At 71.3% G+C, this 115,343-nt stretch carries 88 protein-coding genes, 2 tRNA genes and 3 rRNA genes (2 of these 93 cut by a window edge); 63 read left to right on the top strand and 30 right to left on the bottom strand.

What is annotated here, in order from left to right; all coding sequences use genetic code 11:
- Positions 1–733 carry the 3' portion of a hypothetical protein gene (locus ABC270_RS13005; RefSeq protein ID WP_412881179.1) on the top strand. It extends 755 nt beyond the left edge of the window, so the window shows 733 of its 1,488 coding nt (coding positions 756–1,488); its start codon lies off the left edge, out of view; it ends in the stop codon at positions 731–733.
- On the opposite strand, the gene ABC270_RS13000 is transcribed toward ABC270_RS13005, so the two are convergent.
- Positions 700–1,878, bottom strand: coding sequence for a glycosyltransferase (locus ABC270_RS13000; protein ID WP_412881178.1), 1,179 nt, complete (start codon positions 1,876–1,878; stop codon positions 700–702). The genes ABC270_RS13005 and ABC270_RS13000 overlap by 34 nt on opposite strands.
- A gap of 49 nt (positions 1,879–1,927) precedes the next feature.
- On the opposite strand from ABC270_RS13000, the gene ABC270_RS12995 reads away from it, so the two are divergent.
- Positions 1,928–3,166, top strand: a complete 1,239-nt coding sequence (locus ABC270_RS12995) for a polysaccharide pyruvyl transferase family protein (protein WP_412881177.1) — start codon at positions 1,928–1,930, stop codon at positions 3,164–3,166.
- An 85-nt stretch (positions 3,167–3,251) separates the two neighbouring features.
- Here ABC270_RS12995 and ABC270_RS12990 read toward each other — a convergent pair whose 3' ends face one another.
- On the bottom strand, positions 3,252–4,271 hold the full coding sequence (locus tag ABC270_RS12990; protein ID WP_412881176.1) for a GH25 family lysozyme: 1,020 nt from the start codon (positions 4,269–4,271) through the stop codon (positions 3,252–3,254).
- A gap of 146 nt (positions 4,272–4,417) precedes the next feature.
- Here ABC270_RS12990 and ABC270_RS12985 point away from each other — a divergent pair, with 146 nt between their 5' ends.
- Both ABC270_RS12985 and ABC270_RS12980 read left to right on the top strand, forming a co-directional pair.
- Positions 4,418–6,292 (top strand): hypothetical protein, encoded by a 1,875-nt coding sequence (locus ABC270_RS12985; protein ID WP_412881175.1) that lies wholly within the window; start codon positions 4,418–4,420, stop codon positions 6,290–6,292.
- 79 nt (positions 6,293–6,371) lie between these two features.
- Positions 6,372–7,406, top strand: coding sequence for a lysylphosphatidylglycerol synthase domain-containing protein (locus ABC270_RS12980; protein WP_412881174.1), 1,035 nt, complete (start codon positions 6,372–6,374; stop codon positions 7,404–7,406).
- Between the two features lie 148 nt (positions 7,407–7,554).
- Here the strand turns inward: ABC270_RS12980 and ABC270_RS12975 are convergent, their stop codons facing one another.
- Entirely contained in the window at positions 7,555–9,093 is a 1,539-nt protein-coding gene (locus tag ABC270_RS12975) for an ArnT family glycosyltransferase (protein WP_412881173.1), read from the bottom strand.
- 10 nt (positions 9,094–9,103) lie between these two features.
- Positions 9,104–9,571, bottom strand: a complete 468-nt coding sequence (locus ABC270_RS12970) for a GtrA family protein (protein ID WP_412881172.1) — start codon at positions 9,569–9,571, stop codon at positions 9,104–9,106.
- Between the two features lie 113 nt (positions 9,572–9,684).
- Here ABC270_RS12970 and ABC270_RS12965 point away from each other — a divergent pair, with 113 nt between their 5' ends.
- From ABC270_RS12965 to purE, 4 genes are all read left to right on the top strand, one after another.
- Positions 9,685–10,821 (top strand): 5-(carboxyamino)imidazole ribonucleotide synthase, encoded by a 1,137-nt coding sequence (locus ABC270_RS12965; protein WP_412881171.1) that lies wholly within the window; start codon positions 9,685–9,687, stop codon positions 10,819–10,821.
- Positions 10,822–11,027: 206 nt separating this feature from the next.
- A complete protein-coding gene (locus tag ABC270_RS12960) occupies positions 11,028–12,686 on the top strand; it encodes a glycoside hydrolase family 6 protein (protein WP_412881170.1) in 1,659 nt (552 codons plus the stop codon).
- A gap of 188 nt (positions 12,687–12,874) precedes the next feature.
- Positions 12,875–13,981, top strand: coding sequence for a glycosyltransferase (locus ABC270_RS12955; RefSeq protein WP_412881169.1), 1,107 nt, complete (start codon positions 12,875–12,877; stop codon positions 13,979–13,981).
- Between the two features lie 54 nt (positions 13,982–14,035).
- Positions 14,036–14,503 (top strand): 5-(carboxyamino)imidazole ribonucleotide mutase, encoded by a 468-nt coding sequence (gene purE, locus ABC270_RS12950; protein WP_412882092.1) that lies wholly within the window; start codon positions 14,036–14,038, stop codon positions 14,501–14,503.
- Positions 14,504–14,560: 57 nt separating this feature from the next.
- Here the strand turns inward: purE and ABC270_RS12945 are convergent, their stop codons facing one another.
- From ABC270_RS12945 to ABC270_RS12915, 7 genes are all read right to left on the bottom strand, one after another.
- Positions 14,561–16,147 (bottom strand): glycosyltransferase family 39 protein, encoded by a 1,587-nt coding sequence (locus ABC270_RS12945; RefSeq protein ID WP_412881168.1) that lies wholly within the window; start codon positions 16,145–16,147, stop codon positions 14,561–14,563.
- Positions 16,148–16,226: 79 nt separating this feature from the next.
- Positions 16,227–17,369 (bottom strand): glycosyltransferase family 4 protein, encoded by a 1,143-nt coding sequence (locus tag ABC270_RS12940; RefSeq protein WP_412881167.1) that lies wholly within the window; start codon positions 17,367–17,369, stop codon positions 16,227–16,229.
- A gap of 226 nt (positions 17,370–17,595) precedes the next feature.
- Positions 17,596–18,447, bottom strand: a complete 852-nt coding sequence (gene rfbD / locus ABC270_RS12935) for a dTDP-4-dehydrorhamnose reductase (protein WP_412881166.1) — start codon at positions 18,445–18,447, stop codon at positions 17,596–17,598.
- A 15-nt stretch (positions 18,448–18,462) separates the two neighbouring features.
- The gene (gene rfbB, locus ABC270_RS12930; RefSeq protein ID WP_412881165.1) at positions 18,463–19,449 is read right to left on the bottom strand and encodes a dTDP-glucose 4,6-dehydratase; all 987 of its coding nucleotides are present in this window, start codon (positions 19,447–19,449) and stop codon (positions 18,463–18,465) included.
- Entirely contained in the window at positions 19,446–21,056 is a 1,611-nt protein-coding gene (locus ABC270_RS12925; RefSeq protein ID WP_412881164.1) for a glycosyltransferase family 39 protein, read from the bottom strand. Before ABC270_RS12925 ends, rfbB begins: the two co-directional genes overlap by 4 nt.
- Positions 21,053–22,699, bottom strand: a complete 1,647-nt coding sequence (locus ABC270_RS12920) for a DUF2142 domain-containing protein (protein WP_412881163.1) — start codon at positions 22,697–22,699, stop codon at positions 21,053–21,055. Before ABC270_RS12920 ends, ABC270_RS12925 begins: the two co-directional genes overlap by 4 nt.
- The gene (locus tag ABC270_RS12915; protein WP_412881162.1) at positions 22,692–23,633 is read right to left on the bottom strand and encodes a glycosyltransferase family 2 protein; all 942 of its coding nucleotides are present in this window, start codon (positions 23,631–23,633) and stop codon (positions 22,692–22,694) included. The genes ABC270_RS12920 and ABC270_RS12915 overlap by 8 nt, the downstream gene beginning before the upstream one ends.
- 115 nt (positions 23,634–23,748) lie before the next feature.
- On the opposite strand from ABC270_RS12915, the gene ABC270_RS12910 reads away from it, so the two are divergent.
- From ABC270_RS12910 to ABC270_RS12900, 3 genes are read left to right on the top strand one after another with little or no spacing between them, the layout of a single operon-like run.
- On the top strand, positions 23,749–24,357 hold the full coding sequence (locus ABC270_RS12910; RefSeq protein ID WP_111238994.1) for a dTDP-4-dehydrorhamnose 3,5-epimerase family protein: 609 nt from the start codon (positions 23,749–23,751) through the stop codon (positions 24,355–24,357).
- Positions 24,358–24,368: 11 nt separating this feature from the next.
- A complete protein-coding gene (gene rfbA / locus ABC270_RS12905; RefSeq protein ID WP_412881161.1) occupies positions 24,369–25,232 on the top strand; it encodes a glucose-1-phosphate thymidylyltransferase RfbA in 864 nt (287 codons plus the stop codon).
- Between the two features lie 34 nt (positions 25,233–25,266).
- Complete coding sequence (locus ABC270_RS12900; RefSeq protein WP_412881160.1) at positions 25,267–27,060, top strand: glycosyltransferase family protein; 1,794 nt, start codon at positions 25,267–25,269, stop codon at positions 27,058–27,060.
- Between the two features lie 77 nt (positions 27,061–27,137).
- Here ABC270_RS12900 and ABC270_RS12895 read toward each other — a convergent pair whose 3' ends face one another.
- Genes ABC270_RS12895 through ABC270_RS12875 form a run of 5 tightly spaced genes read right to left on the bottom strand, consistent with a single transcriptional unit; the run spans position 27,138 to position 32,417 of the window.
- On the bottom strand, positions 27,138–27,983 hold the full coding sequence (locus tag ABC270_RS12895; protein WP_412881159.1) for a glycosyltransferase family 2 protein: 846 nt from the start codon (positions 27,981–27,983) through the stop codon (positions 27,138–27,140).
- 14 nt (positions 27,984–27,997) lie between these two features.
- Positions 27,998–29,173 (bottom strand): glycosyltransferase family 4 protein, encoded by a 1,176-nt coding sequence (locus tag ABC270_RS12890; protein ID WP_412881158.1) that lies wholly within the window; start codon positions 29,171–29,173, stop codon positions 27,998–28,000.
- 59 nt (positions 29,174–29,232) lie between these two features.
- Positions 29,233–30,282, bottom strand: a complete 1,050-nt coding sequence (locus ABC270_RS12885; RefSeq protein ID WP_412881157.1) for a glycosyltransferase family 2 protein — start codon at positions 30,280–30,282, stop codon at positions 29,233–29,235.
- A gap of 2 nt (positions 30,283–30,284) precedes the next feature.
- Positions 30,285–31,511, bottom strand: a complete 1,227-nt coding sequence (locus ABC270_RS12880; protein ID WP_412881156.1) for an ABC transporter ATP-binding protein — start codon at positions 31,509–31,511, stop codon at positions 30,285–30,287.
- A gap of 3 nt (positions 31,512–31,514) precedes the next feature.
- Positions 31,515–32,417: an ABC transporter permease gene (locus tag ABC270_RS12875; protein ID WP_412881155.1), complete on the bottom strand. Its 903-nt coding sequence runs from the start codon at positions 32,415–32,417 to the stop codon at positions 31,515–31,517.
- A gap of 227 nt (positions 32,418–32,644) precedes the next feature.
- On the opposite strand from ABC270_RS12875, the gene ABC270_RS12870 reads away from it, so the two are divergent.
- Together ABC270_RS12870 and ABC270_RS12865 are read left to right on the top strand one after the other, a co-directional pair.
- A complete protein-coding gene (locus tag ABC270_RS12870) occupies positions 32,645–33,259 on the top strand; it encodes a hypothetical protein (RefSeq protein ID WP_412881154.1) in 615 nt (204 codons plus the stop codon).
- Entirely contained in the window at positions 33,259–35,424 is a 2,166-nt protein-coding gene (locus tag ABC270_RS12865; protein WP_412881153.1) for a hypothetical protein, read from the top strand. Before ABC270_RS12870 ends, ABC270_RS12865 begins: the two co-directional genes overlap by 1 nt.
- Before the next feature lie 107 nt (positions 35,425–35,531).
- On the opposite strand, the gene ABC270_RS12860 is transcribed toward ABC270_RS12865, so the two are convergent.
- Positions 35,532–36,818, bottom strand: a complete 1,287-nt coding sequence (locus tag ABC270_RS12860; RefSeq protein WP_412881152.1) for a glycosyltransferase family protein — start codon at positions 36,816–36,818, stop codon at positions 35,532–35,534.
- 141 nt (positions 36,819–36,959) lie between these two features.
- On the opposite strand from ABC270_RS12860, the gene ABC270_RS12855 reads away from it, so the two are divergent.
- Both ABC270_RS12855 and ABC270_RS12850 read left to right on the top strand, forming a co-directional pair.
- Entirely contained in the window at positions 36,960–39,449 is a 2,490-nt protein-coding gene (locus ABC270_RS12855) for a glycosyltransferase (RefSeq protein ID WP_412881151.1), read from the top strand.
- Complete coding sequence (locus ABC270_RS12850; protein WP_412881150.1) at positions 39,446–40,186, top strand: polyprenol monophosphomannose synthase; 741 nt, start codon at positions 39,446–39,448, stop codon at positions 40,184–40,186. Before ABC270_RS12855 ends, ABC270_RS12850 begins: the two co-directional genes overlap by 4 nt.
- Positions 40,187–40,322: 136 nt before the next feature.
- Here the strand turns inward: ABC270_RS12850 and ABC270_RS12845 are convergent, their stop codons facing one another.
- Complete coding sequence (locus ABC270_RS12845) at positions 40,323–41,624, bottom strand: O-antigen ligase family protein (protein ID WP_412881149.1); 1,302 nt, start codon at positions 41,622–41,624, stop codon at positions 40,323–40,325.
- 92 nt (positions 41,625–41,716) lie between these two features.
- Here ABC270_RS12845 and ABC270_RS12840 point away from each other — a divergent pair, with 92 nt between their 5' ends.
- Positions 41,717–43,087 (top strand): hypothetical protein, encoded by a 1,371-nt coding sequence (locus tag ABC270_RS12840; protein WP_412881148.1) that lies wholly within the window; start codon positions 41,717–41,719, stop codon positions 43,085–43,087.
- A 67-nt stretch (positions 43,088–43,154) separates the two neighbouring features.
- Here ABC270_RS12840 and ABC270_RS12835 read toward each other — a convergent pair whose 3' ends face one another.
- Positions 43,155–44,540, bottom strand: a complete 1,386-nt coding sequence (locus tag ABC270_RS12835) for an O-antigen ligase family protein (protein WP_412881147.1) — start codon at positions 44,538–44,540, stop codon at positions 43,155–43,157.
- A 42-nt stretch (positions 44,541–44,582) separates the two neighbouring features.
- Here ABC270_RS12835 and manA point away from each other — a divergent pair, with 42 nt between their 5' ends.
- The 5 genes from manA (at position 44,583) to ABC270_RS12810 (ending at position 51,862) form a co-directional block, all read left to right on the top strand.
- Positions 44,583–45,791 (top strand): mannose-6-phosphate isomerase, class I, encoded by a 1,209-nt coding sequence (gene manA / locus ABC270_RS12830; RefSeq protein WP_412881146.1) that lies wholly within the window; start codon positions 44,583–44,585, stop codon positions 45,789–45,791.
- A 53-nt stretch (positions 45,792–45,844) separates the two neighbouring features.
- Entirely contained in the window at positions 45,845–46,813 is a 969-nt protein-coding gene (gene galE / locus ABC270_RS12825) for a UDP-glucose 4-epimerase GalE (protein ID WP_412881145.1), read from the top strand.
- Between the two features lie 186 nt (positions 46,814–46,999).
- Positions 47,000–47,332 (top strand): WhiB family transcriptional regulator, encoded by a 333-nt coding sequence (locus ABC270_RS12820; protein ID WP_400413460.1) that lies wholly within the window; start codon positions 47,000–47,002, stop codon positions 47,330–47,332.
- A gap of 271 nt (positions 47,333–47,603) precedes the next feature.
- A complete protein-coding gene (locus ABC270_RS12815) occupies positions 47,604–50,462 on the top strand; it encodes a glycosyltransferase family 2 protein (RefSeq protein ID WP_412881144.1) in 2,859 nt (952 codons plus the stop codon).
- Positions 50,459–51,862, top strand: coding sequence for a DUF5719 family protein (locus ABC270_RS12810; RefSeq protein ID WP_412881143.1), 1,404 nt, complete (start codon positions 50,459–50,461; stop codon positions 51,860–51,862). The genes ABC270_RS12815 and ABC270_RS12810 overlap by 4 nt, the downstream gene beginning before the upstream one ends.
- A gap of 43 nt (positions 51,863–51,905) precedes the next feature.
- Here the strand turns inward: ABC270_RS12810 and ABC270_RS12805 are convergent, their stop codons facing one another.
- On the bottom strand, positions 51,906–52,346 hold the full coding sequence (locus ABC270_RS12805) for a metallopeptidase family protein (RefSeq protein ID WP_412881142.1): 441 nt from the start codon (positions 52,344–52,346) through the stop codon (positions 51,906–51,908).
- Between the two features lie 58 nt (positions 52,347–52,404).
- Between ABC270_RS12805 and ABC270_RS12800 the strand changes: the two genes are divergently transcribed.
- The 8 genes from ABC270_RS12800 (at position 52,405) to secA (ending at position 63,629) form a co-directional block, all read left to right on the top strand.
- Positions 52,405–52,617 carry a DUF3499 family protein gene (locus ABC270_RS12800; RefSeq protein WP_412881141.1) on the top strand — a complete coding sequence of 71 codons (213 nt, stop codon included), beginning with the start codon at positions 52,405–52,407 and terminating at the stop codon, positions 52,615–52,617.
- Between the two features lie 227 nt (positions 52,618–52,844).
- A complete protein-coding gene (gene ahcY, locus ABC270_RS12795; protein WP_412881140.1) occupies positions 52,845–54,323 on the top strand; it encodes an adenosylhomocysteinase in 1,479 nt (492 codons plus the stop codon).
- Positions 54,324–54,843: 520 nt separating this feature from the next.
- Positions 54,844–55,518 (top strand): MtrAB system response regulator MtrA, encoded by a 675-nt coding sequence (gene mtrA / locus ABC270_RS12790; RefSeq protein WP_412881139.1) that lies wholly within the window; start codon positions 54,844–54,846, stop codon positions 55,516–55,518.
- Positions 55,519–55,523: 5 nt separating this feature from the next.
- Positions 55,524–57,212, top strand: coding sequence for an MtrAB system histidine kinase MtrB (gene mtrB / locus ABC270_RS12785; RefSeq protein WP_412881138.1), 1,689 nt, complete (start codon positions 55,524–55,526; stop codon positions 57,210–57,212).
- The gene (locus ABC270_RS12780; protein ID WP_412881137.1) at positions 57,209–58,987 is read left to right on the top strand and encodes an LpqB family beta-propeller domain-containing protein; all 1,779 of its coding nucleotides are present in this window, start codon (positions 57,209–57,211) and stop codon (positions 58,985–58,987) included. Before mtrB ends, ABC270_RS12780 begins: the two co-directional genes overlap by 4 nt.
- Positions 58,988–59,150: 163 nt before the next feature.
- Entirely contained in the window at positions 59,151–59,834 is a 684-nt protein-coding gene (locus ABC270_RS12775) for a ComF family protein (protein WP_412881136.1), read from the top strand.
- 161 nt (positions 59,835–59,995) lie between these two features.
- Entirely contained in the window at positions 59,996–60,697 is a 702-nt protein-coding gene (gene hpf / locus ABC270_RS12770) for a ribosome hibernation-promoting factor, HPF/YfiA family (RefSeq protein WP_412881135.1), read from the top strand.
- A gap of 154 nt (positions 60,698–60,851) precedes the next feature.
- On the top strand, positions 60,852–63,629 hold the full coding sequence (gene secA, locus ABC270_RS12765; RefSeq protein WP_412881134.1) for a preprotein translocase subunit SecA: 2,778 nt from the start codon (positions 60,852–60,854) through the stop codon (positions 63,627–63,629).
- Positions 63,630–63,862: 233 nt separating this feature from the next.
- On the opposite strand, the gene ABC270_RS12760 is transcribed toward secA, so the two are convergent.
- A complete protein-coding gene (locus ABC270_RS12760) occupies positions 63,863–64,330 on the bottom strand; it encodes an Rv3235 family protein (RefSeq protein ID WP_412881133.1) in 468 nt (155 codons plus the stop codon).
- A gap of 116 nt (positions 64,331–64,446) precedes the next feature.
- Here ABC270_RS12760 and ABC270_RS12755 point away from each other — a divergent pair, with 116 nt between their 5' ends.
- Positions 64,447–65,952 (top strand): sensor histidine kinase, encoded by a 1,506-nt coding sequence (locus ABC270_RS12755; protein ID WP_412881132.1) that lies wholly within the window; start codon positions 64,447–64,449, stop codon positions 65,950–65,952.
- Between the two features lie 194 nt (positions 65,953–66,146).
- Here ABC270_RS12755 and ABC270_RS12750 read toward each other — a convergent pair whose 3' ends face one another.
- The gene (locus ABC270_RS12750) at positions 66,147–66,395 is read right to left on the bottom strand and encodes a WhiB family transcriptional regulator (RefSeq protein WP_022904217.1); all 249 of its coding nucleotides are present in this window, start codon (positions 66,393–66,395) and stop codon (positions 66,147–66,149) included.
- A 258-nt stretch (positions 66,396–66,653) separates the two neighbouring features.
- On the opposite strand from ABC270_RS12750, the gene ABC270_RS12745 reads away from it, so the two are divergent.
- On the top strand, positions 66,654–67,085 hold the full coding sequence (locus tag ABC270_RS12745) for a hypothetical protein (protein ID WP_412881131.1): 432 nt from the start codon (positions 66,654–66,656) through the stop codon (positions 67,083–67,085).
- 152 nt (positions 67,086–67,237) lie between these two features.
- Here ABC270_RS12745 and bcp read toward each other — a convergent pair whose 3' ends face one another.
- Positions 67,238–67,708: a thioredoxin-dependent thiol peroxidase gene (gene bcp / locus ABC270_RS12740; RefSeq protein ID WP_412881130.1), complete on the bottom strand. Its 471-nt coding sequence runs from the start codon at positions 67,706–67,708 to the stop codon at positions 67,238–67,240.
- Positions 67,709–67,808: 100 nt separating this feature from the next.
- On the opposite strand from bcp, the gene ABC270_RS12735 reads away from it, so the two are divergent.
- Positions 67,809–67,884 (top strand) — tRNA-Lys (locus tag ABC270_RS12735).
- Positions 67,885–67,980: 96 nt separating this feature from the next.
- On the opposite strand, the gene ABC270_RS12730 is transcribed toward ABC270_RS12735, so the two are convergent.
- Positions 67,981–68,631 carry an IMPACT family protein gene (locus tag ABC270_RS12730; protein WP_412881129.1) on the bottom strand — a complete coding sequence of 217 codons (651 nt, stop codon included), beginning with the start codon at positions 68,629–68,631 and terminating at the stop codon, positions 67,981–67,983.
- 65 nt (positions 68,632–68,696) lie between these two features.
- Between ABC270_RS12730 and ABC270_RS12725 the strand changes: the two genes are divergently transcribed.
- The 4 genes from ABC270_RS12725 to ABC270_RS12710 all read left to right on the top strand — a co-directional run bounded on the left by ABC270_RS12725 (position 68,697) and on the right by ABC270_RS12710 (position 71,034).
- The gene (locus tag ABC270_RS12725; RefSeq protein WP_412881128.1) at positions 68,697–69,140 is read left to right on the top strand and encodes a hypothetical protein; all 444 of its coding nucleotides are present in this window, start codon (positions 68,697–68,699) and stop codon (positions 69,138–69,140) included.
- The gene (locus ABC270_RS12720) at positions 69,137–69,598 is read left to right on the top strand and encodes a hypothetical protein (RefSeq protein WP_412881127.1); all 462 of its coding nucleotides are present in this window, start codon (positions 69,137–69,139) and stop codon (positions 69,596–69,598) included. Before ABC270_RS12725 ends, ABC270_RS12720 begins: the two co-directional genes overlap by 4 nt.
- A 118-nt stretch (positions 69,599–69,716) precedes the next feature.
- Complete coding sequence (locus ABC270_RS12715; protein ID WP_412881126.1) at positions 69,717–70,643, top strand: hypothetical protein; 927 nt, start codon at positions 69,717–69,719, stop codon at positions 70,641–70,643.
- A gap of 178 nt (positions 70,644–70,821) precedes the next feature.
- Positions 70,822–71,034, top strand: a complete 213-nt coding sequence (locus ABC270_RS12710) for an SCO4848 family membrane protein (RefSeq protein ID WP_412881125.1) — start codon at positions 70,822–70,824, stop codon at positions 71,032–71,034.
- A gap of 64 nt (positions 71,035–71,098) precedes the next feature.
- Here ABC270_RS12710 and ABC270_RS12705 read toward each other — a convergent pair whose 3' ends face one another.
- The gene (locus ABC270_RS12705) at positions 71,099–71,674 is read right to left on the bottom strand and encodes a TetR/AcrR family transcriptional regulator (RefSeq protein WP_412881124.1); all 576 of its coding nucleotides are present in this window, start codon (positions 71,672–71,674) and stop codon (positions 71,099–71,101) included.
- A 74-nt stretch (positions 71,675–71,748) separates the two neighbouring features.
- Here ABC270_RS12705 and ABC270_RS12700 point away from each other — a divergent pair, with 74 nt between their 5' ends.
- Positions 71,749–72,666, top strand: a complete 918-nt coding sequence (locus ABC270_RS12700; protein ID WP_412881123.1) for an aldo/keto reductase — start codon at positions 71,749–71,751, stop codon at positions 72,664–72,666.
- Positions 72,667–72,709: 43 nt separating this feature from the next.
- On the opposite strand, the gene ABC270_RS12695 is transcribed toward ABC270_RS12700, so the two are convergent.
- Positions 72,710–73,009: a hypothetical protein gene (locus ABC270_RS12695; protein WP_412881122.1), complete on the bottom strand. Its 300-nt coding sequence runs from the start codon at positions 73,007–73,009 to the stop codon at positions 72,710–72,712.
- 48 nt (positions 73,010–73,057) lie between these two features.
- Positions 73,058–74,602, bottom strand: coding sequence for an amino acid permease (locus ABC270_RS12690; RefSeq protein ID WP_412881121.1), 1,545 nt, complete (start codon positions 74,600–74,602; stop codon positions 73,058–73,060).
- 127 nt (positions 74,603–74,729) lie between these two features.
- Here ABC270_RS12690 and ABC270_RS12685 point away from each other — a divergent pair, with 127 nt between their 5' ends.
- The gene (locus tag ABC270_RS12685) at positions 74,730–75,905 is read left to right on the top strand and encodes a mechanosensitive ion channel family protein (RefSeq protein ID WP_412881120.1); all 1,176 of its coding nucleotides are present in this window, start codon (positions 74,730–74,732) and stop codon (positions 75,903–75,905) included.
- Between the two features lie 83 nt (positions 75,906–75,988).
- Here the strand turns inward: ABC270_RS12685 and ABC270_RS12680 are convergent, their stop codons facing one another.
- Positions 75,989–76,180 carry a hypothetical protein gene (locus ABC270_RS12680; RefSeq protein ID WP_058725532.1) on the bottom strand — a complete coding sequence of 64 codons (192 nt, stop codon included), beginning with the start codon at positions 76,178–76,180 and terminating at the stop codon, positions 75,989–75,991.
- A 94-nt stretch (positions 76,181–76,274) separates the two neighbouring features.
- On the opposite strand from ABC270_RS12680, the gene ABC270_RS12675 reads away from it, so the two are divergent.
- On the top strand, positions 76,275–77,426 hold the full coding sequence (locus ABC270_RS12675) for an SLC13 family permease (RefSeq protein ID WP_412881119.1): 1,152 nt from the start codon (positions 76,275–76,277) through the stop codon (positions 77,424–77,426).
- Positions 77,427–77,437: 11 nt separating this feature from the next.
- Here ABC270_RS12675 and ABC270_RS12670 read toward each other — a convergent pair whose 3' ends face one another.
- Together ABC270_RS12670 and ABC270_RS12665 are read right to left on the bottom strand one after the other, a co-directional pair.
- Positions 77,438–78,409 carry a magnesium transporter CorA family protein gene (locus tag ABC270_RS12670; protein WP_412881118.1) on the bottom strand — a complete coding sequence of 324 codons (972 nt, stop codon included), beginning with the start codon at positions 78,407–78,409 and terminating at the stop codon, positions 77,438–77,440.
- Between the two features lie 67 nt (positions 78,410–78,476).
- Complete coding sequence (locus tag ABC270_RS12665) at positions 78,477–81,062, bottom strand: hypothetical protein (protein WP_412881117.1); 2,586 nt, start codon at positions 81,060–81,062, stop codon at positions 78,477–78,479.
- Positions 81,063–81,260: 198 nt separating this feature from the next.
- Here ABC270_RS12665 and otsA point away from each other — a divergent pair, with 198 nt between their 5' ends.
- The 24 genes from otsA to ABC270_RS12545 all read left to right on the top strand — a co-directional run.
- Positions 81,261–82,853 (top strand): alpha,alpha-trehalose-phosphate synthase (UDP-forming), encoded by a 1,593-nt coding sequence (gene otsA / locus ABC270_RS12660; RefSeq protein ID WP_412881116.1) that lies wholly within the window; start codon positions 81,261–81,263, stop codon positions 82,851–82,853.
- A complete protein-coding gene (gene otsB, locus ABC270_RS12655) occupies positions 82,846–83,628 on the top strand; it encodes a trehalose-phosphatase (protein WP_412881115.1) in 783 nt (260 codons plus the stop codon). Before otsA ends, otsB begins: the two co-directional genes overlap by 8 nt.
- Before the next feature lie 251 nt (positions 83,629–83,879).
- Positions 83,880–85,574 (top strand): dihydroxy-acid dehydratase, encoded by a 1,695-nt coding sequence (gene ilvD / locus ABC270_RS12650; RefSeq protein WP_412881114.1) that lies wholly within the window; start codon positions 83,880–83,882, stop codon positions 85,572–85,574.
- A gap of 46 nt (positions 85,575–85,620) precedes the next feature.
- Complete coding sequence (locus ABC270_RS12645; RefSeq protein WP_412881113.1) at positions 85,621–87,444, top strand: acetolactate synthase large subunit; 1,824 nt, start codon at positions 85,621–85,623, stop codon at positions 87,442–87,444.
- Positions 87,441–87,941, top strand: a complete 501-nt coding sequence (gene ilvN / locus ABC270_RS12640; RefSeq protein WP_412881112.1) for an acetolactate synthase small subunit — start codon at positions 87,441–87,443, stop codon at positions 87,939–87,941. The genes ABC270_RS12645 and ilvN overlap by 4 nt, the downstream gene beginning before the upstream one ends.
- 95 nt (positions 87,942–88,036) lie before the next feature.
- A complete protein-coding gene (gene ilvC / locus ABC270_RS12635; RefSeq protein WP_412881111.1) occupies positions 88,037–89,062 on the top strand; it encodes a ketol-acid reductoisomerase in 1,026 nt (341 codons plus the stop codon).
- Positions 89,063–89,293: 231 nt separating this feature from the next.
- Positions 89,294–90,484 carry a mannitol-1-phosphate 5-dehydrogenase gene (locus ABC270_RS12630; protein WP_412881110.1) on the top strand — a complete coding sequence of 397 codons (1,191 nt, stop codon included), beginning with the start codon at positions 89,294–89,296 and terminating at the stop codon, positions 90,482–90,484.
- Positions 90,485–90,567: 83 nt separating this feature from the next.
- The gene (locus ABC270_RS12625) at positions 90,568–90,996 is read left to right on the top strand and encodes a hypothetical protein (RefSeq protein WP_412881109.1); all 429 of its coding nucleotides are present in this window, start codon (positions 90,568–90,570) and stop codon (positions 90,994–90,996) included.
- Positions 90,993–91,373, top strand: a complete 381-nt coding sequence (locus ABC270_RS12620) for a hypothetical protein (protein ID WP_412881108.1) — start codon at positions 90,993–90,995, stop codon at positions 91,371–91,373. The genes ABC270_RS12625 and ABC270_RS12620 overlap by 4 nt, the downstream gene beginning before the upstream one ends.
- Before the next feature lie 161 nt (positions 91,374–91,534).
- Positions 91,535–93,124: a phosphoglycerate dehydrogenase gene (gene serA / locus ABC270_RS12615; protein ID WP_412881107.1), complete on the top strand. Its 1,590-nt coding sequence runs from the start codon at positions 91,535–91,537 to the stop codon at positions 93,122–93,124.
- Positions 93,125–93,137: 13 nt separating this feature from the next.
- The gene (locus ABC270_RS12610; RefSeq protein ID WP_412881106.1) at positions 93,138–94,205 is read left to right on the top strand and encodes a 3-isopropylmalate dehydrogenase; all 1,068 of its coding nucleotides are present in this window, start codon (positions 93,138–93,140) and stop codon (positions 94,203–94,205) included.
- 12 nt (positions 94,206–94,217) lie between these two features.
- Positions 94,218–95,327, top strand: coding sequence for a branched-chain amino acid aminotransferase (locus ABC270_RS12605; RefSeq protein ID WP_412881105.1), 1,110 nt, complete (start codon positions 94,218–94,220; stop codon positions 95,325–95,327).
- 30 nt (positions 95,328–95,357) lie between these two features.
- Positions 95,358–96,128, top strand: coding sequence for a fumarylacetoacetate hydrolase family protein (locus ABC270_RS12600; RefSeq protein ID WP_412881104.1), 771 nt, complete (start codon positions 95,358–95,360; stop codon positions 96,126–96,128).
- Between the two features lie 518 nt (positions 96,129–96,646).
- Positions 96,647–98,168, top strand: a 16S ribosomal RNA gene (locus ABC270_RS12595).
- A 460-nt stretch (positions 98,169–98,628) separates the two neighbouring features.
- Positions 98,629–101,756: ribosomal RNA gene (locus ABC270_RS12590) — 23S ribosomal RNA — on the top strand.
- 155 nt (positions 101,757–101,911) lie between these two features.
- Positions 101,912–102,028: ribosomal RNA gene (gene rrf, locus ABC270_RS12585) — 5S ribosomal RNA — on the top strand.
- The 16S, 23S and 5S rRNA genes sit together here, the layout of an rRNA operon.
- A 93-nt stretch (positions 102,029–102,121) precedes the next feature.
- Entirely contained in the window at positions 102,122–103,609 is a 1,488-nt protein-coding gene (gltX, locus tag ABC270_RS12580; RefSeq protein WP_412881103.1) for a glutamate--tRNA ligase, read from the top strand.
- 41 nt (positions 103,610–103,650) lie between these two features.
- Complete coding sequence (locus ABC270_RS12575; RefSeq protein ID WP_412882091.1) at positions 103,651–104,601, top strand: NAD(P)/FAD-dependent oxidoreductase; 951 nt, start codon at positions 103,651–103,653, stop codon at positions 104,599–104,601.
- A 45-nt stretch (positions 104,602–104,646) separates the two neighbouring features.
- Positions 104,647–104,721 (top strand) — tRNA-Gln (locus ABC270_RS12570).
- Positions 104,722–105,252: 531 nt separating this feature from the next.
- A complete protein-coding gene (locus ABC270_RS12565) occupies positions 105,253–108,030 on the top strand; it encodes an alpha/beta fold hydrolase (protein WP_412881102.1) in 2,778 nt (925 codons plus the stop codon).
- A gap of 330 nt (positions 108,031–108,360) precedes the next feature.
- Positions 108,361–109,263 (top strand): glycosyltransferase family 2 protein, encoded by a 903-nt coding sequence (locus ABC270_RS12560; RefSeq protein WP_412881101.1) that lies wholly within the window; start codon positions 108,361–108,363, stop codon positions 109,261–109,263.
- The gene (locus ABC270_RS12555; protein WP_412881100.1) at positions 109,260–110,222 is read left to right on the top strand and encodes a glycosyltransferase family 2 protein; all 963 of its coding nucleotides are present in this window, start codon (positions 109,260–109,262) and stop codon (positions 110,220–110,222) included. The genes ABC270_RS12560 and ABC270_RS12555 overlap by 4 nt, the downstream gene beginning before the upstream one ends.
- Entirely contained in the window at positions 110,219–113,887 is a 3,669-nt protein-coding gene (locus ABC270_RS12550) for a glycosyltransferase family 2 protein (RefSeq protein WP_412881099.1), read from the top strand. Before ABC270_RS12555 ends, ABC270_RS12550 begins: the two co-directional genes overlap by 4 nt.
- On the top strand, positions 113,874–115,343 hold the 5' portion of the coding sequence (locus tag ABC270_RS12545) for a DUF7402 domain-containing protein (RefSeq protein ID WP_412881098.1). The gene runs 942 nt beyond the window's last position; 1,470 of the gene's 2,412 nt are visible here — the first part of the coding sequence; the start codon lies at positions 113,874–113,876; the stop codon falls past the right edge of the window. Before ABC270_RS12550 ends, ABC270_RS12545 begins: the two co-directional genes overlap by 14 nt.

Below are 115,343 nucleotides of genomic sequence, written 5' to 3'. Positions count from 1 at the left end.
CGCCGCGGCCGCGTCAGGCTGGTTCTACGTCCGGAACGAGATCCTGACCGGGAGCTTCAGCGGTCGCCCGAAGCCGTGGCCCGGCTCGACGCCCCGGCCCAAGATCCCCGAGTCGGTCGTCGTCCGCACGAAGGGTTTCTGGCAGCAGCTCGGGGCGGTGTACCGCGGCGCGCTCGACGTCAACGGCGCGCTGCCGTGGGTCCTGCTGCTCGTCCCCGTGGTGCTCGCACTGCTCGGACTCGTGCTCGTCGCGGTGGTCGTCGTCCGGCGTCGGCTGACGGCAGCCGCGCAGGTGTCCGACGGCGAGGGCTGGCCCAGGGCGCTCGTGGTGGCGATGTTCGTCGCGGTGCTGGTGCTCTACGTCGTCGTGGAGATCCGGTACGTCGCGGGCGGCGGAGCCCCCAACAGTCGCTACACGCTCGGCGTCCTGATGCCGGTGCTGCTCGCCGTCGCGGCAGGGCTCCGGTGCGTCCAGCGCGCGGCGATCGTCCTCGTCCCGGCCTGGTCGCTGACCGCCGCGGTCGCGATCTGGTCCCTGTTCGACGACGCCGGCAACACCCTGGTGGCGCACTCCGGCACCGTCGTCGTCGGCGCGTCCGTCGCGGCCGGCGTCCTCGGGGTGGTGACCCTCGTGCTCTTCGTCGTCGGTGAGCTCCTGACGGTGTGGTCGCGCGGTGGGACCGACGAGGCGGTCGGGACTCAGCGCATCGCGGCCCGGAGCACGGCGCGGTAGCGCTCGCCGATCCGCTCCGTGGAGAACTCGGCGGCGGACGCCGCTGCGCGCTCCCGGTAGCGAGCACGCGCCGTGCTGTCGGTCAGCAGCCGGTGGAGCGCTGCGCGGAGTGCGGGCACGTCACCCGGGGCGACCAGCAGGCCCGAATCGTCGTCGCTCACCACGTCGCGGATGCCGGGGAGGTCACTCGCGACGATCGCCGAACCGACGGCGGCGGCCTCGAGCAGCGTCACCGGGAGCCCCTCCTGGTCGCCGTTCACCGCCGGGATCGACGGGACCGCGACGACCGTGGCCGAGGCGAGCGTGTCGAGGACCTCGGTGCGGCCGCGCTGACCGGTGAACGCGACGGGGAGCCCGGTGGCCTGCCGTTCGAGCTGGGCGCGGTACGGGCCGTCGCCGACGACGGTGAGCCGCCACGGGACGTCCTCGCCGAGTCCACGGAGCGCCTCGATGAGGTTGCCGAAGCCCTTCTTCTCGACGAGCCGACCGACGGCCACCACGTGGTGCTCCTGCGGCGCGGTCCGGGCGCGGGCAGCGCGGGCGGGCTCGAGGTCGACGCCCATCGGGATCACGGTCGAGCGGTCCTCGGGCACACCCCACTCGGTGAGGCGGTCGCGCATCTCGGAGTTCACGGTCGTGACGTGGGCGGCGCGGCCGAAGATCCAGCGCTTCAGCCGCACCAGCGGTGCCGCGCGCAGGGCGTAGATGTCCCCGCCGTGCGTCGTGACGACGAGCGGGACCCCGGGGGCGGCGAGGGTCGCGACGAGCCCCTGGGGGATCGCCCAGTGGGCGTGGATGACGTCCGGCCGCCCGGACCGCACGGCGGCGCGCACGGCGCGGTACTGCGCGAGCACGAGCGCCGGGACCTGGACCAGACGCGTCCGCTGCTCCTTGAGGTTGTCGAGGATGGCACCGTCGGCGAGGTCCTCGAAGGCCTTCGGGAAGTACGGGAACCGGCGGACGTGCACGGCGCCGATCTCCTCGCGTGCCGCTCCGTCCGGCACCCGGGGCGTGAGGACGAGCGTGTCGAACTCGGTCGCCTCCTGGTGGGCGAGGTCGAGCACGAACGCGGGGACCCCGTCGTCCGGACGCGCCGGGAAGGTCGATCCGAGGACGAGCAGACGGGGACGTGAGCTGCGGGACAAGGCTGCCTTTCCGAGGTCGTGCCGGGCGGGACCGGTAGGCTCTCGACCCGTGCGCGTACTGATCCACAATAGCGATTCGCCCCACAACCGAGGCGACCGGGCGATCCTCGCCGGGAACGTCGAGCTCGTCCGCCGCCGGTGGCCCGACGCCGAGATCGTCTCGCTCTCGCAGTACCCCGAGCGGGACGGCGCCTGGTTCGGGATCCGGTTCCTGCCGGTGTCGCCGTACAGCACCGGGATCGGCGACCTCGTCTCCCTGCTGCGCGCGGCCCGCGGCGCGGACGTCGTCCTCTGGGGCGGCGGCGAGATCCTCAAGGACTACACGAACAAGCTCGGCCTCGTGTACTGGTTCGGCAAGATGCTGCTCGTCCGCGCGGTCAACCGGAACCTCGTCGGGGCGTTCCAGGGCATCGGGCCGACCTCGGCGGGCGTCAGCAAGCGCCTCATCCGCGCGACGGTCGACCTCTGCCGGTCCTTCGCGGTGCGTGACGACGAGTCCCGCGAGAAGCTCCTCGCCTGGGGCGTCCGCACCCCCGTCGTCTCCTCGTTCGACCCCGCGGTCGTCGGCACGGTCACGGAGCCCGACGCGGACGTCCTCGAACGGCTCGAGCGGTCCACCGGGCTCACCGCCGATCGGCTCGAGGGCTCGATCGGCTTCGGCGTCCGCCGCTGGTTCCACTACAAGCGCAGCGGGTGGATCCCGTTCCGCTTCCTGCCGAAGCGGTTCCGTCAGACCGGGGTGGACAGCGACCGCCTCGTGACCTACCGGCAGGCGCTCGCCGACCTGGCCGACCGGCAGGTCGAGCGCTGGGACGCCGACGTCGTCTTCTACCCGATGCACATGGAGGCGTCCGAGGGTGACGCCGCCTTCGCCCGCGAGGTCATCGCGCTCATGCGGCACCGCGACCGCACGCACGTCGTCGAGGCCGACGTGTTCTCCCCGTCGGAGTACGCCGGCCTCATGTCGCGCAGCCGGCTGTTCCTCGCGAGCCGACTCCACTCCGCGATCGTCGGCACCATCGCGGGCGTCCCCGCCGCCGTCCTCTACTACGTCGACAAGGGCCGGCTGTTCTTCGAGCAGATGGGTCAGCAGGCCTACTCGAAGCCGATCGAGTCGGCGCTCGAGCCGGGCTTCGTCGACGACGTCACCGCCCTCCTCGAGGACCTCGACGCGCAGCGCGACACCGTCACGGCGCAGCTCGCGGAGGGCGTCGCGTCGATGGCGACGCGCCTCGACGCGGACTTCGCAGCGGCGACGCGCGGGATCGAGTCCCGTACCGGTCGCTGACGCGACCACGACGGACGGGAGGCGCGGTGCCAGCCGGCACCGCGCCTCCCGTCCGTCGTCCCGCCCGTCCGCACGGCGACGCGGGTCAGTCGCGCCGGGTCGCCATCTTCTTGAGGTTCGTCATCGTGCTGCGGTAGACGTCCTGGTCACCGGGGAGCGGTCCGCTCGACGCCCACTGCCAGAACGAGTAGTTCTTCCAGCTGTTGCCGACCGTGCCCGGGTTGGTGAAGTCCTTCACCGGGTAGAGCGCCACGAACAGCGGGTTGTCCTGGAACTGGCTGCTGTTGTTCGTGCAGCGCTTCCACCAGTCCGTCGTCGTGTAGATCAGCGGGTAGCGCCCGATCTTCTTGTGGACCGTGTTCGAGAAGTCCTTGATCCAGCTCCGCATGTCCGCCCACGACTTCCCGTAGCAGACGCCCTGTGCGGCGCTGCCGTACTCGATGTCGAGCAGCGGCGGCAACGTGAGGCCGTCGGCGCTCCACCCGCCGCCGTTCGCGAAGAAGAAGTTCGCGGTCGCGGCACCGCTCGCCTGGCTGGGCTGCGCGTAGACGTAGCCGCCGCGGATGATGTTGCGCGTGCGTGCGGTGGCGTAGTGCTCCTTGTACACCGGGCTGACGTAGGAGACGCCCTCCGTCGCCTTGATGTACGCGAACCGGGCCCCCGCGTTGTACGCGTTGCGGAAGTTCACGTTCGGCTGCCAGGCACTGATGTCGAAGCCCTGGATCTTGCCGGGGGGCGGACCGCCGGCGGTCGCGGCCTGCGCGGTCGCCTGCGTACGTGCGCCCGCGGCCGAGGACGCCTGCGGCACGACCGTCGTGAGTTCCCGCTCCCCGGCGAAGCGGGCGATGCCGGCCCCCATCTGGTGGTTGCCGGTGCGGTCCATCTCGGCGATCGACGTCGTCGTGTCGGTGGATCCCGGCGTCGGCGTGGCGACGCGCTCGGGTGTCGGCGTGCTGCCGCCGCTCGTCGTCGGCGTGCTGAGCCCGCTCGGCGTCGGCGTCGGGGTCGGCGTCTCGGCGTGTGCCTGACCGGTCCCGAGCACGAGTGCCCCGGCCACGACCGCAGCCACCCCGATGCCGATCGACCTGCTCCTGGTGGCGCGCATGCTGCCCACCCTCCTCGTCGAGTCGGCGCAGGGCCCTGTCATCCCCGCGCCACGTCCGAGCGATGCTACCCGACACGTGACGGTGATCCCGGTGGACAGCGCACCGCGACCTCCGCTGGTGAGGAGAGCGCCGCGCGGATGCGAAGATGGCTGACGTGACCGTGACGACGCCAGCCGCCCGCGAAGCGCTCGACCTCCACTTCGAGCGGCACCACGAGCGCACGACCAGTCGTCTCCGCACGGTGCTCGTGTTCGTGTCGATGGCCGTCGTCCTCCTCGTCGGCACCGGACTCACCGCGGCCGTCGGGTACCACCAGCGGCTCGGCGTCACGAACGTCGACGGCATCTCGTACATGTCGATCGCGCGCGACTACGCGCACGGGTGGTTCGGGGACGCGGTCAACGCCTACTGGTCGCCGATGGTGTCCTGGCTCATGGCGCCGCTCATCGCCGCCGGGGTCGGGCTGCCGTCCGCGTTCCTCGTGGTCAACCTCTCGGCCGCGACCGTCGTGCTCGGTGTCGGCGCGTGGGTCGTCTGGTCGCAGGTCCACCGGGTCGTGCCGGCGCTCGTCTACATGGTCGCGGCGACGCCCGCGCTGATGGCGACAGTGTCGGTCCAGACCCCCGACCTCCTCGTGGTCGCGTGGGTCGTGGTCTGGCTCTGGGCCCTCCGCTGGGCCGACCGCGTCCGGACCGGCTCGCTCCGGATCCGCATCGTCGCCGGCGTCGTCCTCGGCATCGCGATCGCCGCCGGCTACTTCGTCAAGCTGTTCCTCGTCCCGGTGGTGATCGGCTCGTTCGTCGTCTGGATGCTCCTCCGCGCCTGGTCCGCCGCACGACGTCGCGAGCCGGCGTTCCGCTGGTGGCCGACCGCGGCGACGGCCGTGGTCGTGGCGGTGGTCCTGGCGGCTCCCTGGGTGGGCGCGCTCACGCACAAGTACGGGTACCCGACGCTCGGGTCGTCGCTCGACGTGAACATCAGTTCGAAGTTCGACGCCGGCTCGCGGTCGGGGGACTGGCCCTGGCTCCCGGTGCCGCCGAACCCGCACGCGGTCACCGCGAACGAGGACTTCACGAAGTCGGTCTACATGCAGGGCGTCGCGGAGAACCCCGACCCGAGCGCGTCGCCGGCCCCGACCGCGTCCGACCCGTCGGCCGACGCGGCACCGACCGTGACGAAGGAATCCGGGATCCTCGCCCGCGCGCAGTACTACGTCGAGCAGCGGGTCTTCGCCTTCCCCTTCTACCTCAACCGCATCGCCTCGTTCGCGCCCTTCGCGGTGCCGATCGGTCTCCTCTTCACGGCGGCCCTCGTCGTCGGGGTCGTCCGCTTCCGCCGGTACGCGTTCGCCTGCCTCACGGCCGCGACCACGCTCGTCTACTTCGTCGGGTACGCCCTCATCACGTCGTCCTCGAGCGGCGGCGGCAACCCGCGGTACTACTGGCCGCTGTTCTACCTCTCGACCCTCCTCGCCGCGCTCATGCTGCCGACGGTGTGGCGGTTCGTCCGGCGGCGCGGCGTGGTCCGGATCGTGGTCGCCTGCGTCGGGATCGCCGTCGTCCCGCTCGCGTCGTTCTCGCAGAACTGGTTGGGGCACCCCGCGCCGTTCATCGCGTCGGTGGCGAGTGCCCAGCCGCTCGACGTGACCGGACCGACGCAGGTCCCCGAACTGGTCCGGCTCGCGGACGAGATCACCGCGAGCGGCGTGCTGCCGCGCGGCTCGAACGTCGTCGGGACGAACACGCGCGGACTCGCCTCGCTCGCCTTCCTGACGGACACCCGCATGTTCGGCCGCTCGGGGCAGGGCTACAACTACACGTCGGCGGCGCAGCGCGCCGTCTTCCGCGAGCAGGGCATCGAGTACTTCTTCCAGTACGACCCCGCGGAGCGTGCGGAGCGCGACTACTCGCAGGCGGGCACGCTCGTCGGCACCTTCACCGCGGACATCCCGTGCACGGGCGACTCCGCCAGCGACCGCACGCGTGCGTGCCGCGTCGAGATCATCAAGCTCGATCGCTGAGCGTCACCGTGGGCTCGCACGGCGGGACCTCCGCTGACGGCGACTACCATGTCGTGAGCCCCGACCGCAGGAGAACCGTTTGTCCGACAGCACCAGCAGCGACGCCCCCGCACCCGAGGGGAAGCGTCGGCCCGGCCTCCGCCGGTTCCTCACGAAGGCGATCCCGATCGCGTTCTACGTGCTGCTCGCGGTGTTCCTCGTCCTGTACGTCCGCAGTGTCGACTGGGCGCAACTGTCCGGCGTCCGGTGGAACTGGGGGTGGGTGGCCGTCGCGACGCTCATCAGCCTCGGCTTCCGGTACTGGGGCGTCGGGATCTGGTTCTACCTGCTCCGCCGACTCGGCGCGACCGGGCTCAAGGGCAGCGGCGTCACGTTGACCTACGTGTACGCGAAGTCCTGGATGGGCCGCTACATCCCGGGTGCCGCGACGTGGATCATCGGGAAGGTCTACTTCGCGTCGAAGCACGGTGTGTCCAAAGCCCGCCTCGGCGTCAGCGGGCTGCTCGAGGGGGCCCTGCAGATCGCCGCGACCCTCGCGCTCGCCCTCGTCCTCCTGCTCGTCGACCCCCGGACGCACAACCTGGACGGGTGGCTCATCGCGCTCATGATCGCCGCGTTCGTCGGGTGCGTCGTGTGTCTCGTCCCGCAGGTCTTCGTCTGGCTCATCGGGCTCGCGCTGAAGATCCTGCGTCGCAAGCCGCTCGAGGACGACGTGCGACCCGGGCTCGGCACCGTGCTCGGCGGCGCCGGGCTGTACGTCGCGGGCGCGATCCTGTCGGGCAGCGCCTACTACTTCATCACCCTCGCGGTGTACCCGTCACTCAAGGGCACCGACGCGGCCTTCGTCATCGGTGCCGCGAGCATGGCGTCGGCGATCAGCATGCTCGCCGTGTTCGCGCCCGGGGGCCTCGGCGTGCGTGAGGGTGTGCAGGCACTGCTGCTCTCGCTCGTGATGCCGCCGTCGATCGCCCTCGTCGTCGTGGTCGTGACGCGCGTCTGGAGCCTCGGGGTCGACGCGCTGTTCCTGCTCTGCGCGGCGGTGCCGACCTGGTTCGGTCGCGGACGACCCACCGACGACGCGTCGGTGGTGCACGACGGGGCACCGGCGGCCTGACGGCGGGGCACCGTGGTCCGCCGGCACGCGACTGCGGACGTGGCGACCCCGTCCTCGTCACGCTCCGGCGGCCCGCCCGGGTCACGTTCCTGCGGCATGACGGCGTGACGGCCCCGCCTGCGTCAGGCCGTGACGGCCCCCGCCTGCGTCAGGCCCCCACGGCCGCTGTCCGACGGGCACCGGCGCGCGCGACGAGCACCACCGACCACACCATCCCGGCGCAGGCCAGGACGACGAGCGCGACGAGCACCACCGCAGGCACCGGCCCGACCTCGGTCCACCGCAGGAGCCCCCGGCCCGTGACCGGGAACACCGCCGCGTTCCAGAACCACGCCGCCGCCACCGCGAACCCGTAGACCCCGAGCCCGGGCAGCAGGACGGCGAGGACCGTCGCCGCGACGGCACGGGGTCGTCCCGCGGGCACGAGCCGACGCCACGCGACCGCGCTCAGCACGACGAGGCAGACGATCGCGGGGAAGTAGTACCGGCCCTGCGTCGCCGCGACCTCGGTGGTCGTCAGGTACGAGTGTGCGCTCGTGCGGTTCTGGATGCCGATGAGCAGCGCGGGGAACACCGCCAGACAGAGCACCGCGCGGAGCTCGGGCCCCCGCCGGAACGCCCAACCGACGAGCACCACGAGGACGACGACGGTGACGACGGCGGTCAGGAGGTCGCCGATGCTCACCTGCGCCCGCGCACCGAAGCTGCCCCAGAAGGTCCGGGTGAGGGTGCCCCAGCTGACGTCGAGGAAGTGCCCGAGCGTCGGGTGCTCACCCGGGGGGAAGTCCTTCGGCGGCCGCATCGCCGTGTAGCCGTTCGGTTGGACCCGGCCGTACGCGACGACGTTGTGCACCCACCACCACGCGCCGATCGCCCCGGTGACGCCGAGCACCACCACCGTGCGGAGGACGCGCGCGCCCCAGCCGAGCACCCCGGCGCCGGCGAACAGCACCACGACGCCCACGAACGGCACCGCGGGCAGCCCCGTCCCCTTGACCCACACGAGCGCCCCGAGCGCCACGGCGAGCCCGAGGGCGGTCCGCCAGCGGAGGTCACCCGTGAGCAGTCGCGTCGCGAGGAGCACCGTCACGCCCGCGAGCAGCAGGACGGGGGCGTCGTTCGACACCGAGGACCCGATCGACGCGAGCTCGGGGGAGGCGAACACCGCGAGGCCGCCGACGAGGGCGGCACGGGGCGACCGGGTGACGCGACGCACCGCCGCCCACGCGAGCAACGGCAGCGCGGTGACCATCGCCACGTCGGCGAACCGCAGCGCGAGGAAGGCGTGGTCCCACCGCAGGTCGCCGTAGTGGACGGCCCGCAGGACCGCCGCACCCACCAGGTACGCGGTCGGCGGGTGCTGGGTCATCTGGTTGACGGTCGTCGACGGTCCCGGGAACGTCCGGAGCAGCTCGGTGACCGTCGCCCACTCGTCGGAGGGCTGGGTCGCCTGCTGCTGTTTCGCGACGAGGACCGCCTGCGTGACCATGAGGTCGCCGGGTGCCGCCCACGCATCACCGAGCGCGAGGTGCACGGCAGCGTCGATGTGCGCCGTCTCGTCCGGCGCCTGGAACACCGGGACGAGCAGGGCCCACGCAGCGAGCCACAGACCGAAGGTGGCCGTCACGACCGCGATCGCGACCCGCTCCCAGCGTGCGACGGCGGGTGGGCGGTCCTCGGGGGTCACGGTTCCGATGCTACGGGGCGACCTCGGTGCGGACGGGGTCCGTGACCGGTGCGGCGGTGCGCTCGGGGTGGTACACCCACACCTTGTAGAGCCAGAAGCGGAAGACCGTGCCGAGCCCGAGGCCGATGATGTTCGCGACGTTGTCCGCGAGCGCCGAGGTCAGCCCCATCGCGTAGTGCGAGACGCCGAGGGTCGCGAGCGCGATCACCATGCCGCCGAGCGACACGACCACGAACTCGATGCCCTCCCGCGTCGCGACGGCACGGCGCTGGTCGCGGAAGGTCCAGTACCGGTTGCCCATCCAGTTCACGAAGATCGCGACGACGGTCGAGATCACCTTCGCCCAGAACGGGCCCGAGTGGATGTCCGCCGGATCGAGGACCGTGAACCGCAGCAGGTTGAACACCGCGGTGTCGACCACGAAGCCCACGGCACCGACCACCCCGAAGCGGGCGAGCTGGGCGATGAGTCGGCGCACGGTGTCTCCAGGGTCCGTAGAGTTGTCACGGGCCGCCCAGCGGACGGCCCGGAGGTCGATTCTAGACAGAGCGCTCGGCCGGTTCGGTGAGAGCGACGGAGGGAACACACAGCATGGCGTTGCGGGTCGGGGTCATCGGCGGGGGACAGCTGGCACGGATGATGGTGCCGGCGGCACTGGAACTGGGCATCGACATCCGCGTGCTCGCCGAGGGGCCGGGCATGTCGGCCGGCATCGCGGCGACGGCCGAGGGTGACTACCACGACGCCGAGACGGTCCTCGCGTTCGCACGGGACGTGGACGTCGTCACCTTCGACCACGAGCACGTCCCGCAGGACGTCCTCCGCGCGCTCGTCGACGCGGGTGTCGCCGTCCGGCCCGGCCCGGAGCCGCTCGCCGTGGCCCAGGACAAGATCACGATGCGACGTCGACTGTCCGAGCTCGGCCTGCCCGTGCCGGACTGGGCCGCCGTGCACGATCCCGACGAGCTCCGCGCCTTCCTCGACGACCACGGCGGCCGCGCCGTGGTGAAGACCGCCCGCGGTGGCTACGACGGCAAGGGCGTCCGCGTCGTCGCGGACCCGTCCGAGGTCGAGGACTGGTTCATCGCCGTCGCGGAGGCCGGTGACGGGCAGGCGCTCCTGGTGGAGGAGCTCGTCCCGTTCACGCGCGAGCTCGCGCAGTCGGTCGCCCGGCGTCCCTCCGGCGAGGTGGTCGCGTGGCCGCTCGTCGAGACCGTGCAGCAGGACGGGGTCTGCGCCGAGGTGTTCGCACCGGCGTCGGACAGCGCCGGACGCATCGCGGACCTGACCGAGGAGATCGCGGTGCGCATCGCCGAGGAACTCGGCGTGACCGGCGTCCTCGCGGTCGAACTGTTCCAGACGTCCGACGAGCGGATCCTCATCAACGAGCTCGCGATGCGGCCGCACAACACCGGGCACTGGACGATCGACGGTGCCACGACGAGCCAGTTCGAGCAGCACCTCCGCGCCGTGCTCGACCTGCCCCTCGGCGCGACGGGCATGCACGCGCCCGCCGCGGTCATGATCAACGTGCTCGGGGGCCCGGCGGACGGCGACCTCGCCGCCCGGTACCCGGGGGCGCTCGCCGCCTTCCCGGAGGCGAAGTACCACTTCTACGGCAAGGCGCCGAGGCCGGGTCGGAAGATCGGACACGTCACCGTCGTCGGTGACGACGTCGACGACGTCGTGTACCGGGCGCGCGCCGCAGCGGCGCACTTCGACGACTGAGGATCGCGCGGAGCGACCAGGAGACGGCCAGGAGGCTCGGGGCGGGCCCGCCACGCGCCTCCAGGCCGTCTCCGAGCCGGTCCGCAGAAGTGCGGACACCCGCTCGGGTGGCACCCGATCTGGCGTGTGTCGGCATGTGCGCAGCACGTGTTGTCATGGACGCTCCGACCGGCCAGGGGGCCGGTCCGAGCACCCAGGGAGCCCGCATGCGCAGCCTCGCCGTCCTCGGCGCCGCCGCAGTCCTCACCACCGTCGTCAGCGCCGTCGGGATCCCGTCGACCGCCGACGCCGCGACGCCCACCGTCCGGAGCGCAGCGTCGACCAGTCTGTTCGCCGGCGGTCCCTACCGCTCCGCGACGAGCGAGGCCGCGAAGGCCGCTGACGCGCTCCGCAGCTCCGACCCGGACGGCGCCGCCGCGGCGGCCACCATCGCGCGGTACCCGGTGGCGATCTGGCTCGGCGACTGGACGCAGGGGACGACGCTGACGACGACCATCGACCGCGCCGTGGCAGCGGCCGAACAGGCCGGCACGACGCCCGTCTTCGTGACCTACGCCATCCCGCACCGCGACTGCGGCGGGTACTCGGCGGGCGGACTGGACGAGGCCTCGTACGACGCCTGGATCGACCAGATCGCAGCGCGTCTCACCGGGCACCGTGCGGCGGTCGTCGTCGAGCCGGACTCGCTGGCGATGCTCAGCAACGCGGCCTGCGACGCTGCCCTCGACGCGCAGCGGTACCGCATCCTCAAGCGGGCCGTCGCGACGTTCACGGCGGCGGGGGTGCCGTCGTACCTCGACGGCGGCAACTCGAACTGGGTGCCGGTCGCGACGATGGCCGAACGGTTGCGCCAGGCGGGCGTGACCACCGCGCGCGGGTTCTCCACCAACGTCGCGAACTACTACCCGACCGCGCAGGAGCAGGCGTACGCGCAGAAGCTGTCCGCGGCGACGGACGGCTCGCACTACGTCATCGACACCTCGCGCAACGGGCAGGGATGGCGCGGGACGTGGTGCAACGGGCCCGGAGCCGGACTCGGTGCAGCACCGCGGGTCGTCGCGGACGGCACCGCCCTCGACGCGCTGCTCTGGGTGAAGACCCCCGGAGCGAGCGACGGCACGTGCAACGGCGGACCGGCAGCAGGGAAGTGGTACCCGTCCTTCGCGCGGACGCTCGTGGCGGAGGCGCAGCTCGGGTCGCCAGCGGTCCAGCCGGCCCGGGCGTTCCGGGCCGATCCGTACGTGTCCCTCGAGCGCGCCGTGCCGGCGGCCGGGGGCGTCGCCGTGACCGGATGGGCGTTCGACGGTGACGCGCCGGACACCGCGCTCGGCGTGTCCCTCACGCTCGACGGTCGCTCCGTGCGGACGGTCACCGCAGACACGGCACGCGCGGACGTCGCGGCGCAGTGGGGCGTCGGCGGCTCCCACGGGTTCACCGGGGTCGTGCCCACGACGCCCGGGAAGCACACCGTCTGCGCCGTGGCCCGCAACACCGGCAGCGGGGCGGACCGTCGATCGGACCCGTGCCGCACGGTCAGCGTCGCGGCGGCGGCACCGACCGGTCGCGTCGACGCGGTCTCGTCGCCGAGTCACCGCCGGGTCGCCGTCCGTGGCTGGGCGTTCGACCGCGACGACACCGGACGCGCGGTCCGCGTCCGGGTCACGGCCGACGGCCGGCAGGTCGGCACGTCCACCGCGGGTGGTCGTCGAACCGACGTCGACCGGGCGCACGGCGTCGGACCGTCGCACGGCATGGCCGTCACAGCGGTCGTGGCGTCGGGGAAGCGGAAGGTCTGCGTCGTCGCGGTCGGCATCGGATCCGGCGGGGACCGATCGCTCGGCTGCCGGACCGTGACGGTGCGGTAGCTGCCGCAGCCCGTGACGGCCGCCGCTCGGGTCGGCCGCCGCTCGGGTCGGCCGCTGTTCGGGTCGGCCGCTGCTCGGGTCCGCCGCTGTTCGGGTCGGCCGCTGTTCGGGTCCGCTGCTGCTCGGTTCCGTTGCGGGCCGCGCTGGTGCGTCACGCTTCCGGGCGTCCCGTGCGGGATCATGGACGCATGCCGCGTGATCTCGTCCGTCGTGCCGCCCGCCGCCTCCGCCGTGCACTGCACGCCGGAGCGACGGCCCCCGCCGCCGACCCCGCGCCGCTGCCCGTCGTCGGGTACGTCGTCGCGGGCACGGACGGTGCACACCCGGCGTCCGCGCACGTGCGGGTGGTCCGCCGCACCGAGCAGCTCGCAGCCTCGGGCGGGGCGGTCGTCCGGCAGGTCGACCCCGTGGCGTTCGTCGCTGGGACGGACGGTGCGGACGTCGACGTCGTGCTGGTCCAGCGGGACATCCTGCCGCGGGCCGTGGTGCCGCCGTTCCTCGAGACTGCGCGGCGCCGGGGGGTCCGCGTCGTCGCCGAGGTCGACGACGACTTCTTCACCGACTCCGGCCGGGAGCGGCTCGCCCGCGCCGAGTACGACCCGGACCGGCTCGCCTCGATCGACGCCCTCGTCCGGGGCGCCGACGTCGTCGTGGTCAGCACGGCGGAGCTCGCCGAGGTCGTCCGGCCCCTCGCCCGCGAGACCGTGGTCGTCCGGAACGCACTCGACCCCACGCTGTGGGCACCGGGGGAGCCGGCCGCGGACGACGACCTCCCCGTGGGCGAGCACCGTGTCCTCTACATGGGCACGCTCACCCACGCCGCCGACCTCGAGCTCCTGCGGGACGTGTTCACCGACCTCGTCGCGTCCGACGGGCTGCCGATCCGGCTCGAGGTGATCGGCGTGGCGGAGGGCGAGGCGGACTGGTACCGCCGGGTCGAGGTGCCGGACGGCCACTACCCGGCGTTCGCCCGCTGGTTGGTCGACCACCGGCAGCGCTGGCGTGCCGGTGTCGCACCACTGCGTGACGAGGTGTTCAACCGCGCCAAGAGCGACCTCAAGGCCATCGAGTACGTCGCCCTCGGGCTGCCCGCCGTCGTGTCCGACCGTCCCTCGTACGCCGTGGCCGCGGCCCACGGCGTGGTGGCCGTGCCCGACGACCCCGCTGCGTGGCGGACGGCACTCGTGGCCGCGGTCGACCGTGGCGAGGCCGACCCCGAGGCCGCTGCCTGGGTCGCCCGTGAGCGGATGATCGGTGCGGACGGCGACGCCTGGCGTCGAGTGCTGCTCGGCTAGGCTCGACCCGTGACCGACACCGCAGCACCCGCCCAGCCGCTCGTCTCGATCATCATGGGGTCGGACTCCGACTGGCCCACGATGCGTGCGGCCGCGGACATGCTCACCGAGCTCGGCATCGCGTTCGAGGCCGACGTCGTGTCGGCCCACCGCACGCCGGACAAGATGACCCGGTTCGCGCGGGGCGCTGCCGACCGCGGCATCCGCGTGGTCATCGCGGGCGCCGGCGGGGCTGCGCACCTGCCCGGCATGGTCGCCTCGATGACGACCCTGCCCGTGATCGGCGTCCCCGTCCAGCTGGCGCGCCTCGACGGCCTCGACTCACTGTTGTCGATCGTGCAGATGCCGGCCGGCATCCCGGTGGCGACGATGGCGATCAACGGGGCAGCGAACGCCGGGCTGCTCGCGGCGCGGATCATCGGCAGCGGGGACCCGGCCGTGAGCGCGCGCCTCGCGGCGTACGCTGACGGGCTCGAGCAGCTCGTCGAGGAGAAGGCGGCGCGGCTCCGCGACTCGCTCTGAGCGGCTCCGGCCCCGAACCTCCGGCGGCCCACGACGGGCCCGGGCCGCGTGACCGGGTCAGTCCCGCTCGTAGACCTTGATCACGAACGCGCCGTCCTTCCACTCGTGCGCCGTGTGCCAGCTCGAGCCGATCTGGTCCTGGAGCACGCGCGGCTGGTCGGCCGTCGGCTCCCCGACGAACCAGATCCGGTCGACGTCGGACAGGTCCGGCAGCGGAGCGGTGACCGGACGACGCTGCGCCCAGAGCTCGCCGATCGACACGGCGCTGCGCTCGACGGTGAGGTCCCGCATCCCGGCGAACGCCTGCGGGTAGGACGCCTCGACGAACTCGGTCGTGCGGTTCACGTGCGAGGGCAACGGTCCGTAGTAGATCGCGTCCCGCGTCCCGGCGGGCTCGGCCGCACGCTCGCGCTGGATGAGGGCGGTCGCGGTGTCCCAGGTCGATCCGTCCTTCGCCATCGGCTGCCGTTGCGACGACCACTGCGGCGCCGAGAGCACGGCGAGGAGTGCCAGCCACAGGACCGCCGTCCGGCGCCAGGGCAGGAACGTCAGGCCCAGGGCGATCGCGATCGCGACGAGCGGCGTCTCGAAGGTGAAGTAGCGGGCGTTGTACAGCGGCCGGACGAGCACCGACGCCACGTAGATCGCGGCCGGGGGCAGCAGGATGATCGGCAGCGTGAGCTCGACAGCGGGCACCCGGTGCCGGAGCCGAGGGAGCAGCACGGCGGTGATCGCCCCGACCGCGATCGCCAGCCAGCCGACGAACGCCATCGACTTCGACCCCATGAAGAACTGCAGGATGAAGACCGGCTTGAGGATGCCCGTGCCCCAGCCCATCTTGCCCATGAAGTACAGCTGCTTGGCGGCCTCACCCGACGTCAGGTGGACGAACGGCAGCAGCAGGACGCCGACGAGCACCGTCGGGACGAGCCAACACAGCGCGGCTCGCAGGTGCGGACGCCGACCGCCGGGGCCGCCGCGCCGGACCACCCAGACCAGCAACGTGAGCGCGTGCGCGGCGAGGATGAGGACCTCGTAGATGAACAGCAGGCCGCAGAGCAGCGCCACCGCGCCGTAGAGGACCCACCAGAGCCACGCCCGGGGCCGACGTTCGACGGTCCGCTGCACCGCGATGACGAACACCAGGGTGAGGGTGACCGCGACGACGGCCGTGAAGGCGTACGAACGGCCCTCGATGCCCGCGGAGGTCACCCGCGGCAGGAGCAGGAAGACGATGCCGGCGACGATGCCGGTCCACCGTCCGGCGAGTCGCGCGCCGAGCACGACGGTCAGTGCGGCGGCGAGGCCGGTCGCGATCGCACTCGGCAGGCGGAGGGAGAAGACCGTGTAGGGAACGACCTCGAACCAGACGTGGAGCGCCGCGTAGTACAGGCCGTGCACGGCGTCGACGTTGTGGACCATGTGCCACAGCTCGGGGAGCGACCGGCGCGCGGCGCTCATCGTGGCGGCCTCGTCCGCCCACGCCGCCGGGATCCAGGACCCGATGACCGCGACCACGAACGCCGCGATGCCGATCACGACCGCCGCGGGCCAGACGCGGGGCGACCCGGCCGCGACCTCGGTTCCGTGTCCGCGTGGTCGTTCCGCTTCCGCGTCGACGACGGCCGGCGCAGGTGAAGGCATGGCAGTCCCGTTCAGGTCGGTTCAGGGTGACCGGACAACGGTAGCAGTGGCGCCGCCGGGGCCGACCGTGGCGCGGCGGTCAGAGGTCGGCGTGCAGCTGCCAGGTCTCCGCCGCGGCGTCGTTCCAGTCGAACATCCGCGCGCGGTCGGGTCCGGCGATCGCCAGGTGCGAGGCGAGCAGCGGGTCGTTCACCACCTGGTAGACGGCTTGCGCGAGCCGCTCCGGGTAGGACTCGCGCGGGTCGCGGGCGACGGTCACGCCGGCGTCCGACGCGACCTCGCTCACGGCGGCGTCGTCGGAGTGGATCACCGGTGTGCCGAAGCTCATCGCCTCGATCACCGGGAGGCCGAAGCCCTCGGCGAGGCTCGGGAACACGAACACCGTCGCACGGTCGTACGCCACGGCGAGGTCGGCGTCGTCGACCCGTCCGAGGACCTTGATCCGGTCGCGGGCGAGTCCGGCGCGTTCGGCGGTGCCGTACACGTCGACGTCGCCCCAACCGTCGGGTCCGGCGATGACGAGCGGGACGTCCTGCGGCGCATCGGGGTGGGCCATCGCCTCGATGAGGTGGACGAGGCCCTTGCGGGGCTCGAGCGTCCCCACGGCGAGGACGTAGCGCTCGGGGAGGCCGAGACGCTCGGCACGGAGGTCCGCGTCGACCGGGGTCCGGAGTCGGCCGCTCGGGGCACCGCCGATCACCCGCAGGCGGTCGTCGAACCGGTGGATCTCGTTGAGCGCGGAGGCGACCGCGTGGGTCGGTACGACGACGGCGTCGGCGTACTTGTACGCACGCTTGATCATCGCGCGGTGGAAGTGCACCCCGCGGGGTGTCAGGGTCTCCGGGTGCGTCCACGGCACGGTGTCGTGCACGGTCACGACGGTCTGCCGGCCGGGGAACTGCACGCGGTCGTGCTTCACCAGGGGCGCGAGCACGCTCGGAGCGTGCACCATCTCCTTCGCGAGACCGCCGACCATCCCGCCCTGCCAGGCGAGCGAGAGCTCGCGGCGGGGGAGCGCCAACCGCTGGAGCTCGGAGAGGCCGGGCAGCAGGGTCTCGAGGCGACGCAGTTCGTCGCCCCCGACCGCCGACACCACGGCCGCGACGTCGCAGCCTTCGGGCGCGTTCGCGATCAGGTGCCGCGTGAGCTCCTCGGCGTATCGACCGATGCCTCCGGGGACCGGGGCCACCACCTGGTCGACGACGACGTGGAGAGTGGTCATGCTGGCGTGCTCCTCGTCGTGGTCGTGGTGCCGTGACCCGGCTGGCCGACCATACCAGGGGGGCCGGGGAGGTCCCGGTGACGGTCCGGAGGGCGCGGGGGTCGGGGGGCCCGGCGAAGCCCGGGAGGCACTGCACCGGTCCGGTGCAGCGCCTCCCGGCCGTCGTCGGTCGCGATGTGGTCGCGGTCCGGTCAGGCTGCAGCGCGCCGGCCCACCAGTGGTCCGGTCAGGCCTGCAGCGCGCCGTCCTGCACGGCGGCGTGGAGCGCCTCGCGCCAGTCGCGCATGGGCGCGAGACCCGCGTGCGCCCACGCGTCGTGGCCGAGCACGCTGTAGGCGGGCCGCGCAGCCGGCCGGACGAACGCGGTGCTGTCGGTGGGCAGCACCCGCTCCGGGTCGAGCCCCACCTCGGCGTAGATCGCGCGGGTGAAGTCGTACCAGGAGCCCTGTCCGGCGTTCGTACCGTGGTACACGCCTGCCGGGGCGTCACGGTCCACGAGCTCGACGATCCGTGCGGCCAGGTCACCGGTCCAGGTGGGCTGCCCGACCTGGTCCGTGACGACGCTCACGGTGTCGTGCGACGCTGCGAGGCGGAGTATCGTGGCGGCGAAGTTGGGACCGTGCGCGCCGTAGATCCACGCCGTCCGGACGACGTACGACGTGTCCGGCGCGATGCTGCGGACGAAGGCCTCGCCGGCGGCCTTCGACCGGCCGTAGGCGTTGATGGGGTCGGTCGGCGCGTCCTCGGCGTAGGGCGACGTGCCGTTGCCGTCGAACACGTAGTCCGTCGACACGGTGACGAGCTTCGCGCCGTGCCGGACCGCGGCTTCGGCGAGGAGCTTCGGCCCCGTGGCGTTGACGGCGTACGCGTCGTCCTCGTGCGTCTCGGCGTCGTCGACCTTCGTCCAGGCCGCGGAGTTGATGACCACGTCGTGGCCGGCGACCGCGGCGTCCACCGCGTCGGCGTCGGTGATGTCGAGGTCGGCGCGACCGAGGGCCGTGACCTCACGACCGGCGAGGGCGTGCTGGAGGTCCTGGCCGAGCATGCCGGCCGCCCCCGTGATGAGGTATCGCGTCATGGTGTCCTGGGCCGCTCAGCTGAGCGCCGCGCGCTCCTTGAGGGGCTCCCACCACGACCGGTTGTCGCGGTACCACTGCACGACGTCGGCGAGGCCCTGCTCGAACGGCACCTGCGGCTCGTAGCCGAGTTCCTCGCGGATCTTCGTGATGTCCACCGAGTAGCGGAGGTCGTGACCGAGCCGGTCCGCGACACGGTCGACGCTCGACCAGTCCTTGCCGGTGGCGTCGAGGAGGAGCTGCGTGAGCTCCTTGTTCGTCAGCTCGGTGCCGCCGCCGATGTTGTAGACCTCGCCGGCACGGCCCTTGACGAGCACGAGCGCGATGCCGCGGCAGTGGTCGTCGACGTGCAGCCAGTCGCGGACGTTGTTCCCCTCGCCGTACAGCGGGACGTGCTCGCCGTCGATGAGGTTCGTCACGAACAGCGGGATGACCTTCTCGGGGAAGTGGTACGGCCCGTAGTTGTTCGAGCAGCGCGTGATCGACAGGTTCATGCCGTGCGTGCGGTGGTAGCTGCGGGCGAGCAGGTCGCTGCCGGCCTTCGACGCCGAGTAGGGCGAGTTCGGCTCGAGCGGGCGGTCCTCGGTCCAGGAACCCTCGCTGATGGAGCCGTAGACCTCGTCGGTGGAGACGTGCACGAAGCGCTCGGTGCCGTGGCGGAGCGCGGCGTCGAGCAGACGCTGGGTGCCGACGACGTTGGTCTCGACGAAGATCCCCGAGTCGCGGACGGAGCGGTCGACGTGCGACTCGGCAGCGAAGTGGACGATCGCGTCGACCGTCGGGACGACCTCGTCGAGCTTCGCGGCGTCGCGGATGTCACCGTGTACGAAGCTGTAGCGCGGGGAGTCGGCGACCGGTGCCAGGTTCGCCTCGTTGCCCGAGTACGTCAGCGCGTCGTAGACCACGACCTCGGCGCCCTCGAGGCCGGGGTAGGCGTCCTCGAGCGTGCGGCGGACGAAGTTCGAGCCGATGAATCCGGCTCCTCCGGTGACGAGGATCTTCACTGGGGTCTCATTCCTGTAGGTCGGTCCGCGGTCGGTGCGGTCGGTGCGGTCGGTGCGTCCGACGCGCTCGGTCGGGTGTTCGTGCTCGGTGCGGACGGCGTTCGCGGCGAGGAGTCTACCGGCCCGGCCTCGCGCACCGCCGAGAGGCGCCACACCACGACCACCGAGGCGACGGCGGCGGCGCCGAAGAGGAGACCGGACACGGCGACGGGCAGCGTGCCGCCGAGCGAGTCGCCTCCCATCAACGCCAGCCCGCCCGTCGTGACGCGGAACTGCTCGTGCTCCCACGCACCGCGGTAGAGCACCCCGAACCCGTAGGTCCCGATGACGGGTCCGGCCACCGCGGCGACCCGTGCGAGCCGTCGCCGGAGCACCGGTCGGACCACCAGCGCGCGCCACGCGACGGCCTGGGACGTCACGAGCGCGACGACCGCGATGAAGAGGAAGCGCCCCTGGAGGCCGTTGCCCTGGTGCGTCCCGAGGTAGTTCCGCCAGCTGTAGGCCAGGGTGGCGACCAGGACGAGTGCCGGCCAGACGAGGAGCGCCGTGGTGAGGCGCCGACCGGTGCCGCGCCGTGCGTACGACCACGCGAGCACGGCGATCGCGGTGATCGCCATCGAGTCGACGAGCGCGGGCGGCAGGACCCACTGGTTCGCCCCGAGGAGCCCGAAGAACGAGTTGGTGAGTCCGTCCCACTGTCGGCCGGCGAACGCTCCGGGTTCCGGATCGCCCGTGGGGTACGGCACCACGGTCGTGGAGGCACGGAGCGCGTCGGGGACGAGCGTGCCGCTCCGGACGAGGGTGCGCACCCACCACCATCCGGTGGCCGCCAGCGGGACGACGAGGACGACGGCCGCGTGCCGCGCTCGCGTCGTGACCCGGCGACCGCGTGCCAGCAGCACGACGGCGACCGCGAACGGGATCGCGACCAGCCCGAGTGCGGTGAGCGCACACATCACCGTGACGCTGACCGTGAGCCCCGCGGTCGTCCACCAGGAACGGTCGCCGGTGAGCACCCGGACCGCGAGCCAGACCATGACGGCGCCGGCCAGGACCATGGGCGACCAGACCGTGACGCCGGACGTGACCTGGGCGAGCTGGGGCACCGCGAAGAGCAGCAGGGGAGCGACCAGCGCCGTCCGCGGTGAGCGGGTGGCGCGTCGGACGGTCGCCCAGACCAGGACCGGCAGCGCGGCCACGACGGCGACGTCGACGAGCCGCAGCGCGAGGACGGCGGTGCCCCACCCGTGCGAGCCCCACCCGATCGCCTTGAGCACGAGCGCTGCGACCAGGTAGTAGGTCGGCGGGTGCTGGGACATCTGGTCGATCGCGGCCGAGTCGCCCGGGTACCGGGCCAGCAGGGCCGACACGGTCGTGCGGTCCATCGCGGGCACCGGGTTCTCGACGACCTGGCGGATCGCGGCGAGGTAGTGCATGTCGCCGGGAGCCGGCCAACCGAGGTCGAGTGCGAGTCGGAACGCGGCGTCGACGTGCGCGGGCTCGTCCGGCGCACCGAAGACGGGCGTCACGAACGCGAAGAGCAGGAGGAACCCGACCCACGCGGCGGTGACCACGCCGAGACCGGTCCACTGCAGCCGCGCGCTCACCGGGTGCCCCCCGTCGGTTCCACCGCGGCCGGCGTCGATCCGTCCGGGACCGCCGCAGCCGGCGTCGATCCCTCCGACGCCGTCGCGGCCACCGATGATCCGGCTCGCTCCGGCGCCGTGGCGCGCAGCCAGCGCACGAGCAGGACCGCCGTCGCGGCGAGCAGCACGAGCGCCACCGCGGCGACCGTGACCGTCCACCCGGCCGACACGGGTCCGGAGCGGTCCAACCCGGCGAGGTTCGCCTCCGTGATCCACCACGCGGCGTTCCGCCCGAAGGCCCGGATCACGTAGACCACGCCGTACGCACCGATCGCGCAGGCCGTGATCGCCATGCCGACCGCGAGTCGGGTCCGGCCCCTCGGTGTGACCGTCGCGCGTGGCCAGGCGAGGGCGCTCAACGCGATCATGGCGAGGAGGGTGGGGTAGTAGTACCGCCCCTGGGTCCCCGCGACGATCGTGTTCCGGACGTAGCCGCCCCAGCCGCTCTGCATGTGCAGGGCGATGAGGATGACCGGGTACGCGGCGAGCACGATCGCCGGACGCAGGGACGGACCGCGACGGAACGCCCAGATCGCGATGCCGGCGAGCGAGAGGACGGTGAGCGCGTCGATGACGAACTGTGCGATCTGGTACTGCGCGAGACTGCCCACGCTGCCCCAGAACGTCCGCGTGACACCGTTCCAGTAGTCCCGCAGGAACACCTCTGGCGACGGGCCGGTGCCGGACGGGAAGGGCTTGTCGGGGCGGATGGAACCCGCCATGCCGTCGGGCTGGATCTGCCGGTACAGCACGAGGTTCCGCAGCCACCACCACGCGCCCACCAGGGCCGCGAGGGCGAGGGTGCCGAACGCGCGCACGACGTTCCGCAGCACGACGCCGCGGTGGAGCCCGGCCGTGACGACCGCGACGCCGACGAAGGGCACCGCCGGCAGCGCCGTCCCCTTGACGAGCAGCATGGCTCCGAGCGCGATCGCGATCCCGACGAGCAGCCGGACGCGGTGGTCACCGGTGAGCAGCCGCGTGACGAGGTACACGAGGATCCCCGACAGCGGGAGCATGAGGGCGTCGTTCGTCACCGAGGCACCGATCGCGGCGAGCTCGGGGATCGCCAGGACCGCTGCGCCGCCGATCACCGCGGCACGCGGAGACCGGGTGAGTCGGCGCACCGTGGCCCACGCGAGGAACGGCAGCGGGAGCGTGAGCAGTGCGTCGAAGAGCCGGAGCGCCAGCACCGCGTGGTCCCAGCGCAGGTCCTCGAAGTGCACGAGGTGCAGGACACCGGCTGCGATGACGTAGTACGTCGGCGGGTGCTGCGTCATCTGGTCGATGCTGCCCGTGCTGTCACCGGGGTCGTCGCGGAGGAGCTCGCCCCAGGTCGGGTGCTCGGCGGAGGACTCACGCTGGGCGCCGAGCTGCGTGGCCACGGTCGCGTTGAGGTAGTGCAGGGTCCCCGGCGGAGCCCACGCATCGCCGATCGCGACGTGCACGGCCGCGTCCATGTGCGTCGGCTCGTCCGGCGCCTTGTAGGTGGACGTCCCGAACGCCCAGACCGCGAGGACCGCGGCGAAGGCGACCGTGATCGCGATGACCACGAGTCGCTCGGCGCGGCCCACCCGCCGTGCCGGAGCGCCCCGGTCAGTCACCGTAGCGCTGCAGTTTCTGCAGGTCGAGCTGTTCCTCGGCCAGCGTCCGGTTCAGCCGCGTGAGGTCCGCGACGACGCCGATCACCACCGCGAGCAGGGCCGTGATGAGGAGCACCACGCCGAGGATGATCGACTGGAGGTGGTTGCCCGGGGTGTGCATCGCGAGGAGCACGAGGTAGCGGACGAGCGGCCAGAGTCCCAGCGCGCCGAGGACCGCCGCGACCCAGGCGAAGAGCGCCATCGGCCGGTACATCAGGTAGACCCGTGCGATCGCGGACCCGGACTGGAACATGTGCTGCCAGATGTTGCTGAACAGCCGGGACTCGCGGGTCTTCGGGTTCGTGGTGATCGGGACCGACGCGATCGCCAGGCGCTTGTAGCCGGCCTGCACGATGGTCTCCATGCAGTAGCTGAACCGGGTCACGATGTTCAGCCGGACGAGGGAGTACTTCGAGTACGCGCGGAACCCGCTCGCGGCGTCGGGGAGGTCGAGGCCCGCTGCCCGCGATGCCACCCACGAGCCGAACCGCTGCATGAGCTTCTTGAACCCGGAGAAGTGCTCGATCGTGCGGGTCTGGCGGTCGCCGATGACGATCTCCGCTTCCTTGCGGAGGATCGGCTGCACGAGCTCGGCGATCTGTGCCTGCGGGTACTGGTTGTCGCCGTCGGTGTTGACGACGATGTCGGCGCCGTGCAGGAGCGCGTAGTCGACGCCGTCCCGGAACGAGCGGGCGAGGCCCATGTTCGTGGTGTGGTGCACGAAGTGCTTGACCCCGTGCTCCTTCGCGACCTCGACGGTGCGGTCCGTGCTGCCGTCGTCGATGACGAGGATCTCGATCTCGTCGATGCCGTCGATCTCCCTCGGGATGGAGTCGATGACGCTGGCGAGGGTGTTCTCCTCGTTGAGGCAGGGGATCTGTACGAACAGCTTCACGGGATGCAGGTCTCGTTTCGATGTCTGGCGGGTGCACGAGGCGTCCACAGCCTAACGGGATCGGGCGTGCGGGTCGCGAAACGTGGTGTACCAGCCGGCTTGCTAGGCTGCCGTGGTGCAGATCCGCGAACTCAAGATCCCCGGCGCGTGGGAGTTCACGCCCGTGCAGCACGGCGACGCACGAGGAGCGTTCCTCGAGGCCTACCGCGCCGACGTCCTCGAGGAGACGGTGGGCCACCCGCTCGACCTCCGCCAGGTGAACATGTCGATCTCCTCGGCCGGCGTCGCCCGGGGCATCCACTACGCCCTCGTCGCGCCCAGCCAGGCGAAGTACGTCACCGCCGTCCGCGGCGCGTTCATCGACTACATCGTCGACATCCGCGTCGGATCGCCGACGTTCGGGCAGTGGGACTCCGTGCGGATCGACGACGTCGACCGCAAGGCCGTCTACCTGTCCGAGGGACTCGGCCACGCGATCGTCGCGCTCGAGGACCGCTCGACGGTCAACTACCTGGTCAGCGCACACTACGACCCGCAGCGCGAGAAGGGGATCACGATCCTCGACCCGACCGTCGGACTCGAGCTGCCCGAGGGTCTCGGCGAGCCCGTGCTGTCCGAGAAGGACACGACGGCGCCGACGCTCGAACAGGCCGCCGAGCAGGGGCTGCTGCCGACCTACGAGGAAGCGGTGGCCTACACCGAGTCCCTCCGGACGAAGAAGTAAGGGGGCTCGACGTGAAGGGCATCATCCTCGCCGGCGGGTCGGGCACACGCCTCTGGCCGATCACCAAGGGCATCAGCAAGCAGCTCATGCCGATCTACGACAAGCCGATGGTCTACTACCCGCTGTCGACGCTCATGATGGCCGGGATCCGTGAGGTCCTGGTGATCACGACGCCGGAGTACAACGAGCAGTTCAAGGCCCTCCTCGGCGACGGCTCCGCGCTCGGCATGGACATCCAGTACGCCGTGCAGCCGAGCCCGGACGGCCTCGCGCAGGCGTTCGTCATCGGCGAGGACTTCATCGGCGACGACAGCGTCGCACTCGTCCTCGGCGACAACATCTTCCACGGAACGGGCCTCGGGACCAACCTCCGGAAGAACACCGACGTCCAGGGCGCCACGATCTTCGCGTACCACGTGGCCGACCCGACGGCGTACGGCGTGGTCGAGTTCGACGACGCGTTCCACGCGGTCTCCATCGAGGAGAAGCCGACGCAGCCGAAGTCGAACTACGCGGTGCCCGGTCTGTACTTCTACGACAACGAGGTCATCGAGATCGCCAAGACGATCGAGCCGAGCGCGCGTGGTGAGCTCGAGATCTCGACTGTGAACGAGCGCTACCTCGACGCGGGGAAGCTCGGCGTGCAGGTCCTCGACCGCGGCACCGCGTGGCTCGACACCGGCACGTTCGAGTCGATGATGCAGGCCTCCGAGTACGTCAAGGTGATCGAGGACCGGCAGGGCTTCAAGATCGGTTGCATCGAGGAGATCGCCTGGCGCAACGGCTGGATCGACGACGCGCAGCTCGCCGAGCTGGCCGCGCCGCTCGTCAAGGGCGGGTACGGCGTGTACCTGCAGCGCCTGCTCGACGCCTGATCCGACCGTGGGGCTGTTCCGGCGGAGGCGTCGCGTGGACGACGGGATCGTCGCGGGCGCCGGCCGGGAGGCCCCCGATCCGCCCGCCGCATCGTCCCACCCCGTGCGCGTCACCGGCTGGGACGGCGACCTGCCGCACCTCGACGCGCCGGTGACGGTGGTCGTCACGAGCAGGTCGGACCGGCACGCCGACGTCCCTCGGCTCGTGGCGGTTGCGCGCGTCGCCTTCGGTGCCGGTGTCGACGTCCGCGCGGTCTCCTACGTCGCCGACGCCTCGCCGCGCGACGACCTCGCAGCCGACGTGCCGTGGGTGCGCCCGGACCCGGTGGACGGCATCGGGTCGGCGATCAACGCGGGCGTGCTGGCGGGGATCGGCCGGACGCTGGTCGTCGTCGACACGTCGGTCGACATCGGACCGGAGGCGCTGCGGGCACTCGCGCACGACGTCCCAGGCCCCACGCAGGCCCGGGTCCGGACCGCCGAGGACGCGGCGCGGAGCGGAGCCCTCCTGGTCCGACCGGGTGCGTTGCCGTGGTCGGACGACCGCGACACATCGCCGGACGACCTCGTGTTCGGCGCGGACCAACCGGTGGTCTCGATGCCGCAGCGGACGCTCGTGCCGGCCCCGTGCCTCCCGGACGAACGCATCACCCTCACGGCGTGGACGTTCGGGGCGGCCGCGACGGCGGGCTTCGCCGTGCGGACCCGCGACGTCGGTCCGGTCGTCCGGACGGTCGAACCGGGTCGCACCGTCGACGCCGCGGTGGCGGACGTCGTCGCGTCCTGGCGTCAGCGCAGCCGGATGCCCGCGGGACGCCTCGGCGACGGCGTCGTGGCCGGGCCGCCACTCGCGCCGTGGGGCCTCCGACCGGTGACCCCGACCACCCGATCCCGGCCCGACGGGCCGCACCTGACCTGGTCGCTGAAGATCGCGGCGCCCGCGGGCCCCGAGGGGGACGGCTGGGGCGACGTGCACTTCGCCGCCGAGCTCGCGGCCGCGCTCGAGCGGCTCGGACAGCACGTCCGGATCGACCGGCGCGACGCCCACGTGCGTGACGACGACGGGACCGACGACGTGACGCTCGTCGTACGCGGCCTCGACCGCGTGCCGCCGAACCCCGCATCCGTGAACCTGCTCTGGGTCATCAGCCACCCCGACGACGTCGCGGACACCGAGCTGCGGTCGTTCGACCGGGCCTTCGCGGCGGGACCGGCGTGGGCAGCCGACGCCGCCGCGCGCAGCGGCGTCGCGGTCGAGCCGCTCCTGCAGGCGACCGACCCGTCGGTGTTCCACCCGGGAACCCGCTCGGCGACGCACCCCGACGCCGGCCACGTGGTGTTCGTCGGGTCGACGCGCGGGACCGACCGCCCCGTCGTCGCCGACGCGGTGGCGGTCGGGGCCGACGTCCGGGTGCACGGACCGGGATGGGCGGACGTCGTGCCGACGGCGCTGCTCGGCGAGCCGGCGCTGTCGCGCACCGAGGTGGCCGCTGCCTACGCCTCGGCGCGGGTGGTGCTCAACGACCACTGGCCGGACATGGCGGCCGGCGGCTTCGTGTCGAACCGCGTGTTCGACGTCCTCGCGGCGGGCGGGGTCGTCGTGTCCGATCCGGTCGAGGGGCTCGCGGACGTCCTCGACGTGCCGTCCCTGGCCGTCGCCGGCTCCCGGGAGGGACTCGCTGCCCTGCTCGACCCGGCACACCCGTGGCCGTCCGTCGCCGAGCGGGTCGAGGTCGCCGAACGCATCGCTGCCGACCACTCGTTCGATGCCCGAGCCCGCGTGCTGCTCGACGCCGCACGGGCCGAGCGGGCGCGCCTCATCGGCTGACGCGCGCCCCATCGGCTGACGCGCACCTCGGCCGCTGACTTGCTCGGTGTCCGGCGGGCCGACGGGTGCTGCCCGTCCTACTTGCGGGTGACCCAGCGCGCCCGGACGGACAGCCCCGCGCGGAGGACGAGCCGGAGCGGCCACAACCACCAGGCACGGTACTTCCGGGACAGGTAGCGGTAGGCGCTGCGGTGGTGCTCGATCTCCATGCGGCGCCGGTTCGACGACGTCGAGTGCGCCCCGGTGTGCGTGACGACGGCCGACGGCACGTACACGTTCGAGCGCCCGGCACGCCCGACCCGCTGCCCGAGGTCGACGTCCTCGAAGTACATGAAGTACGACTCGTCGAAGCCGCCGAGCTGCCGGAACAGCGACGTCCGGATGAGGAAGCACGCACCCGACAGCCACCCGGCCTCGCGTTCGACGACCTGGGTCGTCGACCAGTACCGCTGACTCCACGGGTTCGCCGGCCACACCCGCGAGAACGCGGCGTGGCCGAGACCGGTCCGGAGCGACGGGAGCTGTCGGGCCGACGGGTAGGTCTCGCCCTGCTCGTCGAGGATGCGCGGACCGAACGCCCCCGCGCCCGGCAGGCGGTCGGCCGCGCGGACGAGCTCGTCGATCGATCCGGGGCCGAGCACGACGTCGGGGTTGGTGACGAGCAGGAAGTCCGGACGGACGTCGGGCAGGACGTCGTCGAGGGCGGTCAGCGCTGCGTCGATGCCACCGCCGTACCCGCGGTTCCCGCCGGAGGACACCACCGTGGCGCCGTAGGACTCGCCGATCGCCCGGAGTGCGTCGAGGTCGGTGGACCCGTTGTCGGCGATCACCACCGCGACCGGCGCCGTCGAGGCGCCGGCGACGCTCGCGAGGAACGGCCGGATGGTCTCACCCGTGTTGTACGTGACGGTGAGGACGGCCACGCGCGGCGACGCCGTCACCGGGTGCCCCCCGCGTGCGGGCCCGTCGCCAGCGCGTGCACGTCGGTGTACGCCCGGACGTGGACGGCCGCGGTGGCGTCCCACGTGAAGTCGTCGGCCCGTCGGAGCGCGGCCGCGCGGTGCGTCCGGACGCGGTCGGGGTCGTCGAGGAGTGCCGTGATCGTCGTCGCGATCGCCTCGGCGTCGGGCTCGGTGTACACGGCCGCGTCACCGCCGACCTCCGGCAGCGACAGGCGCGGGGTCGTGACGACGCACGCGCCGGACGCCATCGCCTCGACCACGGGCAGCCCGAAGCCCTCACCGAGCGACGGGTAGACGACGAGCTCTGCACCGCCGAGGAACCCGGCGAGGTCCTCGAGGGGCAGGTAGCCGGCCTCGATCACGTGTGCGTCGTCCCGCAGGGAGTCGAGCCGACCGATCGCGGACTCGTCCCAGCCCCGCGCTCCGGAGAGCACGAGCCACGGCGTGTCCGACCCGGTCGCGGTGCGGGCGTCCCGGACGGCGTCGTACGCGTCGAGCAGCGCCGTGACGTTCTTGCGCGGTTCGATCGTGCCGAGGAACGCGATCCACGGCGCTCCCTCGGGGAGCGTGGCGGCGATCCGGGCGTCCTCGACCTCGGCCGTCGAGGGTTCGTGGAAGACGGCGCGGTCGACGCCGAGCGGTGCCACCCGGACGTCAGCGCGGATGCCGGTGACGACGCGGGCGGCCTCGGACGCGGTCGCCGTGCTCGGGACGACGACGACCGGTCGGGTCCGGAGCGATCGACGGCTCCACCACGTGAAGAACGTGCGCTTCAGGCGCGAGTGCCACTCCGGGTTCGAGAAGAAGGTGGCGTCGTGCAGCGTGACCACCGAGCCGCCGCGCCAGGCGACCGGGAACGTGTAGTGCGGCGAGTGCAGCACGTCGGCGCCCAGGCGGCGGGCGAGCAACGGCAGCCCGGTCTGCTCCCAGACCAGACGCAGCGGCACCGAACCGGTCCAGCGCGGGGCCGCGTGCACCGTGGCGGACGGGGCGAGGACGGTGAAGTGCTCGGCGTGCTCCGGCCGGACGACCAGGTGCAGGTCGACGTCCGGCACGGCGAGGTGCGCGACGAGGCCCTCGACGTAGCGGCCGACGCCGCCCAGCGCTGCCGGTACGGCCGTCCCGTCGATCAGGACGGTGGTGTGCGGCACGCGAGGATCCTTCCGGCCGGGGCCGTCGACGGGGGAGCGACCAGGATAGCGCCCGCGGCTCATGCGCCGGGGTCCACGGACCGGCGCGGCACGCTCGCGCGACGGTCCTCGCGCAGGCGACGCGCCAGGTGCCGGGGGAGGTGCCCCGCGACGTCGACCAGCGCTGCCAGGACGAGCCGTGCCTCCCGGCGGTCCCGAGCGGACGTGAGTCCGCGCAGCCCCCGCGCCGCGGTGCGGACCGTCGCACGGACGACCGTCGACCACGGCGCGTGCCAGAGCGCGACGACGAGCCGGTTCCGTGCGTTGCGGAAGACGAAGAGGTCGCTCCGGACGCCGGACGACGCGGAGTGGTCGTGCTCGACGACGGCGTCCGCGGCGTGTTCGACCCGCCATCCGCGGCGGCGGAGCCGCCAGGCGAGCTCGGTGTCCTCGTAGTACATGAACAGGGATTCGTCGAGCAGACCGACGTCGTCGAGGGCGCTCCGCCGGAGTGCGCTCGCGCCGCCCGAGAACCCGAAGACGTCGACGTCGGCCCGGTGGTCGGCGGCGGCGAACCAGTCGCGGTCCCGGCCGTTGCCGTCGCGGTCGACGCGCACGCCGGTGGAGTTGACGCGGACCGCGCCGTCCGGTGCGGGCGTCCACCGGTGGCCGGCGTGGTCGCGCAGGACACGCTGGTCCGGTGCGGGCACGGCGTCGGCCGGGAGGCGCGACCAGCGTCCGGCGAGGAGGATGCGGCCCGTCACGGCGGCGGTGTCCGGTGCGGCGCGTGCCAGGTGGTCGCGGAGCGCCGCGACGAACCCCCGTGCGGGTTCGGCATCGTTGTTGAGGAGGACGACCACGTCGGCGTCGGTCGCCCGGATGCCAGCGTTCGCGCCGGCCGCGAAGCCGTCGTTGCGGTCGCGGGCAACCAGTACGACGTCGGGCAACGCCGCCCGCAGCACCGCGAGGGAGTCGTCCGAGGAGCCGTTGTCCACGACCACGACCTGCGCGTCGGCGGTCGGGTCGTCGAGCACGGCGCGGGCGGCACGCTCGGTCAGGTCGGCACGTTCCCAGTTGACGATGACGACCGCGGTCCGCGTGCCGTCGCGCGGCACGATGGGTCCGGGCACGCTCAGAGCTCTTCGAGCGAGGGCTTCGCGTAGACGGTGCCGACGGCGTCGCCGAACGAGGGCACCTCGAACGAGTCGCACTCGGGCAGGTCGTGCAGGTGCCGTCCGGCGGAGTCCATCATCGAGACGTTGATGAAGTACTTGCCGGTGCCGAAGTTCGTGTCGGCGATCGTCAGCCGGAGCTTGCGTCGACCGTGCAGCGGCTCGAGGTGGACGCCCATGATGCCGGTCGTCGTCCCGTAGACCACCTGACCGGCGGTGTTGTTGATCTGCACCGCGGCCTCCCAGTCGGTCACGCCGTCGAGGTGCTCGAACTCCATGTCCACCACGAGGTCGTCGCCTGGGGTGACGGGTGCTCGGTGCTCCTTGCCCGCGGCGGTCACGGTGGCGCCGAGCACGGTGCCGCGGCCGACCGCGACGTCGGCGCTCAGCTCGCCCGACCGGCGCTCCTCGAGCACGTCCCGGAACTTGCTGACCGCCTGGACCGCATCGCCGTCGTGCAGGACCTTGCCCTTGTTGAGGAGGACGACGCGGTCGCACATCTCCTGCACCTGGCTGAGGGAGTGCGTCACGATGATGATCGTCTTGCCCTGCTCCTGGAACGAGCGGATGCGGTCCAGGCACTTGCGCTGGAACGCTTCGTCGCCCACCGCGAGCACCTCGTCGACGAGCAGGACGTCCGGGTCGGTGTGCACGGCGACCGCGAACGCGAGTCGGACGTACATGCCGGAGCTGTAGAACTTCACCTGGGTGTCGATGAAGTCGCCGATGCCGGAGAACGCGAGGATGTCGTCGAACCGTGCCTCGGTCTCCTTGCGGCTCAGGCCGAGCAGGGACGCGTTGAGGTAGACGTTCTCGCGGCCGGAGAGGTCCGGGTGGAACCCGGCGCCGAGCTCGAGCAGCGCGGCCAGCCGACCGCGGCGCGAGACGGTGCCGGACGTCGGCTGGATGATGCCGCCGATCGCCTTGAGCAGGGTCGACTTGCCCGAGCCGTTCTGGCCGATGAGCCCGACGGTCGTGCCGGCCTGGATCGTGACGCTGACGTCGTCGAGCGCCCAGAAGTCCTGCCGGTGCTTCCGGCCGGCGCGGCCGAGCGTGACGATGCGCTCGCGGATGGTGTTGTCCTTGCGGACGGTGAAGCGCTTGCGGACGTGGTCGATGACGATGACGTCGGGGCGCTCCGCGGGACGGGTGGTCGTCGACGGGGTGACGGGCGTGCTGATGGCCATGCTCTAGAGCTCCTGCGCGAAGTTGCCCTGCAGCCGGGAGAAGACCCGCTGCGCGCCGAGGAGGCAGACGACGCCGATGACGAAGGCGATGCCGAGACGGAGCATGAGGTGCTCCGGGTAGACGACGTCCGCCGGGTCGTGCAGCCAGATGGCGTTCTGCATCCCGAGGACGGACAGCGTGAGCGGGTTGTTCGTGTAGACCGTCAGGAGCCACGGTACGTGCAGCTCCTTGAGCACCATCGCGTAGGAGTAGACGATCGGTGATCCCCACAGAAGCACCATGAGCCCGACGTCGATCACGAACTGCACGTCGCGGAGGTACACGTTGAGCGCCGAGAGGACGAGCCCGATGGCCGCACCGTAGACGACGATCACGGCGAGCGAGGGCAGCAGGTAGACCAGGCCCTCGTGCAACGGGAACGCGCCGAGCACGAGGGTGGCCACGAGCAGGATGACGAACTGGATGGCGTAGTTGACCAGCGCTGCCCCGACGCTCGCGAGCGGGAAGACCTCGCGCGGGACGTAGACCTTCTTGATGAGGCCGGAGTTGCCGACGATCGACCCGGTCGACCCCGCCACGATCTCGCTGAACAGCGTGTACGCGCCGAGCCCGGTGAAGACGTAGATCGCGAAGTTGTCGATGCCGTGTGCGGCACCGAGCACCTTGCCGATCACGAAGTAGTAGATGAGGAGCTGCGTCAGCGGCCGGACGAGCGTCCACACGAAGCCGAGCGCGGAGTCCTTGTACCGGGCCTTGAGATCGCGGCGGACGAGCATGCCGAGCATCTCGCGCTGCCGGAAGACGTCACGCAGCTCGCGCCAGGTCCCTCGGATCGCGCTCGTCGGAGCACCGACCACGACGAGGGGCTCCTGCGCGAGCGCAGCCATGCGGTTGTGATCGACCATTCGTCTCTTCGTTCGTGGGGGCAGGACCGGGACAGCATACTCGGCGCCCCTCCCGGACCGGCTGGAGCGGCAGGGGGCCCGGACCGTGCGCGCCGTGGACTGCACGACGACTGTCGTGCACCCCGTGCGGGGGTGATATCGGCCCGATACAACCCTCAACCTTCACTTTCGGGTTACCGTGAGTGCAACCCGGACCCTTGTCAACATCCACAGGACGGCCCGTCAGCATGCTCTTCGCTCCACGGCCGATCGCTGCGTTCGCGGTGGTCGGCGCGCTCAGTCTCCTCGTGGCCGGGTGTTCCGCCGGCGACGGCGACCCGGCTCCCTCCGCGACCCGCTCGGCCTCGGCGACCACGTCGTCGAGCCCGACGGCGACCGTTCCCGCGGCCGACGGCAGCGCCTCCGCGGTCCCGACGGACGACGCGACGTCCGTCGCCGGCGGGGACTCCGGCTCGTCCGACGGCGGCGCGTCCGACGACGACACCCCCGGCGCGTTCCCGGGCTCGGGCGAGACCGCGCAGCCCGACACCGATCCGGCCGACTTCCCGGCGACCGCGGTCGTCACGTTCGCCGGCTGGGACGCCGGCAGCCGGACGCTGCAGGCCGGCGGCCTCGTCTCCGGCTCGACGAACGCCTCGGGCACGTGCACGTTCACCGCCACGAAGGGCGGCACGACCCGCACCGCCACGAGCTCCGCACAGTCCAGCCCGAGCGCGGTCAACTGCGCGCAGGTGTCCTTCCCGGCCGCGAAGGTGTCCTCGGGCACCTGGTCGATCACACTCCAGTACTCGGTCGGGTCGAAGTCGACCACGTCCGACCCGATGACGGCGGAGGTGCCGTGATGCAGACCACCCGACCCCGCCGACGTCCCCTGCGGACCTCGCTCGCGATGGTCGCCGCGCTCGCGGTGGCCGTGACCGGACTCACGTTCGGCACCGTGCTCGCCGAGCAGACCACGACCGAGACCGCGTCCGCCGCGACCGCGAGCGCGTTCGACCCGGGCAACATCATCTCGGACGCGAACTTCTACAACGGCTCCGCGATGTCCGCGTCCGGCGTCCAGTCGTTCCTGAACAGCGTCGCCCCGAGCTGCCGGCAGCAGTCCGGGGGACCGAAGTGCCTCAAGGACTTCACGCAGAACGTCCCCGCGATCAAGGCGGTCGCCGGACGCTGTGCCGCGATCGCCGGCGGGACGAAGAGCGGGGCGACGATCATCGCGCAGGTCGGTGCGGCGTGCGGCATCAGCCAGAAGGCCCTCCTCGTCCTGCTGCAGAAGGAGCAGGGCATCGTCGCGACGACGGCGCCGACGAACTGGATGTACCAGCACGCCACGGGCTTCGCGTGCCCGGACACCGCACCGTGCGACCCGGCCTACCGCGGGTTCGCGCAGCAGGTCTACGCCGCGGCGCTGCAGTTCAAGCGGTACCAGGCGTCGCCGACGTACTGGGCGTACCAGGCCGGGCGGAACAACTCGATCCTCCTCAACCCGAACGCCGCGTGCGGTCGCAAGACGGTCTACATCCAGAACCAGGCGACGGCCGGGCTGTACATCTACACGCCGTACACGCCCAACGCCGCCGCGATGAACAACCTCTACGGCTCCGGGGACAGCTGCTCCGCCTACGGCAACCGGAACTTCTGGCGCATGTACACCGACTGGTTCGGCTCGCCCACGGGCGGTTCGTCGCCGTACGGCAACGTCGACTCGGTGACGGTCTCGTCGACCTCGGTCACGATCGCCGGCTGGGCCGTCGACCCCGACGTGCTGACCAAGGGGATCCGCGTGGCGTTCTACGTGGACGGCAAGGGCATGCGCACGGTCACCGGCGACATCGCACGGTCCGACCTCGCCGGCTCCCTCGGCGCGGGCAACACGAAGCACGGGTTCTCGACGACCCTGACCGGCATGGCCCAGGGCTCGCACTCGGTCTGCGTCTACGCGATCAACCAGGGCGCCGGGTCGAACACCATGCTCGGCTGCACGCCGTTCTCGGTCACCAGCGCACCGCCGAAGGGTGTCCTCGACACCGCGAAGGGCGGGACCGGGACGATCGCGCTCAGCGGGTGGGTGCTCGACCCCGACTCCTCGAAGCCGGCCCCGTACCGCGTGCAGGTCGACGGGACGCGGGTGGTGGACGCGACCGCGAACGTGGTCCGGAACGACGTCGCGAAGGTCTACCCGGGCGTCGGGTCCACCGTCGGCTTCTCCACCACCGTGAAGAACGTCACGCCGGGGTCCCGTGTCGTGACGCTGTGGACGCAGGACAAGCCCGGCACCAGCTGGAAGAAGGTCGCCACGAAGACCGCGACCGTGACGATGCCGACGACCGGACCCACGGGGAAGACCGGCACGGTGAAGGCCCGGCTCGACCAGGCCACGCCCGCCGTCGGACAGGTCACGGTCAAGGGCTGGGCGTTCGACCCCGACGTCTACGACCGGGTGCCCTTCCGGATCCTCGTCGACGGCAAGGTCACGCAGACCGGCACCGCGAACGGCCGCCGTGCCGACGTCGAGAAGGTGTACCCGGGCTGGGGGCCGAACGTCGGCATCCAGGCCAAGCTGACCGGCGTCGCGGCGGGGAAGCACACCGTCGCCCTGCAGGCGATGGACCGGCCGAGCGGCAAGTGGGTCGCGGTCGGGTCGAAGGCCGTGACGGTGCCGGCGGTGGCCGGGGCCACGGGCAAGACCGGACCGGTCTACGGCGCGTACGACGTCGCCCGCGGCGGGAAGGGCACCATCACGGTGTCCGGCTGGGCGATCGACCCCGACACGGTGAACCCGGTGACGTACCGCATCGACGTCGACGGGAAGACGGTGCACACCGCCCTCGCGTCCGGCACCCGCAAGGACGTCGAGCGTGCGCACCCCGGGTACGGGTCGGACGTCGGGCTGTCGGTGACCCTCACCGGGCAGAAGGCCGGTCGGCACACCGTCGCCCTGTGGTTCCGGGACCTGCCGAGCGGCGCCTGGAAGCAGGTGGGGAGCAAGACCGCGACCGTCTCCTGACGGCCGCGGTGGCGGACGGGAGGCGCGGTGCCAGCGGGCAGCGCGCCTCCCGTCCGTTGCGTCGTCGTGTCCGTCGCGTCGCGTCGCGTTCGTCGCGTCGTGTCGCGTCAGCGCCGGAGCGCGCTCCGCGCGACCCGGCCCGCCCCGTGCAGCAGGCGGTACTCGAGGGACCGGGTCAGCGCGTCGTAGCGGACCGCGATCGCGTCTCGCTCCGCCTCGGCCGAGCGTCGGGCGGCGTCGAAGCCGGCGATCGCGTTCTCCGAGACGATCAGACGGCGGTTGATGTCCTCGACCCCGGCACGGTGCACGTCGCGCTCGACCGCGGTCGCACGGAGCTCCTCCCGGAGCGCCGTGATCCAGCGGAGCATCGCCGACCGCGGTCCCCGTCGTCCGCGGGCGACCGACACGGCGGCGTCGAGGCCCGGTCCGACCTGTGCGGCACGCGCGGCGAAGGTGTGCCGCTCGAGCACGACCGCGCGGAGCCGCTCCACGAGCGACCGGCGCTGGTCCGCGGGCATCGCGAGTGCGGCTTCGAGCGTCGGTGCGTCCTCGTACACCGGCACGTCCGCGAGTCCGAGTTCGTCGAGCCCGCGCACGCAGTCCGTGACGGGCAGCGCGCCCGCCGCGAGCGACTCGAACAGTCGGGAGTTGAGCGTCCCGTACTCGGCGGCGGGCGCGATGACGTCGTCCACGACGAACGCGGCCGCCCGGTAGACCTCCGGCAGGGCGAAGTAGGACACCGCCGGCCGGAGTTCGACCCCGGGAGCGGGCGTCAGCAGGTCGGCGTTCGCCGCGAACCAGACGACGGGCTCCGCCGGCCGCACGGCCTCGAGCACGTCCTGCGCGCGGCGACGCACGCCCCAGAAGTTGACCGTGGTGACGGCGCGGTCGCTCCGCACGGACTCGTCGCCGACGCTGAAGAGGTCGACGTCGGCGGCGATCGGCACGACCTCGACCGGACCGGTCCGGTGCGCCGCGACGGCGTCCCGGGCGATCGCCGAGGAGGTCCACACCACGTCGAACTCGTCGAGGTAGGGGAGTGCGGCCCACTGCGCCGTCCAGTTGCGGACCCAGGCGACGAGCGCCGTGCTCGCCGGGACGAGCCCGGGCACGAAGGACTCGATCATGCTGACGAGCACGGCGGTGCCCTCGGGGACCTCCTCGGTCCACCGCTCGACGGGCCAGAGCGCGACGCCCCAGCCGTCGGCACGGAGCGCCCGCGCGAGTCCGAGGGCCACGTAGAGGTCACCCTTGCCCTCGGTCACGTCGGCGGTCGACACCGCGAACCGGACGGTGCCGCGCGGTCCCTCGGCGTGCGCACCGGCCGCGATCGCGGCGTACTCGGCCTCGAGCGGGGAACGGGCGGGGGCGGCGGGGATGGGGTGCGTCGTCACCCCAGACATTGTGCCCGACCGGCGGCGCGACCTCGGCGATCGCCACGGTCGGCCTTGTAGGGTGTCCTCGGCCGTCGGCAGCCCCGAGCTGTCGTTGACATGAGCACGCCTCGGTGCGTGCGAGCAGCTGGAGGAAACCGCGTGAGCGAGCGCAAGGCCGGAGTCGTCTCCGTCGTCCTGGTCAACTACAAGGGCACGGACGACACCCTCACGAGCATCGCGGAGCTGCGGAAGCAGGACTGGCCGCAGGACAAGCTCGAGGTCATCGTCGTCGAGAACGGGTCCGGTCCGGAGCACCTCGGCCGCCTCAAGGCGTCGGACCTCGACTTCACCCTCGTCGACGCGAACGCCAACCTCGGCTTCACGGGTGGCTGCAACCTCGGTGTCGCGAAGTCCTCCGGCGAGGTCGTGGCGTTCCTCAACAACGACGCCCGTCCCGACGCCGGCTGGGTGCGCGAGGCGATGGCCACGTTCGCCTCGGGCGCGGACATCGGCGCCGTGGCGTCGAAGGTCCTCGACTGGGAGGGCGTCAACGTCGACTTCACCGAGGCCGCGATGACCTGGTACGGCATGGGCTACAAGCCCTTCGCCGGGTCGCCCGACACCGGTCGGTGGGAGAGCGAGACCGACGTCCTCTTCGGTACCGGCGCCGCGATGTTCATCCGGGCCGAGCTCTTCGAGCAGCTCGGCGGGTTCGACGACCGCTACTTCATGTTCTACGAGGACGTCGACCTCGGGTGGCGCCTGAACCTGCTCGGGTGGCGCTTCCGGTACCAGCCGAAGTCCGTGGCGTTCCACAAGCACCACGCCTCCATGAACAAGTTCGGAGACTTCCGCGAGACGTACCTGCTCGAGCGGAACGCCCTCTTCACGCTCTACAAGAACCTCGGGGACGAGCAGCTCGCGGCGGCGCTGCCCGGGTCCCTCGCCCTCGCGGTGCGCCGAGCGGTCGGGCGCGGCGAACTCGACTCGACCGAACTCGACCTGCGCAACCCCGGCGACGACAGCATCCCGACGATCCCGGTGCCGAAGACGAGCATGGCGGGCATCTACGGCGTCGACCAGTTCGTCGAACAGCTGCCGTCGATGACCGAGTCGCGGCGGCAGATCCAGGCGACGCGTGTCCGCAGCGACCGCGAACTGCTCCGACTGTTCGGCAACCGGGACGAGCCCGCCTACCCGATCGAGAACTACCTCGCGGGGTACGACAAGATCGTGCACTCGCTCGGCGTGCTCGAGGTCGGCACGCGTCGCCGCGTGCTCATCATCACCGGTGACGCGATCGGCGAGAAGATGGCGGGGCCCGCGATCCGTGCGACCCACATGGCGAAGGAGCTCGCCAAGGAGCACGACGTCCGTGTGGTCAGCCTGACGCGTTCGGAGCAGATCGACCCGTCGTACGAGGTCGTCACGGTCCCGCACCGTCACCCGCGCCAGATGGTCGAGCACGAGGCGTGGGCCGACGTCATCATCGTGCAGGGCCACGCGCTCCGCCTGTTCCCCGTCCTCGAGTCGACGCGGAAGATCCTCGTCGTCGACGTCTACGACCCGCTGCACCTCGAGCAGCTCGAGCAGGGCCGCAGCGACGACGTGGACCAGTGGAACCGCCAGATCCTCGACGCGTCCGACACCCTCAACCACCAGCTCGAGCTCGGCGACTACTTCATCTGCGCGTCCGAGCGACAGCGGATGTTCTGGCTCGGCCAGCTCGCCGGTTCCGGCCGCGTGAACGCCCGCACGTACTCGCGCGACCCCGACCTGCGCTCGCTCATCGGCGTCGTGCCGTTCGGGCTGTCGTCGACGCCGCCCACGCACGACGTGCAGCGCGTCAAGGGCGTCGTGCCGGGCATCGGCAAGAACGACAAGCTCGTCGTCTGGGGCGGCGGCATCTACGACTGGTTCGACCCCATCACGCTCGTCCGAGCGATCGGGCAGCTCGCGGCGGAGAAGCCGAGCGTGAAGCTCCTCTTCATGGGCGTCCAGCACCCCAACCCGGACGTGCCGGAGATGGACATCGTCGCGAAGGTCCGTGCCGAGGCCGACGCGCTCGGACTCACGGGCAAGCACGTCTTCTTCAACGAGACCTGGATCCCGTACGACGAGCGCGGCGCGTACCTGCTCGAGGCCGACGCGGGTGTCTCCACGCACTACGAGCACCTCGAGACCACGTTCTCGTTCCGGACCCGCATCCTCGACTACCTCTGGGCGCGCCTGCCGATCGTGACGACGGCCGGCGACTCGTTCGGCGACCTCGTGGCGGCGGAGAAGCTCGGCATCGCGGTGCACGAGCAGGACGTGACCGGGCTCGCCGACGCCCTCCGGACCGCGCTCTTCGACAAGAAGGCCCGCGCGGAGTTCATCGGCAACGTCGACCGGGTGCGCGAGCAGTTCACGTGGGAGAACGTGCTCGCACCGCTCGTGGAGTTCTGCCGGAACCCGATCCGCGCGGCGGACAAGTCCGTCCGTGACACCGGCGCGGCCCTCGCACCGCACGAGATGCGGGTGCGTGTGCCGGAGCGCAAGAAGCTCTACGGCGTGCGGCACGACCTCGGTCGCGCGGTGCACTACTTCCGCACCGAGGGCCCCAGGAGCGTCGCGGGGAAGATCAAGCGCCGGCTGCAGAACCGATGAGCGCCGCCGACGCCACCGCCCTGGTCGTCGTCCCGACGTACGACGAGGCGGAGAACATCCGCGCGATCGCCGACGCGATCCTCGGCCAGGTGCCCACCGCGCACCTGCTCGTCGTCGACGACGGCAGCCCCGACGGAACGGGGGACATCGTGCGGGCCATGGCCGCCGAGGACGACCGTGTCCACCTGTTGCAACGGTCCGGCAAGCTCGGCCTCGGCACCGCGTACGTCGCGGGCTTCCGCTGGGGGCTCGAGCGCGGCTACCCGCTGCTCGTGGAGATGGACGCCGACGGCTCGCACCCGGCCGACCGCCTCCCCGCGATGATCGACGCCGTGCAGCGGGACGACGACGTGCTCCTCGCGATCGGGTCCCGTTGGGTCGCGGGCGGGTCGGTGGTCGACTGGCCGCTCCGCCGCGAGGTCCTCAGCCGCGGGGCGAACACCTACGCGCGGATCATGCTCGGGATCGCCGTGCACGACGTCACGGCCGGTTTCCGCGTGTACCGCGCGAGTGCGATCGCGGCGATGGACCTCGACACGATCGACTCGAAGGGCTACTGCTTCCAGGTCGACATGACCCTGCGTGTCGACGCGCAGGGCGGCCGCATCGTCGAGGTGCCGATCCGCTTCCGCGACCGGATCCACGGCGTCTCGAAGATGAGCGGCGGCATCGTGGTCGAGGCGATGCTCCGCGTGACCCAGTGGGGCCTGCAGCGCCGCTTCGGCCGTCGTCGCTGACCGTACGGTGCTCCTGACGACGACCCGCTGACGCGACCGGGGGTCGCGCTCCGCGTCCGACGCACCACCCACCGGGCCGCGACGGGCGGGAGGCAGCCGGGCCGTGCCTCCAGGCCGACCCCCGCCGACCCGGCGCTCAGACGCGCGGCAGGTGCCGCCGCCACGAGCGGCGCCGCGCCGCGACCACCAGCACGGTGACGAAGACCATCAGCCCGGCTCCGTGCAGGAGGTAGCTCTCCGCGGTGCTCGTGACGGCGAGCAGGACGAGGACCGCCGCCGGCCAGACGTAGGCCACCCCCGGGAAGGTCGTCGCGGTCACCCAGGCCCGGGCGAAGGCGAGCACGGCGGTGATGCCGAGCAGGATCGTCCCCGCGAGGCCGATCTGCAGCCACGCGTCCACGAACGCGTTGAGTGCGGAGGTGAAGCGCTCGCCCGCCGGGTCGATGAACGTGACGTAGGGGACGACGGCTTCCTGCGGCCACGTGCCCACCCAGCCCCAGCCCTGGATCGGGTACTGCGTCGTGAGCGACCGGATCTGCGCCCAGAGGTCGAGCCTGGTCGCCGTCCCGCCGGCGGCACCGATCTCGGCGAGCACGCGGTGCCGAGCGATCACCCCGACCACGGTCATCGCGAGGACCGCGGCGCCGAGGACCGCGTTCACGACGGGCCTGGCGGTCGGCCGCGCGTGCCGCAGGGCCCAGAGCGCGAGTGCGGTCACGGCGAGGGCGATCATGGCGAGCCCGGTGATCGGGGACTGCACCAGCATGAGGGCGATCACGGCGAGGGCGGTCGACGCGACGGCGCGCCAGACGGTCACCGACCGGGTGAGGAACTCGACGACGAAGGTCACGAGGGCCATCGCCGCGATGAAGCCCATGAAGTTGCGCGTGCCACCGATGCCCTGGATGGGCCCGCCGTACGCGATGTCCCCGCGGATGTCGAAGGCCGGGAACGGGACGTCGAGCACGAGGCCGGAGAGGACCTCGAGGCCGAGGGCGACGACGAGCAGGATCCGGAACGCGTCGCCGGAGGCACGGATGACCTGCACCAGGTCGCGTCCGAGGGCGAGGTACAGACCCAGTCCGACGAAGCAGACCGTGGCCGTCAGCCCGCGCAGGGCGACCCACGAGTACTGGCTCCAGAGGACGCTCAGCGCGCAGTACCCGACGAACGCGAGCAGCGACAGGGGGAGCACGCCGTGCCACTCGATCCGGTACCGCTGCCCGAGCAGGCTGAGGCCGGCGAGCACCACGAGGGTGACCAGCACAGCCCAGGTGCCCGCGCCACCGACGAGCGCGGTGACGGTGGGCTCGCCGAACGCGAAGAGGACGATCACGGTCGCGAGTGCCTGGCTGAACCGCCCGCCCGCCGAGAACCCGATCCAGGCCGAGAGGTACCGGCGCGCCTGCACGCGTCTCGTCACCCGGCTGTCCGTCACCCGTCCATCTTCGCGCACCGCGGTGACGTCCAGGTGCCACCCGACGGCCGGTCGTCATCCACGAAACGCGATATCGACGATACGATCTCGCCGTGCTGCGCTGGGACCTGCTCCGGACCGCCGTCGGCGCGCTGGTCGTGGGCCTCCTCGTCGCCGTCGTCGGCTGGTCGCGGCTCGGACCGGTGGCCGCGCGGACCGTGTGGGCGGAGGACGGCGGCGTGTTCCTCCGCGAGCGGGTCGCGAACGGGCCGTGGGACCTGCTGCAGCCCTACGCCGGCTACCTCCACGTCGTCCCGCGCCTGGTCGTCGACGTCGCGTGGGCACTGCCCGTCGAGCGGTACGCGATCGCCCTGTCGCTCGGGTCCTGCTGCGTCGTCGGTCTGGCGGCCGCCCTCGTGTTCGTGCTCGCCCGGCAGGTCGTCGGCCCCTGGCCGCTCCGGGTGCTCCTCGCGGCGGTCCCGGCGGTCCTGCCATTGGCGCCGTACGAGATCGCCGGGAACGCCGCGAACCTGCACTGGTTCCTGCTCGCCCTCGCTCCCTGGGTCTTCGCGTACCGGGTGCGGCGATGGTGGTCGGCGGCCGGGCTCGCCGCCGTCGCCGCCGCGGTCACGCTCACCGAGCCGCAGACGGTCCTGTTCCTGCCGCTCCTGCTCCTCGCGTGGTTCCCGCGCGCGGACGGGCGCGGAGGACGGAGGGACCTGCTCGCGCTGCCCGTCACCGTGGTGGCGCTCGTCGGCGCGGCGACGCAGGTGGTCGTCGCGCTGTCCACCCCGAGGACGCCGGCAGCGGCGACGCCACGGCCCCGCGACGTCGTGGCGGGCTGGTTCCTCCAACCCGTCGGCGGGTTGTACCGGCCCGGCGCCGTCGACGTGGTCCGGTCGGTGCTCGAGCACGGCTGGTGGGTCGCCGTGGTGCCGGCGCTCGTCATCCTTGCGCTGCTCGTCGCGGCGGTCGTCGTCGGGCCCGCCCGCGGGCGGTGGATCGTGGTCGCCCTCGCCGCCGCGTCGTTCCTGGTGTGGGTCGCGGCGCTGTACGCGAACGGCGTCGACTCGCCGTGGGCGGACCCGACGCCGGCGCTCGCCCAGGCGCGTCCGCTCCGCTACGCGGCGGCCAGCGGCCTGCTGCTGCTCTCCGCCCTCGCCACCGCGGCCGGCGTGCTCGTCACCTGGGCGGGCGAGCGCGTCGGCATCCGCAGCGGCGCACGGCCGGGAGGCACGGCTCGGCTCCTCGGCGCGGCCGTCGGCTGGTGCGCGGTCGCGGTGGTCGTGACCTCCGCGGTCGTCGGGACCGCGCCGCAGCTCCTCGACCACGCGCCGCCCGCTTCTCGTCGCGCCGCCGGTCCGGAGTGGGCACCCCAGCTCCCCGCGGCGGCGGCCGCCTGCCGAGCGGACCCCGACCTGGACGTGGCGCGCGTCCGGACGGCGCCGTGGGGCGCGTCCGTGCCCTGCGAGCGGTTGCGCTGACGGAACCCCGCGGGATCTGCGGGGCCGCCGCGTCGCCGGGGACCGGGGCCGGCGGTGGCCGGACCGGTCAGGCGCGCTCCGCCGGCACACGGCGGAACGCACGCCGCGCGGGCGGGGTGCGGGGGCCGTCGCCGGTCGAGGCCGGCTCGTCACCCACGAGCACGATGCGCGACTTGATCGCGAGGAGCGCGAAGAGGATCCAGTTCCCCTGGTACAGCAGCCGCGACTCGGCGACGGACTGCACGAGCAGCGCGACGACGACGAGGAGCGGGAAGAGCGTCACGGGGTCGAACGGACGCTGCTCGAGACGCGCGTCGTAGCCGATCCGCGTCGCGCCGGCCCACCCGCGGTGCAGGGTCGTCAGGGCGTAGATCGCGAACAGGAGGAGGCCGATGATCCCCGTCTGCATCCAGACGTCGAGGTACGCGTCGTGCGCCTGCAGGTAGGTCACGCCCTTGCGGTGCGCGAGGTCGGCGAGGGTCGGGATGCTCGGCCACCAGTAGCCGATCCACCCCCAGCCGACGACCGGGTGCTGGTCGACGAGACCGAGCACCTTCGCCCAGATCTCACCACGACCCGTCGCGTCCGAGCCCTTGCCGAGCAGCTCCGACACCGTCCCGCGCGAGGCGACGGCGACCACGGCGAGCACCAGGGCGACCGCCGCGATGACCAGGTACCGCGGTGTGCGGCGCTCTGTGGGTGTCCGGCGGATCCAGAGCGCCACGACGAGCACGAGCGCGACGACGACCGCGGCTGCGGCGACCGTGGACGAGCGGGTGAGGAGGAACACGACGGCGGCGACGACCAGCCAACCGATCGCCCGTGCCCGTCGGATGCGCCCCTCGGCGAGCTGCACCCCGACGGCGACCGCCGCGAGCAGGGCCACCATCGCCAGGAGGTTCGCGTTGCCCGGCAGCCCCTGGATCCGGCCACCCGTGAACAGCTCGGCGCGCGAGAAGTAGAAGGCGTCCGGGATCTTCGCGTCGCCGTAGTCCGTCCACGCCGGAGCGATCGGGTGTCGCAGGACGATCGCGACGAACGCCTCGAACACCAGGGACAACGCGAGGACCCAGCGCATCGCGAGGCTCGTGGCGTCCAGGATGCGGCGCCAGGTCAGCGTCGAGGCGACCGCGAACGCCACCGCGGCGCAGATGACCTGGACCACGATGCTCGGCAGGGTCGCGTACCGCCAGTGGGACCAGGCCAGCGACACGAGGCACCAGGCGAGGAAGAACCACAGCGACCGCGGCGTCCTGGTGAGTGGGGGCCGCGCGCGGACGAGGATCGTGACGCCCCACGAGGCGACGACCGCCCAGAGGACACCCGCGCCGACCCAGGTGAGGGTGTTCGGTACCGCGTCGCCGGCGAACACCACACCGAGCAGGGTGCTCGCGAACGCGAACGCCTCCCGCTCCGGAACCGTCCCTCGAGCCACCGGCCACGTGTTCGTCACGACGTCAGGGTACCGTCGCGCGCCCGCCGGTAGGCTCGCCGCATGTTCCTCGGCATCACCAACACCCCGCGTGACTACGCGTGGGGGTCCGTCACCGCGATCCCCGAGCTCCTGGGCCGCACGGTCACCGGCGCACCCCAGGCCGAGCTCTGGCTGGGTGCCCACCCGGGCAGCCCGAGCGTCGTGGTGAACCCGGCGATGGTCGGGGGAGCCGACACCCTGCTCGACTGGATCGGCGCGGAGCCCGAGGACGCCCTCGGCGCGGGGCGCACCGGCCTGCCGTTCCTCCTCAAGGTGCTCGCCGCGGCAGCACCGCTCTCGCTGCAGGCGCACCCGACCCCGGAGCAGGCGCGCGAGGGCTTCGACCGCGAGGAAGCCGCGGGTGTCCCCGTCGACGACCCGGCCCGGAACTACAAGGACCCGTTCCCGAAGCCCGAGCTCGTCGTCGCGCTGAGCGAGCGCTTCGAGGCCCTGAGCGGCTTCCGCCCGGTGGCCGAGACGGCGGCCGACGTCGAGCGGCTCGACGCCGGTTCCGGCCGTCTGGGCCCGCTCGTCGCACACCTCGGGCAGGGCCTCGAGGACACCGTCCGCTGGCTCGAGACCGCCGACGAGGGCGCGCTCGCCGTCGTGCAGGCGGCGAGCGACCTCGCGGCGGCCGTCCCGGACGACGAGGCGGGGCCGAACATCCGCACGGTCCGCGACCTCGCGGCGGCCTACCCGGGGGACCCCGGCATCGTCGTGTCGCTCCTCATGCACCGGGTGACGCTCCGGGCGGGCGAGTCGATGTACCTGCCCGCCGGCAACATCCACGCCTACCTCGACGGACTCGGCATCGAGCTCATGGCGCCGTCCGACAACGTCCTCCGCGGGGGGCTGACGCCCAAGCACGTGGACGTGCCGGAGCTCCTGCACGTCCTCGACTTCACCGCGTACCCGGCGCCGGTCCTCGAGCCGGAGCACCTCGCACCGGGCGTCGACCGCTTCGCCCCCGACGGCGTCGGCTTCGCGCTCGTGCGGGTCACGGGCGACGGCGGGCCGGTCGGGCTCAGCACCGGCGGTGTCGCGCCGTTGGACGGCCCCTCGATCGCGATCTGCACGGAGGGCGTGGTGACGCTCGTCGGTGCGACCAGCGCGACCCTGCTCCGCCGGGGCGAGGCCTGCTACGTCACGCCGGACGAGGGCGACGTCAGGGTCGAGGCCGACGCCGCGTCGGGCCTGACGTCGACGGTGTTCATCGCGACGGGTGCGTGAACACGCACGACTGACGCCGCTGGGGGACACCCTGGTCCGCTAGCGTGACGACCATGAGTTGGCTGGTCACCGGCGGTGCCGGGTACATCGGGTCCCACGTCGTCCGAGCGCTGCGGGCGGCGGGCATCGACACCGTCGCGCTCGACGACCTGTCGAGCGGCTTCCGCGGCTTCGTGCCGGAGGACGTGCCGTTCGTCGAGGGCACGATCCTCGACGGCGACCTGGTGCGCCGGACGCTCCGCGAGCACGACGTCACCGGGGTCGTGCACGTCGCCGGCTTCAAGTACGCGGGGGTCTCGGTCGAGCGACCGCTGCACACGTACGAGCAGAACGTCACGGGCATGACGACGCTCCTCCGCGCCATGGCGGACGAAGGCGTGTCGAAGGTCGTGTTCTCGTCGAGCGCGGCCGTCTACGGCACGCCCGACGTCGACACCGTGGTCGAGTCGACCCCGAAGGCGCCGGAGTCGCCCTACGGCGAGTCGAAGCTCATCGGCGAGTGGCTGCTGCGGGACATGGAGGTCGCCCGGGGCTTCACGACGACGTCGCTGCGCTACTTCAACGTCGTCGGCTCCGGTGAGCCGGACCTCTACGACGCGAGCCCGCACAACCTCTTCCCGCTCGTCTTCGACGCCCTGCTCGCCGGCCGGACCCCGCGTATCAACGGCGACGACTACCCGACGCCCGACGGCACGTGCGTGCGGGACTACGTGCACGTCGCCGACCTCGCGCACTCGCACGCGGTGGCCGCGCGCAAGCTCGAGGCCGGGGAACCACTCGAGCGTGCGTACAACCTCGGCAGCGGCGACGGCGTGAGCGTCCGCCAGATCATGGACGCGATGGCGAAGGGCACCGGGATCGCCTTCGAGCCCGAGGTCGCCCCGCGGCGCCCCGGAGACCCGGCGCGCATCGTCGCCACCGGCGAGGCGGCGGCCCGTGACCTCGACTGGGCGATGCGGCACTCCCTGGACCAGATGGTGTCCAGCGCGTGGGAGGCGCGCCGGAGCGTCGCCCGAGCGTGACCTGATCCGCGCCCGTCGTGTCCCCCGAAATCCGGACAGAACACGGGCGACACGCCAGGACGGGGGACATGACACGCCGGAACCGCCAGCCGCTTCTATGATCCGCGACTTGACTCTCGGGAATCACACCGCTGTAATTACAGGCAACGACGGCAACCCGTCGTGGTCCGTCACAAGTCGTCAGGGGTGATCAGGGTGAACGGTTCCGACTTCAGCGCCGGTGTTCCGGAGGACTGGCACGTCGACCCGGTGTCGCTCGGCGTCCCCGGCGTCCGCCGCACGGAGACCGACGACGAGGAGAACCCGCTCGCCTGGCAGGCGGACTCGCTGTGCGCGCAGACCGACCCCGAGGCGTTCTTCCCCGAGAAGGGCGGATCGACGCGCGAGGCGAAGAAGATCTGCACCTCGTGCGAGGTCCGTGCGCAGTGCCTCGAGTACGCGCTCGAGAACGACGAGCGCTTCGGCATCTGGGGCGGCCTCTCCGAGCGCGAGCGCCGCAAGCTCCGCAAGCGCGCCTGAGCGGTCACGGCGCGCCAGCGCCGTGCGAGGGCGCGCCGAGGAGCCTGCGACGAGGGCGCCGGGAACCAGCCACCGAAGGGGCCTGCGCCGAGGAGCCTGCGACGAGGGCGCCGGGACCAGCCACGTCCGCCGGGAACCAGCCACGCCCGGTCCGTCGGAACCAGCCACACAACGTGCGACGCACACCGCGCGGTGATGGCTCCCACAGGTTCACGGCGCGCCGCCGTCCGCGACGGGCCGCGTGCCTCCAGACCGTAGAGTGGCGCCCGTCATGCAGCCCAGCGCCTCCCAGCCCCGTGTCACCGCGATCCTCGTCGCCGCCGACGGCGGGGACCACCTCGACCGCACCCTCGACGCGTTGGCCCGGCAGACCCGCCACCCGGAGGGCCTCGTCGTCGTCGACGCGGGCTCGACCGACGGTTCCACGGCGGGCCTGGAGTTCGGCGGCTCTGCCGCGCTGGTCCGCCTGTCGACGCGTCGGACCCTCGCCCAGGCCGTCGCCGCGGGTGTCCGCGAGGTCGCTCCCGCCGAGGGCGACGGTGGCGGCCGGGCCGACAAGTGGCTCTGGTTCCTCGGGCACGACAACGCCCCCGCCCCCGACGCGCTGGCCGAGCTCCTGACCGCGGTCGAGATCGCCCCCTCGGTCGTCGTCGTCGGACCGAAGCTCGTGCACGCCGACGAACCTTCGCGCATCCGCGACTTCGGCGAGAGCATGACCCGGACCGGGCGCTCCCTCGTGCTCGTGCAGGACGAACTGGACCAGGGCCAGCACGACCGCTACACCGACGTCCTCGGCGTCGCTGCGGCCGGCATGCTCGTCCGGCGGTCGGTCTGGGAGCAGCTCGGCGGGTTCGACCCGGCGCTCCCGGACGTCGACGCGGCCCTCGACCTCTGCGTGCGCGCGCGACTCGCCGGACACCGGGTGGCGGTCGTCCCGGAGGCCCGGGTCACGAGTGCCGGGCCGGTCGAGGAGTTCGGGCGCAAGCGGCTCTCCGAGGGCAGGCGCGTCCGCCTGCACCGCCAGGCGCAGTTGCACCGTCGCATGACCTACGCACCCGCCTGGACGCTGTGGTTGCACTGGTTGACGCTCGTGCCGTTCGCGGTCGCACGCTCGGTCGGGCACCTCGTCGCGAAGCACCCGGCCGCCGTCCCGGGCGAGCTCGCAGCCGCGTTCGCGGTCGCGTTCGGTGGTGGGGTCGGACGGTCACGGAAGGCCCTCGCCCGCAACCGGACCGTCGGCTGGGCGGCGATCGACCCGCTGCGCGTGAGCTGGCGCCGACTGCACGAGCGCCGGACGACGTCCCGCGACGTCGAGCTCGCTCGGGTCGAGGACGCGCCGATCGCGCGGGCGTCGTTCCTCGGCGACGGTGGTGTGTGGGTGGTGCTCGCCGCGGCCGTGCTGAGCGTCGTGACGCTGTACCCGCTGCTCGGTTCGCCGGCGCTCACCGGCGGCGGACTCCTGCCCCTGTCGAGCTCGGTCGGCCGGCTGTGGCAGAACGTCGGCTACGGCTGGCACTCGCTCGGCACCGGGTTCACCGGTCCGAGCGACCCGTTCACCGCGGTCGTCGCCGTCCTCGGGTCGATCACGTTCTGGTCGCCGTCGACCTCGGTCGTGCTCGTCATGCTGCTCGCGTTCCCGGTGTCCGCGCTCGGCGCGTGGTTCGCCGTGCGCAAGGTCACGACGCGGACCTGGGTGCCGGTGATCGGCGCAGCGCTCTACACGATCGCGCCGACGCTGGTCGGCGCCGTCACGAGCGGCCACCTCGGCGCCGTCATCGCGCACCTGACGCTGCCGTGGCTGTTCCTCGCGCTCCTCGAGGCGCACCGGTCGTGGGCGTGGGCAGCCGGTGCGTCGATCCTCTTCGCGGTCGTCGCGGCCGCGGCGCCGTCGCTGCTGCCGGTGCTGCTCCTGACGTGGCTCGTCGCGCTGGTCGTGGGCTGGCGACGCGCCCACCGACGCGTCTTCATCCCGGTGCCGGCCGCGGTCCTGTTCCTCCCGCTGGTCCTCGCGCAGGTGGCCAGGGGCAACCCGCTCGCCGTCTTCGCCGACCCGGGCGTGCCGTCCGCGACCCGAGCGCCCTCGGCGTTCCAGCTCGCGATCGGCCAGCCCGTCCCGGACTGGAGCGGGTGGCTGCCCCACGCCGAGGCGCTCGGGATCGTCGCGTGGGTGCTCCCGGTCGTGATGGCCGTCCTGGCGCTCCCGGTGGCCGTCGCGGCACTCGGCGCGGTGCTCGGGCACCGCTGGGCCGTCGCGGGCGCTGCGCTCGTCGTCGCACTGCTCGGGTACGCCACGGCCTTCGGCGCCACACAGCTCGCGGTCACGGGCGTCGGCTCGACGACCACCATCGTGTGGCCGGGCAGTGGCCTCAGCGTGTACTGGCTCGGCATCGTCGCCGCCGCCTGCATCGGCCTCGACGTGTTGCCCAGGCTCGCTCCCGTCGCCGGCCTCGTCGCGACCGTCCTCGCGGGGGTCACGGTCGCGCCGGCCTTCGCCGCGTTCTACCTGCAGACGGCGACGATCCAGCCGACGAGCGGGCGCGTCCTCAGCGCGTACGTCAACGCCGAGGCCCAGGCGAACCCGGACGTCGGCACGCTCGTGGTCGACCCGCAGTCCGACGGCTCGCTGTCCGTCTCGCTCGAACGCGGCCAGGGGTCGACCCTCGACGACCAGTCGACGCTCGACTCGACGGCGCTGACGCTGACCCGCTCGGGGGAGCAGCTCACGACGCTCGCGGGCAACCTCGCCAGCCGCAGCGGTTACGACCCGCGTCCGGCGCTGCGCTCGCTCGGCATCAGCTTCGTGCTGCTCGACGACGCCGGCTCCGCCCCGCAGGCGCAGACGGTGCACGACCGCGCCGCCGGGGCGATCGGCCAGAACGCGCTCTTCACGAGCATCGGCGAGACGACGAACGGCCAGCTGTTCCACTACGACGGCGAGGTCGACCGCGTCGCGACGGGTTCGGCGGCCGCCCGGGCGACCCACGTCGCGTACCTCGTCGTCCTCGCCGTGGTCTTCGGTGCGGCGGCGCTGCTGGCGGTGCCGACGGCCCCCCGCCGGCGTCGTGCGACCTCGAGCCGCATCGAGGCCGAGGAACCCGCGACCACCTTCGACGAGGAGCGTGACGAATGAGCAGCACCCCCGGCACCGTCCGCCGCTGGTTGGTCCGCGGCACCGCCACCGCGGTCGCCGTGGTCGTCGCCGCCGGCACCGTGACGGTGGCGCACGCGATCGGGACGGAGTCGACCCCTGGTCGTCCCGCCGGCCAGACCGTCACCCCCGTGGCGGCCGACGCCCAGCGGGTCTGTGCGGGGAACGCGCTGCGACTCTCGGACGACGCGGGCAACGACGCGACCAAGGCCAGCCCCGTCGGCAACGCGACCGTCGCCACGGCCACGACGGGTGACTCCGTCGAACGGTCGGACCTCGGCGGCGACGACTCCGGCAGCAGCGACCCCCGGCTCCTCACCGCGCCGGCCGGCTCGACGACGCCTCAGGTCGCGGGCAGCAGCTACCAGAGCGTCTCCGACGGGGACCTCGTGGGCGTCGGAGCCGCGTCGTGCGACGACCCGGCGCAGTCGACGTGGCTCGTCGGTGGCTCGACCGAGACCGGACGGACGAGCCTGATCACGCTCTCGAACCCGACCGACGTGAACGCCACCGTGGACCTCACCATCTACGACGGCTCCGGCACCGTGAGCGCCCCGGGGACGACCGGCATCGTGGTCGCCCCGCGGAGCCAGAAGGTCGTGCCGCTCTCCGGCTTCGTCTCCGACCAGGGCTCGACCGTGGTGCACGTCGAGTCGTCCGGCGGGCAGATCGTCGCACACATGCAGGAGACGGTGGTGCGGACGCTCACGCCCGGCGGCTTCGACATCGTGTCCGGCGGTGCGGCTCCGAGCACGTCCCAGATCATCCCCGGCGTCGTCCTCGAGGGCGCCGATGCTGCCCAGCGCGGCGACGACACCGCGGACGCGGCGCCGGTCGTCCGGCTCTTCGTGCCCGGCTCCGCCACGGCGAGGGTGACGCTCGGGATCACGACGGCGGACGGTGGCGGCTCCACCGTGAACGCCACCGCCGAGCCGGGCATCGTCACGGACGTCACGCTCGACGACTTCCCGGACGGTCGGTACTCGCTCACGATCAGTTCGACCGTGCCGGTCGTCGCGGGGGCGCGCACCACGACGCCGACCCAGGACGGTGCGACCGACCTCGGCTGGTTCGCGTCGGCCGAGCCGCTCGGGGACGACGTCGTCACCGCGGTCGCGCCGGGTGACGGTGCGCAGCTGACCCTGGTCAACCCGACCCGGACGGACGCCGACGTCACGATCGCGTCCGGCGACGAGGAGCAGCGGGTCTCCGTCGTGTCCGGCGCCACGGTGACCGTCCCGGCGCCCACCGCGAAGCAGTTGACGATCACGGGTGCCGCCGGGCTCGTGGCGGGCGTGACCTACCAGGGCGACGACGGGATCGCGGGCTTCCCGGTGCGCCCGTCGACGGCCGTCTCGAGCCCGCTGCGCGTCTACCCCTGACCGTCCGCACCGCGCGCGCCGGGACCGCGTCGCCGGTCGCTCGTCACCAGTGGCGGTAGCGGTCCGGCGCCAGGTCCCACGGGTCCTTGTCGATGAGTTCGCCGACCGCGCGGAACACGGCGGTCTCGACGATGATCCGCCGGTCCACGTCGTCCTTCTCCGGGCTGCGGGTCACCCGCTCCACGGGGATGCGGAACACCGTGACGCGCTTGCCGGCCCGGTCGACCCGCCACCGCGGCATGCGGTCCGGCAGGGTCGGGTCGGTCGGCATGTCCGCGACCTGGAACACGACGCCCGCGAGCTCGTCCGGCCACAGCTGCACGAGGTAGTGCGCGGTGTCGCCGACGATCCGGTCGAAGGTCTCGGCGCGGGTGCTGAGCGGTGCGAGGTCCGGCCCCGTGACGCTCGAGCGACCACCGCGACCGTGCCGGGAGCGGCCCCGGCCTCGGTCGACCGGGGTGACGAGCGGGGGCTTGCGACGCATCCCGTCATCGTACGCGTGCCCGGGGCGCGCAGACCCACCCGCTAGGGTCGGTACCGGTATGGACGTCCGGATCTGCAGCAAGGTCGCCTGCGGCGCGAGCGCGTCGGCGACGCTGACGTACGACTACGGGGACTCGATGGTCGTCGTCGGCCCGCTCTCGACGCGCGTCGAGCCGCACGGCTACGACCTGTGCGCGCGGCACGCCGCGCGGCTGCGGGTGCCGCGGGGGTGGCGCGTCGTCCGCCGCGAGCCGCTCCGCGAAACCGACTGAGGCACCGGCCTGGAGGCCCTGCTCGCGTGACCGACGTCGGGTCGCGCACCGTGCCTCCCGGCCGACGTCCGGTGGTGCTGCCGCGCGCGTCGCACCGTCTCCGCCACACCACCCGCCGTGCGTCGCGCGGCGTCTCGCGCGCCGGGCGTCGCACGCCGTCTCGCGCACCGCGCGTCGCGCGGCGTCTCGCACACCACGCGCCGAAGCGTGCGTGGAAGACTGGCGCCATGCCCACCGAAGCCCGCACCGCAGCAGCCTTCCGCGTCGCCGACCTCTCGCTGGCCGAGGCCGGACGCCACCAGATCCGCCTCGCCGAGAACGAGATGCCGGGGCTGATGGCGCTCCGCGACGAGTTCGGCCCGACCCAGCCGCTCGCGGGCGCCCGCATCGCGGGGTCCCTGCACATGACCGTGCAGACGGCGGTGCTCATCGAGACGCTCGTCGCCCTCGGCGCGCAGGTGCGCTGGGCGAGTTGCAACATCTTCTCGACGCAGGACGAGGCGGCGGCCGCGGTCGTCGTCGGTCCGACCGGCACGGTCGGCGAACCGGCCGGTGTCCCCGTGTTCGCGTGGAAGGGCGAGACGCTCGAGGAGTACTGGTGGTGCACCAACCGGATCTTCGACTGGAGCGTCGAGGCGGCCGAGGCGGGCGCCGACTGGATCGGTCCGAACCTCATCCTCGACGACGGTGGTGACGCGACCATGCTCCTGCACACGGGCGCCGACGCCGAGGCGGCGGGCCGGGTGCCGGAGGCCGCCGCGGACGCGAGCGCGGAGTGGCGGATCGTCCTCGACACCGTGGCGACGTCGTTGCGCGACTCCGCGGACCGGTGGACCCGGATCGCCGCGGACGTCGAGGGCGTCACGGAGGAGACCACCACCGGGGTGCACCGGCTCTACGAGCTGGCGCGGGACGGGAAGCTGCGGTTCCCGGCGATCAACGTCAACGACTCCGTGACGAAGTCGAAGTTCGACAACAAGTACGGCATCCGGCACTCGCTGCCCGACGGCCTGAACCGGGCCACGGACGTCCTCATCGGCGGCAAGGTCGCGTTCGTCGTCGGCTACGGGGACGTCGGCAAGGGCGCGGCGGAGGCCCTCCGCGGGCAGGGCGCACGGGTGATCGTCTCCGAGGTCGACCCGATCTGCGCGCTGCAGGCGGCGATGGACGGCTACCAGGTGGCGCGGCTCGCGGACGTCGCAGGCGAGGTCGACATCGTGGTGACCTGCACGGGCAACCTCGGCGTCGTCGGGGTCGAGGACGTGCTGGCGTTGAAGCACCTCGCGGTCGTCGCCAACGTGGGGCACTTCGACAACGAGATCGACATGGCGGGGCTCGAGGCGCTGCCCGGGGCGGAGAAGGTCGAGATCAAGCCGCAGGTGCACGAGTGGCGGCTGCCGAACGGCCGCTCGGTCCTGGTGCTCTCCGAGGGGCGCCTGATGAACCTCGGGAACGCCACCGGGCACCCCTCCTTCGTGATGAGCAACTCGTTCACGAACCAGGTCCTCGCACAGATCGAGCTGCACACCCGGCGCGAGCAGTACCCGACGGGGGTCTCCGTGCTGCCGAAGCACCTCGACGAGAAGGTCGCGCGGCTGCACCTCGACGCCCTCGGGGTCCGGCTGACGACACTGCGGCCCGAGCAGGCGGCCTACATCGGCGTGCCGGTCGAGGGGCCGTACAAGCCGGAGCACTACCGGTACTGACGCGCGGGGCGGCGCGCGCGGAGCGCGGCGCACGACCAACGTCGCTCCGCACCGTGGTAGCGCGTGGTTCGAGGTGTCTCTGGTGGTGCGAACGCGAAGCGCACCGCGCCGCCCCGCGCGAGCGCGAGAAGCCCGTCGGCCGCCGCGGCGAGGGCGCCGGCCGTCGCCACCCGGTGGTCCGGCCGCGTTTCGTCGGCTCCGCGCAAGGACGCCCCGAGCCGGTCCTCGAGCCGCTGTGGGAGCGTCGAGACGTCCGACCGTCGGAACCGGCCACGTGGCGGACGGCGGCGGCGTTGCGGGCTGCCGCGGGCCTCCAGGCTGGTGCTGCCGCGGCACCCCGGTCGGGCGCCCCTGCGCACCGTCGGACCCCGGAACCTGCCAGCCGGACGTGCCGCACCGCACGCGGACACGCGGTGGTCTCGATCCTGGCGGAAGAGCGTCGGCGGCGTGGGCCTCGGCTATCGTGAGGAACGGTGTCGGCCCGACACCCACGCTCCACAGGGACGGAAGCCCCCATCACATGACACCGCGCATCCTCGTCGTCGACGACGACCAGGCCCTCGCCGAGATGATCGGCATCGTCCTCCGCTCCGAGGGGTTCGAGCCCGAGTTCAGCGCCGACGGCACCGACGCCGTCGAGGCGTTCCGCAACTCGGAGCCGGACCTCGTGCTTCTCGACGTCATGCTCCCGGGCATCGACGGGATCGAGGTCTGCAAGCGCATCCGCGCCGAGAGCGGCACGCCGATCATCATGCTCACCGCCAAGAGCGACACGGCCGACGTCGTCGTCGGGCTGGAGAACGGCGCGGACGACTACGTGGTCAAGCCGTTCAACCCGAAGGAGCTCGTGGCGCGCATCCGCACACGACTCCGCCCGACGGCGTCCGACTCGACCGTGCTGCACGTCGGGGACCTCACCGTGGACGTCCCCGGGCACGAGGTCCGCCGCGGGGACACCACGATCGCCCTCACCCCGCTCGAGTTCGACCTGCTCCGCGCCCTCGCCGAGAAGCCGAACCAGGTCTTCACCCGCGAGATGCTCCTCGAGCAGGTGTGGGGCTACCACTACAAGGCGGACACCCGCCTGGTGAACGTGCACGTCCAGCGCCTCCGCGCCAAGATCGAGCACGACCCGGACAACCCGAAGATCGTCACGACCGTCCGCGGCGTCGGGTACCGGGCCGGAGGAGCCTGAGCACCGTGCCGCGACGCCCACCGTCGCGACCCCGCGCGGCACCGACCGGCACCCTCGGCCGGATCGGCCGGCGGTCGCGCCGGTGGGCGCGCCGCGGGTGGCGCGGCATCGCCTACCTGTGGCGCCGGTCGCTCATGTTCCGGTCGGTGGCGATCACCGTCGTCACGACCGGTCTCGCCGTCGCCGTGATCGGCACTGCCGTCATGGTGAGCATCTCGAACAACGTCTACGCGCAGCGCCGCGACCAGATCGAGTCCGAGTCGGCGCGCGCGACGCTGGTGGCGCAGAACATCTTCGACGCGGCGACCGCCAGCGAGGACAACAATCAGTCCGAGCTCGAGACGCTGCAGAACGAGGCGCAGCAGGCGATCCTCTCGAACACGACCAGCCCCGGTGGCACCGACGTCGCGATCGAGCGGACCCCGGGGCAGACGACGCCGCAGACCCTGCAGACCATCGTCACACGCGACTTCCCCGACGCCGTCATCACCGACGCGCTGCGGAAGCAGGTCGCCAAGAACACCGGCCGGCTCAGCCTGCAGCCCGTGCAGCTCGACGACGAGGGCCGCCGGCAGCCGGGGCTCGCCGTCGGCTCGACGCTCCAGATCCCGAGTGCCGGCCAGTACGAGCTGTACCTCGTCTACGACCTCTCCGACGCGCAGCAGACCCTCGACTTCGTGTCGCAGACGCTGTCGATCGGCGGCGTCGCGCTCATCGTCCTGATCGCCCTCGTCACCAGTCTCGTGGTCCGGCTCGTCGTCGTGCCGATCCGCGGTGCCGCCGAGACGAGCCGCAAGATCGCCGCCGGCCGCCTCGACGAACGCATCCCGGTGCACGGCGAGGACGACATCGCCACGCTCGCGACGAGCTTCAACGGCATGGCCGACGCGGTGAGCCGGCAGATCACCCAGCTCGCCGAACTGTCCCGGGTGCAGCAGCGCTTCGTGTCGGACGTCTCGCACGAGCTCCGCACGCCCCTCACCACGATCCGTCTCGCGGGTGACGTGCTCTACGACGCCCGACACGCCTTCGAGCCGGCGGTGGCGCGGTCGGCGGAGCTCCTGCACGCCCAGGTCGAACGGTTCGAGCTCCTGCTCGCCGACCTCCTCGAGATCTCCCGCTACGACGCGCAGGCGGCGCAGCTCGACACCGAGCCGGTGGTCCCCGCCGCGCTCGCCGCGGACATCGTGGACGAGTTCCGCCCGCTCGCCGAGCGTGCCGGCGTCGACCTGCAGCTCCACACCCCGGGTGGTCACACGACCATGCAGCTCGACGCCAAGCGCATCCGGCGGATCATGCGGAACCTCGTCGGCAACGCCATCGAGCACGGCGAGGAACGGCCGGTGCAGGTCGTCGTCGACAGCGATGCCCGGACGGTCGCGATCGCGGTCCGCGACCACGGCGTCGGCATGCCGCCGGAGGACGCCGCGCGGGTGTTCGACCGCTTCTGGCGTGCGGACCCGAGCCGCAAGCGCACCATCGGCGGGACCGGCCTCGGGCTCGCGATCAGTCTCGGTGACGCGAACCTGCACGGGGGTCGGATCGACGTGTGGTCGCGGGTCGGCGAGGGGTCGGCGTTCGTACTGACCCTGCCCCGCGCGGGGCACGCGTCGACGGCGACGTCGGCCATCCCGCTGCCCGACCTCGACGACGCGTACGACGGGCCCCGCTCCGTCCGGGAGGAGGACGCATGACCCGCCGGACCGCTGCCGGGGCCGACCGCCGCTCCGCGGCCCGCCACACCTCGGGCGCCGCCCGCGCCGTCGCGCGCACCCCTGCACCGCGCCGCGGCGTCCGCCGGGCCCTCGCCGTCGCGGTGGCCGCCCTGACGCTCGTCGCGCTCTCCGCCTGCGCAGCCATCCCCGTCTCCGGTGACGTCCGGTCCGGACAGTCCATCAAGGACGAGTCCGTCTCCGGTGTCGAGCTGCGCCCCGACGGCCCCTCCGGCGGCGAGGACCAGACGGCCGTCCTCCGCGGGTTCATCGCGGCGGCCACGGGCGCGCAGAACAACTACGCGACCGCACGCGAGTTCCTGTCCTCCGGGTTCTCGCAGAAGTGGAACCCGCGCCAGGGCGTCACGATCAGCGACGGCAGCGGGCAGGTCGAACGCGTCGGCGCGAACGAGCTCACCTACACGCTCACCGCGAGCGCCTCGGTCGACTCAGACGGCGAGTACACCCAGGCCGTCCGCCCGACCACCTCGACGCTGACGTTCCAGTTCGTCCGGGAGGGCGACGACTGGCGCATCGCGTACGCCCCCGACGGGATCATCCTGTCGCCCGTGCGGTTCCAGTCGGTGTTCCAGCAGCACGCGCTCTACTTCTTCGACCCGACCGGTGAGTCCCTCGTGCCCGACGTGCGCTGGTTCCTCGCCCAGTCCTCGGTCGGCACCCGTGTCGTCAGCGCGCTCCTCGCCGGCCCGGCCGACTGGCTCGACGGTGCCGTCGTCTCGGCGTTCCCGAGGGGCACCCAGCTCTCGCTCAACGCCGTGACGATCGAGAACGGCACTGCCCAGGTCGACCTGTCGAGCGCCGCCCTCCGCGCCAGCACCGCGGACCGGGTCCGGATGCGCGAACAGCTCGCGAAGTCACTCGGGACGGTCGCGTCCGTCTCGTCGGTGACCATGACGGTCGAGGGCGCGAGTCTGTCCGTCCCGTCTAGCGGCTCCTCGGACGCGCAGCAGAACCCCGACGTCGATCCGCGTCCCCTCGTCGAGGCACACGGCAAGGTCGGGTACGCGGCCGGGACCGGCTCGGTGTCCGCGCTCGGCGGCGGGATGAGCCAGCAGATCACGGCGCTCGACCCGGACGCGGTCGCCCTGAGCGCCTCGGGGACGGTCGCCGCGGTCCGCAGCGACGAGGGCGTGTTCGTGGTCCGCTCCGGACAGCAGCGCCTGCGCATCGACACCCGCACCGACCTCGTGCCGCCGTCCGTCGACGACGTCGGCGGGGGATCGGTCTGGGTCGCGAGCGACGACCAGTCGTCGAAGGTCCGGTCGTACTCGCTGACCGGCGAGCCCCACGACGTCGCGACGACGCTGCCGTCCGGGAAGCTCGTGTCGTTCCAGGTCTCCCGGGACTCCACCCGTGCACTCGCGCTCCTGCAGACGTCGGACGGACCGGCCCTGTACGTGATGGCGATCGAGCGCGACCGCGACCGGGTGCCGACGAAGCTCGGGCCGCCGGTACGGGTGCAGGCCGCGTCCGAGGACGCCGTCTCCGCCACCTGGGTGAGCGACGTCGACGTGGCGTCGGTCGGGCAGACCGACAGTGGGCCGGAGATCGTGCGGAGCACCATCGGTGGCCGTGCGACGACGCTCCCGCAGCCGGACGGTCGCGCGACGACGATCGTCGGCGGCAGCGGCGGTTCGCTGTTGCTCCGGATGGCGGACGGGGCCGTCCTGCAGTCGACGGGCGGCGGCTGGGAGACGACCGGCGTCACCGCGAGCGTCCTCGGCACCCAGCGCTGACGGCCTCCCGCGCCGGCTCGCCTGCACCGGCTCGCCTCCACCCGCTTCCGCGCGGTGGCTCCCGTGCTCCGACTCTCCTGCACCGACGACCCGGTCAGGAGGCCCGCCCACAGACCGGCGCACCGCACGCCGTCCGTCGCGTGGCCGGTGCAGGATCGCGCAGGTGACCACCACACGTCCCTCCCCGTCCCGTGACCGGGCCGCCGCGCTCCGCGCGGTGGTCGGGCTCTTCCTCCCGGTCGACTGCGTCGGGTGCGGCGCTCCCGACCGTGCGCTCTGCACACCGTGCCGGACACGGGTCGCAGCACGGCCGCCGCGGGTCCGGCTCGTGGCCGGGGTGCGGACCGACGCGGCGTTCGAGTACGAGGGGATCATCCGCACCCTCGTGCTCGAACTGAAGCTCCGTGCCCGCGTCGACCTCTCCGGCCCGCTCGCCCAGCGCTTCGGCGCGCTGGTGCGACGGGCGCTCGCCGAGGCGCCGCCCGGCACCGTCCTCCTCCGGGTGCCGCCGTCCCGTCGGGGCGCTCGGCGACGCGGCTTCGACCCGGTGGTGTTGCTCCTGCGCCGAGGACGTGCGCCGGCGGGATCAGCGCTGCTCCGCGGCGACGCCCGGGTCGGTCGGTCCGGCGGGGGCCCGGCCGGGTCCGGGCAGAAGGAACTCACGGCCACCGAACGCGTCTCGGCGACCGTGGGCACGCTCCGGGCCGTGGGCGTCGCCGGCCGGACGGTGGTGCTGGTCGACGACGTCGTGACCACCGGCGTGACCCTCGCCGAGGCGGTCCGGGCCGTCCGGGCGGCCGGTGGGACGGTCGTGCGGTGCGTCGCCGTGGCGAGCGTCGAGGAGTGACCTCCACGTGCACGGGCGGTGACGCCTGGGTGTCCGGTGGGTGTCACGCCGGTATCGCGTGGACGTCGTGACAACCGTCCGTGCGCGGGTCTAGCCTCGCGGCAAGGCGTCAGAGATCGCCGGACGGAGGCGACGCGCCGAGCGTGGATGGGAGCCGCCACATGGACGTGACGATCACGGGCCGGAACGTCGGGGTCACCGACCGATTCCGCACCTACGTCGAACAGAAGTCCGAGAAGATCGACGTGCTCGCCGACCGGGCCCTCGCCTTCGAGGTGCGGGTCAGCCGTCACAACGAGAAGAGCGGCGGCGCCGGGGGCGAGGACCGCGTCGAGCTGATGTTGATCGGTCCCGGGCCGCTCGTCCGGGCCGAGTCGGCGGCGTCGGACAAGTACGCGGCGTTCGACCTGGCGTTCGCTCGGCTGACCGAACGGCTCCGACGCGCGCGGGATCGTCGAAAGGTGCACCGCGGTCGGCACCGCCCGACCTCGGTGGGCGAGGCCTCCGGCACGGCGTTCGAGCGCCTCGGCGTGACGCCGGCGGACGGCAAGCTCCTGCAGTCCGTGGCCACCGGGGCGGTCCCCGTGGTCGACGCCGACGCGCACGACGAGCCGGAGGACGAGGCGTACTGCCCGGTCGTCATCCGCGAGAAGGTGTTCGAGGCCGCGCCGATGACCGTCGACGACGCGCTCTACCACATGGAACTCGTCGGGCACGACTTCTACCTGTTCGTCGACGCCGCGACCGGACGCCCGAGCGTCGTCTACCGCCGCAAGGGGTGGGACTACGGCGTGATCGGCATCGAGGACCCGTCGTCCGCCGGCGCCGACGCGGTGAGCGAGCCGGCCGCGGCGCTCGCCTGACGCACTCCGGCAACCGCCGACGACCCGGTGCGCGGCCCGTTCGCGGGCCGCGCACCGCCGTGCGTCTCCCAGCGTCGGTCGTCGCGGGGTTGCTAGCATGACTGGCTGATCGCACCGCGCAGGCGGCGTGGTCGCGACCTCGTAAGGAGCTCACGTGGCAAACGTGCTGGAGAAGGTCCTCCGCATCGGTGAAGGACGAACCCTCCGCCGCCTGAAGGCCTACGCCTCGGCGATCAACGACCTGGAAGACGACTTCGCGTCCCTCACCGACGAGGAACTCCAGGACGAGACGAAGGAGCTCCGGGAGCGCTACGCGAACGGTGAGACCCTCGACGACCTCCTGCCCGAGGCGTTCGCCGCCGTGCGCGAGGCGTCGAAGCGGACCCTCGGCATGCGGCACTTCGACGTCCAGCTCATGGGCGGTGCGGCGCTGCACCTCGGCAACATCGCCGAGATGAAGACCGGTGAGGGCAAGACGCTCGTCGCCACGACGGCGGCGTACCTCAACGCGATCCCGTCCCGGGGCGTGCACGTCATCACGGTCAACGACTTCCTCGCGTCGTACCAGTCCGAGCTCATGGGCCGTGTGTTCCGCGCCCTCGGGATGACGACCGGCTGCATCATCGCGAACCAGTCCCCGGCAGAGCGTCGCGAGCAGTACGCGGCCGACATCACCTACGGCACGAACAACGAGTTCGGCTTCGACTACCTGCGCGACAACATGGCGTGGCAGGCGTCCGACATGGTGCAGCGCGGCCACTTCTTCGCGATCGTCGACGAGGTCGACTCGATCCTCATCGACGAGGCCCGCACGCCGCTCATCATCTCCGGCCCGTCGTCCGGCGAGGCCAACCGCTGGTTCACCGAGTTCGCCTCGATCGCCAAGCGCCTCACCCCGGGTGAGGACTACGAGGTCGACGAGAAGAAGCGCACGGTCGGTGTGCTCGAGCCCGGCATCGAGAAGGTCGAGGACTACCTCGGCATCGACAACCTCTACGAGTCGGCGAACACCCCGCTGATCTCGTTCCTCAACAACTCGATCAAGGCCGTCTCGCTGTTCAAGCGCGACAAGGACTACGTCGTCATGAACGGCGAGGTCCTCATCGTCGACGAGCACACCGGCCGCATCCTGATGGGCCGTCGCTACAACGAGGGCATCCACCAGGCGATCGAGGCGAAGGAGGGTGTCGAGGTCAAGGCCGAGAACCAGACCCTCGCCACGGTCACGCTGCAGAACTACTTCCGGCTCTACCAGAAGCTCTCCGGCATGACCGGTACCGCGGAGACCGAAGCAGCCGAGTTCATGTCGACCTACAAGCTCGGCGTCGTCCCCATCCCGACGAACAAGCCGATGCAGCGCATCGACCAGACCGACCTCGTCTACAAGAACGAGAAGGCGAAGTTCGAGCAGGTCGCGGAGGACATCGCCGAGCGCCACGAGAAGGGCCAGCCGGTCCTCGTCGGCACCACGAGCGTCGAGAAGTCCGAGTACCTGTCGAAGCTCCTCGCGAAGAAGGGCGTCAAGCACGAGGTCCTCAACGCGAAGAACCACGCACGAGAAGCAGCGATCGTCGCGCAGGCCGGCCGCCTCGGCGCGGTGACCGTCGCCACGAACATGGCCGGTCGCGGTACCGACATCATGCTCGGCGGCAACTCCGAGTTCCTCGCTGTGCAGGAGATGCACGCGATGGGCCTGTCCCCGACGGAGACCCCGGAGGAGTACGAGGCCGCGTGGGACGAGGTGTTCGAGCGGGTCAAGGCCGAGATCAAGGACGAGGCCGACAAGGTCCGAGAGGCCGGTGGGCTCTACGTCCTCGGCACCGAGCGCCACGAGTCCCGCCGCATCGACAACCAGCTCCGCGGTCGTTCCGGTCGTCAGGGCGACCCCGGCGAGAGCCGGTTCTACCTGTCGCTCACCGACGACCTCATGCGCCTGTTCAACTCCGGCGCCGCCGAGAGCCTGATGGGCCGCTCGAACGTCCCGGACGACCTCGCGATCGAGAACAAGCTCGTCGGTCGCGCGATCCGTTCGGCGCAGGCACAGGTCGAGAGCCGCAACGCCGAGATCCGCAAGAACGTCCTGAAGTACGACGACGTCCTGAACCGGCAGCGCGAGGCGATCTACAGCGACCGTCGGCACATCCTCGAGGGCGACGACATCCACGACCGCGCGCAGACGTTCCTCAAGAGCGTCATCGACGACGTGATCGACACCCACACCGGCGAGGGGTCGCCGGACGACTGGGACCTCGACGCCATGTGGACCGAACTCGGGACGCTCTTCCCGATCTCGATCTCGATCGACGAGGTCATCACCGAGGCCGGCTCGAAGGGCAAGGCCACGCGTGAGTTCCTCGGCCGTGAGATCCTCTCGGACGCGCAGCTGGCGTACCAGAAGCGCGAGGAGCTCCTCGGCGACGAGGCGATGCGCGAGCTCGAGCGTCGCGTCGTCCTCTCCGTCATCGACCGGCGCTGGCGTGACCACCTCTACGAGATGGACTACCTCAAGGACGGCATCGGCCTCCGCGCGATGGCGCAGCGCGACCCGCTGGTCGAGTACCAGCGCGAGGGCTACGCGCTCTTCCAGAGCATGATGGGCCAGATCCGCGAGGAGTCCGTCGGCTACCTGTTCAACCTCGAGGTCCAGGTGCAGTCGGACGGCGAGAACGCCGTCATCGAGGCCAAGGGGCTCGGCGAGGAAGAGGCGAGCGGCCTCGAGTACTCGGCACCGTCGATCGACGGCGAGGTCGAGGTCCGCGACGAGCAGGGTCGCCTCGAGCAGGCCGCCACGGCTCGGGCGCAGCGTGCGCAGGCCGAGGCCGAGGAACAGCAGGGGCCGGAACAGGGATCGGCCTTCGGCAACGCCGCGACGGCCTCCGGCCAGGCGGCCGCGAACAACCGCGCCGAGCGTCGCGCGGCGAAGCGCAGCTGAGACGCTGACAGGAGGGAGGCGCGGTGCCGGCTGGCACCGCGCCTCCCGTCCGTCTGCGCATCCATGCGCCCGGCGTGGCGCTGGCGTGACACCGCTGAGCGGGGCGCGCTCTAGTCCGTCTCGGCTCTGGCGGGCACCACGAGTGTCGTCCTGCACGACGGATCTCGTGCTCCCCGGCGCGAGGCACGCCGCTGATCACGAGACCCGCGCGGCGCCGGCGGGAGGCTGCGCGGTCAGAGCACGCCCACCGCGGTCGCGCGCCAGCGACCGTTCCGCACCTCGAGCCGGATCGCGACGGCACGGGCGTGGCTGCGGCCGTGCACGACCACCGTGGCCTCGACGACGCCGTCTGCGGGGGAGCAGCGCACCACGCGCTCGGCCCGGAGCACGGGGCGACGGAGTGAGCGCCGCGTCGCGGACCGGGCCCGGGCGGCGACCGCGGCGCGCTGCTGGAGGTGCCGGTGCACGTCCTCGGTGATCCAGCGCGCGATGCTGTCGACCTCACGCGCGCCGCTGAGGATCTCGACCACGCACAGTGCGAGCGCCCGCGCTGTCTCCTCGGGATCGGGGAGCGCCGCCGGCTCGGTCGTCCCCGGGAGCGGTGTCCCGACATCGTCCGGGACCGCGTGGAGCGCCGGTGGCGGCGGGATCGAACCCTGCTCAGCCCCGTCGTCTCCTGGTCGTACTGCTCCGTGCGCCACCCCGGCCCCTTCCGTCGGGCCGAGCGTATGATGAGTGCAACATTCGAAATACCGAAGCATCGAGGCCTGTGGACAACGCGCAGTTGTGCACACAAGGGGGCACCTAGACTTGGCACGTGTCGACCCTCAGTGACCTCGTCCTCGCGCAAGGCCGTTCCTCCGAAGCCGACGTGGAGTGGCTCCACCTGCTGGTCGGGGACTGGCAGCTGCTCGCCGACCTCTCGTTCGCCGACATGGTGCTCTGGGTCCCCACGGCGGAGGACGGTTCGTTCGTCGCCGTCGCGCACGCACGTCCGAGCTCGGCCGCGACGCTCTTCTACCGCGACATCGTCGGGCAGGAGATCCGGGAGGAGTGGCGCGAACAGGTGACGGAGTGCTTCGTCGGCAGCCGTGTCGTCGACTCCGCCGAGCCGGACTGGTACGAGGACACCCCGACCCGGGTGCGTGCCATCCCGGTGCTCCGCCGGCTCTCGGCGAACAGTGCGGAGACCACCGACCGTCCGATCGCCGTCGTCACGCGACACTCGAACCAGGACGAGATGCGGACGCCGAGCCGCCAGGAGCTCAACTTCACCGCGAGTGCGAACGACCTCTTCGGGATGATCGCCACGGGCGACTTCCCGGACCTCGGCGCACCGGCCGGCCCGCGACGGGGTGCGCCACGTGCGAGCGACGGGCTCCTGCGCCTCGACACGAACGGCATCGTCACCTTCGCGAGCCCGAACGGCCTGAGCGCCTTCAACCGCATGGGCTTCGAGGGGGAGCTCGAGCGGAAGTCCCTGGCCGAGGTGACGACCGAGCTCATCGGTTCGAAGCTCGACGTCGACGAGTCACTGCCGCTGGTCGTCACCGGTCGGGCACCGTGGCGAGCAGACGTCGAGGCGAAGGGCGTCACGGTGTCCCTGCGTTCGATCCCGCTCCGCGACCACGGAGAGCGCATCGGCGCGATCGTCCTCTGCCGGGACGTCTCCGAGCTGCGTCACCAGGAGCGTGAGCTCATCACCAAGGACGCGACGATCCGCGAGATCCACCACCGCGTGAAGAACAACCTCCAGACGGTCGCGTCGCTGCTCCGCATCCAGGCGCGGCGCACCCACTCGGAGGAAGCCCGCACCTCACTGCAGAACGCCATGCGCCGGGTCGCGGCGATCGCGGTCGTGCACGACACCCTCTCGACGGGGCTGAGCCAGAACGTCGACTTCGACCAGGTCTTCGACTCCGTGCTGAAGCTCGTGACCGAGGTCGCGGCGTCCCACAACACCACCGTCCGCCCGAAGAAGACCGGCGAGTTCGGCGTCCTGCCCTCGGAGGCGGCGACCCCGCTCGCGCTGGGCCTCACCGAACTCGTGACGAACGCCGTCGAGCACGGGCTGGACGGCCGCGACGGCGAGGTCGAGATCGTTGCCGACCGCCACGACGACCACCTCGAGATCCAGGTGCGCGACAACGGCCGAGGGCTACCGGAGGGCAAGGTCGGGTCGGGCCTCGGGACCCAGATCGTCCGGACGCTCATCCAGGGGGAACTCGGCGGCACGATCGACTGGCACACCCTCACCGGCAGCGGCACCGAGGTCGGCATCTCGATCCCGTTCCGCTGGCTGACGGCAGCGCCCGCGGCGTAGCCCTGCGTCGGCGCCCGTGGCGTTCGCACAACCAAAGGTGATCGGCACCACGGGAAACCGTGTTGCCGATCGACTTTGGTTGTGCAGACCCGCGACGCATCGGGTACCGCGCCCCGTCCAGCACCTCGGCCGCACACGACGAAGCCCGCCGCCCCGATCGGGGTGGCGGGCTTCGTCGTGCGGGTGCTGCTGCGTCAGGAAGCGCGGCGGGCGCGGGCGGCGCGGCGCTTCAGCGCACGACGCTCGTCCTCGCTGAGGCCGCCCCAGACGCCCGAGTCCTGGTTGTTCTCGAGGGCGTACTGCAGGCACATCTCGGTGACGGTGCAGCGGGCGCAGACGGACTTCGCCTTCTCGATCTGGTCCACTGCGGGGCCGGTGTTCCCGACCGGGAAGAAGAGCTCGGGGTCCGCGGTGAGGCAGGCAGCCTGGTCACGCCAGTCCATGTGTGGTGCTCCTTGATGTCGATGCTCGAACGGCAGCCGTGGACGTGGTTCGGGGATCGGAACGCTGGGCATGCTGAGCATGAGGGGACACCCTGTGGGGGAGGGATCCGCTGGAAGCGAGTCTGAAGCCCGCTGAACGCTCGGGGGAGGAGCGTCGAACCACGGGAGACGCACACCACATCGTGCCGTCCGAACGACCTCGAATATCGTTCCATACTGGTAGGGGCAAATCAAGGGTTCCGACGCTGGAGGATCGCTGTGCACGACACCACACCCGCCGAGTCCGCGGACCCCGGACAGCGGTCGCCCGCGTTCACCGTGCTGCAGGTCGTGCTCGGCCTCGAGTTCCTCGCACTGGCCGGTGTCACGGTGTGGCTCCTCGTCGAACTGGTGACCTCCCCGGCCACGAGCCTCGCCTCCGGGATCGCGCTGACGATCCTCACGGCGATCGCGGCGCTCTGGCTCGGCGCGCTCTTCGTCGGGCTGCGGAACCGCCGTCCGTGGGTGCGCTCCGGGATCATCGTCTGGCAGGTGATGCAGGGCGCGCTCGCGATCGGTGCGTTCCAAGGCGTCTTCCGCGTCGCCTGGTTCGGGTGGCTGCTGCTCATCCCCGCGCTGCTCGCGATCACGCTGGTGCTCTCGCGGCCGGTCACGGCTGCCCTCGTCCGGCAGGACGCCGACGGCGAGTGACGCGCGGCGGGACGCCCACGCCCGCCGACGCCGGCAGGACGCCGACGCCCACTGACCCACGCTGGCGCTCGCGCCGGCCGACGCAACTGACGGGAGGCCCGGTGCCGGTCTCGTGGACCGGCACCGGGCCTCCAGTGCGTGCGCTCCGGCGATCAGACCAGGCCGAGCTTCTTCCGCAGGCTGGCCACGTGGCCGGTGGCCTTGACGTTGTAGAGCGGGAGCTGCACGGTGCCGTCCTCGTCGACGACGATCGTGGACCGGATCGTGCCGGTGACGATCTTCCCGTAGTTGTTCTTCTCACCCCACGCGCCGTACGCCTTGTGCACGGCGAGGTCGGGGTCGCTCAGCAGCGGGAAGGTGAGTGCCTGCTCGTGGTGGAACTGCTGCAGCGCCGGCAGCTCGTCCTTCGAGACGCCGAGGACCTCGTACCCGGCCGCCTGCAGCGAAGACATGTTGTCGCGGAAGTCGCATGCCTCGGTCGTGCAGCCGGGTGTGGAGGCTGCCGGGTAGAAGTACACGATGACCTTCTTCCCGCGGAGGTCGGACAGCGTGTGCTCCGTGCCGTCCTGGTCCGGGAGGGTGAAGTCGGGGGCGGTGTCGCCGGCGGCGAGACGGTCGGTCATGGTGCTCCTGTTCGATCGAGGTGCCCGGTGGTCGTGAGCACCCGCGAGCCATGCTATTGTTGTTTCCCGTTGCAGGACGGTGAAACGGAACGCAGCGAACGCACCTCTAGCTCAATTGGCAGAGCAACTGACTCTTAATCAGTGGGTTCTGGGTTCAAGTCCCAGGGGGTGCACCAGCAAGGCCCCGGTCCGACAGGACCGGGGCCTTCGTCGTTCCCGAGGGCGGACGTCAGGGAACGACGACACGCCCGGGTGGTGCTGCGGCGCCGAGATCACTCCGGGCGGACGTCGACGATCCGCTCCTCGCCGAAGGACGCGTCGACGGCACCCGCCGACGCCGCGGCGAGGTCCGCTCGGAGTCGCTCGCGCTCGGCGGCGGGGACCCACAGCTCGAACGATGCCGCGATGCCGTACGACGGCTCGCCGAGGACCGCGTCGTGGTGCCGGACCCAGTCGCGGAGCACGTTGTCGATCCGCCCGGCCTCGGCGTGCGGGACGGCGACCGTCGCGCGCGTCAGGGGCCGTCGCGGCACGAGGACCGCGCGGTCGAGGGTCTCCGCCACCGAGGTCGAGTACGCGCGGACGAGTCCGCCGGCCCCGAGCTTCACCCCGCCGAAGTACCGCGTGACGACGGCGACCAGGTCGGTGAGACCACGACGGCGCAGGACCTCGAGCATCGGGACCCCGGCGGTGCCGCTCGGTTCACCGTCGTCGGACGAGCGTGCCTGGTCGCCGAGGACGCCCGTCACCATCGCCGTGCAGTGGTGGCGAGCGTCCCAGTGCCGCTTCCGTACGTCCGCGATGACCCGGTCCGCACCCGCGACGTCCGACACGGGTGCGACGGTGGTGATGAAGCGCGACCGCGTGACGACGACCTCGTGCTCGACGGGTTCGGCGATCGTGGAGGGGAGGAGCGCGCTCACCGGAACGAGGCTACCGGCGCTACCATGTCCTGCACTGCTGGCGACTGGGGAGGAGTCCGATCGACATGGACCACATCGTCGACGACCGGGGCGGCGCCCTCGACGCTGCGGAGCTCGCCCGGCGGCTCAACCTGCTCCTCGACTTCGAGGAGTCGCAGCGCGGCGCCCCCGTGCCGTTCGCGGCGGTGGAGGAGTACGTCGCCACCCACGGTGGGTCGCTGTCCCGAGCGAAGTGGACTTACATGCTCTCCGGTGACGGACGGCGCAACCGCGACTCCGGTCTGCTGCGTCTGCTCGCCGGGTTCTTCGAGGTCGACGAGCGGTTCCTCCTCGAGGACAGCGCCGTGCCGGAGCGGATCAGCGCGCAGCTCGCGCTCGTCCGATCGCTGCGCTCGGCGAGGGTGAGCGGCTTCGCGGCCCGGACGTTCCCGGGGGAGCTCTCGGCCGAGGCGCTGCGGCGGATCGCCGAGGTGCTCGAGGAGGAGTCGCAGCGGGGGAGCGTCGCGTGACCACCGACCTCGTCGAGGCGTTCTGGGCGCGTGCGGACGTCGAGGGCTGGTCGGACGTCGACGATGCCGTCGCCGCGGCGGCAGCCATCGTCGGGAAGCCCGTCGTCGTCCGTGAAGAGGCGTTCCTCGCGGAGGAGCCCGTGTGCGGCTTCGTCGCGACGCTCGAGCACCAGCACCTCGTGATGATCTCGCCGACGCCGTCGCGGACGTTCCGGTCGTTCGTCATCGGGCACGAGCTCGGTCACGTCCTGCACCGGCACCAGGAGGCCCAGGCGCAGTCGGCGTACATCCGCGACGTCATCCCGGACCTGCCGGAGTACAAGGTCGAGCGGGCGATGGCACGCGGGTTGTTCGACAACCGGTTCGAACGCGAGGCCGAGCTGTTCGCCGACCGGCTGGCGCAGAGGATCCGTGCCGCCCGGGCCCGTCCGAGCGACTTCCGCGGGGTCTTCGGGTGAGTGCCGGCCCGCACGCGGGTGCCGGCCCGGACGCGGGTGCCGACCGGCTCCCGAATGCCGGCCCGCACGCGGGTGCCGATCCGCACGCGGGTGCGGACCGGCTCGTCGGGGAGCCGCGGTGATCCTGGCCGTCGCCCAGGCCTTCCTGCTCGTCGCCGGCACGGTCGTGCTGTTCGTCCTGCAGCGGCGGCAAGACCGCACCCTCGCCGTGACGTTCCTCCTCTTCGCGGCGACGATCGTGACGAACGTCGACCCGTTCTACCGGTGGGTCGACCCGCTGTTCGGCGGGTTCAACCTCGTCACGGTGGTGAGCGACTGCCTCATGGTGGCGGGGACCAGCACGCTGCTGTGGGGCGTCGCGAAGGCCGTCGGGTTCGGTCGGGGCTGGCTCCGGACCGCGATCGTGGTCGTGTTCGCGGTGGTGCTCGTCGTCGTGGTGACGGCCTTCGTCGTGCTCGACAAACCGCCGACCACGACGACCTTCATGCTCGACGCCGGCGCGCAGGGTGCCGCCGTGGTCTACTCCGTCGCGCAGACGGCGTACCTCGGCGTGGCACTCGGTGCGACCGGGCTGATCTGCCTGCTCCGGCTCCGCGAGGCCCGCGGGCTGGTCGACCGGATCGGCCTCTGGGTGCTCGTGCTCGGCGGGGCGCTCGGCGTGGTCCGCATGGTCGTGGTCGTCGTGATGGACGTCGCGCACCTCGGCGGGGACCTCGCGACGACCCGGTCGCTGGCGCTGCCGTACGACGTCACCACGCCCGGCGCCGTGCTCTGCGTCGCGTCCGGGATGCTCCTGCTCGTGATCGGGCACCAGGTCTGGCGTGCCCGTCGGACGCGCACGGTGGAGCGGGCGATCCGGAGCCTGCAGCCGCTGCACGACCGGATCGGGACGGACAACGCGTACCCCGAGACCGCCGACCCGGAGACCCGGCTGAGCCGCACCATCGTGGAGATCAACGACGGGGCGCGCGCCAGCCGGACGGTGCTGAGCCAGGAGGAGCGTGCGGTCCTCGCCGCCGCTGAGGGAGCGCTCGACCCGGCCTGAGGTCGACGGTGGCCGACCCGCCGTGTAGGGTCTGTAGCAATTGCTACAGACCGGTGGGTCTCGACCGCGTTGGGGGCGGCCGAGCCCCGTCGGCCGGCACAGCGCCAGCGGGCACGGCAGCACCAGCCGACCGATCAGCACCACCTGGTGCGACGGCCGGAGCCGGTACGATCGGCGGGTGCTCGTCTTCGCCGCCCTCGTCCTGTTCATCGGCGCCGTGTTCAACGTCGTCGCCTGGCCGCGCTTCTTCCAGCGGGTCGCGAAGGACCCGCGGGCGCGCGACGCAGCCGGCAAGCCGACGACGTTCTGGCGCGTGCACTTCGTCCTGGTGGTGATCGCCCTGGTGATCGCCGTCGCCTCCGTCGTCGCGGGCATCCTCCTGCTGGTCTGACCGCCGGTCGGCGCCGTGTCCCGTCCGTCGCACGAGCGCGTCCGGACGGCACTCGTCGCCGCGATCAGTCGCGGGCGAGCCCCGCGACGACGATGTCGAGCACCCGGTCGACCTGCTCGGGGTCGCTCTCCCGGTCCCGAGCCCCGAGCAGGACACCGACGAGCGCGGCCGTGACGTCGTCCGCGCGGAGGTCGTCACGCAGGCTGCCGTCGGCCGCGCCCTGCTCGAGGAACCTCGCGATCGCGGCGTTCACCCGCTCGCGGGTCTGCACGGTCTCGGCGGCCGCGCGGATGGCGGTGGTCCGGACGACCTCGGCCATCTCGCGCTTCGTCGCCACGAAGGACGCGTACTGCGACGCGAAGGTCCGGAGTGCCCGTCGCCCGTCGTGCTCGGCGAGCAGGTCGTCGACGCCCGCGAGCACCGCGTCGAGCTCGGAGCCGTACACGGCCGCCACGAGGTCCTGTCGGGTCGGGAAGTGCCGGTAGAGCGTGCCGATGCCGACCCCGGCCGCGCGCGCGACGGCCTCGAGCGACGGTTCGTCCGTCCCGCTCGCGAACGCCGTGCGCGCAGCCGCGACGAGCCGCTCTCGGTTGCGGGCGGCGTCCGCTCGGGGGCGACGTGACGGAGGGGGGCTGGACAAGACGGAGGGTCCTCCGGTTACAGTGGAGATCAGCGGAGGGCCCTCCGCTTCGGATGATGGTACCGGAGGCGACCATGCACACGACAGCAGGAGCAGCAGCAGGGCGACACGACGCAGCACGGGGCTGGTTGGGGGACCGGTCGGTCGCGCGCGTGGGCTACGGCGCGATGGCGCTCGAACACTTCGCCGAGGACCGCGCAGCCGGCGCAGCACTGTTGCGCACCGCCCGAGACCTCGGCGTGGACCACGTCGACACGGCGGACTTCTACGGGGACGGTGTGGCGAACGACGTCGTCCGGCGAGCGTTCGGACGGTCCGAGGACGTCCTGGTGGTCACGAAGGTCGGCGCTCGCCGCGTCGACGGTGACGTTCCGCTGGCCCTCGCCCAGCGCCCGGACGAGCTGCGGCAGCAGGTGCAGGAGAACCTCCGGCACCTCGACCGCGAACGGCTCGACGTGGTGAACCTCCGGCGCGCGGACGTCGGGCCGGGCCTCGTCGCCGAGGGGGACCAGCTCGTCGACCTCGACGACCAGCTCGCCGTGCTGACCGCCCTGCGCGACGAGGGACTCATCGGCGCGATCGGCATGAGTGCCGTCACCGACGAGGTCCTGCGACGTGCACTCCCCGCCGGGATCGCGTGCGTGCAGAACGCGTACTCGCTCGTCGACCGGCACCACGGCGTGGTGTTCGACACCTGCCGCGCGCACGGGGTGGCGTGGGTGCCGTACTTCCCGCTCGGCGGCGCGTTCCCCGGCTCGCCGAAGGTCACCGAGCAGCCCGTGGTGCAGGAAGCCGCCGCGGCGCTCGGGGTGACACCGGCCCAGGTCGGGCTGGCGTGGCTGCTTCAGCAGGGCGGCGACGTGCTGCTCATCCCCGGGACGACGAGCGACGTGCACCTGCGGGAGAACGTGGCGTCGGCGACGGTCGACCTCGGTGAGTGGTCGACGGCGCTCGATGCCGCGCGGATCGGAGATGCAGCGTCGACGGCGTGACGCGCGCACGAGGCGTCGTGCCGGCGCGGCCGACTGGGTCGGCTCAGTCGGCCAGCGGGGGGCCGAGCACCCGTCGGAGCGCGTGGTCGGTCACCCGTTCGTCCGTGGTGTCGAGCAACACCCGGTAGGTGTCGTCATCGGTGACGAACTCGACGCACACCGCGTCGAAGTCGCACGGCTCGATCCGCCAGCCGCGCACGGACGCCATCGGGACCTCGGTCCGACCGGACCGCTCGTAGCTGGTCTCGGCGGTGACGCGACCGTCGAAGAAGCGGACGCGGCCGAAGACGCCACGCCAGGTCAACTGCAGGTCGAGCGAGGGGATGAGCGACGGGTCCGGCACCCGCCGATGCTACCGGCGGACGCCGGACCCGTCACTCCGGAAGTCCCGTCACTCGGTGCGCGGCTCGTCCTCCCCGTCACGACGGATCTGGTTGGCGGGGTCGCGGACACCGATCGGGAAGGGCCCGGTCACGCCCTCCCGCAGGGCCGCGATGCGGAGGATGCGATCACGCTGCAGGAACCAGCCGACGACGAGCAGCGGGATGATGATCACGAGCGACGCGATCGTGAACGTGCCGACGGGCCAGTCGATGGCCATGAGCACGATGACCGAGGCGAGGAACGCCAGGGTCAGCCACGCCGTGACCGGCGCGCCCGGCAGGCGGAAGGTCGGTTCCTTCGCGAGCCCTTGCTTCGCCCAGCTCCGCAGCTTCATCTGGCAGAGGATGATCGTGCCCCACGCCGTGATGATGCCGAGGCTCGCCACGTTGAGGGCGATCTCGAACGCCTGCTTCGGGACGAAGTAGTTGAGCACGACACCGACGACGGTGAAGCCCGCCGTGAGCAGGATGCCCGCGTACGGGACGCCGCCGCGCGACATCTTCGTGGTCCACTTCGGTGCGGACCCGTTCATGCCCATCGAGTGCAGCGCGCGGCCGGTCGAGTAGAGGCCGGCGTTCAGCGAGGACAGCGCCGCCGTGAGCACGACGAAGTTCATGATCGACCCGACGACGGTCCCGACCTGGGGGTTGCCGATCGACGAGAAGAACGTCACGAAGGGGCTCTCGCCCTCCTTGTAGGAGGTGTAGGGCAGCAGGAGCGACAGCAGCACGACCGAGCCGACGTAGAACACCGCGATGCGGAACACGACCGAGTTGATGGCGCGCGGGATGACCTTCTCGGTGTCCTGCGTCTCGCCCGAAGCCGTCCCGACGAGCTCGATCGCGGCGTACGCGAACACGACGCCCTGGATCACGAGCACCGCGGGCAACAGGCCGTTCGGGAACACCCCGTCGTTGTTCTGCAGGATCGAGAAGCCGGTCTGCACCGCCTGCCCGCCGGTCTCGACGGGGAAGGCGAAGATGAGCCACACCAGCGCGACGACGAGGAACGCGACGAGGGCGGCGACCTTGATGAGCGCGAACCAGAACTCGAGCTCACCGAAGACCTTGACCGCGACGAGGTTGGCCGCGAGGACGACGACGAGGGCGATGAGTGCCATGAGCCACTGCGGCGCCGAGGTGAACGGCTTCCAGTACTGCATGTAGAGCGCGACCGCGGTGGTGTCGACGATCGAGGTCATCGCCCAGTTGAGGAAGTACATCCAGCCGGCGGCGTACGCGAACTTCTCGCCGTAGAACTCGCGCGCGTACGAGATGAACGACCCCGAGGAGGGGCGGTGCAGCACGAGCTCGCCGAGGGCACGGAGGATGAAGAACGCGAAGACGCCGGCCACCAGGTACGTGATGGCGAGCGCGGGACCCGCCGAGTTCAGCCGTCCACCGGCACCGAGGAAGAGCCCGGTACCGATCGCTCCACCGATCGCGATCATCTGCAACTGCCGGGGCTTCAGACCGTGCTGGTAGCCCTCCTGCTCGTGCGAGAAGTCCTGCGCGGGGGCGCGACGGGCTCCCGTGTCGTTCTGCGCTGTCATGCGCGACACGCTACAGGTGTGAGCGACCCGGGGTGGCACACAACCCGCGGCGACGCCCGGAGCCGGTCCGCCGAGGCCGTCCTGTCCGGCTGGACCGTGCGGGTCGACGACTTGGTTGCATGGAGGGATGGACATCCTCCTCCGACTCCTCGTCGCGGTCGGGTTCGCCCTGCTCGTCACGGCCGTCGCGGCGCTCGTCACCCACCTCGTCCTCCGCTCCCTCGCCCGACGGGAACGCTGGGCGTCCGTCCTCTCCCGCCGCACGAAGCACCCGTTCCGCACCGTGCTGCTCCTCGCCCTCCTCTGGACGGCCTTTGCGACCAGCGTCCCGGACACCCGCGCATACCCGTGGCGCGACGAGGTCTCGCACGTCTTCCTCATCGCCGTGATCGGCACCGGCTGCTGGCTCGCCTGCGAGGTCGCGATCTTCCTCGAGAGCCTCGGCCTGCACCGCTACCGCACCGACGTGCCCGACAACCGTGTCGCCCGCCGGGTGAAGACCCAGGTGCTCGTGCTGCGCCGACTCACCGTCGCGGTGCTCGTCATCATCGCCGTCGGAGCGATCCTCCTGACCTTCCCGGGCGTCGAGGCCGCCGGCGCGAGCGTCCTCGCGTCCGCCGGACTCATCTCGGTCATCGCCGGTCTCGCGGCCCAGTCGACGCTCGGCAACGTGTTCGCCGGCATGCAGCTCGCCTTCTCCGGCTCCATCCGCGTCGACGACGTCGTCGTGGTCGAGCAGCAGTGGGGGAGGATCGAGGAGATCACCCTGACCTACGTCGTCGTGCACCTCTGGGACGACCGCCGGTTCGTGCTCCCGTCGACGTACTTCACGAGCACCCCGTTCGAGAACTGGACCCGCACGAACAGCGAACTGCTCGGTGCCGTCGAGTTCGACCTCGACTGGCGGGTCCGTCCCGGCGACATGCGCGCCGAGCTCGAACGGATCCTCGAGCGGACCGAGCTGTGGGACCGCCGCGTCCAGGTCCTCCAGGTCACCGACGCCGTGCAGGGCTTCGTGCACGTCCGCGTGCTCGTCACCGCGCACGACGCCCCGTCGCTCTTCGACCTCCGCTGCTACGTCCGCGAGGAACTCGTCGCCTGGATCCAGCGCACCCACCCGGACGCGCAGCCGGTGCAGCGCGTGCTCATGGTGGAGGACGTCACCGCGCCGCGTCGACGCGGTGCGTCGACCGCCGCGTCGTCGGCGCTCTTCGGCGGCGACCACGACGAGCGCGCCGCGATGTTCACCGGGCCGATCAGCACCTCCGACGTCCGGTCCTCGGACGTGCCACCGCCGCGCTGACGAACGGACGGGAGGCACGTGGCGGACCCGCCACGTGCCTCCCGTCCGTCGTGTGGTCGCGACGCGACCCACCGGGGCCTGCCCTACGGTTGGCGCGCCTTCACGGCGCGGTCGTCCTCGACCACCGTGCCGATCGCGACGATGGTCGTCGCGAGCCACGCCACCCACGTGAGCGCGAGGCGCCAGTCGCGCGGACCCTGGCGGGTGGTCTGCACCACGCTGTAGCCGCTGATGATCGAGCTCCACACGGCACCGCTGAACATGAACTTCCGCACGGGTTCCTCCTCTGGTCGTCCCGTCAACGCTACCGGCCGCTACATTGGAGCGCCGCCGGTCACCCCTGGGCCGGCGTGCTCGTGAGGAGTCAGCGTGCGTCAGGCCGTCATCGGCGGAGTCCTGCTCGTGGTCGGTGCCGTGTGCGTCGCCCTCGGGCTCCTGCCCCTGTCCGACCTCGCCGAGCTCGCAGACCGTGTCGTGCCGGTGCTGGGCTTCGTGCTCGGTCTCACGATCGTCGCCGAGCTCGCCGCGGACGCCGGCGTGTTCGACCGGCTCGCCGACCTCGCCGCCCGCGTCGGCGGCGGCCGGACGATCGGCCTCTGGGCCGCGGTCGTCGTGCTCGCCGTGGTCTGCACCGTGTTCCTGTCGATCGACACGACGGCCGTGCTCCTCACGCCGATCGTGATCACGCTCGCCCGACGCGTGGGCCTGCCGCCGATGCCGTTCGCGCTCACCACCGTGTGGTTGGCGAACACCGCGTCGCTCCTGCTGCCCGTGTCGAACCTCACGAACCTGCTCGCCGTGGATCGCATCGGACTCGACGGGCCGATCCCGTTCGCGGGCCTGATGGTGTGGGCGGCGCTCGCCGGGGTCGTCATCCCGTGTGCGGTGCTCCTCGTCGTCTTCCGCGGGAAGCTCTTCGGCCGCTACACGCCCGTCTCGGTCCGCCGGGCGTCCGACCCGGTGTTCTTCTGGTCGGCGTCGGCGGTGCTCGTCGCGCTCGTCGTCGCGCTGACCGCCGGGGTCACGGTGTGGATCGCCGCGGTCGTCGCCGCCGTGCTGCTCGTCGTCGTGGCCGCCTTCCGGGCACCGTCCGAGCTCCGGATCTCGCGCGTGCCGTGGTCGACGCTCATCTTCGCGGCCGGACTCTTCGTCGTCGTCGAGACGCTCCACACGACGGGGCTCACCGACCCGATCGTGGACGCGCTGCCCGGCGGCACCGGCACGGGCTCGCTCCTCGCACTCGGTGGCGCGGGTGCGGTGGCGGCGAACGCGATCGACAACCTGCCGGCGTACCTCGTGCTCGAGCCGGCGGCCGGGCACGAGGCGCTGCGGTACGCGGCGCTCCTGGTCGGGGTGAACGCCGGGTGCCTGATCACCCCGTGGGCGTCCCTCGCGACGTTGCTCTGGCACGCGCGGCTCGCCTCCGAGGGCGTGCACCTGTCGTGGGGACGGTACATGGCGCTCGGGTGCGTCGTCGCACCGCTGACGGTCGTCGCCGGGGTGCTCGCGCTGCGGATCTGAGTCGTCAGGAGCTAGAGCCAGTCCTTGCGCTTGAAGACCCCGTAGAGCACGAGCGAGGACACCACCACGAGTCCGAGCGCATAGAAGAGGCCGCTCCACTGGCTCATGCCCGGGAACTTCACGTTCATGCCGAAGGCGCCCGTGATGGCGGTCGGGATCGCGATGATGGCGGCCCAGCCGGTGACCTTCTTCATGACGACGTTCTGGTGGTTCGACGCGATGCCGAGGTTCGTGTCGAGCACGCTGCTGACCGATTCGCGCAGCTGCTCGACCGAGTCCGCGATCGTCACCAGGTGGTCCTGCACGTCCCGGAAGTACGGCCGGATGCCGTCGACCACGAGCTCGGCGTCGCCGTGCAGGACCGACGTGACGCTGTCCCGGGTCGGGACGACGAGCCGACGGAGCACGGCGAGCTGCTTCCGGAGCTCGAAGGAGCGTCGCTGGATCTGGCGCTCCCGGCTGCTGCCGTGTTCGAAGAGGTCGTCCTCCAGCGCGCTGACCGCCTGGTCGAGGTCCTCGACGACGTCCGAGGCGTGGTCGACCACGGTGTCGAGCAGCGCCCACATGAGCCACGGGACGCCGTGGTCGGCGATGTCCGCGTTCGCCTCGAGCCGGTGCTCGACGTCGCGGAGGTCGACCTCGGCGCCGTGGATCGTGATGAGTGCCCGCTTCGTCACGAAGGCCTTCACCTCGTGCGTCACGAGGTCACCGGTGTCGGTCCGGCCGGAGACGTCGTAGACGACGAGGAACAGGCTCTCGCGGTAGCGGTCGAGCTTCGGTCGCTGCCCGCCCTCGAGCGCGTCCTCGACCGCGAGCGCGTGCACCCCGAGCTCTTCCTCGAGGGCGGCGAGGTCCTCCGGCCGGGGGTCGGTGTGGTCGACCCACACGAAGGTGTCGGGTTCGGCGACGAGGTCGGAGACCCGCTCCACCGGGAAGTCGCGTTCCGCTGCGGTGCCGTTCCGCCACGCCCTCGTCATGACCATCGGCCCAGCGTACGGCGACGGCCGGCCCGGGGGTCCCGGACCGGCCGTCGCCGTGGTGTGCGTGTGCTCAGTACGCGGATACGAGCTTGCCGTCCTCGACCTTCAGGTAGGTGTCGACGTCGAAGCTGTCGTCGCCCTTCTTGGCGTCGCCGAAGAAGTCCGTGTAGGAGTAGGCGATCTGCCCGTCCTTCGTGCTCTTCACCTCGACGTAGCCGCTGCCGGACGACTCGACCGTCAGTTCGGGCTTCGACTTCACCGTGTACTGCACGGAGCCGTCGGCGTCGTACGGGCCGTACCACGGGCAGCCGTCACCGTAGCCGATGTCGGTCTTCTCGGCGCAGCTGTCGATGAGGTCCGACACGTACTGCTCGGCGTCACGCTCGAGCGCCTTCGTCGCGGTCGGCTGGAAGGACACGTACGGGGCGGCGGAGGCGCCGACCTTCACGGTCTTCGTGCCGCCGGTGAAGTACTTCGTCCCGCCGACCTCGACCTCGTAGCTGCCGGGGTAGGCGAGCGACTCGAACGCGCCGTTCTCGATCGTGCCGACCTTCTTCCCGCCGACCGTCACGTCAGCACCCTCGAGCACGTCGCTCGCCGAGATCGACACGCGGTCGGCGAGCGGCTTCGTCACGCGCCACTCGTCCTTGACGAGGAACGAGGTCCCGGTGCGCTCCAGGGTGATGTCGCCCGAGCGGTCCGAACCGCCCTGCTGGTACCGGACGGTCGCGTACGCGGTGTCACCCGAGGTGGACACCCGCCCGACGCGGACGTTCGTCGGACGGTCCTCGGCGCTCTTCAGCACGGCGGCGTCGAGCATGGACGCGTTCGACGGCGCCTCGGTCATCCGGGACGCGGTGTCGGCGTCCCCGCGCGCGATGGCCTCGACGTAGTTCCGTGCCGTCGGAGCGGGGCCCCAGACGTTCGACCGGAGGACCCCGGTGGTGACGGCCCCGGCGACGACGACCACCACGACCACGCCGGCGGCGACGAGGGAGCGGACGAGGACCTTCCGGGCCTTCGGCGACAGCGGGGTCGGGGCGGGTGCCTGCCCGCCGATGAACGGCTGGGGACCGACGGCGCCGTTGCCGGACGCGCCGGGTCCGCCGACGGCGGCGCCGGCACCGGGCGCACCGACGGCGGGCGCCTGGGACCACGCGCCGCCGACGGGGGTCTGCTCGGCCGCAGCGCCGGCGCCGTGCTGGTCCGTCCCGGGCGCGGCCGGAGCGTCGGCCTGCGCACCGGCGACCTGCCCGTCGACGACGGGTGCGCCCGTGACGGGCGCGCCGGCAGCGGGCACGGCCCAGGCCGGCGCGGGCTGCGGGTCGGTGCCGACGAGCTTCGCCGTGCGCAGGAGCACCCCGCCGCCGAGACGGGGGAGCAGCACCGGCGCGACGTACCGGGCGACGACCTCGATCGCCGCACCCCAGAGCAGGAACACGGCGGGCGTCCACGGGGTGACACCGACCGAGCCGGAACCGCCGACCGTGCTCACGCCGCTGACACGGTAGGACACCACGAGCGTGCCGAGGACGAGGAGCACCAGGCCGCCGAGGGCCCAGACGACCGGCGTCACGACCCAGTCGAGCGTGGTGCGGGAGCGGTCGTTCCGGCGGACGGCGAGCGCCAGCCCGGCGGCGAACGCGGTGACGAGCACGAGCAGCACGACGAGCCAGCTCCACCCACCGGCGCCGCCGAAGACGGTCGCGGTGCTGTTCGCCGGGCCGAGCCCGCCGCTGCCGATCCCCCCGAGGAACCCGAGCGCGGTCAGGACGACGCCCGCGTTGCCCACGAGCAGCGGGAGTGCGGCGCCCCACGACGGCTGGGCGACGAACGCGACGACGACGACGACCACGGACACGACGACGACGAGGACGACGAGCTGCGAGGTCGCGACGCGCACCGTGCCGAGGACCCGGCCGACGAGGACGTTCCCGCGGACGAGCAGCGCCGGACGGGCGAGGAGGGCGCTGAGGGCACCGATCAGGAAGGAGCCGAGCACGCTGCCGAGACCGACACCGTGCACGGGCTCGATCGTCGCGCCGTCCACCTCCGGGAAGCGGATCGCGAGGACCAGGCCGGTCAGGGTCGTCAGTGCGACGAGCACGAGGCCGCTGACGACGCTCGTGAGCAGGAGCTGCGGCAGCGCGAGCACGCGCGACCGGATCCGGCGGGTCAGCACGACGGCGAGCACGACCTGCGCGGCGAGCACGACCGCCGGCACGACGCCGAGCGAGCCGGAACCGGAGCCGAGCAGGCCGATCGACCCCGAGCCGTGGAGTCGGCCGAGGTCGGCGAGCACCACGAGCTGCGCGGGGGCGCCGAGGATGACGCTCACGCCGGACAGGAGCGACTGCACGTCGGGGACGGTCGAGCCGGAGCCGCCGCCGAGGCCGCTCGACGAGCCGAGGTCGGACGACCCGCCGCCGGACCCACCCGCCGCGGCGACCGCGACGGTGAGCAGGAGCGAGACCACGGCGACCACGTAGGCGGCGACCCAGCCCCCGACCGCGCCGAGCACGGCGGCGAGCCAGTCACGTCCGGGCACCGTGCGGAGGAGTCGGTCGAACCCGTCGGACGCTGCCGGTGCCGGTGCCGGTGCCGGTGCCGGTGCGCCAGCGGGCTGCTGCGGGGGGACTGGTGGGTGGTCGCTCACGAGCGGTGGTGTCCTTTCCGACCGGGAGGCCGGCGCCACCCCTGTGGGCACCTCGTGTCCCCCCGACACGAGGGAGCATCATATCCATCCTGCCGAGGTGCCGTGAATACGCTGGCGTCCCGCTGGTAACTTCGGCATCGTCCACGTGCACCACGTCCCGAGTGCACCGCCCCGGTCGAACGGAGACACCACCACCCCATGGCTGCTGACGACACCGATCCCTCCCGCTACGCCTTCGTCGTCGCGTCGAACCGCCTCCCGGTGGACCGCGTCGTGGACGAGGACGGCAACGAGGGCTGGCGGCACTCGCCCGGCGGCCTCGTGACCGCGCTGGAACCGGTCATGCGCGCGAACGACGGCGCCTGGGTCGGGTGGGTCGGGCAGCCGGACGTCGAGGTCGACCCGTTCGACAACGACGGCATCCACATCGTCCCGGTGCCGCTCAGCACCGAGGACGTCGAGGAGTACTACGAGGGCTTCAGCAACGACACCCTCTGGCCGCTCTACCACGACGTCATCGAGCACCCGAGCTACCACCGCGACTGGTGGAACGCCTACAAGCGGGTCAACCAGCGCTTCGCCGACCAGATCGCCGGGATCGTCGAGCAGGACGGCGTGGTGTGGGTGCAGGACTACCAGCTGCAGCTCGTGCCGGCCCTGCTCCGCGAACTCCGCCCCGATCTGACGATCGGGTTCTTCAACCACATCCCGTTCCCGCCCGTGGGCATCTACGCCCAACTGCCGTGGCGCGCCCAGATCCTCGACGGCCTGCTCGGTGCCGACGTCATCGGCTTCCAGCGGCACGACGACGCGAGCGACTTCCTCCGCGCGGTCCGGCACATCAAGGGCTACACGACGAAGGGCTCGACGATCGACGTCCCCGTCGACGACCCGGCCGCACCGCGGAGCCGCAAGGGCATCACCGTCCGCCACGTCGAGGCGCGACACTTCCCGATCTCGATCGACGCCGCCGGGTTCGAGGAGATCGCGCACCGACCGGAGGTGCAGGAGCGCGCTCGCGAGATCCGGGCGAGCCTCGGCAACCCGAGGACAGTGCTGCTCGGCGTCGACCGCCTCGACTACACGAAGGGCATCCGGCACCGCATCAAGGCCTTCGGTGAGCTCGTCGAGGACGGTCGCGTCGCGGTGGAGGACGCCACCCTCATCCAGGTCGCCAGCCCGAGCCGCGAGCGGGTCGACACGTACGCCGCGCTGCGCGACGAGATCGAGCTCACGGTCGGTCGCATCAACGGTGACCTCGGCGTCATCGGGCACCAGCCGATCGCGTATCTCCACCACGGGTACCCGCGCGAGGAGATGGTGGCGCTCTACCTGGCCGCCGACGTCATGCTCGTCACCGCGCTGCGCGACGGCATGAACCTCGTCGCGAAGGAGTACATCGCGACACGTTTCGACAACGACGGCGTCCTCATCCTCTCCGAGTTCACCGGGGCCGCCGACGAGCTGAAGCAGGCCGTCATCGTCAACCCGCACGACATCGGCGCACTCAAGGACTCGATCCAGCGCGCGATCGAGATGCCGCGGCGCGAGCGCTCCACCCGCATGCGCGCGCTCCGCAAGCGGGTCCGCGAGAACGACGTGGCGCGCTGGTCGCGCTCCTTCCTCGAAGCGCTCGACCGGCACGCGCCGAGCCGCGCGAAGCTCGACCCGTCCGCGGCGGACCCGGGTGACGAGCACGTCGAGGAACTGCAGGACACGACGTCGATCTTCGACGAGGACGCCCAGACCGCGCGTGCGGCCGAGGACACCCGGGAGGTCCGTGGTGCCTGACACCGTCACCGACCCGTCCGCCCTGTCGTCGGCCCTCGAGACGCTCGCGGCTGCGCCGCGACTCATCGTCGCCCTGGACTTCGACGGCACCCTCGCGCCCTTCGCCGACGACCCGGCGGAGGTCGGCGCGCTGCCCGGGTCCTGGGCGGCCGTGCTCACCCTGCAGCGGGCGCGCGACACCGAGGTGGTCCTCGTGTCCGGCCGCTCGCTCGACGGCCTCGCGCGGGTCACCCACGCTCCGGACGGCATGGCGCTCGTCGGGTCGCACGGCGTCGAGTGGCGCGTCGACGGCCACGACGAGGACGCCCTCACCGACGACGAGTCGGCCCGCGTGCAGCGGCTCGGTGCGGCGATCGACGAGGTCGCGACCCGCTGGCCCGGCGTCCGGATCGAGCACAAGCCCGCCGGGGTCGGCGTGCACACCCGGGGCGTCGACGCCGAGACGGCAGCGGCGGCCGATGCCGAGGCCAGCCGGGTCGCCCACGAGGTCGACGACGCCGTGCTCGAGCGCGGCGGCAAGGACATCCTCGAGTTCGCCGTCCGTCACGTCACGAAGGGCGACGCGATCGACCGGCTCCGCGAGCTCCGGGGCGCGGACGCGGTGTTCTTCGCCGGTGACGACGTCACCGACGAGGACGGCTTCCGAGTCCTGCGCGAGGGCGACGTCGGCGTGAAGGTGGGGGAGGGCGACACCCTCGCCGCGTACCGGGTCGCCGACCCGGCGGCCCTGACCGACGTCCTCAAGCAGCTGGCCAGGGCACGCGCGACCCGCTGACCACCGCGACGGGTCTGATCGGCGCGACCGGCCCGGCGGACCCGCGCCGCGCCTCCAGGCCGGCCCCGCGACTGTCCTCCCGCCGGGCCGAACCCCGAGACTCGGCTCCGCGGACACTCTCGCGGCCCACCAGCCACGAACGTGTCCGCCTGGCCGAGACTCAGGCAGCGCGGCAGCGCGGCCGCGGCCTGACACCATGCGGACGCATGTTGTTGCTCGGCTGGTATCCCAACTGCGCCTAGACTCACCCCATGCCTGACATCGACGTGAAGCCGCGCAGCCGGGTCGTCACCGACGGGATCGAAGCCACCACCTCGCGTGGGATGCTCCGGGCCGTCGGCATGGGCGACGAGGACTGGGAGAAGCCGCAGATCGGGATCGCGTCCTCCTGGAACGAGATCACCCCCTGCAACCTGTCCCTCGACCGCCTCGCGCAGGGCGCCAAGGAAGGCGTCCACTCCGGGGGCGGGTACCCGCTGCAGTTCGGCACCGTCTCCGTCTCGGACGGCATCTCGATGGGCCACGAGGGCATGCACTTCTCCCTCGTCTCGCGCGAGGTCATCGCCGACAGCGTCGAGACCGTCGTGATGGCCGAGCGACTCGACGGCACCGTCCTGCTCGCCGGGTGCGACAAGTCGCTCCCGGGCATGCTCATGGCCGCGGCGCGCCTCGACCTCGCGAGCGTCTTCCTCTACGCGGGTTCGGTCATGCCGGGCTACGTCAAGCAGGCGGACGGCTCCTTCAAGGAGGTCACGATCATCGACTCCTTCGAGGGCGTCGGTGCGTGCAAGGCGGGCAAGATCACCGAGGCCGAGCTCAAGGAGATCGAGTGCGCCATCGTCCCGGGCGAGGGCGCCTGCGGTGGCATGTACACGGCCAACACGATGGCGTCGGTGGCCGAGGCCCTCGGCATGTCGCTGCCGGGTTCGGCCGCGCCGCCGTCGGCCGACCGTCGCCGGGACTACTACGCGCACCGCTCGGGCGAGGCCGTCGTGAACATGCTCCGCAAGGGCATCACGGCGCGTCAGATCCTCACGAAGGAGGCCTTCGAGAACGCGATCGCCGTCGCGATGGCGCTCGGAGGTTCGACCAACGTCGTGCTGCACCTCCTCGCGATCGCGCACGAGGCCGAGGTCGAGCTCACCCTCGACGACTTCAACCGCATCGGCTCGAAGGTCCCGCACATCGCGGACATGAAGCCGTTCGGCCAGTACGTGATGAACGACGTCGACAAGAACGGCGGCATCCCCGTCGTCATGAAGGCGCTCCTCGACGCCGGACTGCTGCACGGCGACGTCATGACCGTCACGGGCAAGACCATGGCCGAGAACCTCGCCGAGATCGACCCGCCTGCGGTCGACGGCAAGGTGTTCCGCCCGCTCGACCAGCCGATCCACGCCACCGGTGGCCTGACGATCCTCCAGGGCTCGTTCGCTCCCGAGGGCGCCGTCGTGAAGACCGCGGGTTTCGACGCCGCCGTCTTCGAGGGCCCGGCGCGCGTGTTCGACCGCGAGCGTGCGGCGATGGACGCCCTCACCGAGGGCCGGATCCAGAAGGGCGACGTCGTCGTCATCCGCTACGAGGGCCCGAAGGGCGGCCCCGGCATGCGCGAGATGCTGGCGATCACCGCCGCGATCAAGGGCGCTGGCCTCGGCAAGGATGTACTACTGTTGACGGACGGACGATTCTCAGGCGGCACAACCGGCCTGTGCATCGGCCACATCGCACCGGAAGCGGTGGACGCAGGTCCAGTCGCCTTCGTGCGCGATGGCGACCGCATCCGTGTCGACATCGCGGCTCGCTCGCTCGACCTACTGGTCGACGACGCCGAGCTGGAGGCCCGCCGAGCAGGCTGGGCCCCGCTGCCCCCGCGTTACACCCGCGGAGTCCTCGCGAAGTTCGCGAAGCTCGTCCAGTCCGCCGCCAAGGGCGCGGTCACGGGCTAGCGTCGACACCCGCACCACCGCCATCCCTCCAGGCAAGGAACACCTCATGCCCACGGAAGCAACTCCGCTGTCCGCGGCCGCCGGTGCACGCCGGACGCCGGAGGTCCTGACCGGCTCGGGAGCCGTCCTCCGGACGCTCGAGCACCTCGGGATCACCGACGTCTTCGGCCTGCCCGGTGGCGCCATCATCCCCTTCTACGACGAGCTCATGGCGTCCACGACGATCCGCCACGTCCTCGTCCGTCACGAGCAGGGCGCCGGCCACGCCGCCGAGGGCTACGCCTCGGCGTCGGGCAGGGTCGGCGTCGCCATCGCGACCTCCGGCCCCGGCGCGACGAACCTCGTCACCGCCATCGCCGACGCCTACATGGACTCGGTGCCGTTCATCGCCATCACCGGGCAGGTGTTCTCGACCCTGATGGGGACGGACGCCTTCCAGGAGGCCGACATCGTCGGCATCACGATGCCGATCACGAAGCACTCGTTCCTCGTGACCGACCCCGCCGACATCCCGGCGACCCTGGCCGCGGCGTACCAGATCGCCACGACCGGTCGTCCGGGTCCCGTGCTCGTCGACATCACGAAGGACGCGCAGCAGAAGTCGGCGCCCTACGTCTGGCCGCCGAAGATCGACCTGCCCGGGTACCGCCCCGTGACCAAGGCGCACGGCAAGCAGATCGCGGCCGCCGCGCAGCTGCTCGCCGAGTCCGAGCGTCCGGTGCTGTACGTCGGCGGCGGCGTCGTCCGCTCCGGTGCCACGGCCGAGCTCAAGGCCTTCGCCGAGGCCACCGGCGCGCCGGTCGTCACGACGCTCATGGCCCGCGGCGCGTTCCCGGACTCGCACCCGCAGCACCTCGGCATGCCCGGCATGCACGGAACGGTCCCGGCGGTGCTCGGTCTGCAGGACAGCGACCTCATCATCGCGCTCGGCGCCCGGTTCGACGACCGTGTGACCGGCAAGGCGGACGAGTTCGCGCCGCACGCCAAGGTCGTCCACGTCGACATCGACCCTGCCGAGATCTCCAAGATCCGCTTCGCCGACGTCCCGATCGTGGGCGACGCGAAGGAGGTCCTGTCCGACCTCCTCGACGCGTGGGGCGGCATCCCCGCCGCCGACCGCGCGGACACCTCCGCCTGGTGGACGAAGCTCGAGCAGCTCCGGAAGGACTTCCCGCTCGGGTACGCGGAGCCGACCGACGGGCTCCTGGCCCCGCAGGCGATCATCCGCCGCATCGGCGAGCTCACCGGTCCCGAGGCGATCTACGCCTCCGGCGTCGGGCAGCACCAGATGTGGTCCGCGCAGTTCATCCAGTACGAGCGTCCGCACGCGTGGCTGAACTCCGGCGGAGCCGGCACCATGGGCTACTCGGTCCCCGCGGCGATGGGGGCGAAGGTCGCCGAACCGGACCGCGTGGTCTGGGCGATCGACGGCGACGGATGCTTCCAGATGACGAACCAGGAGCTCGCGACCTGCGTCATCAACGACATCCCGATCAAGGTCGCGGTGATCAACAACTCGTCGCTGGGCATGGTGCGGCAGTGGCAGACGCTGTTCTACGACGGTCGGCACTCCTTCACGGACCTCGAGACCGGTCACCAGACCCGTCGGGTGCCCGACTTCGTGAAGCTCGCCGACGCCTACGGTGCCCTCGGCATCCGCGTCGAGCGCGCCGACCAGGTCGACGACGCCATCCAGCTCGCCCTCGAGACGAACGACCGCCCCGTGGTGATCGACTTCGTCGTCAGCCGTGACTCGATGGTCTGGCCGATGGTCCCGCAGGGTGTCGGCAACTCCTCGATCGAGTACGCCCGCGACCACGCGCCCAGCTGGGACGTCGAGGACGCCGACATGACCGGAGACCCCGCATGAGCCACGTCCTCTCCCTGCTCGTCGAGGACAAGCCGGGTCTGCTGACGCGTGTCGCCGGTCTGTTCGCCCGCCGCGGCTTCAACATCGAGTCGCTCGCGGTGGGGAACACCGAGGTCGAGGGGCTGTCCCGCATCACGGTCGTGGTGGACGTCGAGGACCTCCCGCTCGAGCAGGTGACCAAGCAGCTCAACAAGCTCGTCAACGTCATCAAGATCGTCGAGCTCGACTTCCCGCAGTCGGTCCAGCGCGAGCACATGCTCGTGAAGGTCCGCGTCGACAACCAGACCCGCTCGGCCGTGCTCGAGGCCGTGACCCTCTTCCGCGCACAGGTCGTCGACGTGGCGACCGACTCGCTCGTCGTCGAGGTGACGGGCGACCCCGGCAAGATCCAGGCCATCCTCCGGGTGCTCGAGCCGTACGGCATCAAGGAGCTGGCCCGCGCAGGCCTCCTCGGCATGGGCCGCGGACCGAAGAGCATCACCGACCGCGTGCGCTGACGCGCACCCGACTTCCGGCCAGGAGGCACGTGGCCAGCCCGCCACGCGCCTCCGGCCGCACCACCAGACCACCAGAACCAAGGAGACACACCCTCGTGACTGACATCGTGTACGACGCCGACGCCGACCTGACGCTCATCCAGGGCAAGAAGGTCGCCGTCATCGGCTACGGCTCACAGGGCCACGCCCACGCCCTCAACCTCCGTGACAGCGGTGTCGAGGTGAAGATCGGCCTGAAGGAGGGCTCGAAGAGCCGCCAGAAGGCCGAAGAGGCCGGCTTCGAGGTCCTGACCCCGGCCGACGCGACCGCCTGGGCCGACGTCGTCGTCATCCTCGCTCCCGACCAGGTGCAGCGCATCGTCTACGCCGAGGACATCAAGCCGAACCTCAAGGACGGCGCCACGCTCGTCTTCGGTCACGGCTTCAACATCCGTTACGGCTACATCGAGGCGCCCGAGGGCGTCGACGTGTCGCTCGTCGCGCCGAAGGGTCCCGGCCACACCGTCCGCCGTGAGTACGAGGCCGGCCGTGGCGTCCCCGTGATCGTCGCCGTCGAGGTCGATGCGTCCGGTTCCGCCTGGGACCTCGCGTGGAGCTACTCGAAGGCCATCGGCGGCTTGCGTTCCGGCGGCATCAAGACGACCTTCACCGAGGAGACCGAGACCGACCTCTTCGGCGAGCAGGCCGTCCTCTGCGGTGGCACCTCGCAGCTCATCCAGTACGGCTTCGAGACCCTCACCGAGGCGGGCTACCAGCCGCAGATCGCGTACTTCGAGGTCCTGCACGAGCTCAAGCTCATCGTCGACCTCATCTGGGAGGGCGGCCTCACGAAGCAGCGCTGGTCGATCTCCGACACGGCCGAGTTCGGCGACTACGTCTCCGGCCCCCGCGTGATCTCGCCCGAGGTCAAGGAGAACATGAAGGCCGTCCTGAAGGACATCCAGGACGGGACCTTCGCCAAGCGCTTCATCGAGGACCAGGACGCCGGCGCACCGGAGTTCAAGGAGCTCCGCGCGAAGGGCGAGGGGCACCCGATCGAGGCGACGGGCCGCGAGCTCCGTGCGCTGTTCGCGTGGAAGTCGAACGACGCCGACTACGTGGACGGCTCGGCCGCGCGGTAGTCTTCCGAGGACCACTCGACGACGAGGCGGCGGTGCACCGTGCACCGCCGCCTCTCGATGTGACCCGAACGTTATGCAGCAGCTCTTCACCACCCCCGGCGCCGGAGATCGGCATGTCCGCGGGGCCTCCGCGCCCGTCCGCAGCGCATCGCCGTCCGTCCTCCGACGGCCGTCGTCGATCACCGTCCACGGTGGTCAGGACCGTACCGATCGGCATGGGATGATCGTCCGATGGCGGTGACGAGACGAGCGGTCCACATCGGCGCCGGCAAGATCGGGCGCGGCTTCGTGGGCCAGTTCCTCGTGGCGAGCGGCTACGAGCTCACCTTCGTCGACGTCGACGAGCGCGTGGTCTCCGCCCTCAACGAGGCCGGTCGCTTCGTGGTGCACGAGGTCGGCGAGATGCCGGTCGAGCACCTCGTGTACGGCTTCCGCGCCCTGAACAGCAAGTCCGACCGGGAGCGCGTCGTCAAGGCCATCGCCGAGGCCGACGTCGTCACGACCGCGGTCGGAGCACGCACCCTCCCGCTCGTCGCCCCCGTCATCGCCGAGGGCCTCGCCGCCCGCAGCGCCGACCGCGGCGACGTCACGATCGTCGCGTGCGAGAACGCCTTCAACGCCACGGACTCGCTCCACGCGAGCATCCGCCGGGCCCCCGTCCTCGAGGACCGTGACGTCGCCGCCGTCTTCGCGAACTGCGCGATCGACCGCATCGTCCCGGACCAGTCCGGGGTGCTCGGACAGTCCGGCGGCCTCGACGTCGTGCTCGAGCCCTTCTACGAGTGGGTGATCGAGCGGACCCCCTTCGACGCCTCCGACAGCGAACCGCCCGTCATCGACGGCGTCACCTGGGTCGACGACCTCCAGCCCTTCGTGGAGCGGAAGCTCTACACGGTGAACACCGCACACGCGACGGCCGCGTACCACGGCTACACGCGCGGCATCCGCCTCATCCGGGAGGCCCTCGAGGACCGCGAGGTCCGGGCCGAGGTCGACGGCGTGCTCGCCGAGACCACCGCCCTGCTTATCGCGAAGCACGGGTTCGACCCGGAGGAGCACGCGCGCTACGTCGCCGCGAACCTGTCCCGCATCGCGAACCCGCACCTGCCCGACACCACGTTCCGCGTCGGTCGCAACCCGCTCCGGAAGCTCGGCCGACGCGAGCGCTTCGTCGGTCCCGCGTCCCAGCTCGCCGAGCGCGGGCTGCCGGTCGACCACCTGCTCGGGGCGATCCGGGCAGCGCTGGCCTTCGACGACCAGGACGACCCGGAGTCGATCGAGCTGCACGCCCTGCTGCGCTCGGGAGCGACCGCGCACGCCCTCACCGAGATCCTCACGGGCCTGATGGAGAGCCACCCGCTCTTCCCCGCGGTGCGCGACGTCGTCGCCGCCGTGCTCGAGACCGAGTCGGCCGACGCCTGAGGCCGATCCCCTCCCGGCTCACCGGCCGGGCGCGGGCGGGCAGGGCGCGCTCCGCTCGCGCGACGCCTCGTAGAATCGGTGCCATGACCACGGCAGCACCACCTCCGGACGGGTCCGTCGACCACGAGGACGACGACGCACTGCGCTGGGGCGACGCGGACGATGCCACGCACGTCGACGCCGCTCACAACCCGGTGGCCGTCAGGGAGCATCGCTCGCACGACGGTGACGAGGGCCCGCTCGGCTCCGGGCCGCTCATCGGGTTCGGCGTCCTCGGTGGTCTCTACCTGCTCTACACGGTCGCGTGGCTGATCAGCGCGAGCGTGCTCGCCGTCGCCGACCCCGCCTCCGAGGTGATGCGCGCCCTCGCGATCGTCGCCCCGGCCCTCTGGTTCGTCGCCACGCTCTGGCTCGGTCAGTCCGCCAGGAACCGCACCAAGTTCGTCTGGCTCGTGATCGGCGCCGTCGTCCTCATCCCGTGGCCCTTCATCCTGACGAGGAGCTTCGGGTGACCGCCGACACCGCACCCGCACCCGCGCGGGTCCTGGCGCCGTGGCGCATCGCGATCTGGGTCGTCGCGGCGCTCCTCCTCGCCTACGTCACGTGGCAGGCCGTCGGCAACTTCGTCGGGGTCTCGACGCCGATCCTGCAGAACAACGAGTTCCTCGCGAAGAACGGCGCGACCGCGCTCCAGAGCTCGGTGCCGTGGACGGCACTCGTCCTCGACGTCGCGATCGCTCCGGTCGGCTTCGTCGTCGCCCTCCTCGTGTCCCGACGCATGCCGCCGCTCCGCACGGTGGTCGTGTTCCTCACCGCGCTCTGCGCGGTGAGCGCACTCTGGTTCACCCTCCTGCAGTACGTGACGAGCACGACCGTGATCGGGTCCTGACCCACCCGACCCACCACCGGACGGGAGGCACGGATCGCGACGCGCGCCGTGCCTCCCGTCCGTCCTCCGGTCGCCGTCACGGCGTCACGGCGGTCGTAACCAGCCGCTCGCGTCGATAGCATGGTGGGATACCGCCCGTCTCGTGTGAGGAAACAGCAGTCGTGCCGAAGCCGGTCGTCCTGATCGCCGAAGAACTCTCGCCCGCCACCGTCGACGCCCTCGGGCCCGACTTCGAGATCCGGAACGTGGACGGCACCGACCGGCCAGCGCTCCTGTCCGCCCTCGCCGACGCGAACGCGATCCTGGTGCGCTCCGCCACCAAGGTCGACGCCGAGGCGATCGCCGCGGCACCGAACCTGCAGGTCGTCGCCCGCGCCGGTGTCGGTCTGGACAACGTCGACATCAAGGCGGCGACGGCCGCCGGTGTGATGGTCGTGAACGCGCCGACCTCGAACATCATCTCCGCCGCGGAGCTCACCGTCGGGCACATCCTGTCGCTCGCACGGCACATCCCGGCTGCGCACGCGTCCCTCGCCGGTGGCGCCTGGAAGCGCTCGGCCTACACGGGCGTCGAGCTCTACGAGAAGACCGTCGGCATCATCGGCCTCGGCCGCATTGGTGCGCTCATCACCCAGCGCCTGCAGGCGTTCGGCGTCTCGGTGATCGCGTACGACCCCTACGTCACCACCGCCCGCGCGCAGCAGCTCGGCGTCGAGCTCGTCTCCCTCGAGGACCTGCTCCGTCGCGCGGACTTCACCACGATCCACATGCCGAAGACCCCCGAGACCCTCGGGATGATCTCCGACGAGCAGTTCGCGCTCATGAAGCCGACCGCCTTCGTCGTGAACGTCGCCCGCGGCGGGCTCATCGACGAGGACGCGCTGCGGCGTGCCCTCACCTCCGGCACGATCGCGGGCGCCGGTCTCGACGTCTTCGTGTCCGAGCCGCCGCAGGACGACGCGCTGACGTCGCTCCCGAACGTGGTCGTGACGCCGCACCTCGGTGCCTCGACCGACGAGGCCCAGGAGAAGGCGGGCGTGTCTGTCGCCAAGTCGGTTCGCCTGGCGCTCGGCGGAGAGCTCGTGCCGGACGCGGTGAACGTCGCCGGCGGCGTCATCGACCCGTACGTGCGTCCGGGCATCCCCCTCGTCGAGAAGCTCGGCCAGGTCTTCACCGCGCTCGCGACCTCCCCGGTGACGAGCATCGACGTCGAGGTCCACGGCGAGCTCGCCGGGTACGACGTCAGCGTCCTCAAGCTCGCGGCGCTCAAGGGCGTCTTCACCGACGTCGTCAGCGACCAGGTCTCGTACGTCAACGCCCCGCTCATCGCGGAGCAACGAGGGGTCTCGGTGCGGCTCATCACGGACGCCGACAGCCCGGAGTACCGCAACGTCCTCACGATCCGCGGCGCCCAGTCCGACGGCCCGGCGATCAGCGTCTCGGGCACGCTCACCGGCCCGAAGCAGGTCGAGAAGCTCGTCGAGATCAACGGCCACGACGTCGAGGTCCCGCTCGACCGGCACCACGTCGTCATGGAGTACGTCGACCGACCCGGCATCGTGGCGGTCTACGGCAAGGAGTTCGGCGACGCCGGGATCAACATCGCCGCGATGCAGATCTCGCGCGAGGCCGCCGGCGGTCAGGCGCTCAGCGTCCTGACGGTCGACTCGCCGGTCCCCGCCGAGATCCTCGAGCACGTCCGCTCCACCATCGACGCGACCTCGCTCCGCGAGATCGACATCACGCTGTAGGGGAGTCCGGCAGATGACGCAGACCGTGAAGCTCGCCGTCGTCCGCGGGGACGGCATCGGACCCGAGGTCGTCGACGAGGCGCTGAAGGTGCTGCACGCCGTGCTGCCGGACGACCTCGTCGTCGAGGAGACCGCGTTCTCGCTCGGCGCCGACCGGTTCCTCGCGACCGGGGACGTCCTCACCGACGACGACATGGCGGCGATCGCGTCGCACGACGCGATCCTGCTCGGCGCCGTCGGAGGCGACCCGCGCGACCCCCGGCTCGCCGGCGGCCTCATCGAGCGTGGCCTGCTGCTCAAGCTCCGCTTCGCGTTCGACCACTACGTCAACCTCCGGCCCACCGTCGTCTACCCGACCGTGACGACCCCCCTGTCGTCCCCGGGCGACGTCGACTTCGTCGTCGTCCGTGAGGGCACCGAGGGGCCGTACGTCGGCAACGGCGGCGCGATCCGCGTCGGGACCCCGCACGAGATCGCGACCGAGGTGTCGCTCAACACGGCGCACGGCGTCGAGCGGGTCGTGCGGTACGCGTTCGACCTCGCGGACCGCCGGCCGCGGAAGCACCTGACGCTCGTGCACAAGAGCAACGTCCTCGTCCACGCGGGGTCGCTCTGGCAGCGCACGGTCGCTGCGGTCGGGGCCGAGTACCCGGACGTCACGGTGGACTACCAGCACGTCGACGCCGTCACCATCCACATGGTGCAGGACCCTGGTAGGTTCGACGTCATCGTCACCGACAACCTCTTCGGCGACATCATCACGGACCTGGCCGGCGCGATCAGCGGCGGCATCGGTCTGGCGGCCTCGGGCAACATCAACCCGGACGGCACCTTCCCCAGCATGTTCGAGCCGGTCCACGGCTCCGCGCCGGACATCGCGGGTCAGCAGAAGGCCGATCCCACGGCCGCCATCCTCTCCGTCGCCCTGCTGCTCGACCACATCGGTCGCAGCGACCTGGCGTCGGTGGTCACCCGGGCGGTCGAGGCGGACCTCGCGGACCGGGGCACCACGCAGCGTCGCACGGCCGAGATCGGCGACGCCGTCGCCGCCGCGGTCGCGGCACGCACCACCACCGCCTGACAGGAGTCACCCATGTCGACCGACACCGCCTTCGGGCTCGAGTTCTCCACCACCCCGTCGCCCGAGCGTCGCGCCGCCGCCGAGCGCGAGGCGATCCTCGCGGACCCGGGCTTCGGCAAGCACTTCACCGACCACATGGCCACCGTCCGCTGGACCCTCGAGGACGGCTGGCACGACGCGTCGATCCACCCGTACGGTCCGCTGACCCTGGACCCGAGCGCGAGCGTCCTGCACTACGCGCAGGAGATCTTCAAGGGGCTCAAGGCCTACCGCCACGCGGACGGCTCGGTGTGGACCTTCCGGCCCGACGCGAACGCCCGCCGGTTCCAGCGCTCGGCCGTGCGCCTGGCGCTCCCGGAGCTCCCAATCGAGGCGTTCGTCGAGTCGATCCGGCAGCTCGTGCAGACGGACGTGGACTGGGTGCCGTCGGCGCCCGAGACCAGCCTGTACCTGCGGCCGTTCATGATCGCGACCGAGTCGTTCCTCGGCGTCCGCGCAGCGCAGGCGGTGGACTACCACTGCATCGCGAGCCCGGCCGGCGCGTACTTCACGTCGGGGCCGAAGCCCGTGTCGATCTGGCTGTCGACCACCTACGCCCGCGCCGGTAAGGGCGGGACCGGTGCCGCGAAGACCGGCGGCAACTACGCGTCGTCGCTGCTGCCCCAGCAGGAGGCCTACGAGCACGGCTGCCAGCAGGTCATGTTCCTCGACTCGCAGGAGGGCAAGTACCTCGAGGAGCTCGGCGGGATGAACGTCGTCCTCGTGCAGGCCGACGGCACACTCGTGACGCCGGACTCCGACTCCATCCTCGAAGGCATCACGCGGGACTCGATCCTGCAGCTCGCGGAAGACCGCGGTCTCCGGGTCGAGCGTCGCCGCGTGACCCTCGACGAGTGGCGCGACGGGGTGGCCGACGGCTCGATCACCGAGGCCTTCGCGTGCGGGACCGCCGCCGTGGTGACCCCGATCGCGGAGCTCCGCGGCGATGGCTTCACGATCGGTTCGCCGACCGAGGGCGCCGGCGAGCTGACGATGTCGCTCCGCCAGGAACTCACCGACATCCAGTACGGCCGTCGCCCCGACCCCCACGGGTGGATGACCAAGCTGACCGACGCGTCCTGATCGCGGCGCGGGCGTCGGTAGGGTCGAACGGTGAAGATCGCACGGTTCAGCAGCAAGGGTGAAGACCCCCGCTACGGCATCCTCGACGAGCGCGACCTCGTCGTGCTCGCGGGGGACCCGATGTACCAGGGGTTCGAGACCACGGGGGAGCGGGTGCCCCTGAAGGAGGCGAAGCTGCTCGCCCCGGTGATCCCGCGCTCGAAGGTGATCGGCGTCGGGCTCAACTACGCCGAGCACGCTTCCGAGATGGACGAGCGGTCGAGCGACGACCCCGTGGTGTTCCTCAAGCCGAACACGACGGTGATCGGGCCCGACGACCCGATCCGCCTCCCTGCCGGTGTCGGCCGCGTCGACCACGAGGGAGAGCTCGCCATCGTGATCGGCTCGCTCGCGAAGAACGTCCGCCGGGAAGACTTCGCCAGCGTCATCCTCGGCTACACGATCGCGAACGACGTGACCGCCCGTGACCTCCAGGCCCGGGACGGCCAGTGGACCCGCGCGAAGGGCTTCGACACGTTCTGCCCGCTGGGCCCCGCGATCGAGACCGAGATCGACCCGTCGGACCTCCGTCTCGAGACCCGCGTGGACGGTGAGCTGCGCCAGGCGGCCTCCACGAGCGAGATGATCCACGACATCCCGACGCTCATCGAGTTCGTCTCGTCGATCTGGACGCTCCTGCCCGGTGACGTCATCCTCACCGGGACACCGGCCGGCGTCGGCGAGATCCGCGACGGCGAGGTCGTCGAGGTGACGATCTCGGGGCTCGGTTCCCTGACGAACCCGGTCATCGCGAAGCTCTGACCTGCTCCACCGAACGGCCCGTTCCCCGCAGAGGGAGCGGGCCGTTCGCCGTTCCCGAGCCGATCGGGACGGAGCTGCTGCTGACCCAGCCGAACGCGACACGCCCGGGATGGACGACGGTTGGCGGGGCCCCCAGGGCGTGTGTAGAGTAATCACTCGTTGCCGCTGAGGCGGAGAACGGAACGGCCGAGACGGTCACCGGGTCGAAGACCTGGGGATGCAGTCCGGACGGGGTCCCGCTCGCAGCAACGTCACCCCGATGAAGCGTCACCGCAAGGTGGGCTGTTCGGTGTGGAAGGAAGTGCCTCTCTGGCGAAGCCTCGTGTTCGGGGTGGAGTGGGGAGTGCGTCTGGTCCTTGAGAACTCAACAGCGTGCACATTGTCAATGCCAATTTATTGACCCCGTGGCCGAGCTTGCTCGGTCCGGAGACAATTCCTTTTGGATTGAAGATTGTCAGTAGACAGTCAACAGTCAAGATCAACTCGGCTGTGTTCTTCGGAGCATGGTTGGTAATTTTTTTACGGAGAGTTTGATCCTGGCTCAGGACGAACGCTGGCGGCGTGCTTAACACATGCAAGTCGAACGATGAAGCCCAGCTTGCTGGGTGGATTAGTGGCGAACGGGTGAGTAACACGTGAGTAACCTGCCCCTGACTCTGGGATAAGCGTTGGAAACGACGTCTAATACTGGATATGACTACTGGTCGCATGGCCTGGTGGTGGAAAGATTTTTTGGTTGGGGATGGACTCGCGGCCTATCAGCTTGTTGGTGAGGTAATGGCTCACCAAGGCGACGACGGGTAGCCGGCCTGAGAGGGTGACCGGCCACACTGGGACTGAGACACGGCCCAGACTCCTACGGGAGGCAGCAGTGGGGAATATTGCACAATGGGCGAAAGCCTGATGCAGCAACGCCGCGTGAGGGATGACGGCCTTCGGGTTGTAAACCTCTTTTAGTAGGGAAGAAGCGAAAGTGACGGTACCTGCAGAAAAAGCACCGGCTAACTACGTGCCAGCAGCCGCGGTAATACGTAGGGTGCAAGCGTTGTCCGGAATTATTGGGCGTAAAGAGCTCGTAGGCGGTTTGTCGCGTCTGCTGTGAAATCCCGAGGCTCAACCTCGGGCTTGCAGTGGGTACGGGCAGACTAGAGTGCGGTAGGGGAGATTGGAATTCCTGGTGTAGCGGTGGAATGCGCAGATATCAGGAGGAACACCGATGGCGAAGGCAGATCTCTGGGCCGTAACTGACGCTGAGGAGCGAAAGCGTGGGGAGCGAACAGGATTAGATACCCTGGTAGTCCACGCCGTAAACGTTGGGCGCTAGATGTAGGGACCTTTCCACGGTTTCTGTGTCGTAGCTAACGCATTAAGCGCCCCGCCTGGGGAGTACGGCCGCAAGGCTAAAACTCAAAGGAATTGACGGGGGCCCGCACAAGCGGCGGAGCATGCGGATTAATTCGATGCAACGCGAAGAACCTTACCAAGGCTTGACATACACCGGAAACGGCCAGAGATGGTCGCCCCCTTGTGGTCGGTGTACAGGTGGTGCATGGTTGTCGTCAGCTCGTGTCGTGAGATGTTGGGTTAAGTCCCGCAACGAGCGCAACCCTCGTTCTATGTTGCCAGCGCGTTATGGCGGGGACTCATAGGAGACTGCCGGGGTCAACTCGGAGGAAGGTGGGGATGACGTCAAATCATCATGCCCCTTATGTCTTGGGCTTCACGCATGCTACAATGGCCGGTACAAAGGGCTGCGATACCGTAAGGTGGAGCGAATCCCAAAAAGCCGGTCTCAGTTCGGATTGAGGTCTGCAACTCGACCTCATGAAGTCGGAGTCGCTAGTAATCGCAGATCAGCAACGCTGCGGTGAATACGTTCCCGGGCCTTGTACACACCGCCCGTCAAGTCATGAAAGTCGGTAACACCCGAAGCCGGTGGCCTAACCCTTGTGGAAGGAGCCGTCGAAGGTGGGATCGGTGATTAGGACTAAGTCGTAACAAGGTAGCCGTACCGGAAGGTGCGGCTGGATCACCTCCTTTCTAAGGAGCATCTGACCACTGTGTTGATTCAACGCAGGCTGGTTCAGGCGCCGATGCAACCCGAGTGTGGTTGCCGGTAGCTCATGGGTGGAACATTGACAGTGCAGTCGTCGGCGCGTCTGCCGACCCTAGTACGGCTGGTCCTTCGGGGCTGGTCGGGAACGGGTTGGTGGGAAGCGCAGGTGGCTGGTGCACGTTGTTGGGTCCTGAGGGACCAGGCTTCCCGGTCGTGATGATCGGGGGTTGAGCCGTGACAGTCGGTTCCCTGTATGGGGTGGCTGGGTGTTGCTGGTTCTTCGGTGGGCCACATGAAGCGAGCGGGTTGTCTGCTCGGGGAGTGTGGTGCCGATCGTATGTTGAGAACTACACAGTGGACGCGAGCATCTTAGATCGCTCGTGACGATGACGAGGCTTTCGGGCTGATGTTGTTGTTCGAGTCGATCGCAATTTTAATCTTTGTGGTCAAGTTTCTAAGAGCAAACGGTGGATGCCTTGGCATCTGGAGCCGAAGAAGGACGTAGAAATCTGCGATAAGCCTCGGGGAGCTGATAATCGAGCTGTGAGCCGAGGATTTCCGAATGGGGAAACCCCGCCAGGCGACTTGTCGACCTGGTGACTCCCGCCTGAATATATAGGGCGGGTAGAGGGAACGTGGGGAAGTGAAACATCTCAGTACCCACAGGAAGAGAAAACAACATGTGATTCCGTGAGTAGTGGCGAGCGAAAGCGGATGAGGCTAAACCGATCATGTGTGATAGCCGGCGGGCGTTGCATGGTCGGGGTTGTGGGACACGTCGCTCAGTTCTGCCGGACTGGGGCGGTTACAGCGCATCATAGTCGAACCGGTTTGAAAGCCGGGCCGTAGTGGGTGCCAGCCCCGTAGACGAAATGGTGTTATGGCCGGATGTGTATCCCAAGTAGCACGGGGCCCGAGAAATCCCGTGTGAATCTGTCAGGACCACCTGATAAGCCTAAATACTCCCAGATGACCGATAGCGGACAAGTACCGTGAGGGAAAGGTGAAAAGTACCCCGGGAGGGGAGTGAAATAGTACCTGAAACCGTTTGCTTACAAACCGTCGGAGCCTCCTTGTAGGGGTGACGGCGTGCCTTTTGAAGAATGAGCCTGCGAGTTAGTGATATGTGGCGAGGTTAACCCGTGTGGGGTAGCCGTAGCGAAAGCGAGTCTGAATAGGGCGGTTCAGTCGCATGTCCTAGACCCGAAGCGAAGTGATCTATCCATGGCCAGGTTGAAGCGACGGTAAGACGTCGTGGAGGACCGAACCCACTTCAGTTGAAAATGGAGGGGATGAGCTGTGGATAGGGGTGAAAGGCCAATCAAACTTCGTGATAGCTGGTTCTCTCCGAAATGCATTTAGGTGCAGCGTTGCGTGTTTCTCGCCGGAGGTAGAGCTACTGGATGGCCGATGGGCCTCAACAGGTTACTGACGTCAGCCAAACTCCGAATGCCGGTGAGTGAGAGCGCAGCAGTGAGACGGTGGGGGATAAGCTTCATCGTCGAGAGGGAAACAACCCAGACTACCAACTAAGGCCCCTAAGCGTGTGCTAAGTGGGAAAGGATGTGGAGTTGCACAGACAACCAGGAGGTTGGCTTAGAAGCAGCCACCCTTGAAAGAGTGCGTAATAGCTCACTGGTCAAGTGATTCCGCGCCGACAATGTAACGGGGCTCAAGCACACCGCCGAAGTTGTAGATTTCGCACACTCGATAAGCCTTCGTGGTTCAGTCGTGCGGAGTGGTAGGAGAGCGTCGTGTGGCGAGTGAAGCGGCGGAGGAATCCAGCCGTGGACGCTACACGAGTGAGAATGCAGGCATGAGTAGCGAAAGACGGGTGAGAAACCCGTCCTCCGAAAGACCAAGGGTTCCAGGGCCAGGTTAATCCGCCCTGGGTAAGTCGGGACCTAAGGCGAGGCCGACAGGCGTAGTCGATGGACAACGGGTTGATATTCCCGTACCGGCGAACAACCGCCCAAGCTAATCCAGTGGTGCTAAGAGTCCTAACCCGGACCAGCGGATCCCTTCGGGGTGATGCGGGCCGGTCTAACGCTCGACCCCATGCTGGTGCGGCTAGCGTATGAACAGGTGTGACGCAGGAAGGTAGCTGAGCCAGGCGATGGTATCCGTAAGGTGAACCTGGTGTAAGGATGTAGGGCTGACGATAGGCAAATCCGTCGTCTGCATGCCTGAGATCCGACGCGTACCCGTTTTGGGGAAATCAGTGATCCTATGCTGCCGAGAAAAGCATCGACGCGAGGTTGCAGCCGCCCGTACCCGAAACCGACTCAGGTGGTCAGGTAGAGAATACCAAGGAGATCGAGAGAATCGTGGTTAAGGAACTCGGCAAAATGCCCCCGTAACTTCGGGAGAAGGGGGGCCGGAACCGTGACCGGACTTGCTCCGTGAGCGGTGAAGGCCGCAGAGACCAGTGGGAAGCGACTGTTTACTAAAAACACAGGTCCGTGCGAAGTCGCAAGACGATGTATACGGACTGACGCCTGCCCGGTGCTGGAAGGTTAAGAGGAAGGGTTAGCCTTTGGGCGAAGCTCTGAATTTAAGCCCCAGTAAACGGCGGTGGTAACTATAACCATCCTAAGGTAGCGAAATTCCTTGTCGGGTAAGTTCCGACCTGCACGAATGGCGTAACGACTTCCCAGCTGTCTCAACCGCGAACTCGGCGAAATTGCACTACGAGTAAAGATGCTCGTTACGCGCAGCAGGACGGAAAGACCCCGTGACCTTTACTACAGCTTGGTATTGGTGTTCGGTGTGGCTTGTGTAGGATAGGTGGGAGACTGTGAAGCGGGCACGCTAGTGTTCGTGGAGTCATTGTTGAAATACCACTCTGGTCACTCTGGATGTCTAACGTAGGACCCTGATCGGGTTCATGGACAGTGCCTGGTGGGTAGTTTAACTGGGGCGGTTGCCTCCCAAAGAGTAACGGAGGCGCCCAAAGGTTCCCTCAACCTGGTTGGCAATCAGGTGGCGAGTGTAAGTGCACAAGGGAGCTTGACTGTGAGACTGACAGGTCGAGCAGGGACGAAAGTCGGGACTAGTGATCCGGCAGTGGCTTGTGGAAGCGCTGTCGCTCAACGGATAAAAGGTACCTCGGGGATAACAGGCTGATCTTGCCCAAGAGTCCATATCGACGGCATGGTTTGGCACCTCGATGTCGGCTCGTCGCATCCTGGGGCTGGAGTAGGTCCCAAGGGTTGGGCTGTTCGCCCATTAAAGCGGTACGCGAGCTGGGTTTAGAACGTCGTGAGACAGTTCGGTCCCTATCCGCTGCGCGCGTTGGAAATTTGAGAAGATCTATCCCTAGTACGAGAGGACCGGGATGGACGAACCTCTGGTGTGTCAGTTGTTCTGCCAAGGGCACCGCTGATTAGCTACGTTCGGACCGGATAACCGCTGAAAGCATCTAAGCGGGAAGCCGTCTTCGAGATGAGATTTCCATGCACCTTGAGTGTGAGAGGCTCCCAGCAGACTACTGGGTTGATAGGCCGGATGTGGAAGCGGGGACCAACGACCCGTGGAGCTGACCGGTACTAATAAGCCGAAGACTTGACAACACACTGATTTCCCACACCTTCACGGGTGTGGGGCTCGCGTCCACTTTGTGGTTCCCGACAGACGATCGGGAACACGAAACTGAACACCGCGCTGTGCTCGATACGGGCACCCGCGGAACAGCTTTCGAGATTTCCCTTGATTGGGTCGAGAGTGTTCCGGTGGTCATAGCGAGAGGGAAACGCCCGGTCACATTCCGAACCCGGAAGCTAAGCCTCTCAGCGCCGATGGTACTGCAAGGGGGACCTTGTGGGAGAGTAGGACGCCGCCGGACTCAACGTTGCAACACCAGGAACCCCTGACCACGACGTGGTCAGGGGTTTTCTGCGTTTCCAGGGGCGTGCACCGCCGGTAGGCTGGTGCCGTCATGACTGCACCGTTCACCACTGCCACCGGCTCCGACGTCCGAGTCCGCTTCTGCCCGAGCCCGACGGGCACACCCCATGTGGGCCTGATCCGGACGGCGCTCTTCAACTGGGCGTACGCGCGCCACACGGGCGGCAAGCTCGTGTTCCGCATCGAGGACACCGATGCTGCGCGCGACAGTGAGGAGTCGTACGAGCAGATCCTCGAGGCCCTCCGCTGGCTGCGGCTGGACTGGGACGAGGGTGTGGACGTCGGCGGCCCGCACGGTCCGTACCGCCAGTCGCAGCGGTCGGACGTCTACGACGACGTCATCGCGAAGCTCCGGGCCTCCGGTCACATGTACGAGTCCTACGTCACGCCGGAGGAGATGGAGGCGCGCAACCGGGCGGCCGGTCGCGACCCGAAGCAGGGGTACGACAACCACGAGCGCGACCTCACCGACGCGGAGCGCCAGGCGTTCCGTGACGAGGGTCGGCAGCCGGCGCTCCGGCTCCGCGTGCCCGACCGTGACCTCTCGTTCGACGATCTCGTCCGCGGGGAGATCACGTTCAAGCACGGAACGTTCCCGGACTTCGTCGTGGTGCGTCCGAACGGGAAGCCGCTGTACACGTTCACGAACCCGGTGGACGACGCCCTGATGGGGATCACGCACGTGCTCCGCGGTGAAGACCTGCTGTCGTCGACGCCGCGACAGATCGCGCTGTACGAGGCGCTGTACGAGATCGGTCTGGCCGAGTCGATCCCGGTCTTCGGTCACCTCCCGTACGTGATGGGGGAGGGCAACAAGAAGCTCTCGAAGCGCGACCCGGAGTCGAACCTGTTCCACCACCGAGCGAACGGCATGGTGCCGGAGGGTCTCGTGAACTACCTCGCGCTCCTCGGGTGGTCGATCGGCCCCGACCGCGACGTGTTCTCGATCGACGAGATGGTCGCCGCGTTCGACGTCGCCGACGTGAACCCGAACCCGGCCCGCTTCGACCAGAAGAAGGCCGAGGCGATCAACGGCGACCACATCCGTCTGCTCGCACCGGATGACTTCCGCGACCGCCTGATGCCGTACCTGACGGACTTCGTGGCGTCCCCGCCCACGGCCGAGCAGGAGCGGGTGCTCACGGCTGCGGCTCCGCTCGTGCAGGAGCGCATGCAGGTGCTGAGCGAGGCGCCGGCGATGCTGGGCTTCCTGTTCACGGCCGACGACGACCTCGTGGTCGAGGACGACGCCGCGGCCACGCTCAAGGACGACGCCGGAACGGTGCTGACGACGAGCATCGAGGCGCTCGAGGCGCTCGAACCGTGGGAGTCCTCGGCGATCGAGGCCGCGCTGCGAGCAGCGCTCATCGACGGTCTCGGGCTGAAGCCGCGTCTGGCGTTCGGGCCCCTGCGGGTCGCTGTGTCCGGTCGTCGGATCTCGCCGCCGCTGTTCGAGTCGATGGAGATCCTCGGCAAGACCTCCACCCTGGCCCGGCTGCGCGCCCTCGCAGCCCGCTGACGACCGTGTCGCAGCACGATGGTGCGACGGCTGCGGCCGGCGTGCCCGCTCCGGATGACGCGGTGCTGACCGTCGACGTCGCCGTCATCGGCGCAGGGCCGGCGGGCCTCAGTGCCGCGCTCAACCTGGTGCGGGCGCGGCGGACCGTGCTGCTCGTCGACGCGAACCGCCCGCGGAACGCCGCGACGCTCCGGTCGCACGGGTTCCTCACGCGGGACGGGGTGTCGCCGCTCGAGCTCCGGAAGCTCGGGCGCGCCGAGGTCGAGTCGTACCCGGAGGCGACCGTCGTGCAGGCGACGGTCGACGAGGTCGCTCCGGACGGTGATCGCTGGCGCGTGCACGCCTCGTGGCGGGGGAGCGAGGTCACCGCGTCCGCCCGTGCGGTCGTGGTGGCGACGGGCCTCCGCGAGGAGTTCCCCGCGCTGCCGATGCTGCGGGCGTTCTACGGAACCTCCGTGCACAGCTGCGTCGAGTGCGACGGGTACGAGAAGGCCGGCGAGCCGCTCGCGTTCGTTTGCGAGACGCCCGACGTGGTCGAGCGGGCACTGTTCCTCGCGGCGTGGTCGGCCGACCTGATCGTGTACACGAACGGCGCCCCGACGCTCGACGATGCCGGGCGTGCGCGACTCGCGACGGCCGGCGTCCGCGTCGACGAGCGTCGGGTCGCCGACCTCGAGGGCGATCGGTCCGGCATGACCGGTGTGCGACTGGTGGACGGGCACGTCGAACCTCGCACGGGGGGCTTCGTGCGGCCGGTCTGGCACGTCGACACCGAGTGGCTCCGCGCTGACGTCGAGCGCGATGCCGAGGGGCTCCTCGTCGTGGACGGTGTCGGGCGGACGGCCGTCCGGGGCGTCTACGCGGTGGGCGACGTGACGCCGCCGGGGCCGGAGCAGCTCATCGTGGCGGCCGGTCACGGGGCCCGGACGGCCTCCGCGGTGCACCGTGACCTCATCGGTGGTCTCACGGACCTCCGGGATGCTGTACAGTAGTTGATCGTGCCCCGGGCGACCGGGACGCGAGGCCGCGAGGCCTCTTGGGGTATGGTGTAATTGGCAACACAGCGGTTTCTGGTACCGTCGTTCTTGGTTCGAGTCCAGGTACCCCAGCCATCATCGTGAACAGGCCCCCGACAGAAGTCGGGGGCCTGTTGCGTTGTCGGGCTCTGAGCTACCCACAGGGCTCACGGGGCGCGGGTCGCGACCATCGGCACGGACGACACGCCCGATCGTCGCGTCCACGACAGAATTCTTCGCCGACTGCCGACTGCCGACTGCCGACTGCCGACTGCGACTGCGACTGCGACTGCCGACCACCGACCACCGACCACCGGGTGTTGCCGACCGCCGGTGGTCGACTGCGGGGAACCGCAGACCGACGCGCGCGTGAACCGGAAGCAGACCTGCGCCGAACGGCACGAGGGGGGTCCGCGGAGCTCGGGCCGGCCTCCTCGCAGCTCGGCGCGCTCCGCGACGGCGAGCCGCTCGATCCGCGGACCTGTGCGGGTGCACAGCGGCCACGCGTGGTCGGGCGGCGGCCCCGGCGGAGGGAGCCGTGCCTACCGGCCGTTGCGGGGAACCGCACGACGGGAGCCGAGCCGTCCTCGGCGACCTGTCCTGGCCGTAGCGTCACAGGGTCGTCGCGTGCCCGTGACGACGTCCGAGAACGACAGGGGAGTCCTCGTGCCCGCAACCGTGACGACCAGCAGTGCGCCGTGGAGCCACGTGCCCGTGGTCCCGGCCGCCGCCGACCACTCGATCCTCGACCGGTGGGACCGTGTCGTGGCCGCCCACGGCGAGGCCCCGGCCCTGATCACGCCCGAGGGCGACCGGAGCTTCGTCGAGGTCGCCGGCACGGTCCGTGCCCTCGGCGAGGAGCTGCGTCGAGCCCTCCGTCCGGACGACCACGGCGGGGCAGGTGTCGATGCGGAGCGCGGTGGCGCCTCGCGTCCGGTCGGCGTCATGGCGGGACAGTCCCCGGACACGATCGTGGCCGTGCTCGCCCTCGTGACGGCCGGACGGACGGTGGTGGTGCTCGACGACCACCTCCCGGAGGCACGGCTCGCGCACGTCGTGCGGCTCGCCGACGTCCAGGAGGTCGTCGCCACGCCGGCGTACGCCGAGCAGGCCGCGGCGGCACTCGCCGGAGCAGGGGTGGACCGGGGACACGTGCACGACCTCACGGCCCTGCAGACCCGCGCTGCGGCCGACGAGGCCGGAGCCGCCACCGGATCCGACGCGGGCCCCGCGCGCCCGGGCGGCTCGGACCCGCTCGTGATCGTCTTCACCTCCGGGTCGACCGGCCTGCCCAAGGGCGTCGTGGTCACCCACCGTCAGCAGGTGCGCGACGCCGAGGCGCACGCCCGCTCGCTCGGCTTCGGCCCGGGGGACCGGCTCGCGATCGCGGCGCCGTTGTCCTTCACCGCGGGACTCATGTACGCCTTGGCCGGACTGATGAACGGGTGCGCCGTGGTGGCGCTCGAACCCCGGGACCGCGGTGTCGAGGGCACGATCGCCGACCTCGCGACCCACGGTGCGACGACCGTCCTCTGCACCCCGCACCTGCTGCGGTCGGTCACGGGCGCGGTCGCCGGCGCGGACCGCGGACCCCGGGCAGGGCTGACGGGGCTCCGACTCGTCGTCACGGTCGGCGAGCCGATCACCGGCACCGACGTCGCCGCGATCCGACCGCACCTCGGCCCGCACACCGTCCTCGTGAACGGCTTCGGGGCGAGCGAACTCGCGAGTGTGGCGTTCTGCCCGGTCCACCCCGACGACCCGGTCCCCGACGGCGTCGTCCCCGCGGGATGGCCGATCGAGAGCAAGACCATCCGCATCGTGCGCGAGGACGGCTCCGAGGCGGACCCCGGCGAGACCGGCGAGCTCGTCGTCGTCTCGGACGGGGTCACCACCGGCTACTGGGGCGATCCGGACCAGACCGCGGCCCACCTCGGCGCCGACGCCGACGGCACCCCGACCTGGCGGCACGGCGACCTCGCGAAGGTCGACGCCGCCGGGCGACTCGTGCTGGTCGGGCGGGCCGACGACGCCGTGAAGGTCCGCGGGTACCTGGTCGAACCGTCCGAGGTCGAGGCGGCGCTCCGAGCCGTCCCCGAACTCCAGGACGTCGTCGTGACGGCACTCGTCGCCCCGCCGGCCGCGACCCGGCTCGTCGCCTACGTGGTGCCCCGACCCGGCCACCGCACACCGGCACCCGCCGCGCTGCGCAAGACGCTCCGCGGCAGCCTGCCCGAGTACATGGTGCCCGCGGCGATCGTCCCGCTGACCGAGCTGCCACGGAACGAGCGCGGCAAGGTGGACCGTTCGGCGCTGCCGGGGGCACCCTCCGTCGAGGCCGAGATGACCGAGGGCGCGTACGACCAGTGGGAGCTCGTCGTCGGGCAGATCTGGTCGGGGGTCCTCGGGCTGCCGGGTGTGCCCCTCGACGAGGACTTCACCGCGCTCGGCGGCGACTCCCTCTCGGCGGAGGAGATGCTCGCCGTCGTCGAGGAGCGGCTCGGGGTCACCCTGCGGTCCGCGGAGCTGCTCGAGCACCCGACGCTGCGCCAGTTCGCACGGCGGGTCCGTGGCGGCACGAGCGCACTCCCGAGCCACCCCGACGTCGTCAAGGTCTCCTCGGCCCGGACGGCCGGCCGGCCGCCGGTGTTCTGCTTCGCGGGCGGTGGTGCGCTCGCCCTGACCTTCCTGCCGCTGTCGCGGTACCTCGACGACCACGACGTGTACGCCTTCCAGCAGCACGGACTCGAACGCCGCGGCGTGCCCGACTGGAGCATCGAACGGAGCGCCCGACGCTACCTGGCGCTCATGCGCGTCGTGCAACCCCGCGGCCCGTACCTGCTCGTCGGCCACTCACTGGGCGGTCTCGTCGCGCTGGAGGTGGCGCGGCTCCTCGAGGAGAACGGCGAACACGTCGAGCACCTCGCGCTGCTCGACACCTACCTGCCCCGGACGAAGAGCGAACAGGCGCGGCTGCTGTTCAGCCGGATGGAGCCCCGACCGTCGCGGAACGCCACGGTGCGCGCGTTCCGCTCCGGTGTCGATCGGGTCGCGAAGCGCATCATGCCCGCGGGCGTGCCCTACGGCGCCCAGGCGGCGAAGCGGTTCCGGGCCTACACCGCGGGCGTGCTCCGGTTCGGCGGGCAGGACGACTTCGACGCCTTCTTCGACCAGGCCGAGATCGTCACCCGGCGACACCACCCGACCCCGTTCCGCGGTCGGTCCACCTACGTGCTCGCGGACGCCAACCCGGACGCCGACGGCTGGAGCCGGTACCTCGTCGGCGAGTCCGAGACGGTCCGCATGGCGTGCGAGCACACGTCGCTCCTCCGCGAACCGCACGTCGCCGAACTCGCGGCGGCGCTGCGCGCCGCGTTCGACGCGGCACCCGTCCCCACCAGGTGACCCCGCCGCCCGCAGCGGTGACCCCAAGACGGCCTGGAGGCCCGTGCCGAGCCCGGCACGCGCCTCCAGGCCGTCCGACGTCGCGACCGGGACCGCCGACCGCCACCGGTTGCGGGTTTCCGTATCCGCACCCGGTGGTCCGCAAGCGGACCCGCAGGGCGTTGACCGGCCACCCCGCCGCCGCGAGGGTGGGAACACAGGGGGAAGACCCGCCCCCTGGACCTCCCGGCGGCGTCGTACCCGCGCCCCTGCCGGACCGCGGACCGTGATCGTCCGCGCCACGTCCGAAGCACCGAACACGGCAACCTGAACCCGACAGGAGCACGTCCAATGCCCGCCAACACCGTCCGACCCGCAGACCCCCGGGTCTCCGTCGTCATCCCGGCACGGAACGAAGCCCGCAACCTCGAGATCATCCTGCCCAAGCTGCCGCCGGTGTACGAGGTCATCCTCGTGGACGGCAACTCGGTCGACGACACCATCGCGACCGCGCAGCGGCTCATGCCGGACATCCGCGTCGTCCACCAGACCCGCAAGGGCAAGGGCAACGCGCTCGCCTGCGGCTTCGAGGCCGTCACCGGCGACGTCGTCGTCATGTTCGACGCCGACTGCTCCGCCGACCCCGACGAGATCCCCCGCTTCGTGCAGGCGCTCGTGGACGGCGCCGACGTCGCCAAGGGCACCCGGTACGCGCTCGGCGGCGGCAGCGACGACATCACGATCGTCCGCAACCTCGGGAACCGCGGCCTGAACATCGTCTGCAACGCCATCCTCGGCACCCGCTACAGCGACCTCTGCTACGGCTACAACGCGTTCTGGGCCGACACGCTCCCGGCGATCGAACTGCTGTCGTCGACGCTCCCGAAGCCGGCCGACGGATCGATGCTGTGGGGCGACGGGTTCGAGATCGAGACGGTCCTCACCTGCCGTTGGTCCGCGGCGGAGCTCCGCATCGCTGAGGTCGGCAGCCACGAGAAGCTCCGCGTCCACGGCGCGAGCAACCTCAACGCCGTGACCGACGGCATCCGCGTCCTCACCTCGATCATGCACGAGCGTCGTCGCGCGTCGAAGGCGAAGAGCCGCGCACGCCTCGCCGCGGCCGCACTGACGATGCCGGCGCCCGTGTCGCCGATCGACGCGCCGACCGGCGAGATCACCGCGCCGGCCGTGTCCGCCCGCACCGCCGACGCCGCCGTGGTGGACGCCCGCGCCCTCGACGGGGACCTCGCGTGAGCACCGTCGCCGTCGTCATCTGCGCCTATACGCAGCTGCGGTGGGGCGACCTCCAGGACAGCGTCGAGTCGGCGAAGCGCCAGCCCGAGCAGCCCGAGGTCGTCGTCGTGATCGACCACGAGCCCGAGCTGTACGCACGGGCGAAGGCCCGCTGGCCGGAGCTGCGCGTCGTCGAGAACACCGAGGACCGTGGCCTGTCCGGCGCCCGGAACACCGGCGTGGCCCTCACCGACGCCGACGTCGTCGCGTTCCTCGACGACGACGCCACCGCTGACGCCGACTGGCTCGGATACCTGCTCGCGGCGCTGGACGACCCCGAGGTCGTGGGAGTCGGAGGACGGGCGACCCCGTCGTGGCCCGACGCGACCGGCCCCGGGCCGTACTCCGACGAACTCCTCTGGATCGTCGGCTGCAGCTACGCAGGCCTCCCCGAGACCGCGGGCGACGTCCGCAACGTGATCGGCTCGAGCATGGCCTTCCGCCGCGAAGCGATCCTCGCCGCCGGTGGGTTCCGCTCCGGCATCGGCCGCGTCGGCAACCAGCCCCTCGGGTGCGAGGAGACCGAGCTCTGCATCCGGCTCGCACAGGCCCGTCCTGGCAGCCGGATCCGCCACGAACCGCGCTCGAACGTGTCCCACCGCGTCTCCGCGGACCGCGTCACCGTGCGGTACCTGCGCCGTCGCAGCTACTACGAGGGCATCTCGAAGGCAGTGCTGAGCCGCCGCGTCGGGACCGGGGACTCCCTGTCGAGCGAGTCGACCTACCTCACACGGGTCATCCCCGGAGCCATCGCCCGCGAGCTGCGGCGCATCGGTCGAGGTGGCGGTGTCCGCGCCGGCGCGATCGTGCTCTCGGTCGTCTCGACCATCGCCGGGTACGCGGTCGGACGGGTCCTCGGGGGCGTCGTCGTCTCCACGCCCGTCACGCCCGCCGTCCGCCAACCGATCGGGACACCATGACCAGGACGACCCTCACCCGGGTGCTCCGGCCCGTCGTCGAGACCTCGCTCGTGCCGACCTGGGACGGGGCCGTCTGGATCGGCGAACTCGACCGGGCAGAACTCCACGGCGCCGGACACCGCGACGCGATCGGGCTGGCCGGAGCCGACGGCTACGGCCGCGCCCGGCTCCTCGTCCGGGACCGCGGCGAGCCCGTCGGCTTCGTCGAGGCCGAGGTGACCGACCGTCGCCGGATCGGACCCTCGATCGAGCTCCGCACCCTCGAGCGTGCCGTCCGGCACATGCCCACCCCGGAACGACGACCGGCCGCTGATCAGGCGTTGCCGTCCGTCACCGTGGTGCTCTGCACGGACGGGGACGCGAGCGAGACCATGCGTTCCGTCCTCGCCCAGCGTGGCGTGGCCCTCGACGTCGTCGTGGTCTCCGCCGGCGCCGACGGCCACGGCCGCACCGAGATCGCCGGCCGGACCGTCACCACGGTGCCCGCGCCCACCGGCGGGCTCGCCGCCGCGAGGAACGTCGGCCTCCTCGCCGCCTCGGGCGACGTCGTGGCCTTCCTCGGCTCCGGAGCGGTCGTCGATCCCGACTGGGCCGCGGCGATCGCGTCGGCGTTCGCGCTCGACGACGACGTGGCCTGCGTCACCGGTCTCGTGCCCACCGCGGAGATCCGCACGCCCGCGCAGCGCTGGCACGACGAGCACACGCCGGCCGCGCGCACGATCCGCCGTCGGGTGTACCGACTCGGGGACGAGCCGGGCGACACCCCGCTGCACCCCTTCGCCGCGGCCGCCTACGGCACCGGCGCCAACCTGGCCGTCCGCCGACCGGCCGCGCTCTCGATCGGCGGGTTCGACACCGCGTTCGGGCCCGGCACCCGCGTCGGCGGTGGCGACGACCTCGACCTCTTCACCCGACTGCTGTTCGCGGGTTCCGCGATCGCCGTCGAACCCGCCGCGATCGCCTGGGTGCGGCCCGCGGACGACACCTCGTCGCTCCGCCGGACCGCCGCCGCGCACGGCCACGGACTCGGAGCCTGGATGACCAAGAACGCCCTCGACCGCGACACCGTCGCAGCGACCGTCGACACCGTCCCCGAGGCCATCGCGGCGTTCGCCCGGCTCGGGCTCGAGCAGGGCGACGCGGTCACCGAGCTCGGTGGCGGTGCCGGTCGTCGTGCGGCCGTCTCGGCTGGTGCCGCTGCGCGCCCGGCTGGTGCTGGAGCCGGTGCCGCGGCTGGGGCCCCGGGTGCAGGCGCGGACGACGCTGCCCGTGCATCCGGCATTGCCCGTGCATCCGGCGACGCGGACGCGGTCCCGGCGCTCGCCGGGGTCGAAGCGGCTTGGACCGACACGTCCCGCCGCCTGCGGCGCGTCGAGCGACGCTCGGTCCTCACCGCGCCGTTCCTCGCACTCGCGGAACGCCTCGGCGGGGCCGGCACCATCGACCGGACCCGGCACGGCCGGCACGAGCTGGCCACCGTCGCGCCCGCGCCCGCGCACCCCGGTGCGATGGGACCGGCGGCACGCCTCACCGCAGCGGGCCTGGTCGTCGTGACCCTGCTCGCCGCCGCGGTCGGGGCGGCGTTCGACCTGCCGGAGTTGCGCGGGTCAGCGATCGGCGTCTTCCTCTTCGCCGTGGTCGGTGTCGCGCCGATGCTGCTCCTGCGCCCGATGCCCCTGGCACGCTTCGCGCTGTTCGCGGTGACGACCTCGATCGTCGGCACCATCGCGATCGGCTACACGATGGCCACGGCCGGACTCTGGGCGCCCGTGGTCCCCTTCGCCGCGGTGGTCCTCCTGGTCGCCGTCGCGATCGCGGCCGCGGTCCCGAGGGACCTCCGCGACCTGCACCGGCAGCGGCTCGAGCGCGCGGCCGGCGGGGCAGCGGCGCGTCGCTGGACCTGGACGACGACCGGTACGGTCACGACCGCGTCGATCGTGGGGCTCCTCGTCGTGGTGGTCACCGCGGCGACGCACATCGGCGACCCCGTGCCCGACGGACTCTTCGGGTCGCTCGGGATCGGCCTGCCCGTCGGCCTCGCGATCGTCGTCGCGGCCGCCGTGGTCGCCCTCGTCCGCGGCCGGGGCGTCGCGCTGCCCGTCGTCGTGCTCGGCGGTGTCGTCCAGCTCGCCCAGGCGATCACGTACGGCATGCCCACCGTCATGGCGGCCGCACGGCACGTCGGGGTGCTCGAGTACATCCGGCAGTTCGGTCGAACCGACCCCTCGGCCGACATCTTCCAGACCTGGTCCGGCCTGTTCGCCGGCGGTGCGTGGGTCGCCGACGTCGGTGGCATCGTGAACGCGATGACGATCGCCGCCTGGGTGCCCGTCCTGCTCGCGTTCTCCACGACCATCGGCGTCGGCGTGCTCGCCGCGCACTGGCTCCCCGGCGCCCGTCGCCCGTGGATCGCGGCGTTCCTGACCGCCATGACGGGGTCGCTCAACACGACCTACTTCTCGCCGCAGTCGACCGGCATCCTGCTCTCCGTCGCGATCCTCGTGCTCGCGACCGGAGCCCTCCGGCGGGTCACCGTGACGGGGGAGGACGGCGAGCCCACGACGATCACGCGGCCGCAGCCCGTGGGGCTGTCACGGCTGCTCGGCATCGGTGCGATCAGCATCGTGCTGGCCGTGACGCACCAGATCTCGCCCTACCTCACCGTCGCCGCGATCGTCGTCCTCGTCGTCTTCCGCATGCTGCGCCCGTGGTGGGTCTCGCTCGTCGTGCTCGTCCCCGCCGTGGTGTTCGCCCTGCTCAACGGCAGCATCCTCGACAAGTTCCTGTCGCTCGCCGCCGTGGGCCAGGTGCTCACCAACGTGCAGCCGCCGTCGCACGACATGACGGTGCTGCCGAAGCCGCTCGTCACCAGGCTCGCGTTCGACGTTCCAGCGGCCGCCCTCGTGGTGCTCGGCCTCGCGGCGATCATCACCGTCCTGCTCCGCCGCGACCGCGTGCACTGGGGGCTGCTCCTCGCCGCCGCCAGCCCGATCTCGCTGCTCGTCGCGACGAACTACGGCCAGGAGGGCATCTTCCGCGTCGTCCTGTTCGCGACGCCGTGGATCGCCGTCCTCGCGGCCGGCCTCCCGGTTCCCGGCGGGCGCTTCGCCCCGGTCGGCCGACTCGTCGCCCGGGCCGGGCGGCCGGTCGCCGTGCGGTTCGTCGCCGCCGCCGTGCTCGTCGCGGGCATGGTCGCCGTCGGCGCGTTCGGTCAGACCGCCCTGGACTGGAACCGCGTCCCGACGCGCAGCCAGTCGGAGGCGACGCAGTACTACGACGCGACCGCCCCGAAGGGTTCGATCATGCTGCTCACCGGCTCCGCGAACGCCGTCCCGAGCAACACCGGCGCCCGGTACTTCGACGTCGGAGCGCTCTCTCGTGAGGCCTTCGGCGCGTACCCCGCGAGCGAGGGCTACGACGCCACCGCGGACGTGTCGAACCTCACGCGGAAGCTCGTGAGCACCTGGTCGGCGACGAAGTACTACGCCCTCGTGGCCGCGCCGTTCGGGGCGTACGACGAGCGGTACGGGTACCAGAGCGACGCGGACTACCGCAAGCTCGCGGCCGCGATGGCCGACTCGCCGTACTGGACGCCCGTCTGGTCGAAGGGAACCACCGTGGTCTACGAGCTGACGACCGAAGGCATGCGTCATGCCGCGAAGTGAGTCGCCGCACCGACGGTCGCCGAGGCTGACCCGGCTCGTCACGGCGGCCGTCACGGCACTGGCGCTCGTGCTCACGGGGACGAGCGTGCTCGGGGCCCGGGCCGCGGCCGGAGCGGCGACCACCGACCCGACCTCCACCGCGGACTGCCGGGCCGGACGGGTGCTCGACGTCGTCGCGCACCCGGACGACGACCTGCTCTTCCAGGGCACCGACCTGCGCGCCAGCATCGAGTCGGGTGCCTGCGTCCGGACGGTCGTCGTGACGGCAGCCGACGCCGGCTACCCCGCGTGGTACTGGCGCGAGCGGCAGACCGGCCTCGTCGCTGCGTACGCGGCGATCGCGGGCGTCGACCCCGCGACGACGTCGTCCACGCTGACCGTCGCGGGCAAGACACTCCAGCTCGAGACCCTCACGGCGGACCCGCGGATCAGCCTCGTCTTCATGGACCTGCCGGACGGCAACCTCGGCGGCAACGGGTTCTGGGCGACCGGCTACACGAGCCTGCAGCAGCTCTACCAGGGGTACGTGTCGACCCTCGCCACGGTCGCGGACGCCCCGGCGCCGGCGACCTACACGCTCGCGGAGCTCCAGGCGACGATCTCCGGGCTCTTCGACGGCTACGCGCCGACGATCGTGCGCACGCTCGACCACGCGGGCACCTACGGCGACGGTGACCACAGCGACCACCACACCGTGGCGTACCTCGCGAACGAGGCGCAGCAGCGGTACACCGGCGCGCACACCTTCACCGGGTACCTCGGCTACCCGATCGAGGGTCGTCCGACGAACCTGACGTCGCAGCAGGTCGCCGCGAAGTCGTCCGCGTTCTTCACGTACGCCGCGCACGACAGCGAGACGTGCGCCACGTGGGAGGCCTGCACGCCGCGGCCCGAGTCGTCGTGGCTGCAGCGGCAGTACACGGTCGGGCAGCCGGACCCCGCCCAGCCGACGAACCCGTCGACACCGGGCAGCGACCGCACCGACGTGACCGGCTCCGCCACCGTCACCGCGAGCGCGGAGAACCCCGCGGACGGGCAGACCGCCGCGAAGGCCGTCGACGGCGTGGTGTCCGGGTACCCCGCGAACCCGTCCGCGGAGTGGGTCGCGCCGAACGGCCGAGCCGGCACGTGGCTGCAACTCTCGTGGGCGTCGGCGAAGCCGCTGACGGGCATCGACCTGGCCGACCGTCCGAACGGTGACGACCAGGTGACCGGTGGGACGCTGACGTTCTCCGACGGGTCGAGCGTGACCGTCCCCGCGCTGCCGAACAACGGCGCGGTCCAGCAGGTCACGTTCCCGGCGCGGTCCGTGACGTGGGCGCGGTTCACCGTCACGTCGGTGAGCGGCAGCACGCAGAACGTCGGCCTCGCCGAGATCCGGGCGTTCACCGCCTCGACGACGACCCCGACCCCGACCCCGACGACGTCGGACGTCACCGCGGCGGCGACCGTCACC

The organism is Curtobacterium phoenicis (assembly GCF_047238015.1).
Lineage (GTDB): Bacteria > Actinomycetota > Actinomycetes > Actinomycetales > Microbacteriaceae > Curtobacterium.
Note: the sequence above shows the minus strand (reverse complement) of the source record. Positions and strands in the feature narration are given on the sequence as shown.

What these genes read in the sequence shown, in the direction of transcription:
- ABC270_RS12940 (WP_412881167.1), bottom strand. Translation starts at nt 17,369, where the DNA reads ATGACCACTCTCCACGTCGTCGTCGACCAGGTGGTGGCCCCGGTCCCC.
- ABC270_RS12560 (WP_412881101.1), top strand. Translation starts at nt 108,361, where the DNA reads ATGCCCGCCAACACCGTCCGACCCGCAGACCCCCGGGTCTCCGTCGTC.
- ABC270_RS12880 (WP_412881156.1), bottom strand. Translation starts at nt 31,511, where the DNA reads ATGGCCATCAGCACGCCCGTCACCCCGTCGACGACCACCCGTCCCGCG.
- ABC270_RS12700 (WP_412881123.1), top strand. Translation starts at nt 71,749, where the DNA reads ATGCACACGACAGCAGGAGCAGCAGCAGGGCGACACGACGCAGCACGG.
- mtrA (WP_412881139.1), top strand. Translation starts at nt 54,844, where the DNA reads ATGACACCGCGCATCCTCGTCGTCGACGACGACCAGGCCCTCGCCGAG.
- ABC270_RS12810 (WP_412881143.1), top strand. Translation starts at nt 50,459, where the DNA reads ATGAGCAGCACCCCCGGCACCGTCCGCCGCTGGTTGGTCCGCGGCACC.
- ABC270_RS12780 (WP_412881137.1), top strand. Translation starts at nt 57,209, where the DNA reads ATGACCCGCCGGACCGCTGCCGGGGCCGACCGCCGCTCCGCGGCCCGC.
- ahcY (WP_412881140.1), top strand. Translation starts at nt 52,845, where the DNA reads ATGCCCACCGAAGCCCGCACCGCAGCAGCCTTCCGCGTCGCCGACCTC.
- ABC270_RS12985 (WP_412881175.1), top strand. Translation starts at nt 4,418, where the DNA reads ATGGCTGACGTGACCGTGACGACGCCAGCCGCCCGCGAAGCGCTCGAC.
- ABC270_RS12800 (WP_412881141.1), top strand. Translation starts at nt 52,405, where the DNA reads ATGGACGTCCGGATCTGCAGCAAGGTCGCCTGCGGCGCGAGCGCGTCG.
- ABC270_RS12875 (WP_412881155.1), bottom strand. Translation starts at nt 32,417, where the DNA reads ATGGTCGATCACAACCGCATGGCTGCGCTCGCGCAGGAGCCCCTCGTC.
- ABC270_RS12945 (WP_412881168.1), bottom strand. Translation starts at nt 16,147, where the DNA reads ATGCCTTCACCTGCGCCGGCCGTCGTCGACGCGGAAGCGGAACGACCA.
- ABC270_RS12960 (WP_412881170.1), top strand. Translation starts at nt 11,028, where the DNA reads ATGCGCAGCCTCGCCGTCCTCGGCGCCGCCGCAGTCCTCACCACCGTC.
- ABC270_RS12670 (WP_412881118.1), bottom strand. Translation starts at nt 78,409, where the DNA reads ATGGTCATGACGAGGGCGTGGCGGAACGGCACCGCAGCGGAACGCGAC.
- ABC270_RS12725 (WP_412881128.1), top strand. Translation starts at nt 68,697, where the DNA reads ATGGACCACATCGTCGACGACCGGGGCGGCGCCCTCGACGCTGCGGAG.
- ABC270_RS12750 (WP_022904217.1), bottom strand. Translation starts at nt 66,395, where the DNA reads ATGGACTGGCGTGACCAGGCTGCCTGCCTCACCGCGGACCCCGAGCTC.
- ABC270_RS12955 (WP_412881169.1), top strand. Translation starts at nt 12,875, where the DNA reads ATGCCGCGTGATCTCGTCCGTCGTGCCGCCCGCCGCCTCCGCCGTGCA.
- ABC270_RS12625 (WP_412881109.1), top strand. Translation starts at nt 90,568, where the DNA reads ATGACCACGGCAGCACCACCTCCGGACGGGTCCGTCGACCACGAGGAC.
- ABC270_RS12870 (WP_412881154.1), top strand. Translation starts at nt 32,645, where the DNA reads ATGCTCTTCGCTCCACGGCCGATCGCTGCGTTCGCGGTGGTCGGCGCG.
- ABC270_RS12965 (WP_412881171.1), top strand. Translation starts at nt 9,685, where the DNA reads ATGGCGTTGCGGGTCGGGGTCATCGGCGGGGGACAGCTGGCACGGATG.
- ABC270_RS12865 (WP_412881153.1), top strand. Translation starts at nt 33,259, where the DNA reads ATGCAGACCACCCGACCCCGCCGACGTCCCCTGCGGACCTCGCTCGCG.
- rfbD (WP_412881166.1), bottom strand. Translation starts at nt 18,447, where the DNA reads ATGACGCGATACCTCATCACGGGGGCGGCCGGCATGCTCGGCCAGGAC.
- purE (WP_412882092.1), top strand. Translation starts at nt 14,036, where the DNA reads ATGGGGTCGGACTCCGACTGGCCCACGATGCGTGCGGCCGCGGACATG.
- ilvN (WP_412881112.1), top strand. Translation starts at nt 87,441, where the DNA reads ATGAGCCACGTCCTCTCCCTGCTCGTCGAGGACAAGCCGGGTCTGCTG.
- ilvD (WP_412881114.1), top strand. Translation starts at nt 83,880, where the DNA reads ATGCCTGACATCGACGTGAAGCCGCGCAGCCGGGTCGTCACCGACGGG.
- otsA (WP_412881116.1), top strand. Translation starts at nt 81,261, where the DNA reads ATGGCTGCTGACGACACCGATCCCTCCCGCTACGCCTTCGTCGTCGCG.
- ABC270_RS12685 (WP_412881120.1), top strand. Translation starts at nt 74,730, where the DNA reads ATGGACATCCTCCTCCGACTCCTCGTCGCGGTCGGGTTCGCCCTGCTC.
- galE (WP_412881145.1), top strand. Translation starts at nt 45,845, where the DNA reads ATGAGTTGGCTGGTCACCGGCGGTGCCGGGTACATCGGGTCCCACGTC.
- bcp (WP_412881130.1), bottom strand. Translation starts at nt 67,708, where the DNA reads ATGACCGACCGTCTCGCCGCCGGCGACACCGCCCCCGACTTCACCCTC.
- manA (WP_412881146.1), top strand. Translation starts at nt 44,583, where the DNA reads ATGTTCCTCGGCATCACCAACACCCCGCGTGACTACGCGTGGGGGTCC.
- ABC270_RS12605 (WP_412881105.1), top strand. Translation starts at nt 94,218, where the DNA reads ATGTCGACCGACACCGCCTTCGGGCTCGAGTTCTCCACCACCCCGTCG.
- ABC270_RS12645 (WP_412881113.1), top strand. Translation starts at nt 85,621, where the DNA reads ATGCCCACGGAAGCAACTCCGCTGTCCGCGGCCGCCGGTGCACGCCGG.
- ABC270_RS12690 (WP_412881121.1), bottom strand. Translation starts at nt 74,602, where the DNA reads ATGACAGCGCAGAACGACACGGGAGCCCGTCGCGCCCCCGCGCAGGAC.
- ABC270_RS12550 (WP_412881099.1), top strand. Translation starts at nt 110,219, where the DNA reads ATGACCAGGACGACCCTCACCCGGGTGCTCCGGCCCGTCGTCGAGACC.
- ABC270_RS12990 (WP_412881176.1), bottom strand. Translation starts at nt 4,271, where the DNA reads ATGCGCGCCACCAGGAGCAGGTCGATCGGCATCGGGGTGGCTGCGGTC.
- ABC270_RS12610 (WP_412881106.1), top strand. Translation starts at nt 93,138, where the DNA reads ATGACGCAGACCGTGAAGCTCGCCGTCGTCCGCGGGGACGGCATCGGA.
- gltX (WP_412881103.1), top strand. Translation starts at nt 102,122, where the DNA reads ATGACTGCACCGTTCACCACTGCCACCGGCTCCGACGTCCGAGTCCGC.
- ABC270_RS12850 (WP_412881150.1), top strand. Translation starts at nt 39,446, where the DNA reads ATGAGCGCCGCCGACGCCACCGCCCTGGTCGTCGTCCCGACGTACGAC.
- ABC270_RS12815 (WP_412881144.1), top strand. Translation starts at nt 47,604, where the DNA reads ATGCAGCCCAGCGCCTCCCAGCCCCGTGTCACCGCGATCCTCGTCGCC.
- hpf (WP_412881135.1), top strand. Translation starts at nt 59,996, where the DNA reads ATGGACGTGACGATCACGGGCCGGAACGTCGGGGTCACCGACCGATTC.
- ABC270_RS12630 (WP_412881110.1), top strand. Translation starts at nt 89,294, where the DNA reads ATGGCGGTGACGAGACGAGCGGTCCACATCGGCGCCGGCAAGATCGGG.
- ABC270_RS12805 (WP_412881142.1), bottom strand. Translation starts at nt 52,346, where the DNA reads ATGCGTCGCAAGCCCCCGCTCGTCACCCCGGTCGACCGAGGCCGGGGC.